Raw genomic sequence first — 115,343 nt, 5'->3', positions numbered from 1 at the left:
GCTCACGTCTACGCCGCGCGATAACGATGACTATATTGCGCAGACGTATACTCTTGAGAACACGCAGAGCGAGCTAGCTGACAACCATAGCGTACACACTGCGCTTATCGATACAGCCAGCGGTGAAATAGCTGCTTTTATGAAGCTGAATCGTCCAGGCGCTTTTAGCGAGAGCAACCCGAAGATTCCGCAAGACAGTATTGAAGTTCAGCGTTTATACGTAATGCCTCGTTTCAAACGTCGCGGTTTAGGAAGTTTCCTTATGAGCAAAGCTGTTGATTTTGCTCGCGAAGAGAAAGTTGATTGGCTGTGGCTAGGCGTATGGCAATACAATTTCGCTGCCCAAGAATTCTATAAAAATTGGGGATACGAGCGCTTTAGCGAGCATATTTTTGCTGTAGGAGAGGATGAACAGGTAGATTTTCTGCTCAAGAAAAAATTACAGTGACCAAAAATAATTCGATAACTCCATCATGCGCGGATCATCCGATGAGTTGAGCAGGATAATAGTACCTTCATTATTATTGCTTGCCAGCTCATCGCGCTCAGCCAACACATCGCGAACATGCCGTGCTGTGCCTTCATTGCCATCCACAATGCGCACATGCTGGGGCACAAGAGCGCGGAAATAATCGCGGTAATACGTAAAATGTGTGCAACCAAGCACAATAGAATTAACGCTGTCTAATGGATAAGCATCGAGATAGTGGTGAAGCGTAGCATTTACGCGATCAGCATCTTCAAAATAACCGTTTTCAATAATATCCACCAGCTCAGGGCAAGGCTGTTTTTCAATAGTATGCGTCTGAGCAAAACGCTCCATTAACGCAGCAAATTTCTTCTCACGCAGAGTAAGTTCTGTTGCAGTAACAATCACGTGCTGAGGCTGACCAGCCCCTAAATCACATGCTAATTTAAGAGCTGGTTCCATGCCGATAATAGGAATGGAATAGGATGAACGCATTAATTCAGCAGCAGCACTTGTAGCCGTATTACACGCAATAACAATGGCTTTTGCGCCTTGTTCTATAAGCGTATTAGCCACATTCATACTTAGTTTTTGCACATCTTCAGTCGAACGCACACCATACGGGGCATGTGCAGAATCACCGTAGAAAATAATGTTTTCGTGGGGGAGCAGAGCGTGAATTTCTTTAGCCACAGAAATACCGCCTAAACCTGAATCGAAAATACCAATAGGAGCATTACTCGTCATACGAACCTGCCAAAAATTCCACAATCTTCTGTGCTTTTCCCACACCGTCATTGTACATATCGAGCAGTCCTTGACGTGTTTTGCTCAACGTATCTAAACCATACGTATCATCAGGGCATACAATAAGAAGCCGACCTTCAGCAGCATACTGACGAGCCACAGTCATCTCATCATTATACACTTTCGCGCGGTTGCGTAAAGCCTGCGCAGCTTGCGGATACGAGCGTTGTAGAACGCGCGCAGGAGCCGCATCTTTATGAGGATCGCGCACAAAATCATCAGGATGAGTGGTAATCAAAACAACATGGTCGCAACCATCGTCAAAAGCTCTCTGCACAGGAATCGGATCAGTAATACCGCCGTCATAAAAGGGAACGTCATCAATCTGCATAGGCTCGTTAGCAACGGGCACGCAGGAAGATGCCATAATAATGGAATAATCATCCTGATGCATATGCTCTTTACTAAAATATTCCGGCTGACCAGTAAGCGCATTACTTGCTACCACGGTAAACTCGGCAGGGTTAGCAGCAAAAGCCTCGTAATTGAGCGGATATTCGCCATCGCTATTCGATAGCGTGCCGTAAGCATAATCTAAACCAACAAAATTGCGGGTCGTGAGCAGATTGCGCATCGAAGCGTAACGATGACGGAAAGCATACTCCATATAGAAGCGATAGTTGCGCTTATACTGACCGGCTAAAAACGAGGTGAGATTTCCACTGCCAGCAGAAATACCGTAACAGCGATCAAACTGCTGTTCAGCTTTGAGCAGACCATCGAGCACGCCTGCTCCAAAAATATCGCGGTAACCGCCGCCTACATCAATAATTCCCGTAACCATAATCTTTTAGTTTAGTCCCTCGTATGACGTGCGTAGAGCTCGTAGCATAACTCGCGCAAAACTGCGGTAGCGAGCAGAGCTTCATAATTTTCTTGACACATTGCCCGCTAATATAGTGAGTATGACTTTTCCTCGCACAGTTCTTAAAGCACATGGCACAGGCAATGATTTCGTTATTTGGTTCGATGAGCACGGCGAATACGAGCCGACCCCTGAAGAAGTACGTTTTCTTGACGACCGCCATTTTGGGTTGGGTGGAGATGGCATTATCCGTTTAACTCCTCCTGAACATGTGTCTGATGTGAGCGCTGAGCAGGCTCAGACTTTTCACGATGCAGGAGCACATTGGTTTATGGACTACCGTAATGCAGATGGTTCGTTAGCAGAGATGTGTGGTAATGGTGCTCGCGTAACTGCAGCGCTTGCTATGCATGTTGGATTGACTCAGGCGAGTGAAGATGAGCCTTTTGCTTTGGCTACCCGTGCAGGGATTAAATATATTACTTTCTTAGGAGCTGTGGATGGTTTGGGTACGCATGTGTTCCGTATTGATATGGGGCCGTGGCGTATGGGCATGCGTGAGGAATATATGGTGAAGGTTCCTGCCAATAATGCACAGGGGATGGGAACTTTCGTGGATATGGGAAATCCTCATGTGGTAACGGTTGTGGGGCAGCAGCTTGATTTAACTACGCTGTCTGTGGGAATGCCGTTATCTATTCCTGTGCAGACCATGCCGGATGTGTCTGAGCTTGATTTAACAATTACTCCGCGAGTTGAACCTGAATTGCCTGCTGGTCAAAATGCTGAGTTTGTGCGTATTGATGATGTGAATGCACAAGAAAATGCTGGTCTGGCAACCATGCGAGTTAATGAGCGGGGAGCAGGAGAAACGCTTTCTTGCGGTACTGGTCTGTGTGCAACTGGAGTGGTGCTCAGCGAGCGTACAGGAGTGAACAACTGGCGTATTAGCGTTCCGGGGGGAACTTTACTTGTTGAAGTTGAAGTTGAGCGTGTGTTACTCACCGGTGATGCTGTGCTGGTTGGACAGGTGGAACTGTTTAACGCGTAGTAAGAGCAGCGCTGGTAGCAATCATGCTTTCAATCTGCTCATCGGGAACAGTTCCATCTAAAATCACAGAAATCCAATGCGTTTTATTCATATGATAAGCAGGAGCAAAACCTGGCTGTGATTGAAAGAAATCAACATCAAAAGGTGACGCCTTGAGATTGAGCACATCAATCATGTTCTCGCTATCACTAATACCCAAGGTATGCTCTGAAAGAGTCATAGCTAAGCCAAACCATGTTTTTGTATCAGCGTGACGAATAACCGCAAAACTTGGGTGTGAAGCCCACGGATAATCAACGATGCAATCATAATAATCGCGCACAAAATCAAGTACTGCGCGTGACGAGGTAAAACGAGCCATCATCTTATCCCAACAAAGCAGCGCCATACTTGACGAAAATAATGCCTGCGAAAAGCGCAAAAATAAGCAGATCAACAAGCAAATCAATATTCAGATGATAATACATGTGCACAGCCTTATTCTTGCGAGGTATCTCTTGAACAGCAAAAGTTGCATGCGAGGCTGCCATAAACTGCAGCAAGCTTGAAGCTAGCAGACCTAAGCACAATGGGCATAATGCCTGAATAACAAACACAGACTGGGTAAACAGCCATACAGCGTAGAGAACAGCTAACAGATTTCCCGCCCATGCAGCCACAGCAAACCAGCGAGGGAAAGTGATGCGAACTAAGCCCATAACTGCCACGGTAACGAAGACCGATTCGGCAGCAATACCAAAGAAGGCGTTCGGAAAGCTCAAAGCTCCAACGCGAATAAACTCTGATTGCCAGGAATTAGCAACAGTTGAACAAGAGATAACTGAATTAACATCGCAGGCTAAAGCAGCGCCGGGATGACGTGCCAATTGCAGTGTTTCCGCGCTCAGCACGAAGGAAACGAGGAGAGCTGAAGCTGAAGCAATAAGCATGACCAGATATGTCCACGATGTGGTATGACGCCAACCAGTGAGTTTCATATTATGCCTTTCTTTATGGCTCAGTTTACGATGGAACTATGACGGGTTCACACAATCTTGAGCACAACGCTGAGCACAACGCTGAACACAATGATGGGCACAAGCCAGCGAGTAGTGGCTGGGACTTGCATTGTCATACGGTTTTTTCTGACGGCACCTATTCGCCTACGCAGCTTATTCGCATGGCTTATGAGAAAGGTCTCCATGGCGTTGCAATTAGTGATCACGATACTATAGCCGGATGGGGTGAGGCTAAGCAGGTAGCTTTAAATCTTCATTTTCCTCTTATTCGGGGTACTGAAATTACTGCTCAACACGACCATGGACGAGTCAGTGTGCATGTTTTGGCATATTTATATGACTGCGAAGATCATAACGTGTTGGATTTGTATGCAGAAATGCGTGAACGTCGTACTCAGCGCGCACGGCAGATGGTTGAAGCCTTGGAGAAAGATTATCCGATTTCATGGAATCTCGTTTTGGAACAAGTGCATGGGGGAGATGCAACAACGATTGGTCGACCGCATATTGCTGACGCACTGGTTGCTGCTGGTGTTTATGAAACACGAACGGATGCTTTTAATGGTGTGATTTCTGCGAAGAGCCCATACTATATTCCAGTTTTATCTCCCCGCGTTTCGCAGGTAGTTACAGCATTGAAAAATGCTGGTGGTGTTGTGGTTCTTGCGCATTGTGCTGCGCCTACGCGCAATAAGAATTTGCTGACAGATGCCGACATAGAGTTCTTTGTTCGTGACTGCGGTTTGGACGGTTTGGAGGTTTTCCATCGGGATAATCCACCAGAACAGCAAGAGCGCTTGTTGAGGTTGGCGGATCGCTTAGATTTGCTCACAACTGGTGGATCTGATTGGCATGGTGCCGGTAAACCAAATCTTCTTGGCGAGAACTTGACCGATGACGATACCGTTCGTGAAATTATTCGGAGAGGACGTATTCGCGTGATTCAGTAGTTGTGTTCTGTCTTCGCTGGTGACGCGGTAGCTGGACGGTTGTTGAATCTGCTGGGGATTATGGGGCTTTTGTGTTGATGCGAGAGATTGCACGGTTTTCAGTAAGACATACGCGAAACGTATATGCCTTAGCCGTTCAATACGGTATTGAATGCGCCTTCTATGATATGCAAGACAAAGAACAAAAGAGAAAACAATTCCTATAGTCTTTGAAGCACGAGGTGAAAAGGAAAACGCGCTACTCCGTACTGAGTTTGATAATATCATCAACTCCTCTGGACTAGATGGCATAAAAGGAATGCTTAAATTGGCTCTTCTGTTTTTAGCGGTGTTGAGCAGAAGATGTTGCCCAGTAGGTTCCAGTTGATTCCTCCGGCTGTCAAGTGTTAAGACATCGCTGCAGTGTGAATGTGTTTTGGCGCATTTTCTTTTGTCTTCATGCATGAATAACCCTATTCGTGAGTAAAGTCGATACGCGCAACCGATATGCCAGTTTTGAAGCCATTTTTGCCCATTAAAACTAGCATAACAGGTGTATGAATCGGGTAAGCAGAATGCGTCAGAACAATAGCCCCCCGATTTTAACGCAGTGTGAAGCCTGATTGTGCCGAACAGCCGCTAGTCACACACCTGCAACCTACAAACCCCGCTAAAAACCGAAGGACCATTAAATTCCACTGTGCAGACAAGAAAGCAAACCTTGCAGGTCTACAATTTGCTGATTTAATAGCTCGACCAATTGGCAATAAATATCTACATCCTAACAGCATGGATAGGTCATACCAGATTTTGAAACCGAAAATTCGCCGTGGCTCACGAGAGAAAATACGAGGGGTTATGAGATCAAAATCTATCCGGAATAAAGAAGAAGCGGTAGGGGGTTGAGCTCCTACCGCCGACCGAGCACTCCCAGTCCATTTTGTAAGCGAATTATATACTCGTAGACGTGTAAATCCAAAAGGATTGGTGTGTTTGCTATTTTTAAACATTGGCTTAGTTTTGTCTTAATAACCTAATGAATCCGTATAAGAAAGAACTTGTTCTCCCGTTCACGGGAATAATGTTATTGAGGTTGAAAAAGTGACATCCCCATGGGGTCGTTGTGGAATGATTCACAGCTCCACGAGAATCTCGGATGTCGCACCCCGCTAGAAGCTGAAGCTGAGTTTTGTCACAACGATGAATAACAAGGCAAATGCCTCGGGGCAAGACCCAGCACGCATCATTCCTTTTTCATATGATATCAGCTCTCATGTGTCCCTGAAAGTCGCTAGCGCTGACAATGCTCACGTCTATTTCGAGATAATTTCAGTCTTCGATAATAAGCGAATCGTAGAGTGCTATAGCGAGCCACGATTCACGAACTGCTCACTCAAGAGCCAACATACCTCGCCTTCTGTTTTCAGCCACTTACACGCAAAACCCCTGATGCACCTCGAATCCATCGCAGAGAATACTAAAGCGGGCATTCCCATAAACAATCAACTGTGTGATTCTTTAAAAGAATGCCCACTTATAAGCCTTCTTTACAGAGCGCCGAAACCTACTGGGTGAGAAGCTTCAGAACCCACAACCACATAAGCAAGATTTTCGCGTGGAACAACGTAAGTGCGACCTTTTTCATCAGTTAACTTCAAAGTAGTGTTATTGTTCACTGCTGCTTCAACCTGAGCGTTTACTTCGTCAGCAGATTCATTGCTTTGGAAAGTCAAAGCCTTAGCTACGTTCTGTACACCAATTTCTACCAGCATATTTCTCCTTTAATAGCCGTAATACTTTTAATAATCCCTTAGTCTACCTGCTGATCAGAGTCGCCATCCGTATTTTCTTGGGCAGCGAAGACCGTCGTCTCAATATCGTCCTGAATAATTTCAGACTCGCCAGAGCCGCTGTCGTCCTCCTCGTCGTTGACGTTCGTTGAGTGCGAACTATCCATAACGAATCCCATAGAATTCACAGCCATATAGCTACGTTGGGAAGTATATGTTAAACCTTCCTGAGCATGCTGAGCTGCGGCAGCGGCGGACTGAGATTGCATAGCAATCGTTGCGCTATTTAAATGTTCTTCTACTTCTGGAGAAACATTCGATACAACGGGAGCTTCTAAACTATCTGCCACGTCTTGCGCGTTGATGCGATGCTGATTGTCTGAAGAATAGCTAAAGTTTTCCGATTGTCTTGGGGTAACGTTCCAGTTTTTACGTGGAGATTGAGCAGCAGACTGCGGAGGTAGGGGAGCAGCTTGAGATTGAGAAGCATGTAGATTCACTGCGTTATCGGTTGAATCAGAACTCATTTCTGCGCGCTGAGGTGCTTGAGCAATATCGCCTGAACGCATACCAGAATCAGCTATAAAACGAGTCTGACCTGCAGGTTTTCGTGATGCTCCACCCTTAACGCGAGTTTCTGCTTTGCCTTGCGCTGCTTGAGGATTTTCTAATAAATCGCCCACGGTCAGCGTTGTTTTCTTCTCAATAGGTTGACGCTTTGGATTATTACGAGCAATCTGATGAGCCAAAGAATTTACTTGAGACTTAAAGGCAAGGATTTTCGCTGTATCCGCCTGAGTCAAAGCGCGCATATATTCGCCCACTTGTTCCATCTGAGTCCATAAACCAGCACGCAACCAAATCATATTGTCTAAGCGGTTACCCATAACGCGGCTGTAGGCTGCAATAAAGGAATCGCGGTGAGCCTTATTCAAGTGTGTGTAAATCCATGCTAAATCGCGGGCAGGATCGCTAATCTGCATGTTTTCCCAGTGACGAAGAGCGTTCACAGAGTCAGACATAAAAATCAAATCGCCGTTATGGAAACCTCCATGCACAGGGCAGCACGTAAAGTTCCATAAACCTTCAGTAGCAATAATATTTTTCCAGTTATGAATAATTTCTGAAGGAATATGACCTGCTGACTCTAAGCTGTGCATCCATCCTGTTAACTGTTTTTGAATACTTTCAGCAGTATAAGAACGGTATTTTGCAGCGTGCAGGAATCCGCCACGTAATCGGTGAATAGCAGCAATAGCAGTACCAGCGGCAGCGCACTGTTCAGAGGTGAGATTTTTCAATGCAACAGCATCACCATCAATATGTGGCGTTATGTATACAGCATTCGTTCCTGTTGAGCTATCTGCACCTTCTCCCGGCACAAACAAAGTATAACTTTCTAAAGCAAAGCTCAAACCAACAGCAGTTTTCGAATGAGATAGCACATACGCGGCTTTAGCGCGGTCTTTGAGAATGCTTTTACCTTCATCACTTGAAGACACGCTGACGTCATATTCAACGCCTTCGACGCTGGTAATAACCGCGGTGGTAATATCTTTCTTCTCTCCGCTCATAAAGAACTGCTCAGAACCGCGCGTAGTAGCGACTGAAAGCTCCGGCATGGCTGCGGACGCAAGGGCTGCTATTTCAAATACTGAACGTTGACTCACACTGTCAAGAATAATACACAGCACATAAGTTGTGTACCATTGGTGTGTATGACCACCTCTAGCACAGTTTCGAGCAGTTCTATGACCACCGATTATTCAGCTATTCTCGATGGTCTTGATGAGAACCAGCAGCGCGCAGTACAAGCGCTGACTGGTCCTGTGCGCATTATTGCTGGAGCAGGTGCTGGCAAAACTCGTACTATTACTCGTCGTATTGCGTATGCGTGTGCCAGTGGTCAGTGGGATCCACAGTGTACGCTCGCCGTTACGTATACGAATAAAGCGGCAAGTGAGATGAAAAACCGTTTAGCGAGCCTCGGCGTTCATAACGTGCACACGAGCACTTTCCATTCCGCCGCATACTCGCAGCTGCGTAGAGCTTGGCTTATTTTGGCTCATCGTGATTCGCCAGAAATTTCCAGCGATATGGATTCCTACGCGCATAAAGCTATGTCTCATGTGTTGAACTTCGATGATTACACGAGCGCAGAGGTGCGTTCTATTGTGCAAGAGTTATCGTGGATGAAGGTGAACCTTATTCCATATGCAGATTATGAGCGTGTGGTCAGTGCTATACATCATCGTTTGCCGCTTGATGCTGAGCCAGGTCAGATAGTAGAGATTGCGCGAGAGTTTGAGAAAGAAAAACAGCGTCATAATGTGATTGACTTCGATGATTCTTTACTGCTGCTGTCTCATATTTTTGAAGAGTATGAGGATTTAGCAGAAGATTTTCGTCTCAATATGCGTCACATAACTATTGATGAGTATCAGGATGTGTCTGCCCTGCAGCATCGGGTACTTGATTTATGGCTGGGAAAAAACCGAGATATTTGCGTAGTAGGAGATCCAGCACAGACGATTTACTCGTACGTAGGAGCAAGTAGTTATTATCTGCTTAATTTTGCGAATGAATTTGCGCCTATTGCTCAAGATATTTCTTTGAATATGGATTACCGCTCCAGCGCCAATATAGTAGATTATGCGAATGCCGTTCTCGCTGACTGTGCTGATAGCGATGATTATATTGAGCTAAAAACAATGAATGAGCCTGGTCCGCGCGTGAACGTAGCACGTTTTAACAGCGATGAAGAAGAGCTAGCCGGTATTGCATCGCGTATTCAATGGCATGTAGCGCGAGGAACGCAGATTGAAGATATGGCTATTTTGACGAGAACGCGCGCACGTGCTCGAGATATGGCACATATTTGCCGCGAGCAGGGGCTTAACGTGAATCTTAAGCTCGACAATGACGATGCCATTATGACTGGAAAGTCTACTGAACCTGCGGTGACTATATCAACTATTCATGCTGCTAAGGGTTTGGAATGGCATACAGTTTTTATTCCTGACTGTCATGAAGGAAATTTGCCTTTCTTACCTGATGCTCAGTCTGCTACAGACAGCGATCAAATAGAAGAAGAGCGCCGCATTTTCTATGTGGCGCTCACACGAGGAATTCATCAAGTCTATTTATGTGTAGCTCAGCATCCTTTTGCTGGCGGGCAAGGAGCAGCTCGTACTGTTAGTCGCTTTGTGCAGCAGGCACATAACGCTGTACGGCGTGCTCGTTACGCACACAATAAACAGAAGGAATCTTAGTCTTTATCTGGGTCTTCATCCTCAGGTTTTTCCGCGTCTAACAGTTGGCTCAGCTCACTATCCCAATCAATAGAAGAAGCCGTGCCTACAGGATGAGTAGAAGGCGAAGAATCTGTGCCCTCATCATTCTTTTCTTGCCCAAAAAGCTCAGAACTCATGGTCTCTATCTCGTCATCAAGAGGAGAAGCTGACGAACTATCCTTGAGTTCACGCATCACGTCATCGGCTAAAACAGGAAGAGTATCTGGATGCTGCCAACGAGCATCACGACCATCAACACCTTCCGCCAGTGTTAACGTATCCCACATATCACTTGCTTCACGCATTTTCTTCGGATGTAAATGCAATCCAACCAAAGCTTCAAAACTGCGGGCAGCTACTCCACCAGTTACGCGCTCGCGACGCAACATCTCACGCAACTGTTCAATATGCGGCAAATATGGAATACCTGCGCGCCAAACAATGCAATCAACCCAGCCTTCAACAAGAGCAAGCAGAGTTTCCAAACGTTGCAGTGCTTCGCGTTGCTCTGGCGAATCGCTCATACCCACCTTGCTCAGATTAACAGCACCAGCAATAGACTCAGGATTCATAGCCTGAGCTTCCCGTAACTCTTGTTCCATAGCGTCTAAATCAATGCTGATAGACCGCGCATACTTAGAAATCAAAGCCTTAAACTGAGGCATAAGCCATGGCACGCTGTTAAATAAACGAGCATGAGTATTTTCTACCAAGGTGAGGTAGCTCAATACCTCAGACTCGTCCAGATCGAGATTCTTGGCGTATTCTTGCACGTTTTCTAACACAATACCGCCGGCAGGATTAGATGTGAGAGCAATAACTTGGTCAAAGGTTCCGCGCACTTCACGAGACAGCGAGCCTGCAGCAGAACCGAACTGCATGGCGTAAGACGTGTTACCTAAAACACTCATCAGCTTGCCTGGATCTTTAAGCTCATCAGGCAGAGGAATATTAACCGGTCCAGCAAATAAACCGGCAACCTCTCCGTCCATTCCCTCCGAACCGAAACGCTCTTCAAAAATAGTGGATAAAGCGGTATTCATTGCCGTCGCCACAGGTGTGGCAAAATCAATCCAAGCAGGCAATGTTGCTTCAACCCACTCGTTGCGGGTATACACGCTTATAGCTTCAGTAGTTGGGTTTAGCGAAGTGACGGAATCGAGCCACAAATTCGTTTCTGAGGCAGCCATGCGCACTTTTTGAGCCATAGCAGCGGTAATCTGCGTAACCTGTTCACCTTCGCGTGCACGTTGCTGAGCTAAATTCTTGGCTAAACGACGATTAATTGGGCCGGCATCAAGAGTGTTTTTGATGTCTGTGAAACTATTCATACCGCTTTCTGTAAAAGCCTGCATAAGTGATTGCACTTCGTGAGGATTAGGCAGACCTCGTTTGCCTTGCTGGAGAAACTGTTCACGCATATATTCAGGAAGTTCGTGGAACTGTTGCCATGCCATTTCGCCTTCGAAAGGACCGAATGACTCAAGCATCCATGCGTGTAATTCTTCTTCGTTCATGGCGTCGTCCATGTGTTTTGTCCTTGCTGTGTTTGGGGTTGTTTTTGGTGTTTGGGTTTTGGGGTCTGGGGAGTGTTCTGTTTTTTTTGGGGGGGGGGAGATAGTCAGATATTTGGTGGGGTACCGGTGTGTTTGAAGAGGTAATGTGGCTCTGTTCTATTGTGCGGTCAGATAGCTCATTTCAACTTGTGCGTAGCTGGTCAATCAAGTGCTCACCGATAGTAACAGTGTTACTGAGTAAGAGTATCGCTGAGTGAAAGTATTATTGAGATTACTGAGTGCGTCGAAGGTAATCATAGCCGAACTTTTATCTCGTAACGAAGCGTACAAGTTTTACTCGCGCTATCTTCTGCATGGTTGTTCTTTTCTATACATCGTCCTTCCTATATCCTCGTATGTATTAGTCTTCAAAAATCCTTTTGCCTCAATATTATGAAAGGCATGAACCAAATGCATAATGAAAATCAGTCCTCTGAGAAATTTTCACCTTCGGAGTATAAGGGGGAAGTATCTTCTGAGCATGGGGTTGCTTCATCCTACGAGTATAGTGGGGGAGTTAGTGTACCAAACGACTACAAAGGGGAAGCTGGCGCGGAGATGCGTGCGGATTCGCTGGAGGTGCAGGAGGGTTCTTCAGAACAATTTACTTCAGAACAATCTAACGGCGTTGTTCCTAACATCATGCTCGTCCCTTCTCATATGCGAAAAACGCAAGAATCAAAGCGTGCTCATCGTCGCGGTCTTGCTACAGTATTTTTGGTTTTCATTATTGCAGCCCTTCTTTTTGCTCCGAGTCCGTTTGTTATTGAAGTGCCTGGTCCAACAGCAAATGTGTATGGGCGTGTCTCCAAAGACTTGAAAACGCGCATGATTTCAATTTCAGGCGTGCGCACGTACAAAGATAAGGGACAGTTGCGTTTGGTTACCGTGTCGGCAACAGGAGTTCCTGGCTATACAGTTCCGACGGCTGCGGCGATTTTTGCCTGGTTCCATCCACATATGGCAGTTATGCCTCAAGAGGCCGTCTACTCGGTAGATACGACAGCAGAAGATTATGTTAAAGAGGGTACGCAGGAGATGACGGGTGCGCAAGACGTTGCGTCTAAGATTGGCTTGCAGTACGCGCACAAATATTTAGGCGTAGACGTGTCGAAAGCAAAGGTGAAGCTCAACATTGATAACGTGGGCGGACCCTCTGCAGGCATGATTTATACTTTGGGAATTATTACATCTTTGACGGCTACTGATGAAGCCGGCGGTAAAAACATTGCGGGCACGGGAACTATCGAGAAAGATGGCACGATTGGGGCAATTGGCGGCATTCAGCTCAAAATGGTGGGTGCTCAGCGCGATGGTGCTTCGTATTTCATTGCACCTGAGAGCAACTGTGATGAAGTGGTGGGTCATATTCCGGACGGTTTGAAGGTATATGCTGTCTCGACTATTGATCAGGCGTATAAAGCCGTTGTTGCTATTGGGGCAGGAGATACGGTGGGGTTGAAGACCTGCGCTGTGAAATAAGCAATTCGCACGGATAAGTAGGAGTTGCTCGTGCTTTTTCCGTGCATTTTGTTATGCTCAAACTGTGTCTAATACAGGAAATGAAGCACAAGAGTTCGGATTCCAGCCAGGGGACGTAGTTCAGGAATGGCAGTGGGACGACGACGTAGATGAAAACCTACGAGCAGCATTGGAAGAATACCTCGGCGAGGAACTCGTCGATGAAGAGTACGATGCCGGCGTAGATGGTGTTATCCTCTGGTGGCGCGATGGCGATGATGAGGATGAACTCGCAGATACCATTATGGATGCCAGCGAAATGTTGAACGCTGGTGCCCCATTTTGGGTTTTGATTCCTAAGCCAGGTCGCCCAGATGCTATCGGTCCAAATACCTTACAGAATGCAGCAAAAACTGCAGGTATGAACGCATCCACACCAGAGACTGTGGCACCTGATTGGAACGGTATCCGTTTACGTGCTTTCGGTCGCGGCCGCTAAACCTGAGTCTATATAGCAACGTTCATCAGGAGCTAAAACGAGGTATTGTTCAAACAGTACCTGTTTGAATGCCTCTGTCATGATGTTTCTCATGTCGAGGAGTGCCCCTTACTATAAGCACAATACTGTATGTGCAAAGGAGCATTCAATGAGCAATACATCATCAAGTTTGAACGGACCAGGAACATCTGATAACAGCAATGCTTACGCTATCGTAGAGCAGGCACGTGCTCTCGAAAGCTGGCGCAAAGCGGGTAAACTGTGGAGCTATATGGACGAAGATCTGTGGGGTAGTACAGCCGCACAGATTTCTTCACCAGTATCTATGCGCGCTCGCATGACCGCATGGATTATGCGTCTGATGAGTTCGAGAACCGATTATCCTCGCATTCTTGCGTGGGATTTACCGCGCGATGTGACTGCTCATCTTGCAATTGCTTATCAAGATGATAATCAGCGTGCCCATTATTTAGATGTTTTCGCGCCTGCAGATGCGGGTGAGGGAAAGCTATATCCTGTTGTTATCGATGATCATGGCGGCGGCTTCGTTTACGGTACCCGTGAACTTAACCGTAGTTTCGCTATGCACTTAGCTCACCGCGGTTATGTTGTGGTTGTGCCAAGTTACCGTCCAGGACCGCGATGGACTTTTGTAGATATTCTTACCGATTTATCGCACGCATATTCATGGGTTCTTGAGCACGGTGCAAATTACGGCGCAGATATAGATAAACTGTTCCTCACCGGCGACTCAGCAGGCGCTTGTATGGCTTTGCACAGCACACAGATTGAAAATAGTCAGGCTATGAGCGCTCAAACAGGCGTTCCTCAGGCAGGACTAAATATTAGAGGGCTTCTCCTCGTTTGCGGCATTTACAACCTTAAAGAACATTTTGATCCGCACAGTTATGCGGGTATGTTGCAAAGTATTTGCCCAGAAGTTTTCGAAAGTGTACACGATAAGTTTGTCGGTTACGATAACACTACAGATTTATTGGTTGCAGCGCCGCTTCCTCCTGTATTTATTAATACATCGAGCGATGATTTTCTTCACGACGAGAACGTTGATTTAGCTGAACGTTTGGAAAAATTAGGCGTTGATTATGAGCTCGACGATGCTGATGTCAAGCAATGGGGCAAGCTTGGTCATGTTTCAGTTATTGGATTGGCAACGTATGAACGTTCCCAGATTTCCCTCGATAAGATGGACGTTTTTATGCGTCGAGTGCTGGGGGAATAAGAGCTTAACTTCTGAACATATGAATTGCCTTCTGATTCTCGTAAACGAATCAGAAGGCAATTCAGGGTTAGGTTTCTATATAGAAGCTTAAGACCGTCGAGGCCAGTAGTACAGGCTCTGAGTACCTTTTTTACGCGGTGGCTCTCTGTGCCCGAATTCGCCGACGGTTTCTTCAAATACTTCCCCATCTTCGACCACTTCGAATTTGAAAGCTGATCTTTTGAACGTTTCGTTATAAACCCAGGAGCCAGGAATAATTCTCAACAATGCGCGTGTTACACCTCGATGAATAGCAACAGCGTATTCGATATTTCTCTTTTGCTCCTCGCTCGGGTTAATTTTCCACCAGCCACTTGCAGAAAGAGCGATATCATAGTAATGCTTCTTGCGTTCTTCGCTTGGAAGCCATTCATGCTTGTATCCATAACCGTAGCGTTTTACTCCGCCTGGCATATCCTCACCCTCAGGTGTATCAGTCCACCCGCCAAGAGTGATTGTTAAAAGAGGTCTCGTTGTGTCCAAAACAGGGGCAGCCATTTCTTCAACTAAGTCAGACAGTCTCATAATTCCATGACCCCGGCTAGCTTCCTTGCGCGCATTGGTCAATTGTTCTATATGCTGATTTGGGAATCTGTTTGCATCTTCTGTTGTAGGCAGTACAGGAAAGGTTTGAAATAGATCAATGCACGCAGCTTCAACTGCAGTGTACTCAGTGTCTGACTTCATACCGTGTCTGATAATCCAAATCTCCGGTTCTAATCCCGCCTTGCGAATTTCATTAATTTTCGTGACTTTGGCTCCGGTGTTATTATTATCATCTTGCTCGGAGTAATAATATGCTTCATAGCCGTGAGACGCGAACCTTTCTCCACGTCCTTTTCCCACATAAAAAGGAATAGAAGTTCGCGGATCAATGAGAGCATACACATAATGACCTAATTCATCTGCGACTTGTCTGCGAACTTTTGAATCTAGAGTATTGTTGGACATCTTTGACTCCTTCCGAGGGAACCCATCGTTCCCTGCATTAGCAGATTCACTATCATTTTCTTAAGGGGGGGGGCTTAAAGGTTCTAAAACGACAGAACTGCGGACGCTACAATGCAAAACAAAAAATCTCATGATTCCTCAAAGAATCATGAGGTCTAATTCGGTGGGCGATAAGGGACTCGAACCCCTGACATCCACGGTGTAAACGTGGCGCTCTAGCCAACTGAGCTAATCGCCCGACTTGGAATAAGTTACCAGAGTATTCTGACTTGTGCAAACATCGGCGTGTTTCACTTGGCATATGCTGTTGTATCCTTGAATGTAGTTATGAATAAGGAGTACCTCATGGCACGAATCCAAGAGAAGCCTCACGGCGTTGAGCGCGCACCCAAAAACGAGTGGGGCTATAGTGTAAGTCAAGTAGACGAGTTCCTTGAATCTACACGTAACTTGTATGAAGAGTCTGAGCCAAATATGACACAGGTCGATATTCAAAAGCAATGTTTCGATCTTGAGAGAAATGGTTACGATATTGAAGCAGTAGATAATGCACTTCGTCGTTTAGAAGACGCTGTAGTAGATAAGTTAGCTGCATGGACTATCGCGCATGAAGGTATAGCAGAGTGGCGAGCTCAGACTGAGCAGCTTGCTCTCAGCCTTATTCCACGTGCTCAGCGCGAGAAGCGCAAACTATTCTCCCGTGCTCGTGCTTTTACCCCAGCGTATGATGTAAAACAAGTAGATAATTTTGTTTTCTCTCTCACGCAGTATCTCAACAACAAGCTATCTCTTGGCGTTTTGTCAAGCGAAAATAATCAGCGCTCCACTGATTATGAAGATTTTTCCTCACGTCAGGTTGCAAGCACTCTCTTTACGCAGCGCACCGGTCATTCAGGATATAACGAGGGGGAAGTAGACGCGTACCTCAACCGAGCTATCGAAGTTCTTTCTCATATCGAGTCAACCGAGCGTATGAACAGCGCTGAGCCAGATTTACCTGATTCGACGGAATTACTCAACAGTGAAACTTCTTTTGTTCAGCCTCTTATTCCTGACTACTTCACGCCTGCATCACGCTCCGAACAGTCGGTAAGCGAGCAGTCCGCAGCTACCGAAGCAGCTACCGAAGTTCAAGCTGACCCTGCTGTAACGAGTGTTATGGATAACAGTGATGGCTCTACATTGAGCACAACTGACGTTGCATCCGTGCTCAGTAAGTTGCACTCAACCTCGGAACCGGCACGAACAGAAGACACCGAAAGCGCCAGCTTCGATTCTATTAGTCAAGAAGAAGAAAAGATTTTCGAAGATGCTCCTGCAAGCTTTGCACCTGTAACCAAGCCTGAACGCGGCTCAACAGCTGCAGATAGTGGCGTAGATTACAGCGGTTTGATGGATGCTGGTTCTATTCAATCTGTTCAGTTCCACATGCCTAAGCTTGACGATACTCCTATAGCTAAGTCTGAAGAGTAAAGGTTTGCATATATGCTCAGCGCTCATCTTTGGATGGGCGCTGATATTTTTTAGTACGATGTGAGCGTAAGGAGGTGAGCATGCCAAGTTATACCGATGAAGGCGTTGTTTTACGCACAGTTAAGCTGGGCGAAGCAGATAGAATCATCACCGTGTTAACACGCTCTCACGGTAAAATTCGTGCAGTAGCTAAGGGTGTGCGTCGCACGCGTTCTCGCTTTGGCGGGCGTTTAGAACCTTTTTCACGCAATAGTTTTCTTATCTACGAAGGCAGGGGAGAACTGCAACATATTAACCAGGTCGAATCAGTTGCTGCCTATGGTTCTACGCTGGCTGCTTCGTATGAGTCTTACGTAGCAGCCAATGTTATGGTCGAATCCGTCGATAAACTTCTTGACGCTGCTGAGCAGATGATGCCGCAGGATGTTCAGCCATACTACACGCTCCTCGTGAGCGCTTTAGCTTCTCTTGCACGCGGAGAACATAGCGCAGACGTGATTGAAAATTCTTTTCTACTCAGACTACTTTCTACGGGCGGATGGGCTCCTCGTTTAGACCGTTGCGCTGTATGTGGTCGTCAAACTGATCTTAACTATTTTTCTGTATCAGCTGGCGGAATTACTTGCTCTACCGACCGTTTTATGGATGCTCAGGAGATAAGTTACGACATGCGTGTGCAACTTTTTGCATTGCTAAAAGGTCGATGGGATTTACTTGATGAGAGCCGTCAAGATAAAGCTGCTCTCAACCCCGCAATTGGGGGAATTGTTGAGGAATGGTTGCAATACTACATTGAAAGACCCGTTCGCTCCCTCCAATTGGTAAAATCCGTGCTATGAGTTTTGAAAATGTAGATTACACGTCGTTGGATATTCCTTCGGCACCTTTTTCGCACCCAGAGATCATCCCTTCTTTCCCTCAAGGCGCCGTTCCTCGTCATGTGGGCGTGATTATGGATGGTAATGGCCGTTGGGCTCAAGAACGAGGTCTTATCCGCACAAACGGGCATCAAGCTGCAGAACCTGTGGTTTTCGATATTATCGCTGGTGCTATCGAAGCAGGCGTGCGCTATCTGAGTCTGTATACTTTTTCTACGGAAAATTGGAAGCGTTCTCCTCAAGAAGTGAGCTTCCTTATGGGCTTTTCTCGCGATATTATTCATCGTCGAGTTGCTCAAATGAATGAGTGGGGAGTGCGTGTGCGCTGGAGCGGACGCAGACCAAAGCTGTGGAAATCTGTTATTAAAGAGCTAGAAATTGCTCAAGAAAAAACAAAAAATAATACGGTTATCGATGTTATTTTCTGCATTAACTACGGAGGACGAGCGGAAATCGCGGACGCTGCTGCAGCCATAGCGCGTGAAGTAGCAGAAAGTAAAATCAAAGGTCATAAAGTAACCGAAAAAATGATTTCCGAGCATCTGTATTTGCCAGATGTTCCAGACTGCGACTTGGTTATTCGCACGTCAGGAGAGCAGCGCACCAGTAATTTCTTGCCGTGGCAGGCAGCATATGCTGAGCTTGATTTTATTCCTGAACTTTTCCCAGACTGCTCTCGTGAAGTGCTGTGGCGATCTATCCAAAAGTTTGCAGGTCGTGACCGTCGTTTTGGCGGCGTCAAGAAATAAGACGAAGAAAAACGAAGGATAAAACGAAACGTTTCGTTTACATAGCTCTCGTCCGCTTTGCACAGTAAAGTTTGGCATGAAGAAAAGTGCTCATAAGCCGTATGAGTACGCTTAAAAATAAGGAGCAAAAGTGGCTGAATCTAAGCTCGATGCCGTTGTATCCCTCGCAAAACGTCGTGGTTTCGTTTTCCCTGCAGGTGAAATTTATGGTGGAACTCGTTCCGCATGGGATTACGGTCCTTTGGGTGTAGCCCTCAAAGAAAATATTAAAGAGCAGTGGTGGCGTTTTATGGTTACTACCCGTGCAAACGTGGTGGGAGTAGACACCTCTGTTATTCTTCCTCGAGAAGTGTGGGTTGCTTCCGGTCACGTAAACGTTTTTAACGACCCATTAACTGAGTGCTTGAGCTGTCACAAGCGCTTCCGTGCTGACCACTTGGAAGAGCATTTTGAAGCAAAGCATGGTCGTTTGCCTGAATCTCAAGCTGAGATTCCTTGCCCCCAGTGCGGCACCAAAGGACAGTGGACAGAGCCTCGCGACTTTAATATGATGCTCCAAACACATCTTGGTCCTGTGGCTGATGACAATTCCTTGCATTATTTGCGTCCTGAAACTGCTCAGGGCATTTTCGTGGATTTTGCTCAGGTTCAAGCTTCTACACGCCAGAAGCCACCATTTGGTATTGCCAATATTGGTAAGAGCTTCCGTAACGAAATTACTCCAGGAAACTTCATTTTCCGCACACGCGAGTTTGAGCAGATGGAAATGGAGTTCTTCGTTAAGCCTGGTGAAGATGAGGCATGGCATCAGTATTGGATTGATGCGCGCAAGGCATGGTACACCGATTTGGGTATTGATGAAGAAAACTTGCGTTTGTATGAACATCCACAGGAGAAACTCTCCCATTACTCCAAGCGCACTGTAGATATTGAATATAAGTTCGGTTTCCAGGGTTCTGATTGGGGTGAGCTCGAGGGTATTGCTAACCGTACTGATTATGATTTGTCTGCTCATGCCAAGCATTCCGGTAAAGATTTGAGCTACTTTGATCAGGCAAGCGGTGAGCGTTATATTCCATACGTTATTGAGCCTGCTGCAGGTTTGACCCGTTCTTTGATGGCATTCCTCGTCGATGCTTATGACGTAGATGAAGCTCCAAATACCAAGGGCGGCGTAGATACACGTACTGTTTTGCGTTTGGATCCACGTTTGGCTCCAGTTAAGGCTGCGGTTTTGCCGTTGTCTAAGAAACCTGAACTGCAGACCATCGCTCAGAACTTGGCTTCCGAACTGCGCATGCATGATTGGAATATTGATTACGATGAGTCCGGTGCTATTGGTCGCCGTTACCGTCGTGAAGATGAAATCGGTACTCCTTTGTGCGTTACTGTTGATTTTGACACTATTGACGACAATGCAGTAACTATTCGTGAGCGCGATACCATGGCTCAGGAACGTGTTGCTTTGGACAAGGTTGCTGATTATGTTGCTGCTCGCGTGGGCAACTCCTTGAAGCAGTATCCACAGGGACCTCAAGAATAAGCTATTCTATGGTTAAAATAAACAAGTCCGCATCGCAGGAATTTCTCAAGAATTCGAGAGGAACTCCTTCGATGCGGACTTTGTTATCGCGGAAGGTCTCTATATCTTCTAAAGCATATTCAACTTATCTCGAGCCGCGATAGAAACCGACAATCTTATGTGCCACGAGCAAAAGAGCGTGGACATTCTTTCCTTTCCCCATACCTTACGATAAACTCGACTCTTATGGATTCATCAGCGACTTCAACAGATTCAACGACTTCAACTCAAGCCACTGGTGTGGAACCAGCTCAGAACACGGTTCTGCCATCATCTGTGCAGCTTGATCCTATTGATTTAGGCAACCATACCGTGCACACTCCTGTGCTACTTTCGCCGATGGCAGGAGTTACAAACTGGCCTTTCCGTGTATTATGCCGTAAGTATGGTCCTGATGGACTGTACGTGGCCGAGATGATTACAGCGCGTGCTCTTGTTGCACGTAATCCAAAGGCTTTGCGCTTGTGCCGTTTTGATTCTTCAGAGAAGTATCGATCACTTCAGCTCTACGGCGTCAACCCGTCTATTGTGGAGCAGGCTGCCCGCATTGTTATCGATGAGAACTTAGCAGATCATATTGATTTGAATTTTGGTTGCCCTGTTCCGAAAGTAACACGTCGCGGCGGCGGTTCGGCGTTGCCGTGGAAGAACGACTTATTTAGAGACTTATTACATCGCGTAGTAGTAGTGGCTGAACCGGCGGGAATCCCCGTTACCGCGAAAATTCGTACCGGTATTGATGACGACCACACCACTTTCCATGATTCAGCTCGCATTGCTCAGGATGAAGGCTGCAAGTTTATTGCTCTGCATGCGCGCACAACCGCTGAATATTATGGCGGTCATGCGCACTGGGATTTGATTGCTCAGCTAGTGGACGAGCTGGATATTCCTGTTATTGGTAACGGAGATATTTGGTCTGCTGAAGATGCTGTAAAAATGGTGGAAGAAACAGGATGCGCAGGTGTGGCTATTGGTCGCGGCTGCCAGGGCAGACCTTGGTTATTTGGGGATATTGCTCAGGCTTTTGCAGGCTCGAACAAGCGTATTAATCCAACCTTAGGTGAGGTAGGTCGCATTATTGTGCGTCATGCTCAGTTGCTCACAGATTTCTATGATGGTGATGAGATGATGGCTGTGCACGATTTACGCAAGCATGTTGCGTGGTACTTAAAGGGTTTCCCTGTGGGTGGCGGAACACGAGCAGCTTTTATGAAGTGCGAAAATGTTGCTGATGTGCAGGCGCAGGTTGATTTATTCGACCCAGATATTGAATTCCCGCTTAGTATTGCAGATAAACCACGCGGACGAGTGCGTTTTGCAAAGAAAGTGCATCTGCCACAGAACTGGTTGGATTCTCGAGAAATGACGCCTCAAGAGCGTGCCGATATGTTTGAAGACGATCCGATGGATGCATCCTATTAGGGCGGGAAAAGAGCATTTTATGCGATTAAAAATATTTCCTTGAGCACAGAAAGCAAGATTGGTAGAGAAAATTTTACAATTTCAGCGCGTTTTTAATTACATTTGTGAAATTTGGGCATGAATTGTATTAAAGTTGTGCGTATACGTTAACGATGGGAGCACGATGACCAGCATTCAGCATCAAGAAGTGAATGACAGCACCGTAATTAATAACGAGGAATTGAACGATAATACTGTCATTAAAGTAGTTGGCGTGGGTGGCGCTGGCGGCAATGCTGTGAACCGAATGATTAATGACGGTCTCGGCAATGTTGAATTCTTAGCTATTAACACCGATGACAAAGATTTGGCTCGTAGTGAGGCAAATGTGAAGCTTTCACTTAATGACAGCACAAGTCGTGGTCTGGGCGCAGGTGCTGACCCAGAGCGTGGTGCTAAGGCGGCTCAAGATCATAGAGATGATATTGAGCAAGCTCTTAAAGGCGCTGATTTAGTCTTTATTACAGCTGGTGAAGGCGGCGGCACTGGTACCGGTGCTAGCCCAATCGTAGCTAAAGCTGCACGTCAGCAAGGCGCTTTGACTGTTGCAGTTGTTTCTCGTCCATTTACTTTTGAAGGTCGCCGTCGTAGTGCTTCAGCAGAGTCTGGAATTGAAAATCTGCGTAAGGAAGTAGACGCTCTTATCGTTATTTCTAACGACCGACTGTTGGACAACGCCGACCGTCAGATTTCTATGGTCGATGCTTTCCATAATGCTGATCAAGCCTTGCTCTCAGGTGTGAAGGGTATTACAGAGACTTTGAATGCAGATTCCTACATTAACGTAGACTTTGCAGATATTTCTTCTGTGCTTAAAGACGCTGGAACAGCACTGTTTGGTATTGGTAAGGCTCGGGGCGAAAACCGCGCTACAAATGCTGCAGAATTAGCTTTGAACTCTCCAATGCTTGAAGGAGATATTCAGGGTGCTCATGCTGTGCTCGTAAACTTCTTTGCAGCTAGCGATTTGGGTATGCTCGAGCTGAACGACGCTATGAATTTGATTCACGATGTGTGTAGCCCAGAAGCCAATATTATTTTCGGTGTTGCTTTGGATGATTCCATAGGCGATGAACTGCAGGTAACCGTTATTGCTACTGGATTTGGTACTGCTGAACCAGGCGATGAAGCTGAAGCTCCTGTTGCAGAAAAACTATTGTCTACTCCAGCTCCTGCAGCAGCTCCAACTGTTCAGCCAGGAACTCCAGAACAGTCGGCATCAGCAGAGACTCCAGCACCTGTGCAGCAGGCTGCTCCTGCTCAAGCAGTGCCTGCTGCTGAACCTGCTCAGCCTGTATCGGCTGCTATTCCATCAGTTACTGAGAACTCCGGTGACGAAGGTGATTCCTTCGACGACTTGGAGATTCCGGAATTCCTGCGTTAAGTAGGAGGAAGTTCAATGGGTAACGTTTTTAATAAAGGATTGAGTTTCTTCGGTCTGGCAGATCCAGAAGATATTGAGCAAGAAGAAGTATCAGATATTTCTGCTCAGGATGTTCCGGAAACAGATTTTGATCGAGATGATTCTTTTAGCATGCAGTCAGCTCGTATTGCTCAAGCTGGACGCGCTACCTCAACTTCAGCTCAGAAATCTTTCCCAAAGTCTCAGATGAATCGCATCACAACTATTCATCCTCGTACGTACAACGAGGTGGAAAGTGTGGGTCGTTCATTGCGAGATGGAACACCAGTCGTGCTCAATCTGACTGGGGTAGCAGATAAAGATGCTCAACGCATTGTAGATTTCGCTATGGGAGTTGTTTTCGGTGTGCGGGGCTCTGCGGAGCGAGTAACTACGAGAGTATGGCTTTTAAGCCCTGCTGCCGTAACCATTCGACCAGAGCAGACAGAAAATAATTCTACTGCCGGATTGTTTGAGTAGGCCTATGCTATTAGGTATAGCACTTGCTCGAATAGTTCTATCCGTTCTTCTCGAAGCATATATGTCTATCCTGTTCATTCGTTTGATTTTGGATTGGGTTGCAGTGCTCACGAGATGGAAACCACGAGGTTTTATCTATACGCTGATTAACGCAGTGTATGTGGTAACTGATCCGCCGCTGAATTATTTGAGGCGCTTCATTAAGCCATTGCCAATGGGACCTATGTATCTGGACTTAAGTTTTATTGTGCTGTGGTTTGGTTTAGGTCTTGTGCGTATGTTCATATAGATTCGCATAAAACAGCGTGTTTATAACAGATTTATAAGAGATTTAATATATTTACATAGTGTGCACATGTTACTATGTAAAAGGAAAAAAGAAAGCGACTGGCTTAAGATAAGCCAAAAAGTGAGGTGAAGAGCTCGATGGCCCTGTTAACACCACAAGATATTCAGAATCACACCTTCCCAACAGTACGTTTCAAGGAAGGTTACGACATTGATGCTGTGGACGACTTCTTGGACGAAGTAGTAGTCACTGTGGAGAGTTTGGGATCTCAGGCTGTCACCAGTGCAACTGCTTCTTTGGGTAAAGATGTTGCTCCTCTCAATAATAAGATTGCTGAACTCACTGAAGAGAACAACAAACTTCGTACAGAAATTCAAGATGCACAGGCAAAGGCAGCACAAGTTTCTCAAGAGCGCGAAAATGTTGCAACGGAGCAGTCAAAGATTGCCGATGCTGCACGCGAACAGGTAGAAACCCTGACCTCTCAAAATAATCAGCTTAAAACACAGGTTGATCAGCTTAACGAGCAGATTGATCAGCTCACAGCACAGGCTGCTGAAGGTGGAGACTCCGCTAAGGCTCTCAACGATCAGCTCGAAGCAGTCAAGCGTGAACGCGATGAATACGTAAAGAGCGGCGAAACTTTGCGCGCACAGCTCAACGAAGCTAACACCAAGCTGAACGAGGTCAATGCAGCTTTGGAACAGACCCGTGCTCAGGTTGAAGCAAGCAACGGTTCTGCTTCCCAGAAGGATCAGCAGTTAGCACAGTATCAGGCTCAAATCGATAAGCTGAACCAAGATCTGCAGGCTTCTCGTGAACGTGAAGAAAGCTTGCGTAAGCAGGTTTCTGCTCTCGAACCAAGCTCTGAAACTGGTAGCTTGCAAAAGATTTCTTCTGCAGGTTCCGATGCAAACTCTGAGCCAGAACGCGCAACAGCAATGTTGGCACTGGCTATGCAGTTACACGATCAGTATGTAGATAAGGGTAAGGCTCAGAACGCTGAACTCGTAGCTGAAGGTGAAGCAATCCGCGATAAGTTGGTACGTGAAGCTAACGACTACGATAAGAACACACGTAACGAAGCAGATGAATACTCTGCAAAGACTCGTAACGATGCAGATAACTATTCTTCTGTAACTCGTAGTGAGGCCGATGAATACTCTGCAAAGACACGTTCCGATGCAGATGCATACGAGACTCAGGTGAAGAAGGCTGCAGAAGATTACTCTGCAAAGACTCACTCTGATGCAGATAACTATGCTCGTCAAGTTAAGGATAAGCTCTACGCTGATTCTAAGGTTATTGAAGGCAATATTGAAAGTCTTAAGCAGTTCGAAGCAGATTATCGTTCTCGCTTGACTGACTTCCTCGGTAACTTGTCCGCTCAGATTAGCTCCACAGATAACTATCCAGCTGATCGTGAGAAGACCGCAGAGGGTAACAACTAAGTATGGGTAGAACCTCACAAAGACGGTCACACTGGGGTGTGGCCGTCTTTCTTGCTACTTTCGCTGTCTGCGTGGCTCTCGACCAGTGGACAAAAAGCCTTGCTCTAGCGCACCTGACTACTGGTAGCGATGTGGAGCTTCTGGGACGTTTTGTGCGCTTAACACTCGTACATAATCCTGGAGCTAGCTTAGGTGTTGGCTCAGGTGTGACGTGGGTTATTACTCTTTTTGCTGTGCTCGTAAGCATTGTTTTAACAGTTTTAGGTTTGCGCACCAAGAATATGTGGTGGTCTTTCGTGAGTTCTCTTACTGTTGCTGGAGCCTTGGGTAATGTTATTGACCGTTTTATGTATGCCGATGGTTTTTTGAACGGAACTGTTGTTGATTTTATTAATTACGGTCCTTTTGTGGGTAATGTTGCCGACATTGTTCTGACCCTTGCTGCAGTGGGAATTATCGGTGGCGTGCTGTTTTCACAGCCTTTTGGTATTGCATGGCTCGATAAGCTCGTTTACGGTGGCGAGGATGAGCGTGAGCACGGTGAGCGCGGTGCAAACAGTGAAAGTGGTGAAAATACTGTGCTTGGCGAGAGCGAGGCGCAAAACTAATGGATGGTATTCTTCCGGCTCCTGATGCTCTAGTAGGGAAACGTTTAGACGTTGTTGTGTCTAAAATGATGGGCATTTCTCGCTCTGCTGCAAGCCATCTTATTGAATCAGGTCAAGTAACATTGCTGGGGCATGTTAGCGATAAATCAGCCAAGCTGGGGCGTAATGACATGCTTGAGTTCGCTCTCGAGAACAGAGAAGAAGAGCCTGAACCTATTGATCATGATATGCCGATTGTCTATGAAGATGACGATATTGTGGTGGTCGATAAACCCATTGGAATGGCTGCACATGCTTCCGTAGGATGGAACGGTCCTACGGTTCTAGGTTCTCTGCTCGCGCGTGGGGTACGTATTACTGATTATGGAGCAGCTGGGCGTCAAGGTATTGTTAGCCGTCTGGATGTAGGAACAAGCGGTCTTATGCTCGTGTGTAAATCGGAACTGGCGTATAAAGAAATGCGCCGCCAATTTTCTGAGCATGAGGTTGTGAAAACCTATCATGCTGTTGTTCAAGGCAATCTTGTGCAAAACCGTGCCACTATTGAAGCACCAATTGGACGTGATAAAGTTTCAGATTTCCGCTTTACCGTTACACCTGCTGGAAAAGAAGCCATCACCCACTGGGACGTGCTCGAACGTTTAAGTGAAGCCACCTATGTGAAAGTAAATTTGGAAACAGGACGAACACATCAAATTCGTGTGCATTTCTCGTCTATTGGTCATCCTTTAGTGGGCGATGCCATGTATGGAGCTAATCCTAAACTAACTGAAATTACTGGGTTAGAGCGTCAATGGCTTCACGCTATGCAGTTGGAATTTAAGCATCCTCGTACGAAAATGTGGACGACTGTGGAGTCCAACACGCCGAATGATTTACGCCAGGCTTTGGAAATCTTACGGCACCGTCAGTCTGAGCGTGAAAAAGAGTAAAATCTTCAAGCGCGAACGTTACAGTAGGGAGTATGGCAGACGTTAAACCTTCTGATTTCGTGCATCTGCACGTTCATACTCACTATTCCATGCTCGATGGTGCAGCACCTATTGACGCTCTCGTTAAAGCAGTCAAAGAGCAAGGTCAAACTGCTGTAGGTATTACTGATCATGGCAATATGCACGGGGCATATGAATTATGGTCAACAGCTGTAAGCGCTGGAATTAAGCCAATTATTGGTATTGAAGCGTATGTGACACCGGGAACCTCGCGTTTTGACACAACCCGTGTTCATTGGCGCACCTCAGAAGATCAGAAAAGCGATGATGTCTCTGCAAATGGTTCGTACACACATATGACCATGCTGGCAGAAAATGATGAAGGCTTAACCAATCTCCTAAAAGCATCATCCGTGGCTAACTTAGAAGGTCTTTTTGGTAAATCGCCGCGTATGGATAGGGAAGTGCTCAATACCTATGCAAAAGGCGTTATTGGAACATCTGGCTGCCCTTCGGGTGAGGTTCAAACCCGTTTGCGATTAGGTCAATTTAATGAGGCTTTACGTGCTGCTGGTGAATTCCAAGATATTTTCGGTAAAGATAATTTCTATATTGAGCTCATGGATCATGGCTTATCCATTGAAAAGCGCGTGGTGAAAGATCTCATTACTATTGCCGATAAGATAGGCGCTCCTCTCGTCGTAACCAATGATTCGCATTATGCTAAGGAAACAGATGCTGCGGCTCAAGATGCTTTGCTGTGTATTAATTCAGGTTCTCGCTTAACAGACCCGACACGCTTTAAGTTCGATGGCTCAGGCTACTACATTAAGTCAGCCAAAGAAATGTATGACCTCTTTAAGGAATTTCCTGAAGCATGCCGTAATACAGTCGAGATTGCTCAGCGTTGCAATGTGATTTTTGATGATCATCAAGATGGCGCTTTTATGCCTGAATTCGAGTGCCCAGAAGGGTGGGATGAGACTTCTCTCTTCCTTAAGCATGTGCAAGATGGTCTGATGCAACGCTATAACGGTAATGTGCCGGAAGAGGTGTCTCGTCAGGCTGATTATGAGTGCGGTGTTATTTGCCAGATGCAGTTCTGCGGTTACTTCCTTGTGGTAGCAGATTATATTAACTGGGCGAAAGAGCATGGCATTATGGTGGGACCCGGTCGTGGTTCTGCAGCAGGCTCTATGGTCGCCTATGCTATGGGCATTACTGAGCTAGATCCGCTCAAGCACGGTTTGATTTTTGAGCGTTTCCTTAACCCTGAGCGCGTGTCTCTGCCTGATATCGACGTGGATTTCGATCCAGAAGGTCGTATGAAGGTGCTCGACTATGTGGCAGAAAAATACGGTCACGATAAAGTGGCACAGTGTGTAACATATGGAACGATTAAAACAAAGCAGGCGCTTAAGGATTCGGCACGCATTATGGATTACGAGTTCTCCATGGGCGAGCTCATGACCAAAGCTTTGCCACCTGCAGTAGGCGGTAAAGATATTACTGTGCACGATATCTTTAATAAAGATGCGAAACGCTATGACGAAGCTAAAGAGTTCCGTGATCTTTATGATTCAAATGAAGACGTACAAAAGATTACCAAGCAAGCCATGGGTATTGAGGGATTGATTCGCCAGACCGGTGTGCATGCCTGCGCCACGATTATGGCGTCTAATCCGATTACGAATACCTCGCCGCTGCTTAAGCGTACTGATGGTACGGTAACGACTACTTTTGAGTATCATACCTGTGAAACGCTGGGCTTGGTGAAGATGGATTTCTTGGGTCTATCTAACTTAACAGTTATTCGCGATACCATTACGAATATCGAAAATAACGGTAAACCAAGCTTTAATATTCAGGATATTCCAATCGACGATAAGGAAACATATAAGCTTCTCTCTCGCGGCGATACGCTCGGCGTGTTCCAGCTTGATTCGGATGGTATGCGAAACCTCCTGAAATCTCTTAAGCCGGATAACTTTAACGATATTTCTGCTTTGATTGCTCTGTATCGTCCAGGTCCAATGGATGTGGATTCGCATAATAACTATGCGAAACGAAAAAATGGTTTACAGCAAATTACTGCTATCCATCCAGAAGTAGCAGAACCTTTAGCAGAAGTTCTTGATGAAACCTATGGCTTGATTGTGTATCAGGAGCAGGTGCAGTCTGCAGCACGTATTTTGGCAGGTTATTCTCTCGGTCGTGCAGACGTGTTGCGTCGAGCTATGGGTAAGAAAAAGCCGGAAGTGCTTGCCAAAGAGCAGGTGCCGTTCTTCGAGGGTATGGCTCAGCATGGGTATTCTCGAGAAGCAGCTCAGGCTGTATGGGATATTTTCGTGCCTTTCGCCGGTTATGCGTTTAATAAAGCGCATTCTGCTGCTTATGGATTGATTTCGTACTGGACGGCTTATTTAAAGACGCATTATCCAACTGAGTTTATGGCTGCTCTGCTCGAAAATGCTAAGAACGATAAGAATAAAACTGCGTTATATCTCGGTGAAGCGCGTCGCATGGGCATTCAGGTGTTGCCGCCAGATATTAACGAATCGCAATTGCAATTTTCTGCAGTGGGGGATGTGGTGCGTTTCGGTTTGGCTGCTATTCGTAATGTGGGTGCAGATCGCGTAACTGAGATCATTAAAGAGCGTGAGAGCGAGAAAGGCAAGTTTATTAACTTCCTTGATTTTGTTAATCGAGCTCCTCTCAACGCACTGAATAAGCGCATGGTTGAATCCTTGATTAAGGGTGGAGCTTTCGATAATACCGACGGCAATAGGCGAGCTTTGGTTACTATTCATGAGGAAGCTATTGATTTAGCTGCACCAATTAAACGAAAAGAAGCAGAAGGTCAGTTCGATCTTTTTGCCGATATGAGCGGCGACTCCGATATGACGGGCGTAGAAATAACCGTTCCTGATATTGAAGAGTGGGATAAATCCACGAAACTCAACTTTGAAAGAGAAATGCTCGGTTTGTATGTGTCCGATCATCCGCTCTCAGGTATGGAAAGTGTGCTAGCCGGATTGCGTGATATGTCGATTGCTCGACTGCTGAACTCTGTGGCGACTTTGGAGCCTCGCACTGTGGTTACTATAGCGGGGTTGATTACTAGCGTGGAGCGTAAGATTTCCAAGAAGGGTAATGCCTGGGCAATTATTACCGTTGAAGATATGGAAGCTTCTGTGCAATGTCTCTTCTTCGGTAAAGCATATGAGGAGAATGCATCGAAGCTCAATATCGATACGATTGTGCGTGTGCGAGGTTTTGCTGAAGCTCGCGAAGAGGCTGTATCTATTCGCGCTCAAGAATTGGAAGTGCCACGCATTGAAGATGCGGATACGTCTATTCTTCTGGTGCGCTTGCCTGAAGTGGCGTTAGTGGCTAGCCGTATGCAACAGCTTGCTGAAATTCTGCACATGCATCCAGGCTATAGCGAAGTGCAGCTGATGGTTGTGCGTCAGGATGGGTCGTGTGCTGTGGTGACAATGGGAGATAATTTCCGCGTGAAGAAAGATGCCTCCCTCTTTGGTGATATTAAAGCGATGTTTGGTCCGCATTCTATTGCATAAACCCAGGAGCGGGAGTGCAGTTCAGAGTGCGTGCTGAACTGCACTGAACCGTCTCCCGTTTCGTTTAATGAGATGTTTGTGTCTGCTCGCGCGTATTTAGTTGGGCATTCCTATTACACTCAAACTATGGCAGAACAAATTATTCGAACAATTGATGTGCGCGGAACATCTCTGTCTCGCGCTGAACTTCTCGAAACCGTTCCTCGTGCTCAGATGGGCGTAAGCCAAGCAGAAGAACTGGTTGCCCCAATTTTGGAAGCAGTAAAAACACGTGGCGCTGCAGCCTTGCGTGATTACGCTGAAAAATTTGACCATGTTCGTCCTCGCAATCTTCGTGTTCCGGTAGAAGCAATGCAGCATGCTCTGGATACGCTTGAGCCACACGTACGTGCGGCTATTGAAGAATCGGTATCCCGTATTCGTGCTGTGTGTCAGTCTCAGGTGCCTCAAGACTTTTCCACGCCGTTGGCTGATGGTGCTCGAGTTTCTCAGCGTTGGATTCCAGTTGAGCGCGTAGGCCTATATGTGCCGGGTGGCAAGGCTGTATATCCTACATCCGTGATTATGAATGCGGTTCCAGCTCAGGCCGCTGGCGTGGAATCATTAGCTATTGCGACTCCACCATGTGCAGACAACCCCGATGGGCTGCCAAATGCTACGATTTTGGCGACGTGCGCAATCTTGGGCGTCGAGGAAGTTTATGCTGTGGGCGGTGCTCAGGCTGTTGCAATGTTTGCTTATGGCGCCAAGGGTAGTGAACCTCAAGATGGCGAAGTGCTGTGTGAACCAGTAGATATGATTACTGGTCCTGGAAATATTTTCGTGGCCACAGCAAAGCACATGATTTCGGGTGTATGCGGCATTGATGCTGAAGCTGGTCCATCAGAAATCGGCATTATTGCTGACTCTACTGCTAATCCTGCATGGCTAGCAGTAGATCTTATGGGTCAAGCTGAACACGACGAGCTGGCTGGTTCCGTGCTCATCACTGATGACGAAGCATTAGCACAGAAGGTTATTGCTGAACTGGAAGAGCGCGTTCCTCGCACGAAGAACAGCGAACGTATGGCTACAGCTTTGCGCGGCACGCAGTCTGCTATTGTTCTGACCGATAATCTTGATCAGTCTATTGATGTAGCTAATGCATATGCTGCAGAGCATTTGGAAATTCATACTGCTCAGGCTGACGATGTTGTGAAGCGTATTCGCAATGCCGGAGCTATTTTCCGTGGACCATACTCTCCAGTTCCTTTGGGCGATTATATGTCTGGTTCAAACCACGTTCTGCCAACAGGCGGCACGGCTCGTTTCCAGTCAGGTTTGGGCGTGCACACCTTTATGAAGGCTGTTGAAGTTATTGAATATGACGAGCAGGGTTTGAAAGCACTCGCTCGCAAGGTCAATGATTTTGCAGTCAGCGAGGATCTTCCAGCTCATGGCGAATGTGTGCTGACCCGTTTTATCGACGATCCATATAATAAGGAGACCCTGGCAGCTCAGGAAGACGCTGCCGGATTGTAGAACAGTGCCATGTGTGGGGTTCATGCGACCCTACACATGGTTGTATTGTGGCATACACACATCTCAAGGAGAATTATGAGCTCAAGCATTCCACGCACAATTCCACTGCGTAACGATTTAGCAGGGGAGGAGCCTTATGGTGCTCCACAATTAGATGTTCCTGTATGTTTGAATGTGAATGAAAATCCATACGAACCAAGCCCACAAGTTATTGAGTCTATTGTTGAACGCATTCGTCAGATTGCGCCTACACTCAATCGCTATCCAGACCGTGAACACATTGCTTTGCGTGAAGCTCTGTGCACGTATCTGAAGCGTGAAACTGGCGTGAGCTTAGAAACCGAGCAACTATGGGCAGCAAACGGTTCGAATGAAATCATGTTGCAGATTTTCCAAGCTTTCGGCGGTCCTGGACGCACTGCTCTAGGCTTTGCTCCAACCTACTCCATGTATCCTGAATATGCACGCGATACCTTCACCACGTGGACAACGGTAAACCGAGCTGATGATTTTACTGTAGACGTAGAAGCTGGTATTGCTGCCATTAAAGATATTCACCCAGCGATTGTTCTGATTACCAGCCCAAATAATCCAACAGGAACACCTATAGATGTCGATGATATCGCCCGCATTGCCGAAGCGTGCCAAAACGTGGAAGTAGTTGGTGCTGCAGAGGGCGCACATCCTATCGTTATTGTGGACGAAGCATACGCAGAGTTTCGGCGCGAAGGCGTTCCTAGCGCGCATACGCTCATCGAGCGTTACGATAATATCGCTGTCAGCCGCACGCTATCCAAAGCTTTTGCATATGCGGGCGCTCGCGTAGGTTATATCGCAGGCTCTCAAGGCGCTATCGATGCGTTACGTATTGTTCGCATGCCATATCATTTAAGCGCGCTAACTCAAGCAGCTGCTCTAGCCGCGCTCGATCATACTGATGAACAGCTCAGCCAGGTACAGCACTTACGACAGACGCGCGATGAAACTGCCCAATGGCTATCTGAGCAGGTCTATCATGGCAAAAAACTACAGGTAGCCGCCAGCGATTCAAACTTTATTATGTTCGGTCGTTTCAATAACCGTCATCTTGTTTTCGAAAAACTGCTCGAACGCGGAGTACTTATCCGAGAAGTCGGTCCAGACGGATTTATGCGTGTATGCATGGGAACAGACGAAGAAATGGAAACGTTTAGAACAGCTTTTCTGCCGGTTCTTGACGAGTTAAATGCTTCAGGCTTATAAAGAGCATAGCACTCGCACGAGGAAAGAGGACGGATATGGCACGTACCGCAACAATTACACGTACAACAAGCGAATCATCAATTGAGTTGAGCCTTAACCTAGATGGCACAGGAAAAACTCAGATTGATACCTCTGTACCTTTTTATGATCATATGATGACTGCTTTGGGTAAGCATTCGTTGATAGATTTAACGATTAAGGCTACAGGTGATACACATATTGACGCGCATCATACAGTAGAAGATATTGCTATCGTTTTCGGTGAAGCTCTTAAGCAGGCTTTGGGAGATAAGCGCGGGATTACGCGCTTTGCTGATTGTCTTGTGCCTTTGGATGAAGCATTGGCACAGTGTGTTGTTGATATTTCTGGACGTCCTTATGCACAGTGCTCAGGTGAACCAGAAGGTTTTGAATACGCTATGATTGGCGGACACTTTACTGGCTCCTTGGTTCGCCACGCACTGGAATCAATTGCTTACCATGCAGGTATCTGCTTGCATATGCGCGTGCTATCCGGTCGCGATCCTCACCATATTGCAGAAGCTGAGTTCAAAGCTCTTGCGCGAGCTTTGCGTGCTGCTGTCAGTGTCGATCCGCGCGTCGATGGTATTCCAAGCACTAAGGGAGCTCTCTAAATGACTAATAAGAAAAAAGACTCCTCTGATGATTTGAGCGATGCTCAGGTTAATGCTGCTTTTGCAGACATAGAGAAGCAGTTCTCTGATGATTTTGGCGCTCAACTCGATGATAATCTGATTGACCCACATTTTAATGACGAGCTAGAAGGAATTCTCGGTAATAAAGCGAAGGTAGCTCTTTTACTAACGAATGTAGCAAAAGCTGGTATTTTGGCGGCATTTTGTAAGGGCTGTGGAATTGACGCACATTGTGTGGAATACAATCAAGGTAGCTTTGCCATACTGCGCGATCTTGAAGACGATGGTCCAGAGCAGACAGCATCCATTATTTCACGAGCAATGGAAGGTGTTGGCGCTATTCTGTGTGTGAATCGTGCTGATAGGTTAAAGATTACAATCTGGTTCGCCGGTGAGTGCCATCCGGAAGAACAGATTGCACCTCTCTTCCTCGAAGCTTTCGACCCCACTATTGAAGATTTGCTGATTGGAGCTCAAAAAATCGAAGATCTTGATGTAGCAGGGTATGTGCAGGCAGACTCGCGTGACTTCCGTACTAATAAAGAAGCAAAAGAATTCCTTATGCCTTATATGGAATTCTTAGAAGACCACAACGATGAAGACGAAGAGTAGGAGAGCGTGTGCCTTCAGTAGTTGTTTTTGATTATGGTTTTGGAAATGTGCGCTCCATGGTGCGCGCTATCGACAATATTGGCGTAGACGTAGAACTTACAAGCGATCGCCAAGCAGCCTTAGACGCTGATGGTCTTGTTGTTCCTGGTGTAGGCGCATACGCCGCCTGCATGAAGGGATTACGTGCTGCTGGCGGTGACGATATTGTCTATGAACGTATTGCTCACTCTCAGCCAGTATTAGGTGTATGTGTGGGCGAACAGGTTATGTTTAACGAAGGAAACGAACGCTCAGTATATTGCGAGGGTCTAGGTTTAATCGCAGGATCAGTCAACCTCTTGGATGCTCAGGTCGTTCCACATATGGGATGGAATACTGTTCAAGCACCAGATTCCAGCAGCCTCTTTAACAATATTGCCTCTGAGCGTTTCTATTTTGTACACTCCTACGCTGCTCACGCTCATGCTGATGGCTCCCCAATCGGCGTGGCTACACATGAGGATGCCTTTACACAGCCAGTGCAGGCGCGCATAACTACTGCATCATACGGCAACGATACTTTTATTGCGGCTGTAGAAAAAGGCTCGTTGGCGGCCACACAATTCCATCCAGAAAAATCAGGTGAAGCCGGAGCACAACTTCTGAAAAACTGGGTATCTACTTTTAACGAAAAATGATAAACGAGGGGGATTTCTATGCTCACTCTTCTTCCTGCTGTGGACGTGCGTAATGGCAAAGCCGTGCGCCTGCGTCAAGGTGAGTCAGGTTCGGAAACTGATTACGGCAGCCCTTTTGATGCTGCTGTGCAATGGGTAGATCAGGGCGCGCAATGGATTCACATGGTGGATTTAGATGCTGCTTTCGGAACAGGCAATAATCGCGCACAAGTCCATGATATTGTGGAACAGCTTGGATCGCGCGTTCATATTGAACTCTCCGGAGGTATTCGCGATGATGCGTCTCTTGAAGCCGCTTTTGAGGCTGGAGCTGCTCGTGTGAATATTGGTACTGCTGCATTGGAAAACCCTGAATGGACAGCGCAGGTTATTTCTCGTTACGGGGAGAAAGTTGCGGTGGGCTTGGATGTGCGTGGCACTACTTTAGCTGGTCGTGGGTGGACAAGCCAGGGTGGTGATTTATTCGAGATGATTGATGTGCTTAATCATGCTGGCTGCTCACGCTATGTAGTAACTGATGTGAACCGCGATGGCATGATGTCTGGCCCGAATGTTGATTTGCTGGCTCAGGTTGCAGATCATACGGATGCGCGTGTAACGGCTTCCGGAGGTATTTCCACGCTTGACGACTTGAAGACACTGTCTACAATAGGTAAAGGTGTGGATGCTGCAATTTTAGGTAAGTCCTTGTATTCTGGCGCTTTTACCTTGCCAGAGGCTTTGGAATTGACACAGAACTCCTGAACACATAATAGAAACATTTGATTGAGATAATAGCGATATGAATAAGCAACAAGAATTCGCATTACGTGCTGTAGAAGAACGGGATATACGTTTTATCCGTTTATGGTTTACCGATGTTTTGGGTCAGCTCAAGTCTGTGGCGATTGCTCCAGCCGAGTTGGAGGACGCTTTCGAAGAGGGTATTGGTTTCGATGGTTCGGCTATTGAGGGCTTAACACGTGTGTCGGAAGACGACATGATTGTGCGTCCAGATCCAACCACCTTCCAGATTTTGCCATGGCGAGGCGGCCCTCAGGGCACAGCACGCATGTTCTGCGATGTGCTTACGCCAGAAGGTCAGCCTTCGCTCGGCGATCCACGCTACGTGCTCAAGCGCACGCTGGATCAGGCTAAGGAAATGGGCTTTACCTTCTACGTGCATCCGGAAATCGAATTCTACTTGTTCGAACATCAGGACGATTATTCCAAGCCTCCAGTGCCTATCGATTCTGGCGGTTATTTCGATCATGTGCCACGCAGCTCGGGAATGGATTTCCGTCGTGCAGCAGTGAATATGCTTGAACAGATGGGTATTTCTGTTGAATATTCCCATCATGAGGCAGGTCCTGGTCAAAACGAGATTGATTTGCGCTATGCCGATGCTTTGGCTATTGCCGACAATATTATGACTTTCCGCACCGTGGTGAAGGAAATTTCCTTGGAGCGCGGTATTCATGCCAGCTTTATGCCGAAGCCATTGGTTGATCAGCCAGGTTCAGGTATGCATACACATTTGAGCTTGTTTGAAGGTGACGCTAACGCTTTCTATGAGGCAGGTCAAGAATTCAATATGAGCACAACAGCACGTCAGTTTGCTGCTGGTTTGATTTATCATGCTGCAGAAATTACTGCTGTTACTAATCAGTATGTTAATTCTTATAAGCGTTTGTGGGGCGGGGCAGAAGCTCCAAGCTTCATTTGCTGGGGACATAACAATCGTTCTGCTCTGTTGCGCATTCCACAGTATAAGCCAGGCAAAGGTAATTCCGCACGAATGGAGTTCCGCGGTTTGGATCCTGTTGCTAACCCATATTTGGCTTATTCTGTGCTTTTAGCTGCTGGTTTAGATGGCATTAAGCAGGGCATGGAGTTGGGAGAGCCAACCAGTGATGATGTTTGGGAGCTGACTGATTTAGAGCGTTTAGCTATGGGTATTCAGCCTCTGCCAGATTCCTTGGATACTGCTTTAAAGGTGATGGAAAAGTCCGACTTTGTAGCATCTGTGCTTGGCGAGCATGTTTTCGAATACTTCTTGCGCAATAAGCGCAAAGAGTGGGAGGAGTACCGTATGCAGGTTACTCCATATGAGTTGCAGAAGTATCTGCCTCGCCTGTAATTATTATTAGGGCTGTAACACGAACAGTGTTACAGCCCTTTGCTTTCGATTTCGAATATAACGCATGCAGTAGAGGTAACTCCTGCTGAAATCCGAAGTAGCTATTAATCCATAGCTTTGCGCAATCTCTTCAAACTGACAGGATACGCTGTTCCATATTCCTGCGCCCATAAGGATACAAGGAATTCTTCATACATCCAACGCACCTGTTCAGCAGTATGTTCAGCAGAATCATGAACAGGCCCTGCCGGGGTTTTATCAGCCCGAGCTCTGGCAGACTGAACAAGCTGATACGCTTCATCTGCCTGCCAAGCCCACTGCACATCGCGGTCTTTATTAACCTTCGCTTTCTCTATACGCAAGCAGTCAGCTTTCAAATAGCGAGCGATGCGCGGCAAAGAGTCAGCAGGAGTACGCGCAATAAAACCATCATTAACCAGAGCATGAGCATGAGCGTGCACAGACTGCAGAACAGATAAAAGCGGTAAATCTGCCGTACCAGATACTAACTGCTCAACAGCAGCAAAGGACTGCAAAATCTGCATAACATCGCGTGCAACTGCATAAACAGTATCCTCAAATACGTTGATAATACCGGAAATATCTTCAGCTAAAGCACGGTCTGAATCAATAGACTCAATATGTGGCAGTAAACGCTTAACCGCAGCCATCTGCATATCATTTATGCAAGCGTCTATAGACGAGTACGGCGCAGACGCCAAAATCAACGCTTCTGTGCCGAGCCAACGTGAGCGAATACGATCTGCAGGAAGTTTTACAGCATCGAGAGCGCTTGACCATAGCATATCTTGACGTAACTGAGTTGTTACGCCTGCGTTATGGAGCAAATCAACACGTTTGACTTCTTGACCGGCTTGGCTTGCCTGCTGAGCTTGACGAGAAATCGTGTGTCGCGCTGATTTTTGCGCTTGAGAGCTAAAACGTTGCTGCAGATCGCTCAAACTTTTTGACGTGGCAAGAACCTGAGCTTTCCTTTTGATTTTTCCGCGTGCAGAACGTACAGGATCTGACTCCACGGCAAAATTCAGGCGCACAAAACCAGGCAAACGTTCAATTTGATCTCGACTAAAATCTTCAGGATGCAGTTGCGCATTAGTCACAGAAATCGCAGCCTGAGTAAAAGCATGCGTAAAGTCAGGGATTTGCTCATCTAAAGCCTGCTCGCTACCTGGAAAAGCAGTAAAACGTTCATCTAATACAGCACGAATTTTCTGTGCGGTTTGGGGAGCAGGAACGAACTGCACGCGCAAAGCTTTAGGAAGTGACTTAATAGTGTGCACAATCAAATCGTCAAGAATTCCGGGAACAGTCCATGTAAAATCACTGTCTTGCACACGCAATAAAGCAGACAGAGGAATATGCACGGTTACGCCATCATCTTCAGCATGTGGATCATATTTATAGCTTAATTTAAAAGCAAAAGCAGTACCATCACTACCGCGCACATGCCAGCGGTCTGGATAATCCGCTAAATCCGTTGATTGAGTGTTTTGTAAACGCTCAACTTTATCAGGATTAAAAGTCAAGAGATGAGGATGCTCATGACGTTCCGTTTTCCACCAATGAGCTAACTGTGCGACGCTCGTAATAGTGGAAGGAAGAACATGATCATAAAAATCATAGAGATCTTGATCAGAGACTACATCAGCAATTACGCGCGTACGATGCGTTTCTTCTTGAGCCTGCTCCAGCACATCCATATTCGACTGAATAAACTCGTCTCCAGCGAAGCGGCGCGTAATATCGCCTTCAATCAGACCCTGACGAATTAATAGGTCGCGAGCTTCAGCAGGGTTAATACGACCCCATTGCACAGTTTTATCGGTAATAATCGGTAAACCATACAAATGAATTGTAGACGATGCTACAGCACTACCAGCCGAACCAGACCAGTGAGGAGCTCCATACGAGGTGCGTGTTAAATCTTTAGCAAGATCATACGCCCAAGCAGGATCAATCGCAGCACAGGAACGCGCCCATAAACGCGAAGTTTCAACAAGCTCAGCAGCCATAACCCATGCTGGGGTAGATGATGCTACAGAAGAAGCAGGGAAAAGAGCAAAATGCGTTCCACGCGCACCCTGATAATCGTTCTTCGCCATCTTTGCTGCTCGTTTCATAGCACGAGCCCGAGCAGCGCCCTTTAAGCCTGCAAACTGTGAAGCTTTCGGCTCCCTCACCACCTGCATACCCATGCTCGAAAGTAAGCCAGCAAGCATAGCACGGTGAATAGAATCACCATCCCACGAGTAGGCTAGCGCACCGGAAGCCTGCTGAGCCTGAGGAAGAGCAAGAATCTGCTCACTTGGTTGCCTAAGTGGATGAACTGTACCAACAGTCCACTTCATCTCCTTGCATACGCTACTGAGCTGTTCATACAAGTCATGCCATTGCCTCATGCGCATAAAATGAACAAACTCAGAGCGGCACAGCTTACGCATGGACGAACTCGATAGCTTGTGCTCAGGGTTATAGAAAAACATCCACAAATTCAAAGCAGTGAGGAAGTCGGAAGATGCATCTGCAAAACGTTTATGAATGCGGTCTGCTTCCTCTCTTTGCTCTTCAGGACGTTCACGCGGATCTTGCACGCTCAAAAAGGCCACAATAATCAGAATAGCGGCAAGTGTATCTGGGGTGGAACGGCTCGCCTCAATAATCATGCGTGCTAAACGCACATCTACAGGAATACGTGCCAACTGTTTACCAATACGCGTGAGAACCACAGAAGTGTTCGAACGCTGTGAAGTTTGCGAACGTGAACGCCGAGACGTGACGCGCTTAATGGCGCGCAACTCTAACAGTTCATTAAAACCGTCGCTTACCGCGCGCATATCGGGCGAATCAATAAAACCAAAATGAGTCACATCATCTGCTGTATGAGCTACGCCCACAGCCAGCATCTGCAAAACAACTGATCCCAAAGAGGTACGTACAATCTCAGGATCGGTAAAAGCAGGACGCGACTCGAAATCTTCAGACGAATACAAACGAATTGTTAGACCATCAGCAATACGACCGCAACGTCCAGAACGCTGATTAGCGCTCGCCTGAGAAATCGGTTCAATAGGCAAACGCTGCACTTTCGCAGTCTTCGAATAACGAGAAATACGAGCAAAACCAGGATCAACCACATAGCGAATTCCTGGAACAGTTAAGGAGGTTTCCGCCACGTTCGTCGCCAAAATAATACGTTGATGCGTATGCGCTTCAAAAATCTTATGCTGTTCTTTCGCGCTCAATCTAGCGAAAAGAGGCACAATCTCAATGAAATCTGAACGTTTAGCATCACTAGCTCGTGCGCCAAAAGCGCGACGAATAGCCTGCTCATACTCACGTATATCGCGCTCGCCAGCCGCGAATACCAAAATATCGCGTGGGCCGTTAGTATGAGTGGAATGAACAACCAGCTGAGCGCAGGCGCGTGCTACAGCAGTTGAAACCATCATATCGTCATCGGAAGAGTTAGCATCAGTGGTATTGTTCAAACCATTGAAAGCACTGAGGTTACGCACAACAGAGGGGGCAGAGCCCACAGGTTCATACACAATCTGAACAGGGTAAGTACGTCCGCTTACCTCAATAATCGGAACGTTTTTGCCTAAAACCGCAGCAAAATGTTCCTGAAATTTCTGCGAATCGATGGTTGCTGAGGTAATAATAAGCTTCAAATCAGGGCGTTTTGGAAGCAAAGCGGTAATATAACCAAGCAAAAAATCAATATTTAAGCTACGCTCATGTGCCTCATCAATCATAATGGTGTCGTAGGCACTTAAAAGCGGATCATGCTGAATATGAGCGAGCAAAATACCGTCAGTGGCAATAACCAAGCGGGTTTGAGCTGAACTTTCATCGGTAAAACGCACGCGGTAGCCCACCTGATCGCCCAGCTTAGTGTGCAGTTCCTCGCTAATACGTTCGGCTACAGAACGCGCAGCAATACGGCGAGGTTGGGTAACGATAACTTTTTTACCATGCGAACCGCGACCCATATCCAACAGCATTTTCGGAATTTGTGTTGTTTTACCCGAACCAGTTTGTCCTGAAACAATAACAACCTGTGAGTTGCGCACTGCCTGCGTAATCTCGGACAAGCTGTGAGATACTGGCAGAGCATCGGGATAGCTAAAGTGCAGTGAATCCTTGGCTACTGATGGTGTGCTTATATTATCGTTCATAGTGGTATTCATAGTGTGTGCTTAGTGCGAGCGGTTATCTTGTTACTTAACTTGCCGCTTAGCGCGGGCTTTTGGTGCGGTGGAGTATCGCGAGCGTTTTGTATGAGCACTTATCCTGCCGTTTAGTGTGGGCATTTAGTGCGGGTATTTAGTGTAGGTGCTCCACCTCAATAATGCGGTAGCCCTTGGCAGAAGCGAATTTCGAAACTGCAAATGCAGGGCGTTCTTCTGTTGCAGTTGATGTTCCTGTCGATGTCCCTGTCGATTCGGTTGCGTTGAGATTCTCGTCGAGCCACGACATCAGCGAATCAGCGCCCAAATGTTTTTGCACCACCATAAAAGCATGACCGCCCACAGTCAGGCGTGGCAGATAAGTGAGTAGGAGAGTGTGTAAATCATTCTTTCCAATGCGAATTGGCGGGTTAGACCACATAAGATCGAAAGTAACGTTGCTCCACTCTTGGGCATAAGATGCAGCGAAACTTTCTGCTGTACCTGCTCGCACGTTGGTATACCCGGCGCGTTTTGCGTTGAGATCCGTAAGCTCTACGGCACGCTCATTGACGTCAAGAGCCCATACCACAGCGTTTTGTGGAGCTTCGGCTGCGGCTGCGATGCTGATGGGACCCCAACCGCATCCAATATCAAGGATGTGTGGCGCGTGCTGTGCACCTGTATCGTCTAGATAATCGGGTGAAGGAATGCGGTCAAGCAGCACCTTCGTCCCCAAATCAAGACGATGTGTGGAGAAAACACTGCGAGATACGGTTACCTCGTAGTCAGTTCCGCGTAGAGAAACAGTTATGTTTTTGCGCTCATCTTCGGTTGATGGTTGTGCGCTAAAGTACTGTTCGTTTGGCTTGTTCAGACTGTTTTTCTTGCTCACTGAATGTCCTGTCTATTCTGCTGCTTGCTGCTGTTTTCTGCTGTTTTCTACTGCTATGCGCTGCTTTTGCTTTTTACGCATTTTACGGACTGCTTTCTGCGCTAATCTCTGTGTTGCGTTTGTGGCGCCCCTTTAGCGCACGGATGCATATGATAACCGCAGTATTTCTCTGTGAAAATTGTACAAAATCCGGGCGAAATATCGTTATGAGAAGAGCTGTGAGAGAACATAATAGGGTTTAGGCGATGATAAGCGGAGCACGTATTTCGCGTTTGGATTGAGTTTTTGTGCTCAGGGGCAACTTAAGTGATTAATGCACCTGCTATGCCACGTATGAAGCCATTTTTGTGCATCAAAACTGGCATATCGGATGTATTAATCGCTTAAGTAGAATGTGGCTCCTGCATTTGGCTCTGTATTGGCCACCTGCATTCGTCACCTGTATCCCGACACGTGTCCCCACCTATCAAAAAACGTGCTATGCTATACACTTATCCGATTGATTAAACGCTTAACCAAAGATGGGGAGCGTTGCGAGTAGGTTTATCGATGGAGGGCCTGCACAACGACACATACGAGATGCGCGTGAAGCTCGTTCGGCATGTATGCGGTGATGAACGGTGATGAACAATTATCGTGACGCATAAAGAACGACATGAAGGGGATATAAAGTCCCGCCATGAAATCTCGCAGTGCCAGCAAACTCGCCGTTGATCGGATACTCGGCAGAACCGAAAGGCGATATTATGTCTCAGAAGATGATTTTGGATCTCGATACCGGTGTGGACGATGCTATGGCGATTGCCTACGCATTGGCAAGTCCAGAAGTGGAACTTATCGGTATTACCGGAACCTATGGCAATGTACTTATGGATCAAGGAACCCGTAATGCTTTAGCTATCACCGATATTTTAGGGCATCCAGAAGTTCCTGTATTCCGCGGTATTGATCACTCGCGCTCCACAGAATCTTTCGAAGTCCTCGACATCTCGGCATTTATTCACGGAAAGAATGGCATTGGAGATGTTGACATTCCAGATTCTCCACGTCACGTTGAGCAGCAAGATGCTGTCGAATTCATTATTGAATCTGTGCACAAGTATGGCAAAGATTTAGTCTATGTACCAACAGGGCCTGATACGAATATTGCTGCGGCAATAGAAAAAGACCCGAGTATTATCGATGAAATTGGCAATATCGTGATTATGGGTGGAGCTCTTACTGTTCCAGGCAATGTGAATGCATGGACTGAGGCAAATATTTCGCAAGATCCTGAAGCTGCCAATATTTTATTCCGCTCTGGTGCTTCAGTAACGATGATTGGCTTGGATGTGACACTTCAGACCTTGCTGCGTTATGAAGATACGCAAAAGTGGCGCGATACCGGCACAGATTCCGGTAAATTCTACGCGGATATGGTTGATTATTACATTAAAGCTTATGAAACTACATCTCCACATTTGGGTGGCTGTGGTTTGCATGATCCTTTGGCTGTGGCTGTTGCTATTGATCCGAGCTTGGTTACTTTGATCGACATCAATATGAAGGTAGATGTTGAGGGTGCTACACGCGGTCGCACTATTGGTGATGAAACGCGTTTGAACGATCCAGTTAAAACCATGAAGGTTGCTGTGGGTGTGGATGTTGAGCGTTTCGTTCATGAACTGATGACGCGAATTGGCACTCTGGTTGCAGAACATTAAGGAGTAGGAGAGAAGATTATGGCACTTTCGAATGCATTTGTGGAGAAGAAATCTCCCGCTATGACGAGCGAGCAGGCTGTTACTGCTTTGATTCCTCTGTTGATTACTTTTATTTTGGGAACTTTGTGCTTGCAGGGATTTAACCTCGTTTTCGAACAGGTTGGTCAGGCTGTGGGTGCTGGAAGTCAAGCATCTATGATTACAGCAATTCCAGGTATTGTTCTGGGGATTGTGTGCTTCGTCTATGGTTCTTTGGGTGACTTTGTTTCTTTGAGGAAGCTCGTAACTATTGGTATTGTTACGCTTTTTATTGGTTCGGTTTTCGGCTTTGTTGCTGGATACTTCTTCCATCCTAATGTGTGGATTGTTATTTTTGCTCGCGTCTTGCAAACCGCAGGTGAACAGGTTGCGGGTTCTGCATTCCTTGTTGTAGCAACCAAATATCTCAAGTCATCGTTAAAGGTTGTTTTCTTTGGTCTGTTTACTGCTGGTTATCAGTTCTCTGCAGCTATCGGCGTTTTTGCAGCCGGTTTCTTTAGCTCCATTCACTGGTCCTATCTCTTCCTGATTCCAACTGTTACCATCTTGCTCCTGCCAATTTTGCTGAAGAATCTTCCTGACACATCCAGCACGGGAGAGAAAGTTGATGCGTGGGGCTTTGTTATTTTCGGATTAGGTGCAGCCTTCTTAGCTCTCTTCTTCTCTGATATGAAGTGGTGGTATATGGTCGCTGCTATTGCTGCTTTCCTTATTTTTGCTGTGTATATTAATAAGGCTAGCCATCCTTTTGTTGCACCAGAGTTCTTTAAGAATACAAATTGGTTGATTGCTACAGGCTATATTTTGCTGTTCTACTTCCCAAATTACTTCTACTCACCAATGTTCAACAATGTGGCAGCAGGAGTATATAAGATGGATACCAGCACAGCCTCTCATTACATTGTGTGGGCATTTATTGTTGCTGCAATTGTGGGCACAAGTTCCGGCTGGATTGTTGGAAAAATTGGACGTCATGCCACGATGATTACTGCATGCATTTTGATGGCTTCAGGCTTTATTATCGGCGCTTTTGTTTTGGCGATGGGACCTTTGGCTCTGACTGCTTCTGCCTGCTTGTACTACGGAGGCGCAGGTATGCTGTATTCTCCAGTCGTTTCCCTCGTTTTGGGAACTCTTACGCAAGATGAATCCGGTCGTGGTGTGGGTATGAACGATCTGTTTATGAACACTACAGCGTCGATTGGTATTGCGATTTTGGGTACTCTTATGGGGTCGAATGCCTTGTCTCATGTAGGTTTGATCGCTAACGGCTCTGTAGCAGCAAATATGTCAACGTTGTTCTTATGTGCTGGCGCAGTAGTCGTTATTGGCTTCATTGTTTACATGTGTACGCATAAGAAAATTACTGCATAGTTTCTTGCGTTATTCCCTCAGCTAAGCCACTCGTATTCTTGTGATACGGGTGGCTTTATTATAGAGGGAGTAGATGTGCGTTGTAACGGAAAGGATTTATGGAAGACAAGGTCTTAGAACCCACTTCTTTCTTAGGGGAACACTCTGAAGTTCTGCTCGACCAACATCGTGGCGATGAAGCTGCGCGTGAAGTTCAAGGACTGTCAGGCGAACAAATTTGGGAAGAACGCGAAGGGCGTAACAAACTTCGTCACGTAACAGGCCTCGGTGAGCTAGAAGATATTACTGAGGTTGAATATCGTAAGGTTCGCTTGGAACGTGTTGTGCTCGTGGGAGTGTGGTCGAACCGAGAAACTACCTTGGCACAAGCTGAGGAATCACTACGCGAGTTGGCTGCTCTAGCGCGAACAGCAGGTGCAGACGTCGTTGATGGCGTACTGCAACATCGTTTACGTCCAGATAAAGCTACATACATCGGTTCAGGTAAAGCAAACGAAGTAGCTGGAATTGTTGCTGCTACACAGTCAGATACGATAATTGTGGATGCTGATCTTCCTCCAAGCCAACGTCGCGCTTTAGAAGATGTAACGAAAGTGCACGTAGTTGATCGTACCGCTGTTATCCTCGATATTTTCGCTCAACACGCAACCAGTCGTGAGGGAAAAGCTCAGGTTGAACTCGCTCAAATGGAATACATGCTTCCACGTTTGCGCGGTTGGGGTGGCTCGCTGTCTCGTCAGGCTGGTGGTCAGGCTGCTGGACAAGCTGGCGGTATCGGTTCGCGCGGTCCTGGTGAAACAAAAATCGAAATGGATCGTCGAGTTATTCGCACGCGAATGGCGAAGCTACGTAAACAAATCGAACAGATGGCTCCTGCTCGTGAAGTCAAACGTGGCTCTCGTCGTCGTTTTGGTTTGCCTTCAGTAGCAGTTGTGGGGTATACGAATGCAGGTAAATCGTCACTGATTAACCGTTTAACTGGTTCAAGCGAGCTCGTAGAAAACGCTCTGTTTGCCACTTTGGATACTGCTGTGCGCGGTGCGCAAACAGCTCAAGGGCGAAACTTTACGTATGTGGATACTGTTGGCTTCGTGCGCAAATTACCTACTCAGCTTGTTGAGGCTTTTAAATCAACGCTTGAAGAGGTTGCTCAGTCGGATGTTATTGTGCATGTTGTTGATGCTTCTCATCCTGATCCGTTCTCGCAAATCGATGCCGTCAATGATGTTTTAGAAGATATTGATTCTATAGCAGGCATGCCTACGGTTATTGTTTTTAATAAGATTGATTTAATTGATGACGCTGCTTTAGAACGTTTACGTCAGTTAGCTCCTGAAGCTTTCTTTGTATCTGCTGCAAGCAGTGACGGCATCGAAGAACTCAATAATTATGTGGAGTCTTTGCTTCCTACCCCAAGTGTTCGTGTAGAAGCAGTCATACCGTATAATCAGGGACAATTAATCTTTCAAGCTCGAGAAAATGGCATAGTTCACGAGATTGAGTATCGCAATGAGGGAACATATATCGTGTGCGAAGTAGATAACGTTTTAGCTGCTGCTTTACTTGCCGCACATGCGCAACACGATATTTCTGAGCTTTAGTGATATCAGTCACAAGAGCAAAGGAAAACTGTTTTTCGTAGAGAGCTATCGCTAATCTAAGTAATGAAGCTTTCGTATGGAATACACATAATCCATCATGAAAAAATAATGAAAGAAGGGTTAGTAATGGCAGTTTCGCCAGTTAAGCCAACTAAACTTGCTATCGTCGGTGCAGGTGCTGTTGGTTCCACAATTGCATTCGCAGCAGCTCAGCGTGGTATTGCACGTGAAATCGTGCTTGAAGACCTTAACCTCAAGAAGGTAGAAGCTGAAGTTCTCGATATGCAGCACGGTTCTAGCTTCTATCCAACCGTTTCTATTAGCGGTTCTGATGATCCAGAGATTTGCCGCGATGCGGATGTAGTTGTTATTACTGCTGGTGCTCGTCAGCAGCCAGGACAGACTCGTCTTGAACTTGCAGGCGCTACCATCAACATTATGAAGTCCATCATTCCTAACTTGGTTAAGGTGGCTCCTAATGCAATCTACATTCTCGTCACCAACCCAGTAGATGTTGTAACTCAGGTTGCTTTGAAGCTTTCTGGTCTTCCAGCAAACCAGATGTTCGGTTCTGGTACTAACTTGGATTCTGCTCGTTTGCGTTTCTTGATTGCAGAGCAGACTGGTGTAAACGTAAAGAACGTTCACGCCTATATTGCTGGTGAACACGGTGATTCCGAAGTAGCATTGTGGTCGTCCGCAACTATCGGTGGCGTACCGATGCTCGAGTGGAAAGAACTTGAAGGCCATGCTCCTTTGACTGCAGAAGTTCGTGAACAAATTCACCAGGACGTGAAGAACGCAGCATATAAGATTATCGATGGTAAGGGTGCAACTAACTACGCTATCGGTATGTCTGCTGTAGACATCGTAGAATCTATTTTGAAGGATTCTAACCGTATTCTTCCAGTATCTTCTTTGTTGGATAACTTCCACGGTATTTCTGACGTGTGCATGTCTGTTCCAAGCGTTTTGAACCGTGAAGGTGTGAATACTCGTTTGAACACCCCATTGAATGATGTTGAGCTTGCTGCTTTGACTCGTTCTGCTGAGACTTTGCGTGCAACAGCTGCTGAGTTCGGTTTCTAATAACTGATACTTTCAGATATGCAAAATGCTCTCCTTCGGGAGAGCATTTTGCATTCTTCGTGCTGTACGTTAACGACGAAGAAGACTAGATTTTTCTCAAAACCGTTACGACTTTACCCATAATGGTGGCATGGGTGCCATCAATAGGAGAGAAGGCGGGATTATGAGGCATAAGCCATACGTGACCGTTATCTTTACGGAAAGTTTTAACCGTGGCTTCGTCGTCGAGCAAAGCAGCCACAATATCTCCGTTATTCGCTGTGGATTGTTCGCGCACAACAACAAAGTCACCATCGCAAATAGCAGCGTCTATCATTGAGTCACCGTGAACTTCCAGCATAAAAAGATTTCCTTCGCCGGTAAGACGTTGCGGTAAGCGCATAACATCGTCTACATGTTGTTCGGCGGTAATAGGTGAGCCTGCTGCAATACGACCGACTAAAGGAATATCGTGTGATTGAGCAATAGAATCGCTGATATCTTCACTAGATGCAATGCGCTGTGAGAATGGATAAACAGTAGCTTTTGCAGTCGGTACATTATTCTTCTGATCTTCCTGCTCAGTGGTAGTAGCGTCTGGGGACGTAGAAGAAGACTCAGGTTCAATAAGCTCTATTGCACGCCCTTTACCGGCGTTAATGCGCAGAAGTCCTAATTCTTCTAAACTGTGCAGTTGATGCTTAACCGATGAAGGACTCTTAAGACCAACCAATTCACCAATCTCTCGCAATGTTGGCGCAAAACCGTGCTCTGCAACATGAACGCGAATAGCCTCATAGACTTGAAATTGACGTGCAGATTTCACGCCTAAGTCGGCTGCGCGTTGTGCATCTGAATCACTGGCAAAAGCATGCAGGGCAGTGGTAGTCATAAGTGTCCTTCCGTATATAATGTCCACTCTATCGTGAAAATTCCGTAAAATCAAACGGATGTTCGAAAATCATCTTGAATTTGTCGAACATATGTGCGACTATTAGAACATACGTTCGATAGAACAAATGTTCGAAAGGGATTGAGATGAATACAACATCAGTACGTAGTCAGGGTATAGGGCTAGGTAGCGTACGTTTGAATCGTCGTGGAAAAATTGTTGTGTGGGCTTTAGGTATTGCTCTTGCTGTTGGTTTTGCGGGCATAACCATACCTTTTGCAACAGCTCAAGATGAAGTAGTGCACACAGTCAGTTACACTGTGCAACCACACGATACCTTGTGGAACTTCGCGGCAGATATCACTCCACAGGGAGGAGATGTGTATGAGACAATGGAATATATTAAAAAATTAAACCATTTAGATACGGATCAATTGACTGCTGGGCAAACACTTATTGTACCTGAGGCTTAGTCTCTGTTATTGTTAAGGCATGCATTGTCCTTTTTGTCAAAGTCAAGAGACCAAAGTTATAGACACGCGTGTAAGCGAGGATGGTTATTCTATTCGTCGCAGACGTGAATGTATTGTATGTTCTAAACGCTTTACCACCCAAGAATCAATGGTGCTTATGGTGGTTAAGCGCGGTGGGAATGCTGAACCATTTAATCGAGAGAAAGTAGTATCGGGTGTACGCAAAGCCTGCAAGGGAAGACCTATTGATGAAGAGGAACTCAAGCTCCTAGGAATTCGCGTTGAACGAGACCTGCGTTCGCGCGGAGTTTCGGAAGTAAAAGCTGAAGAAGTTGGTCTGGCTATTTTGGAACCTCTGCGTCAGCTTGACGAGGTTGCTTATATGCGATTTGCATCTGTGTACCAGCATTTTAACTCGTTAGATGATTATTCGCAGGCTATAGATTCCTTAAAGAAAGCACGTTCGCAGGAATAGTAGCATTTAACTTAAATTGAGGTGTTTTGCTATCTACGTAGATAGCAAAACACCTCAATTGCATGTAGACCGCAAAGATGCGAGAAATGTGCTACAGATTTTACATAATATGTACACGCACAGTGCCGTTAATTGCTTCCACTGCAGCAATATCCTCGTCATGCAGCGTGCCAGTAATATCTGTTACTACGTAACCAAGATCGCCCTCAGTTGCCAAAGATTGAGCAACAACATTGAGGTTCTTAGCAGACAAAGCATTGTTAAGCTGTGCGAGCATACCTGGCAAATTGGTGTGCAGATGAGCAATACGTGTAATCTTCTCACTTGTGCTTGTGGCTTCACCATCACGTGTTTTGCGTGAATTACGTGCCTCCACATTAAGCTGTGGCATATTTACCGACAGAGAGGTATTGCCTTCGGTATAGTAGTCATAGAGTTTGTGCGAAACGAATTCGCCAATGGCTTCTTGAGCTTCCAATGTAGAGCCACCCACATGAGGAGTGAGAATAACATTGGCAATCTCTGTTAATGGAGTAGAGAATTCATCGCCAACCGTTTTTGGCTCGGTAGGGAATACATCAACAGCTGCTCCACTCAAGTGTCCCGACTTAAGATGGTTATGCAATGCATTGACATCAATAATAAAGCCGCGAGAGAGGTTCATAAACACGGCATCTTGCTTCATTAAGCTAAAATAGTGCTCATTAAAGAAGTTTGTATTAGCCTTACGTCCATCAACATGAATTGTTACAGCATCAGAGATGCGTAACAATTCTTCCATGGAATTCATGCGTGTGGCATTGCCCAAAGCTAGTTTTTCTTCTACATCGTAGAAGACCACATTCATACCTAAAGCCTCAGCCAGAATGGATACTTGAGATCCAATATTACCGTAACCCACAATGCCCAAAGTCTTGCCACGAACTTCATGCGATTTCTTTGCAGTTTTATCCCAGGTATGCTCGCGAATAGATAAAGTATGCTCAGGAACTCGACGCATCAGCGCAATAATGTCGGAAATAATAAGTTCCACCACAGAACGTGTATTCGAGTAAGGTGCGTTGAACACGGCAATACCATGCTGTGCAGCATAGCTTAAATCAACCTGGTTTGTGCCGATGGAGAAGCAACCTACTGCGCGAAGATGAGGATGCGCTTCTAATACTCGAGCTGTAACAGACGTTTTAGAACGAATACCAAGTAAATCTACACCATCAAGAGCTGCAATAAGTTCATCTTCGTCTAAAGCTCCTTGAGCTGTCTGTACGTCAATTCCTTTGCTGCGCAGAAAATCAGCAGCGCATGGATGAATATTCTCTAACAATAATGCTTTGGTCATGTCTACTACCTTACAAAGAAATACGCTCAGTGTCTTCTTGAGTCTGAACTATGACTAATTTTTGAGTTGGTCGCGTCATAGCCACATATAAATCAGCAGCAGCAGTTAAACGCGATGGGCTATTTTCAGAAATCAAACCTGGCTCCATAAGAACCACAGCATCAAATTCTAAGCCCTTGACTTCAGTAGGTGTATAAACACCAATTTGAGCATCCCAACGAGGCTGTGATGTTAATCGATCAAACTCATTCTCAGAAATAGCATCAGTATTTTTCAGAGATAAACGCAACTGTTTATCTACAGCATCGCGCACACTCTCGTCACAAATAAGGGCAACGCGACCAGATCCATCACTAGATACATATTGAGTGAGTAAATCAACAGTATGGAAAATAGAGGAGCTGATAACAGCAGGCATATCGCTCAACTTTTTAATAACTACACTATCGTCTACCGCACGTACAGCTGACACAGTAGAAATATATAGTCCTTCAGAAGCAGCAAAACGTCCCGCAATATCAGAGACTTCTTGTGGATTACGGTAGTCAACGGTAAGCTCATGCATATCCCACCCATCAGCTCCGAAAATGCGGTCGAGCATATGGTTCCATGAGTGTGTTCCACCAAGAGCAGAGGTTTGTGCCACATCGCCTACAATCGTAAAAGAACGAGAAGGGCAGCGGCGCATCAGCATACGCCAATCCATTGCAGTAAGCTCTTGAGCTTCATCTACCACAATATGACCATACGTCCATTCGCGGTCTGCTCCAGCACGTTCTGCCAAACTCGAATCATCAGAGTTGTTCATATGAGAAAGCACTGTTTGAGCTGAAATGCCAGAATTCTTCAGGCCGAAAGAATCCATCATCTCATTCACATAGCGTTCTTCGGCACTCTGCGCTGAAGAACGCGCATTCGCCTTTTGCTGTTCGAGTGGATCTGGTCCCAAAAGTTCGTAGGCCTCATCAAGTAAAGGAATATCCGATACTGTTAAAGCGGAACCTGATGGCCGAATCAAAGCTGCAATATCGGTGTCGGTCAGCCATGGAGCACACTGCTTAAGGCGGTGAGACTTGGAGAATAAATCATTAATCAGCCATTGTGCGTTCATTGGCAGCCATGCGGTATTCAGCGTGCGCTTCACGTCTTCACTCATGCGAATAGTTTCACGCGCATTTTCAACCTCAGAATATTCGGGCTCATAATCCAACTGTTCCTTAAAACGATTCGTTAACAAAGAAATCATGGATTTTACAAAAGTATTGCGTGCAAGATTATGCGGTTGGTGCGAACGACGAGCATTGCCTTGAGCTTCTTCAATATCTGCACGGGTAATTGGCACACGAACACCATTAATTTTCAACACTGGCAACTGTGAAGGAATACGCACGCGCATAGATACTGCATGAGCAATAACATCGGCCATGCGGCAATCGCCTTTAAGCCTGGCGGCAAAAGGATTATCAGTTACATCAGTAGATATACCTGGTAGAAGATTTCCTAAAGTACGCGAAATAACGCCAGTTTCACCCAATGATGGTAAAACCTGATCAATATAGTGCAAAAAAGCAGGGGATGGTCCAACAACTAAAACACCAGAACGTTGCAAAGTAGAACGATGTGTGTATAGCAAATAAGCAGCACGATGAAGAGCAACTGCTGTTTTACCTGTTCCTGGTCCTCCCTGAACAACAAGAGGGTGTTTGGCAGAACTGCGGATAATGCGGTCTTGCTCACCTTGAATAGTTGCTACAATATCACTCATTTTCCCTGTGCGACGTGTGGCAAGGGAAGCGAGCAAGGCACCTTCACCTGTTAGTGTGCCGCTTGCAGACGCTTGTGAAACTTGACTTGAATCTATATTTAAGACTTCGTCTTCTAAAGCAATAACATCACGGAACTTCAATGTAATATGGCGACGCATGGCAATATTGCCACGGTGTAAAGGAGTTGCCTCATAAAATGGACGTGCAGCTTCAGCGCGCCAGTCCACCACAATGGCCTCATGATCAGTGCTTTGTAAACCGATTCGACCAATATGCAAACGGGTGTCATCATCGGTATCTATGCGCCCAAAAACAAGCCTATCTTCCACTAAACGCAACTGGTATAAGCGATCTTCATACATAGTGGCAAAAGAGTCACGCTCAGAACGCTGTGTAGGTGAACCATGCGCTCCTCGTGAACGTACCTCGCTTAATCGATTTTGAGTTTGCTTGCGGATTTCATCGAGCCTGGCATAGGCTACATCCACCATGGATTGTTCTTCGCGGAGTTGTTCTGAATAATCGGACACGCGTGCATTTCCTTGTGTTGAGTACGAGTGGCTTGACTCGTGTACAGAGTCAAAAACTGCCCTATAAGCATACTCAAAAGGCTCTACATCAAGATGATACATAGCGAGCGAATACCTCATTCTCTCTCGCTATTCCTTCTCTTTCTTGCATTTTGTGCGAGTTAATCATAAGCAGTATCCACGGGCGGATATTTATCGACTCTTTTCAATTGCTCCTCAGTTTTTATTCAGCACAGCCTCATTAATCCTTAAATTCTTAAAAATTTTGTGTTTTGTGGGGAAAAGTGGAGAGAAGTGGAGTAAAGTGGGGAACATTGTGAGTGTATTTTCGCATACCTGAAGATGGTTATCTGGTTGAAAGGAGGGGAGAATGCCTGAAAATACTGGTGTTGGCGATGTTTTTGCTACTCATGGCGGCTCTGCCGAGTTTGGCGAGCCTATGGGTAATGGAGCACAGAACACGCAAAATGAAGGGAAAAATCTCCCTCTACCAGATTTGCTGCTCGGTACGTACACTCCAAAAATCGATGCGAAGGGTCGTGTAGCTATTCCGGCTAAAATGCGCAGCCAGCTTGGAGAAGGTTGCGTGTTGGCGCGAGGTCAGGAACGATGCGTGTACATACTTCCCAATGATGAATTCCGTCGCATTGCTCAACAAATTCAACATATTTCATTGAGTAATAAGGCTGCACGCAACTATTTGCGTGTTTTTCTCTCTGGTGCTGTGGATTTAGAACCAGACAAACAGGGGCGAGTAATGGTGCCACAGATGCTGCGTTCTTATGCCAATTTAGGCGATGACGTTGTGCTTATTGGCGTGGGAACTCGTGCAGAACTATGGAATCGTGAAGATTGGGAGAAGTATTTGGCTGATCAAGAAGATGACTACAGCAATATGGCTGACGATGTGCTTCCGGTAGGTGATTTTGCATGGTAGATTCTCACAACTCTAGCCAGAACAATTTAAGTGCTCTGAGCGCTATTCACAAGCCAGTGCTTTTTGACGAATGTGTTGAACTTGTTACTGCACATGCCGAGGCTTCGGCACGCGCCGATGGACGTGATGTTCCTGTGGTTGTGGATTGTACTTTGGGCTTAGCAGGTCATACCAGTGGCTTCCTGCAAGCAGTTCCGAATCTTCGCGTTATTGGCATTGATAGAGATGAACAAGCTTTGAGCTTGGCTACTGAGCGTATTACTAAGCTGGGGCTAAGTAATCGTTTTACTCCGGCGCATGCAGCTTTTGATGATTTTTCGGATGTTCTTGAGCGTGCAGGCGTTACGCATGTTGATGCTGTATTTATGGATCTTGGCTTATCGAGTTTACAGATAGATGAAACAGATCGTGGTTTCTCCTACTCGCATAACGCTCCGTTAGATATGCGTATGGATACATCCCAAGAGCTAACAGCTGCCGATATTTTAGCGACCTATGATTACGCTGATTTAGTACGTATTTTTAAGGAGTATGGTCAAGAGCGCTTTAGCGGATCTATTGTGCGAGAAATTATTAGATTGCGTGAATCTCAGCAGGCAATTGAGACCTCTTTTGAACTTTCAGAATTAGTTGATCGCGTGGTACCCAAGGCAAAACGTCCAGCAGGAAATCCAGCGAAGCGTGTTTTCCAAGCCTTGCGTATTGAAGTCAACGGTGAGCTTACGAAACTTGCGCACACTCTACCACAAGCCTTACGCGCTCTGTCGGTAGGAGGGCGATTAGTAGTGGAGTCCTACCATTCATTAGAAGACATGTGCGTGAAGAAATTCTTTATGCGTGGTCTGGTAGCACATGTCCCTCCCCATATGCCCGTTATTCCTCCAGAAGCTCAGCCATATCTTCGTGATTTAACGCATGGTGCTATGAAAGCCGACAAAGCAGAAGTAGAACGTAATTCTCGATCCGCTTCAGTGCGTTTGCGTGCAGTAGAGCTAACTCGTAATCCTCCTGCTTGGGCTTTTGAACAAGAGCCTTTACGTGCCGTCAATCGCTCAAAGCAGACAAAGCGCGGAACAAAAACAGCGCAACAATCACACTTCACAAATAACCGTCGTAACTCTCACAGTAAGGAACACTATGGCAGCCGCTGAAGCACGAAGCATTCGTTCATCGCAATCACGTCAATCCACGGTGCGTTCTACCCGTCCTGGCACGCGCTCTGCAGCTCCAGAACGTCCACAGCTGCGTGTGAGTTCACGTGAGAACCGCTTACGTCAATCTGCTTTTATGCAGCAAGTGCAGTCAGTGTATCACAGTCGTCAACGGTCTATGGCTATGATGATGACGTCAATTGTTTTTCTCGTAATGAGCTTAGGAGTAACGCTATTTTTGCGTACAGAAATGACTAAAAATGCTTATAGTATTACGGAAACTCAAAACACTGTGGTGCAGCTCACACAAGATGTACAGCAAGATAGAGCTAAACTAAATGAACTAGAATCACAGCTGCCACAACGAGCAACCGATATGGGAATGCAACAGGGCTCGAGCAGCATGACTATTGATTTAGGGAATGCACAGTAATGGTCAAAAATGCTTCGCAGAATCGCTATGCTACCGCTGTGGCGCATGCTATTCGTCGTCGCACCATTGTAATTATCGTCTTATGGGCATTTTTGCTGACTACATGCGTTGTTCAGCTAGCTAGACTGCAAATAATTGATGCAGCAGAGATTGCTCAAGAAGCTCAGAACTCTCGCACTGTTACTGCACGTGTGCAGGCGATGCGCGGTGCAATCGTTGATACGAATGGGGAAGTTCTCGCTCAAAGCGTGGAAGCATATAAGATTTATGTGGATCAAGTAGGGGCGAAAAATTTTACTCCCACATCCTGCACTGTTACGCGCACACGTTCTATGACGGATGAAGAGTATAAAGCCAAAGTTGCAAGTCGTAAAAATTCGTGTCACAGCATAGATGGTAAGGATGTTCCGGGTAAAGGCGCATCTGCTGTTGCACGTATTTTAGGTCCTGTTTTGCACCAGAACGTGCAGGAGCTCGGCGGTAAAATTGCTGGAAATACACGTTATGTGGTTGTAGCAAAAAACGTAACTCCGAGCGTAAAACGTAGAATCGATAAGCTACATTTATCTGGTGTGGTTGGTGCAGAACTCATTAGCCAGAGGGTATATACGAATCCTACGCTTATCGGATCAATCCTAGGTGGTGTGAACGAACAAGATGAAGGTGTTACCGGCGTTGAAGCGATGCAAAATGCATCCTTGCAGGGTGTTGATGGTGTAGAAAACTATCAGCAAACAAATCCTGCCTATGGTACGGCAAAAATTCCCGGAACCGAAGAAGTGAAATCTGTAGCAACACCTGGTGGCACGGTAAAACTCACTATTGATGCAGATGTACAGTGGTACCTCGATAAAGTACTCAAAGCCCGCGTTGATGACCAAAAGGCTCAATGGGGTATTGGTGTGGTTCAGGAAGTAAAAACAGGTAAGATTCTTGCCATCGCAGATTCAAATCAGTATGCTGCCAATTCCACCGATGCATTAACAAAGGGATCCATAGCCATGGAATCCACGTTCGACCCTGGTTCTACGGGAAAAATTATTACTGCTTCCGCTGTTCTTCAAGAAGGACTGCACAAGGCAACAGATCATTTTACTGTGCCGTATTCCTTGGAATATGAAGGACAGAGGTATCATAATGCTCTTCCTCATCCTGATGAGAATTTAACTCTTGCAGGCATCTTGTATCACTCATACAATACCGGCACTATTATGACCGCTTATAATTTGTCTGCGCAAAAGCGATATGACTATATTACAAAGTTTGGTTTAGGTCAGCCCACAGGTATTAATTTCCCAGGTGAGTCCAATGGTTTGCTCACGAATTATAAGAATTGGGATACTCGAACTCAGCAGACTGTGCTTTTTGGTCAGGGATATACAGTTAATGCTTTACAGATGACCAACGTTATTGCCGCCATTGCTAATGGTGGAGTGCATATGGGGCAGCGCCTTATTGAACAATCTACAGATGCACAAGGTAGAGATACAACACCAACTGTAACAAAATCTGAACGTGTGGTATCGAGTGAAACAGCAGCCACAGTTCTTAATATGATGGAGAATGTTGCTGAGGCATCTCCTGATTATGAGATTGATGGATACCGTATGGCTGGTAAATCGGGTACTGCAGAAGTTCCAGGAGAAGACGGTAGACTTACCAGTATTGTGGGTGACTATATTGTGGCTTTGCCTGCGGATAATCCTCAGTTTGTTATTTCGGTATTCCTTAAAGATGCTAGAGCGTACTACGGTGCTGCAACTGCTGGTCCCGTGGTTAAAAATGTGGCACAATTCCTTATTCAGAAGTACCAGATTGCGCCATCCGCACCGCGCACCGATGCTATTCCTATTACATGGTAGTACTCAGTGGTAATGTGATATAGATATGTCTAGCGTAAGTGAATCAATAACAGAGCACATCACTATTGGTGATATTCGACGTCGATACGGTATAGCTACCGCAGGGTCGCGTCACGATGCTGTTACTTTAACCTCCGTGGCTGATGCTTTAGAAGACATCACGCCAGGTGCATTGTATATTAGTGCAACTTCACAATATGATGAGCGCATCGTACATGCTGCTGCAAAACGTGGAGCATACGCCATTGTTTTTATGGTCTCTGATTTCTCTGAGACTGTAAAAACTCATGCTTTGCCCACAAATACAGAAATACCTGTGCTTTTTGCTCAGCTGAATAACGATGCTCGTGCACGCATTGCCTCAGATATGGCAGGTCATCCGGCTTCTGCTATGGCTATTTTTGCTGTGCAAGGAGACCGAGATGGCGCGGTTATTGAGCAGTTGCACGATATTTTGCATTATCTTGGAAATCCTATGGGCGTTATTGATGGGCGCGGAGGAATAAGTCTCGATCGCAACATAGGGGTGCACACTCCTTTTTCTCCTTTAGATGTTCAGCGCATGCTGTCGATTATGGCTGAAGATGGAGCGACCTCAGTTATTATTCATGTTGATGATGCAGTGCTCGAATCTTTGGCTCTCACACAAGTCGGCGTTGATGTATATACCAACACCATTCATGAATCATTGAATGTGCCTGAAATAGAACCTCGCAGAGCTTTTCTTAACCGCAAACAAGCTGAGGAGAAGAAAACTGAGCTCAAAAAAATAGCCGAGCAAAATTTGCACACTTATGGAGCTGAAATAAGCGATGCCACGATGTGCGTAGAAACCACCGAAGAAGCACGCCTTCTAGTGAATGAAACACTGGGAGAAAAAGTGGCAAAGCAGCATAAGAGCATTGCAACTGCAGTAACTATGATTATGGCTGCAGGTGTAAAAAAGACGAGTATTAAAAGCGCTTTGCGCTTATCTCAAGAAATGAAAGCAGAGTAAGCATGATTTCTACACGCATCAGCGAATTGTTGGCTCATGATGTGGGGCAGCTTGTGCTCCATGGTCAGACAGTTCACATTGTGCCAGAGAATGACGATAAAGCGTTTGACCATGTAACAACTGATTCACGTGAAGTTCAAGAATCAAGTATCTTCGTTGCTATCGCAGGCGAACATGTAGATGGTCATGATTTTGTTGCTGATTTGCCAAGTAGCACTTTAGCCGTTGTTGATCGAGCAATTGAAGGCGCACAGTGTGCTCAGATTATTGTGCAGAACACGATTAAAGCTTTGGGAGAAATTGCTCGCTTGAATATTAGCAAGCGTAAAGCTTTGGCTGCACGAGGATTGAACGAGTTTACTATTATTGGTATTACTGGTTCGGTAGGAAAAACCACCACCAAAGATATGCTTCATGCGGTTCTTTCGCGTTTAGCTCCAACAGTTGCTCCTCAAGGCTCTTTTAATAACGATATTGGGTTGCCTCTTACCGCTTTGAAAGTTAATGAAAAAACACGTTTCTTTGTGGCAGAAATGGGAGCTTCAGCAGTGGGGGAAATTGAATACCTCACCACTATTGCACCTCCAGATATTTCTATTGTTCTTAAAGTTGGTGTGGCTCATCTTGGTGGATTTGGCAGCGTAGAAGCAATTCGCGATGCAAAATCTGAAATTGTACGTGCCTTAAGCAGCTCTGGCGTTGCAGTTCTCAATGCAGACGACGAGTATGTGCGCACTATGGCATCCATGACGAAGGCATCGAGCATTATTTGGTTTAGCCGCCACAGCGAGAATGAACAGCCTAAACCAAGCGTATCGGGTATGGTTTCTTCCGTTATTCTGCGTGGAACAGATACGATTGCAGATTCCACGAATCGCCCTAAATTTACTGTGCATCTGCCTGATGGCACAAGCTTTGACCTGCGTCTAGGTATGAGCGGTGAGCATAATGTTTTCAACGCTCTAGCAGTACTCAGCGTTATTTACAGTCTGGATATTCCAGAACATATTGCAGCAAGCGTGCTTTCGCAATTAGCCACAGTTAGTGCACATCGCATGCATATCGTGCCTGTGAATATAGATAATAAATCTTTTACTCTTATTGATGATTCTTTTAATGCTAATCCAGATTCTATGCATGCTGGTTTAACTGCATTAAGTCATTACCAAGCAGACGTGCCGAATACACGCAGAATTGCTGTGCTTGGTTCCATGTTAGAGCTGGGTAGTAGTGAGGATGAGAAACACCGTGCTATTGGTGCGTACGCTGCACAGATCAGTGATGTGGTAATTGCTGTGGGTTCTCAAAGCGATGGCACGCTTATGCATTTAGCTAGCTGCATTGCTCAGGGAGCGCAGGAAGAGATTGATCAGACACAGCACACCGCTGAGGTGATGGTGGTGAACAGTCCTCAAGAGGCTCAAGCACGCGTCTCTCAGCTTGCACATGAGGGTCACAACACAGAGAAGGGTAACAATACAGAGAATACGGTGGTTTTGCTCAAAGGTTCGCATGCTTCAGGTTTAAGCACGCTTGCTGATATATGGTTAGAGCACGCTTGCGTAGATGCGAATAAATGAATTGATCCAGCAGCACATCACATATTCTGCACGTACACGTGTGTACGTAAAAAGTAGCTAGACACTCAGAATTAGGGGAGTTAACTCGACATGATTGCCGTACTCATTGGTCTTATAGTCTCTTTGGCTGTCACTTTTGTGGGCACGCCAATAGTCACTCAGGTCATCCATAAACTGCATTACGGACAGTATATTCGTCAAGATGGTCCTCAGTCTCATCTCGTTAAGCGCGGAACCCCAACTATGGGTGGTATTGCTATTAACTTAGCTATTGTTCTGGGGTGGTTGGCTTCAGCAGCCTATCGCTATTTTTCTTTCGGAACCCCGTTCTCTCTTAACGCTTTACTCGTTTTGTTTGTTATGCTCTCCATGGGAGCTCTTGGTTTTATTGATGATTTTGCCAAGGTCGCAAAAAAGCAGAATGAAGGCTTAAGCATTCCGGCAAAGTTTACGGGTCAGATTATTTTTGCCACAGCTTATGCCATTCTTTCTCTTACTCTGAAAGCTCCTGATGGCACGGTTTCTGCCCACTCAGGTGTTACTTTTATTGAAAAACCTTTTATTAACTTTGAATCTTTGGGCTTTATTCTCTCCACTATTTTGTTCGTTGTGTGGGTAAACTTCTTACTTGCTGCATGGACCAATGCTACGAATTTGACTGACGGCTTAGACGGTCTTGCCTCAGGTAGCTCTATGGTTGCTTTTATTGGTTTTGCTTTGATTAGTATGTGGCAAAGCTATCATCGCGTTCCAGCTCCTAGATCCTACAGTTATACTGTGCAGGACCCGCAAGATCTTGCCATTATTGCTTTGTGCGCAGTAGCAGCCTGCTTTGGATTCTTATGGTTTAATTCCAATCCAGCCACGATTTTTATGGGAGATACAGGTTCTTTAGCTTTGGGCGGTTTATTTGCTGCTCTGTCTATTGCCACGCATACAGAGGTTTTGGCAGTTATTCTGGGCGGATTATTCGTGTGGGAAGCTGCATCCGATGTTATTCAGATTTTCTCTTTCAAAGTCTTCCATAAACGTGTGTTTAAGATGGCTCCTATCCATCATCACTACGAGCTTAAAGGCTGGTCAGAGAATAAAGTGGTAGTGCGTTTCTGGATGATTGAAATGGTCTGCGTTATTATCGCTTTGGTTATTTTCTATATGGATTGGGTCATCCGTTCAGGCATATAATCAGCACAGCTAACGCAACTATATGCGCGCATAATCGTTAAAGCTTCTCTAATTTTCTTCGTAACAGCTAAGGCATGAAGGTAAGTATGAAAACGTATTTAGTAGTAGGTTTAGGAGTTTCAGGTGCCAGTGTTGTAGAAGTACTGCGCGCACAAGGAGAGAAAGTACTGACTGCAGACGATAAAAAAACTGCAGATTATTCTTTAGCTCAGATTGGCAGCCCTGATTTTGATTACACGCCTATAGATTGCGTAATTACTTCGCCAGGATTTAAGCCTACGACTGATTTTATTGTACGAGCAACGGATGCTTCGGTTCCTGTTATCAGTGATGTGGAGCTGGCATGGCGCTTACATGAGCAGGCCGAGCAGGCTCAACGCTCTGGTCAGCAGTGGATCGGCATTACCGGAACGAACGGTAAAACAACGACCACAGAAATGACCGAAGCTATTATGCGCTCTGCAGGGCGTGCAAGCGCGGCTGTGGGAAATATCGGAAATCCTATCGTTCCTGCAGTAGCGAGCAATCAGCTCGATACTATCGTTGCCGAGCTGAGTTCTTTCCAACTGCACTACACAGACTCTGTGACCTTAGATTGCGCGGCAATAACCAACTTAGCTGACGATCATTTGGATTGGCACGGCGGTTTCGATAATTATGCTGCCGATAAAGCTAAGGTCTATAACGGAACACGTTTAGTCATGGTCTACAATGCAGATGATGAGCGCGTTACTCAATTAGCTACACGCGCGTGGGCTAATCGTCAGGTTGATAGCTGTGCTCTCGTTGGTTTTACGCTTAAGCAGCCACGTGAAGGTCAAGTGGGTATAGAAAACGGCTGGATTGTTAACCGCAGCAGTCTTCCTACTCAAGGCCTAGAAAAACTTGCTCCTGTCAGTTCTTTCACACACTTAACAGAACCTGATGGCAGTGTTTATCCTCACTTACTTGCCGACGCTTTATGCGCTCTATGTTTAAGCGTGGGTGCGGGCGTAGATGTTGAGCACGCACTCGAAGCTCTCCAAGCTTTTGCTCCTAGCGGTCATAGAATTCAAACCGTTGCTGTTGCAGATACGCCACATGGGGATATTCGTTTTGTTGATGATTCTAAAGCAACGAATGCTCACGCAGCCGCTGCATCGTTAAGCAGTTATGGGGATGCATCCGTAGTATGGATTGCCGGAGGTCTTGCAAAGGGCGCAGAGTTTGGTCAGTTGGTGCGCAATCAGCATCATGTTATGGCTGCAGCGGTTATTATTGGTTGCGATCAAAAACCTATGCTTGATGCTTTTGCACAGTATGCTCCACAGATTCCACTAGCTGTTATCAATCCTGATTCATCGGACAATGAGCCTATTATGCAACAAGCAGTGCAAGCAGCGGCGCGCTATGCGCAAGAAAGAGCTCAAGAAAAAGCGCAAGAAAAAACTCAGCAAGAAGTGAAGCAGGGTAAGCAAACGCAGGAAGCGCACGAAGCGAAGCAGCAAACGAAGCAAGAAGTCCAGCAGGAGAAGCAACAAGTAGGGCAGAGCATGGTTGTTCTCATGGCTCCTGCCTGCGCTTCTATGGATCAGTTCGTTTCATATGCAGATCGCGGTGACCAATTTGCTCACTATGCTCATGAATGGGTGAACTCTTATGGCAAGTAAGCGTATGTCTTCATCTTCCTCCTCTTCTTCGTCTTCGCTGTTTTCGACATTGGTGAGGGCAAGGCAAGCGTCAAGGAAATCTTCAGGGCAAACTTCAAGTAAACCTTCTGCTGAACGCGATCCTGTTCAAGTAGCTACTCGAGCATGGAATACTATTATTGACCGTATTGTTGGTTTCTTTACTGTGGGCTCGCGTTTAGAGCATGGAGATAATACGAGTCCGGCGCAGTATGCCCGATGGCGCATGATTTTTAATCCAGTATATAGTTACTGGGCTTTAGGCGCTTCGACGGTATTTTTGACCGTTATTGGTTTAGTGATGGTTTTTTCTAGCTCCACAGCCAAGCTCGTGGGGACTAATCAATCCATATGGGCAACTCTTGCTCGTCAAGGTGTTTTTGCTGTTTTGGGTTACGCTGCTTTTATAGCTGTGCAAGTTGTGAAGCCAAGCATTATTGAAAAAAACAGCAGGTACTTCTTGGGGATTGCTATTGGTCTGCAAGCTTTAACTCTTTCAGGTTTGGGATCGAGTGCAGGTGGAAATGCAGGATGGATTGTTGTAGGTTCTTTGCGTTTTCAGCCAGCAGAAATCTTGAAGTTCGCCTTGTGCATTTGGCTACCGGCTGCATTGTTAAATATGAAAAAAGCAAACAGGACTCCTCTTAAAGGAATTAAACAAGTTATTCCGTATCTGGGACCTGCTCTTATTTTCGTCTTAGCCTTGGGGCTGGTTATTTTAGGTAAAGACGTAGGTACCGCCATGATTGTGGTGATTATTGGTGTATCTGCTTTCTTTGTTGCAGGTTTTCCTGTGCGTTATATGGCAATAGCTGGGTCGTTTTTTGCCTTCCTATTTTTCATGATTTTCGTTCGAGGTAGCGCCAATCGTTGGGCACGTATTCAAGCGACTTATGGAGGCTGTTCCACGCGTGAAGCTGCACAATCAAAAGCTATTTGTTTCCAGGCATTGCATGGAGATTACGCTTTAGCTACCGGTGGCATAACAGGGGTAGGCTTAGGTAATTCGCGCGAAAAATCATATCTTCCTGCACAAGATAACGATTATATTTTTGCCATCATTGGTGAAGAAATTGGTTTTATTGGAGCGCTTGTTGTTATTGTGCTCATTATGGTGATGGCTTGGTCTTTGATTAATCTGTCGATGCGTCACCAGGATATGTATATGCAAATGGTATTACTCTGCTTTGGAGTATGGTTCGCTGCTCAATCATTTATTAATATTTTTGTTGTGCTCGGCGTTTTGCCTGTTATGGGTTTGCCGTTACCGTTTATATCTTCTGGCGGTTCTGCGCTGATTATGTGTTTAGCTGGGGCAGGTGTTTGTTTCAAGATGGCGCGAGAACAGGAAGATGTGCGTGCAAGTCGAGGACGTGGGTAGGGCGGTCGCGTCATAATGGAATCTATGAATCAATCGGAAACTCTTCATATTGTTTTAGCAGGTGGCGGAACCGCTGGACACGTTAATCCTTTGCTCAGTATTGCTCGCAGTATTGAACAATTAAATCCACAGGCTCAAGTTTCTGTGATTGGAACTGCAGAAGGATTGGAATCACGCTTAGTTCCGCAGGCAGGCTACGAACTCGATACGATTGATAAAGTTCCTTTCCCGCGCTCTGTGAAGCCATCTACTTTTGCTTTTCCTGCCCGTTTTATGAAGCAATTGCGCATGGTTAAAGAGATTTTTACTCGCCGTCATGCCGATGTTGTTGTGGGCGTGGGCGGTTATGCTGCTGCTCCTGCGTATGTGCAAGCGCATGCTATGCGTGTGCCTATTGTAATTCATGAACAAAACGCTCGTGCAGGCATGGCGAATAAATTGGGAGCACGGTGGGCAAGTTTTGTGGGAACCACATATGATGAGTGCGGTTTATCCGTGCGACGTACTGATGCTCGTATGGAGCGCGTGGGTTTGCCATTACGCACAGTTATTGCCAAGCGTGCTGAAGCATTGCGTAAAAATCGCGAAGAAGCTAAACGTCAGGCAGCTATTGAGCTTGGTTTAGATCCAGATATTCCTATTATTGCTATAACAGGTGGCTCTTTGGGAGCTGTGAACGTCAACACAGCTGTTGCTAATGCGTGTAGAGAGCTTTTAGCTTGCGCTCAGATTGTTCATTTAACGGGCAAAGGCAAGAGTGCTTCTGTGCGTGCTGTGGTATCTACCTTGGCAGGGGAGCAGGCTCTGAGCAGTCTTGGTACTTCTGAAGATTCTGCGCATACTGGAGCAGGCGGTTACCATATTGCTGAATATTGGGAAAATATGGATGCGGTTATGGCAGCAGCAGATCTCGTCTTATGCCGTTCAGGTGCTGGAACAGTAGCTGAGCTTACTGCATTAGGCGTGCCAGCAGTCTATGTGCCTCTTGCGATAGGCAACGGAGAACAAGTTTTTAATGCTCAACCTGTTGTTAATGCTGGCGGCGGCATGATTGTTCATGATGATGATTTTACTGCTGACTGGATTAAAGAGCACGTAGTGCCGTTAATTACGGATAAAACAAAGCTTTCCGAGATGAGCGCTGTGGCGTGGGAGTATGGCAGGAGAGATGCGGCAGAAAGAATGGCACGCATTATTCTTGACTTAGCACAAGCAGCAGTATCACAAGTATCAGAGGCGAAAACAGCAGAGGCGAAATAATGGAACAGATTGTATTAGACCCAACCCATCAGCCAATTGACTATTCCCAGGTTGATATTACGAAATGGGAGCACGTGCATTTTATTGGCATAGGCGGAGCAGGCATGAGCGTGCTGGCAGAAATGCTTCTCGAAGAGGGTGTATCTGTGAGCGGTTCCGATGCACATCGCAATGCGAAAACTGATAAGCTCGAATCTTTGGGTGCCACGATTTACGAAGGGCAAGAGGCGCAGAATGTGGATGGTGCGTCAATCGTAGTGTATTCGTCTGCAATTAAGCCTAACAATCCTGAGATTGTGCGAGCTTTTGAACAGGGTAGCTTAGTGATGCATAGGTCTGATATTTTGGCTACTTTGATGGCGCATAAGACCTCTATTACTGTGGCGGGAGCGCATGGCAAAACCACGACAAGTGCCATGATTGCGCAGATTTTTGCTAGCGCCGGGCGCGCAGATTTAGCTGATCCGAGCTATGCGATTGGTGGGTCTATTCATACGCCTGAGGGGTTGCGTGATGGTGGTCATGCTGGGCATGGCTCAATTTTTGTAGCAGAAGCAGATGAATCTGATGGCAGCTTCCTGAAATATCGCCCAAGTCTTGCTGTTATTACCAATGTGGAACCAGACCATTTGGATCATTATGGTGATGCTCAAGCTTTTGCTCATGCTTTTATTGAGCATGCGCAACATGCTCAGCAGCATGTTATTGCTTGTGGTGATGATGAGGGTGCTCTTAACGTGGTGCGTTCTCTGAATGATCAGGAACGTAAGCGTGCTATTGTTTACACGACTAATCCAAATCTGAGTTTGCAGTATGCGCAAGTCGTGCGTATTCATACGGATAATAAGAGCACGTTTGATGGTGGACAAGATTTTTCTATTCAATGGTTGGAACGTTATGGTGAAGAGATGCTTCACGCTCATATCCGTGTTCCTGGCGAGCATAATGTGCGCAATGCTACGGCAGCTTTGATTGCAGCGCTTGTGGCTGGAGTGCAACCTCTTGATGCGGTGCGTGCGCTTGATGATTTTCGTGGTGCGGCTCGCCGTTTCGATATTAAGGCTGTTATCCAGGGTGTAACAGTTGTTGATGATTATGCTCATCATCCAACTGAAGTGAATGCTTTGATGGATGCTGCTCGTGTGCGTTATCCACATGAGCGTATTCGTGTTCTTTTCCAGCCGCATCTGTTCTCGCGTACTCATTTTTTTGCCGATCAGTTTGCTCATGCTTTAGCTAAGGCTGATGAAGCAATTGTTACTGGTATTTTCCCTGCTCGAGAGCTTGAGAAAGATTGGCCAGATATTTCATCTCAGACTATTCCTGATGCTGCTGTTGGTCTTCACGCTCAGATTCGTGCTATTGATGATATGAATGAGGCAGCACGGTATCTGGCTGATTCAGCGCAGTCAGGAGATGTTATTTTTACTGTTGGTGCAGGCTCTATTACCACGATGGCGGATAGTATTGCAGAACGCTTATCTGAGCGCGAGGTTGAACAGTGAGTTCTGAAAACTCGAAGAATTCGAAACGTCAGCCGCGTATTATTCGTGCATCAAGCTTAAGTTCTTCAGCACATCGCGCGGTTTCTGAGAATGTGAGTATCGATGCGCGAGATGAGTTACGCATACGTACCAAAAAGATTGATTTTGAGGAGCGTAAGAAAGAGCAACGCGCAGCTCGTCGCCGTTATTGGTTTATTCGCATAGGCATAGGAATAGTGAGCTTTTCACTCGTGTCTTTTATTCTATGGGCTCTTATTTTTTCGCCATGGTTTAAGATTCGGTCGCAGGCAGTTCGTATCTCTGGCGTAAATAAGTGGGTGTCGGTCACAACAATTGAGAAATATACGAATCCGCTTATTGATCGTTCTCTTATTACTATCTTGGAATCGCAGCTTGAGCAGCAACTCGATAATATTCCAGGTATTGCTGCAGCAAAAGTTACAAAAGAGTACCCGCATGGTTTGATTGTGAAGCTGACCGAGGAAACTCCTACAGCTTTGTTGTATACGGAAGACAAGAAAAACTACGTTCCGGTTGATTCCCAAGCTAGACGTTTACGAACAGTCAAGCAGGCTGAAGTAGGAATCCCGATTATTAATGTGCCGACAGTAAAAAGTGGTTTACGCAATGAAACGGTACAGCAAAGCATTAAAGTTTTGGCTGCTCTCGATAAAGATTTGCGTTCACGTATAACCTCTACTGAAGCGAAAACACAAGACTCTATTACCACCGTTTTGGATTCAGGATATACCGTGGTGTGGGGTAATGCTTCGTCCATGAGTACAAAGCAGAAAATCGTTACGGCAATTATTGCGCAACTACAAGCCGAAGGAACCGCTACAGGAACCATCGATGTATCCGCTCCATCACGACCAATCGTGAAGTAGGGATGAGAGTTACTAGGAAAAAAGAGCAGGCGAAAGCTGTGCTCAATTGTGCGATGCTTGTGAAATCTTATATTTTATTGCCTGTTTGAGGATAATCGTTGAAAGACAAAACGCTCAGATAGGAAGCTGTCGAAGAAGTGTGGTGGTTGATGATGGTACGTGGTCGTGGCGGTCTTGGGATAAGGATTCGAAGACTGTTGAGGGTGCGGACGTGACGTTCACGGGTACATGGGCGTTCACACCGAAGCCGGAGCCTCAACCTAAGGCTCAAACAGTAAAACAAAAGATAACACCTAAGCTGAGTCCTGTTATGGTACGCTATACACTTGCTAAAACTGGATTTACAGGGGGTTGAAGCACTTGTATTATCCGTCTTGGTTATGAGTGCTGCAGGATTGCTCTTGCTACTTCATAAGAGAGAAATTGAATAATAAAATTCACTGAATTTTCCGAGAAGTAGTTCAGGAGTAGCCCTTTTCAAGGCAAAATCTAACGGGATCGGGTGTAACAGTTGTAATAATACAGCCAATGCACCCGATTCCGTTTTTATATATAAAATGGGGACACACAAACATGTGTCCCCATTGAATTCGTGGAGCCGCCGGGAATTGAACCCGGGTCCGATGACCGTACCTCTAGCCTTCTACGTGCGTAGTTTGCTGACCATATGGCAATTTGTCTTCCTCAAACATCGTCGCAAACCACGGTTTGCAGGAATAGTTACAGTAAAAGTCCTTTATATGCCCTGAAACTCAGCACATAAAGCAAGTCTTTACATGACGCTCAGCATCTCCCCAAAGACATGAGAGAGTGAACGGAGTTGAACACTCAGCTGGTTAAACCCTAGCGCGAAGCTTAGGCAGCGAGTGCAAACTCAGTGCGATTAGATTTAGCACTTATTTTTTTACGGGTGGCACGTTAACGAGTGGACCCCCGCGTTCTCGGCACGCTTCTCTACAGCGAACAGATCACCGTCGAAACCAATCGACCCCATATTCAGTTGTAAAACCTTGTATACGTAGATGCATACAAGTCTCTAGTATACACAGAAAAACTGTTATCTCCTCTCTCAGAGCAAAATAATGCCGATAAATAACGTATCAGCGCAAAAATCCCGTGTCTGAGTGCGCTACAATAGTAGAAAAGCTCTCGCGCGAAGCAAAGGTGCTCTCGTGAAGCTTTCTCAGCGCTGGAGGGGGCGTATGACTACCACACAAACGCACACGAAGAAAAGATTTTTTAAGATAACCGTTCTGTTTATCTTACTGTGTCTGTGCACACATATTTTTATGCCTCGAAATGTTGATTTCACGCGAATCAATCCTGCTGATTATCGCTGGGCTTTGCTGTCCAAGAAATATCGGAGCGGCTCTATTGCTCCCGAAAACGAACAGGGATATCTTTTCTTTGTGACAGCAGATGGTCGCTCGACTTCCGTAAAAATAGAAGATGCTTATAACGGTAATGTCGTGTGGTCTCCTCAGAGCTTTTTCTATAGTGATAACCATGTTCAACGTTGGCTGAGTAATCAACGTAATTCCCTGCGAGTTAGGCAGGCAACAGCTTCGCCGCTCGGCATTGTGCCTTTAACAGATGGTCTAAGTCAAGCAATTCTCTACGAGAATTATTCCCAATCATCTGGTAACAACTATCAGCTGATGATTGCGAATCCGCACAAGATAAGCACACATAATATTCGTTCGGATCAGCGCTACAATGCCATGAGCGAGTGTGGGAACAATGTTTTTGCTGTAACAGCAGAAGCCCCAGATGCTACTTCTCATGTGCAGCTATCTTTTGACCGTGTTCTTAAAGAAGAGCAGTTCGATTCTTCACGAATAGCCTCTCAATCCACACAGTTTGACGCAGCTTCTCTCGGACAATCAGTATTACCGTGCTACAAGTCATCTATTATCATGCTCGCTCATTTCTCTGTGCACGTGTTGAATAAACAGAGCGACTTAAATATAGATCCTTCTTTAATCCGCACGGATCAGTGGGGAAGCGAATATTTTCTTGCTCTTGTAACAATGAATACTGTGACGGGAGATATTGCTGTACATCCGGTAACTGATTCTCAGGGAGCAGCGTTAGATGCAGATATGGTCAGTAATTTTCTCATGCAATATGATGCGCATTCCGTAACCGATGACGGCTCGCTTATATGGGTGGCAGACAACGGATCTGTGCTGAAAACACGTATTGCGGATGGGCAGACCACCATATTTTCTGATTCCATACGAGATAGAACATACGATTCTCATAACCAGAAGTACTTTTATTGTGTGTCGGGCACGGATGCAACGCTTGGGGTGCTTATCTATGAGTCAGATTACGCATTACATAATCCGCATATAGTGAGTTTGTCTAAACAGAATGGTCACACGATACGCGATATAACTATTTTGAGCAATGCGCAGTTGGGAGCGAATTTTTATCTTCAAGACCTCGTCACTAATCCCTCTAATCCCTCAAACAAAGAATAAGTAATATAGTCATCTGCGTAGTTTCTACTTATAGTGTGCTGCCGTGCTAGCATGAGTGGCGAAAGAAAATAAGGGAGTTTTACGTGAACGACACATCTCAAAAATCGAGCGGATTAGCTCTTCTACCCATTATCGTCTTCCTCGTCATCTACTTAGGCGCGGGCATTTACTTTGAATACATCAACCCTACACATGGGCAAAAGGGCTTTTACGTCATGTCCGTTGTTGTAGCCTTCTTTGTAGCGCTTATTGTGGCGCTTTTACAAACGCGCGGCAGCAGTTTCGACGAGAAAATCCGGTTATGCGCTCGTGGTATTGGCGATGAAAACATTGCCATTATGATTTTTATTTTTATTGTAGCAGGATGTTTCAGTGGGGTAGCGCAGGCTGCAGGTGGAGCTGAATCCACAGCGAATATGTTGCTCACTATTTTACCAGGACGTTTTGCTCTGCCAGGACTTTTCCTTATTGCCTGCTTAATTTCCATGGCTATGGGAACGAGTGTAGGAACAATTACAGTTTTAGCTCCTATTGCGCTGAACGTTGCTCAAAGCACTGCGTTATCTGTTCCTTTGAGCATTGCCACGGTTGTGGGTGGCGCTATGTTTGGCGATAACCTCTCCTTTATTTCCGATACCACGATTGCTGCTACAAAAACTCAGGGCGTGGCAATGATTGATAAGTTCATTACAAACTTTAAGATTGCTCTGCCAGCAGCTATCGGCTCCTTCGCTATCTTAGTAATTATCTCTTTTCGCACTCCAATGAACGTTGATCTGCACTATGACTTCAACGTGTGGCAAGTGATTCCATACATTGTTGTGCTGATTGCATCGCTGTGCCGGTTTAATGTGTTCGGCGTTCTATGCGCAGGAGTTGTTCTTTTCTCTCTTGTAGGACTAGCAACAGGTTCCTTAAACGGTATGACCATGCTTACTGCTTTTAAAGAGGGTACTGCCGGCATGAATGAAACAATTATTGTGGCTATTCTCGTGGCAGCTATTGGCGCTTTGATTAAAAATAATGGCGGCTTTGCCTGGATTGTTGAGAAAATCAAAACACATTTTAACGGTCGTCGCGGCGGAAGTTTCGGTATCGGTTTGCTCACACTCTTTATGGATATTGCCACGGCAAATAATACAGTAGCTATTGTTATGGCTGCTCCTATTGCGCGCGATATTAGTAAAGAATTCGATATTGAGCCTCGACAAACCGCGTCTTTGCTCGATACATTCTCCTGTATTGGTCAGGGTATTATTCCTTACGGCGCACAACTTCTTATTGCAGCTAGTATTGCTAAGATTAGTGCCGTGGCTATTATGCCATTCTTGTTCTATCAGTTCTTGCTCTTTGTATGCGTGATTATTGCTATTCTTGTGCAGCATAAGCCGCACAAAGCAACTAGCCGCGCATAATTGCTGAATCAACAATAATGGTTACGGGACCGTCATTGTTGAGCGATACATGCATATGAGAAGCAAAAATCCCCGTTTTCACGTCAATGCCATACTCCTTCGTGAGTGTGGCATTGAATTGTTTCCACAGTTTTTCGGCATGTTCAGGCGATCCTGCTTCAGTAAAACTTGGGCGGTTTCCTCGTTTCACATTGGCGTACACCGTGAATTGAGAAATTGATAGAATGCTGCCATGAACGTCGAGAATACTGCGATTCATTTTGCCTAGGTCATCTTCAAAAATGCGCATATGCGCAATTTTCTTCGCCGCCCACGCTACATCAGCATCGGTATCGGCATCCTCAACGCCCACTAGGAGCACAAAGCCGTGATTAATACTGCGTTCATCTTCAGCTAAGTTATTAAATTCTAGGGTTTCAGGTTGATTCTCGTCAGCATCAATCATCACAGATGCTTGAGAAACTTTTTGTACAACAATACGCATAACACTCAAGCTTAACGTGAGCCTGAAACCATCGCATATCGTAAAATATTCATATGAATCGACGAGAATTATGGTTCTTTATTGAACCAGACGCTAATGAAGATGTGTCGTCTTACGATAAAACCATGTTGGTGGTTATTGCCGTAAGTCTTATACCGTTGATGATAGTTACTCATATTCCGCTTTGGATGCAGTGGCTAGACGGCATTGCGACGTTTATTTTTGTGGTGGACTATATTTTGCATTGGATTTGCGCTGATTTATCTGAACCGCCACAGCACCAGGGCAGGGCACGTTGGAAGAGCTTTCTTCTGTACCCTTTACGACCTATGGCAATTATTGATTTACTCTCGATTCTGCCAGGTTTCTTCCCGATAAACCACGGATGGCGTGTTTTCCGATTAATTCGTTTGCTGCGCACTGTGCGAGGCATGATGGTGTTTAAGAATTTACGTCGTCGTCGTTCTGTTGATTTAATCGTGACAGCACTGAAAAAACAGCGTGAACCTTTTACTATTATTTTCTGCATTGCTGTCGGCTATATTTTTGTGTCTGCTTTGATTGTGTACAACGTAGAGCCAGATACTTTTAAGAACTTCTTTAACGCTCTGTATTGGGCAACAGTATCGCTTACTACAGTGGGATACGGTGATTTATATCCTGTAACTGTTGTGGGTAAAACCTTTACTATGCTCTCATCTATTTTAGGTATTGCTGTTATCGCTCTACCATCGTCTATTTTGACTGCTGATTTAATGATTATTTTGAACGAGAGCGACGATGATGATTCCAATGATGTGAGCACGCCACCCACACATGCGGCTCACCACGCGATGTCTCAAATAAAACTTGAAGCGCCGTCCCAGTCAAACCAGAACGACGCTTAAGAGCCATAAAGAGCTTATTTTGAGGCTTAACCATGGTGTAGGAGATAATTAACGCTACACCATAGAGCGCTGCCAAAATAAGGAAGACGAGGTTATAGGAACCAGTTGCGCTCAAAACAGCCGCAGTAATCTGGTTACCGGTCAAACCTGCGAAAGCCCATGCAGACAGAGCTACGCCGTGAATGCCGGAAATCTTATCCATACCGAAGCGGCTGGAAAGTAATGCCGGAAGCGTGCTGAAACCGCCGCCATAGCCCGCGTTAATAACCAGAAGCAGAGCAACAACAAGCACAACAAGGTCAGCGTTTACACCCTTAAACATGAAGGTTGCCAAGCACAGCAGAACGCAAGATGCGAAAATGATCTTGTAAACAGTGTTGCGATCCTTCAAATAATCGCTGACCATTGAATAGCCCAAACGACCCAAAGCGTTGCTGGCAGCAGTAAGCATCTGCACAAAGGAAATAACCGCAAGACCTACGCCCATCACCTTCAAGATGGACTTCTCATAAGAAATCAAAGCTAAACCGCAGGTAATATTCAAATAGAACATAATCCAAATACCTACGAATTGCTTGTTCTTAAAGATAGAGAAGTCTGGCTTAGTGCTTGCATTCGGATCTTCGGTCCATCCAGCTGGCTTTTCAAGAAGGAAATGACCAATCATCATCATTACAAAATACACGACACTCAAAATGTAGAACATCGTAGCCAAGCCCACAGCATCCTGCAGATAGTTCATCACTGGGCTAGCAATAGCTTTTGCTAAACCGAAACCCATAATGGAAATACCGGTGCCCAACCCCTTATTATCTTTGAACCACAGCATCAAGGTTTTCACAGGAGTAATGTAGCCAATACCCAAACCGACGCCCATAATCGCACCGTAGAAGAGGTAAATCAAAATCAAGCTTAAAGTAGAACCGAGCTGATGCGTAAACTGAGCGGTAACGCCCGTACCAATCATGCCGATAGTAAAGCAAATACAGGAGGTAAGAGATGCCTTGTGAATATTATGCTCCACAAAAGAACCAGCAAAAGCTGCAGACATGCCAAGGAAGGAAATAGCTAAACTAAATGCCCAGCCGAGGGTAGCGGTAGGAACTCCCACTTCGGCAGCTAAACTTTCGCTAAAAGAAGACCAGCAGTAAACGGTACCAATACTTACGTGAATCAGAAGGGCTGGAATAGCAGCCACTGTCCATTTGTTTTTCACAGAGTTGGCCTCGCGTAAATAGACAACAAAAAAGAAGCCCAAACGTGCTGGGATTCTTTCGCCCAGACGGTCGGCTTCCTACGGTTATACTCCCTGTGGTTAATCTACTTCCGTCAGTTACATAACGCGATTAGCTTAACAGAGTCAGTAGAACCACACCAAACTCAAAAATGTGAGCTTCACCATGTCTAGGCTGCTGTGTTCTGTGTGCGGTGCGTGCTCGCATACAAACAGAAGTATGACTTTTGATGCAGCGGCTTTTAGTGTTTTTGATGTTGCCGGTTTAGACGGGCGTATGGAGGCAATTCGTGCGCAACTGTGGCCATTATTTAACAAGTATGGACGCAGTATTGCTGAGCATGTGCAGTCGCGTTTAGAGCTCGAGCAGCCTCTTTTCGTGCATGTGGCAAAGCATTTGCGTCGCACAGCTTACGCGCCGGAGAGCACGTGGGTAGCTATTGGTGGCGATAAGCGTGGATATAAGAAATACCCGCATTTTCAGATTGCTATAAACGCACAGTATGTGGCGATCATGCTCGCATGCATCGATAATCCCTTGCATGAGAAAGAGATTGCCGCAGATTTTTCTTCTCGAACCTCTGATTTTGATGATTTATCCTCTGATTATGTGCTGATTGCTGATCATACGCGCGTGTCGTACGAAGCGCTGAGCGAGGTTGATTGCAAAGGCTTTTTTGAGCGGGTAGCAAGCGTGAAGAAGGCAGAATGGATGATTGGTCGGGTAGCGCAACCTGGTTCAGCTGAACTTGCTTTGAACGGCATCTCCTTCAAGACGAAGACCTGTGTCTTTCCAATGACCGTACGGACTATCAATATTAAAATATTCGTTCGCGAGGTTATAACCGCCAGTAAAACCGACACGGCCATCGATAACGGTAATTTTGCGATGATCGCGGTTATTAACGAAAATATTTAAGAAAGGCAGTAAAGGATTAAATACTTTGCATTGAATGCCCAGCGAGCGCATCTTTTTTATGAAAGAGCGATTGATAAAACTGGCTGATCCAACATCGTCATACATAAGACGTACTTCAACGCCTTGCTGGGCTTTGTGTGCAAGAATACGGGAACTACGTTGGAAAGACTCGCCGTCCTCAATGGCATGATAATCCATAAAAATAAAATGTTCTGCTTTATCTAAATCCCGTAACTGGGCTTCTAAACCGTCACTTGCGTCGCTGTAAAACTGCACGTCTGTATGAGTATACGTAGGGTAGGAGGCTTGTTTTTGCAGATAACGGAACTGATTAGCAATGCCTTTATCCGTTTTATCGAGTTGTGTGAGAGTGGCGTTTGACCGCTGAAGGAACTGCATAAGCGTGCGATGATTCTTATTGAATGCTTTCTTGCTTATGCGTGTGGCATTAGGATTTCCTAAAAGAAGGTAAACGATTAAACCAACCACAGGGGTGAGACCAATAAAAACGAGCTATGTGATTTTGAATGCCGAATTTGAATCTGAGCCAACAATAAAGAAGGTAACAATAAGTGCGAGCAGTTGAAGTACGCCACTTGCCCACACTATATGCTCTTGAAAACGAAGAACGAAAAGAATAGCTACTGATAACTACAGAAGAAAAGCGAAACCGACTAAAATCATGCGAAACTTGCTGTGTGCTGTATCTGATTGCACAGTGCGTGAATGAGTATCGCTCATGTCTTCTCCTTCTTTTGGTTTACAGCGTTCTCGTTGCATCGCTTGACGTAATTTGCGTTGCTATCTCTATCTATCCCTATAGTAAATCAGCGCAATAATTTTGCTGTACATACACGTGTTCCGCGCTGAGTTTTTTACTATCAACGCGGAACGTATGGTGCTTATATGGTGCTTGAGACGAGAGGCGGGTTTGCTGGGGTAGCTAGGTTATGCGCGCGCTCGCTTCCCACCTTTCACTTCTTACTTCTTACTGAGAGCACCTAGTTGAGCTGTTTAGGCAGCTAAGGTATGAGGATGCTTGCATGTTGCGCAGGTGCAGTCTTCGCAAGTGCAATGTGCGCAAGAATCGGAGCAATGCTCGCAAGAGCACGTGGTGTGATTGCAGTTTTCACATGTGCAATCTGCGCAGGTGCATGTTGCACAGGAATCCGTGCAATGCTCGCATGAGCAGTGGGAACACTCATCGTAATGACCATCATGCTCGTGATGAACATGCCCGTTATGCAGATAATCTACATGATCTAAGTGGATAATAGCTTCGTGTCCGCAGGCAGGTCCGTGAGTGTGTGCGTGATCTTCTGCAATTGTGTGCTTAAGGTCTGTCATTGTTATATCTCCTTTGTGTGGGCATATACATCCACCACAATATGGCGAATATGCATGTCCGAAATGGAATATTGAGTTGTTCTACCATGAGATTGTGCAGACACAATATGAGCATTGCGCAAAATCATGAGGTGGTGAGAAACAAGTGGCTGGGAAAGACCAAGTTTTTCTTGAATCTCACGTACAGTAAGTGGTTGTCCAATGAGAAAATGGCAGATTGCAACACGTGCTGCATGCGATAAAGCTGAGAAGAGCTCCGTTGACGCTGCATATTGCATTTCCCAAGGCTTAGCTTGCGATGGGGTGGCTTCATGTGCAGCGTTTAATGCGCTGTCTGTAGCGTTGTTCGTAGCATTGTTCAAAGCCTCACGTGGTGCGTTGTTATCCACCGTACTCATAAAGAATATTTTATATAAAAAATTCTTTATATGCAAGCTGTGGGAGGTGCGGCGGAGGATTCGAGTGGTTGAGGTGGGGGGCGTGAGCAGTCGATACGCGCAACAGATGTGCCACTTTTGAAGCCATTTTTCTGCATCAAAACTGGCATAAGAGGTGTGTTAATCGGTTAAGTGTGGTTAAGCCGGTAAGTGAATCAAGTAGGTTAAACGAATCAAACCAGAGATATTTAATACCAAGCATAAATCATGAGAAACAGAAAAGAGCGGACAACGGGACTCGAACCCGCGGTCTCGACCTTGGCAAGGTCGCGCTTTACCAACTAAGCTATGTCCGCAGTGTGTTCGGTAAAGTACTGAGCACGAAAGAACACTATATAGTAAAAGTTTCATATGTGCAAGTCTTCTTTCTTCCCGTGTGTTGCTCAGGTGTTTGCTGTTGAGCATCGAATATCAGCGAAGGTCGAGCGTTAAAGAAGATGCTCGGGTGCTATAGAACCAATGCCAATGAAGAAGAAGGATTCTCGTATGCGATTTCATTGCGTAGTTAATCCCTATGGGGGGGGTTGTGCGCTTAAAGCATGGCGTGAAGTGCAGTCAATTTTGCGCGCAAAGGGAATAGAGCATTCTGTTCATTTTCCAACGCGCACGTATGTTGTACATGATATTGTGCGAGATCTCAGCGATGTTAGCGATGATGCTGAAAATGTTTATATTATTATCGGGGGGGGGTGATGGAACGCTTAATGTTGCTGTGAATGGCATAATGAATTTTAATAAAACATATCTTGGTCTTATTCCTGCTGGAAGTGGCAATAATTTTGTGCATTCGAATTCTATTTCTGGCACGTATGAAGATATTATTGAGCGCATTACTGATGTAAGTCGAGTGCTTTCACTAGATATGGGTGTTCTCACCTATAATATGTGTTTGATGATCAAGGCAGAGCGCCGGATATTGCCGCAAAGCAATGGTATTTCAATAATGCTGCGGGTATTGGTTTTGATGCAGATGTGTGTGTAAAAGTTTTGCATTCGGATGTGAGCGATAGGTTATCGCGATTACATCTTTCTCAGCTTGCCTATTTATGCGCTGCACTGCTGGGATTTTTTAAGCATCGAGGATTTTCTGTATCTGTGGATATTGATGGAGAAGTTTGTAGATATGACGATACGCTTTTTGTGGCGGTTATGAATGAACCGTATGAGGGCGGTGGATTTAAATTCTGTCCGCAAGCATCGCTGTATGATGGACAGCTTGATTCATGTATTGCTCAGGGGATTAAGAAAACTGAGCTTGTGCATCTTATTCCGCGCGCAATGAAGGGACATCATACTAGCTCTCGCGGCGTTCATATGGCGCGTGGGCGAGTATATCGCATTACAATGAATGTTCCTGTATGGGTTCAAACAGATGGGGAAGTAGCTTATAAATCGAACGATATAAGTATTTCCTTATTGCCTCAAGCTGTGCAATTCCTCGGTTTATAGAGGTTTTACTTATATATCGGTGCTCGTTTGCGGGTGCCGATTTTTTATGCTGTCTCTTGCGACACGCCGAAAATGTTAAACGTTTGACGTTAAACGATTAACGTATTTTAATAAAAACTATCGCAGGACCACGGTGGTCTTACGGGGTAGGGTACTCCCCAGTGAAAATCAGAAGGAAGGGATGGTTATGGTCCGTCCAGCTATATCTCGAACAATGAAGGCATGTGCTGTAGCATGTTCAGTTGCATTAGGAATATCTGTTCTGGGTGCATGCTCAGGTAACTCAAAGCCAACAACAACCAAAGATGGTAAACCGATTGTTCGTATCTCTATGCGTCGAAACACAACAGCGGTTAAGCTCTCGTCAATGGGTTGGACGAAAAAGTTGGAAGCAGCTTGCGATTGCTCGATTGAATGGACTGAAATTACTGATAACGCATGGGGTCAGCAGAAGAGTGCAAAAATGGCTGCTGGCGATTTTCCGGATATTGGTATGTCTATGTATGATCGTAACGATATTTCCAAGTACTCCAGCCAGTTTGAAGATATAGCACCTCATCTCAAGAAAATGCCGAATGTTCAGAAATTCTTCACGGCTCGACCAGTAGCTCAGAAGATGGTAGAAGATGAAGGAAAGATTCAGATTCTCCCATCTGATCGCGGTAAGGGGTATCGCGTATCTGCTACACATATGTTTATTAATAAGGCATGGCTCGATAAGTTAGGACTGTCTATGCCAACAACATGGGACGAGCTTGAAAATGTTTTGAAAGCATTTAAAACTCAAGATCCTAACGGTAATGGTAAAGCAGATGAAGTGCCAATGAATATTCGCGGTCTCAACTTTGGTTTGTGGTCTGCTCTTACTTTGATGAATTCAACCGGAGTAACCACTGCTTTTATGGGATCTTCTGCTGAATCTCAAGGTTACTATGTGCAGGATGGCAAAGTTAAAAGCTATTTGACAAGCGATGCGTTGAAAGACACAATCAAGTTCCTCAATAAGCTGCAGTCAGAAGGTCTTATCCCTAAGGATTCCTTAACCCGTGACGGATCGAAGTATGCTGCACAAACAACTAGCGATGGTAAAACGGCAATAACTGGTTTCTCCTTCGGTTGGTCTCGTCAAAACGAGTATGGAACTTTGGCTGATCAATATGCATCTGTTCCTGTGCTCAAGCAAACCGCGGGTCAATCTGATTCTCAGGTAAAGTGGGACTATAGTCAGGACTATACAGAACTTGCTAATGCATTAACAGTCAGCAAGAAAGCTCCTAATAAGGGTGCAATCTGGAAGATTATTAATGCTATGTATGATCCAGAAATTTCCATCCAGCAGTATTATGGCGATCTCGATAAATATGTAACCAAGTCCGATAACAACACATACACTATCTCGGATAAGGTATACGAAAAGTACGTGGATACTCGCGAAATTGCCGCTCAAGATCGTTTTGCAGGATGGATTCCAGATGATTACACTATTCTCAACGACACCAATGCAGACGCAGTATCGGCGGATAATGAAGCCGTTCAGCCAGCACTCAATAATGTGAACGAAAAAACTGATGTGGTGCCAATCTATGCTGCTCCAAGCGCTAAAGATCTTGATACCTTGTCAACGAATAATACCTCCATTTTTAACTACACCGACAATATGTTGGCCACATGGTTCCAAAAGGGTGGTATCGATAAGCAGTGGGATGAGTATGTGAAGCAAGTAAATAACAAATCCCTCGGCTTAGATCAGAATATTTCTATCTGGCAGAAGGCTTATGACGTAGCTGAGAAGTAAATCAGTGCTCGTCTAAACCTCTGTGCAACGTCCTAGGTGCTCTTTACTCTTCTCTCGTTTCTGGTAAACGAGCACCTAGGTTCCCCTTAGCTTGGCTGTATGGCATACATCAACGCTATCGTTCGCTTTATTCTCATGGTTTTCATAGAAGGAATTCACATGACACGTGCATTACGTAGTGGTGGAGAAAGCACCGCTTATCAGAAGAAAAAACTTTCACCCTTGGCGTCGTTTAAACGTCATACTGAGCTTTATTGGCAGTTATGGCTGCTAGCTGCTCCTGCTTTAATTTTTGTTCTTGTTTTTGCCTATATTCCTATGTGGGGAATTCAGCTGGCTTTCCGCGAATTCGATCCAGATAAGGGATTAACCGGTGGGCAGTGGGTAGGCTTTAGCTACTTTGAGAAGTTCTTTAACAGTCCGCTTTTTGGTGAGATTATGGGAAACACCATTCGCATCAGCTTGTGGACATTGGTTATGGGCTTTATTGCTCCAATTATTTTGGCTTTGCTGATTAACCAGATTTCCTCTCCAAAAATTAAAGGTTTCGTTCAGACTATTACCTATATGCCGCACTTTATTTCTGTTGTGGTTATTGTGTCCATGATTAATATTTTCCTGACTCCAAAAACTGGTATTTTAGGTCAGTTCTTTGGCGATACCAGTATTTTGGGTGACACACATGTTATTACTGCTGTCTATTGGATCTCAGAGATTTGGCAGCATGTGGGATGGAACTCCATTATTTACTTGGCAGCTCTTTCATCTGTGGACACCTCTTTGTATGAAGCCGCAAAAATTGATGGTGCTGGACGTTTCCAGCTCATCCGTTACGTTGATATTCCAGCAATTATGCCAACAATGACGGTTCTGCTCATTATGAGTATGGGCTCTATTCTTGGTGTAGGTTTCGATAAGATCTTCCTGATGCAGAACTCCCTGAACCTGCCTGCTACTGAAGTTATTTCTACCTATACCTACAAGATTGGTATTCTAAATAGCCAATTCTCTTATTCCACAGCTATCGGTCTGTTTAATACTGTGGTTAACTTCCTGTTCCTGATTGTGGCAAACTTCATTTCTAAGAAGGCCACTAAGTCGAGCATTTTCTAAGGATGAATCATGACTGTTATTTCTCAGCCTCAGACTTCTACAGCTTTACCACAGGTCGCTAAGGTGGCGTTGAGTTCAGCGGATGTTCCATGGAATCCAAAAGTGCGTTATAAGAAGAAGCCATCGGATTATGTAGCTCTCGTTATTATTTATGGTCTGCTTATTTTCACGGTTTTAGCAATGATATATCCGCTATGGTTTGTGACTATTTCTTCGGTATCTGATCCATCTGCTGTGGCTAATGGAGCTGTGAAGCTTATTCCTCATGGCGTAGCATGGAATGGTTATGCGAAAGTTTTTGAAAACTCGCAGATCTGGACGGGCTATAAGAACACTCTTATTTACTGTGTTCTGGGCACTCTGGTGAATATGGTCGTGACTATTCCGTGTGCTTTTGCTTTGTCTCGCAGTGAGTTTAAGCCACGTCGTATTATTCTGTTTCTCTTTACTGTTACGATGTTCTTCTCCGGCGGCTTGATTCCAAGCTATCTTCTGTATAAGAACATGGGCATTTTGAATTCCATGTGGGTATTTATTTTGCCAGGAGCTGTAAGTGTGTACAACGTGATTGTAGCTCGCTCCTTCTTTGAAACATCCATTCCTGAGGAGCTTTTTGATGCTGCGAAGATTGACGGTATGAGCTATATCGGCTACTTTATGCGCGTTGTATTACCACTGTCGAGCGCTATTTTAGCTGTGATTGGTTTGTATTATTTCGTAGGACATTGGAACGATTATATGACCGGTTTGATTTTTGTGACTGACTGGGATAAACAACCGTTGCAAAACGTTCTTCAACAGTTATTACTCGTTAACCAAGTGAATGTAACAACCAATATTAATTCTTTGGATTTGATTCGAGCTGCCGATCAGATTAAATTCGCGGTTATTATTGTCTCGACTGTGCCGCTGTTCATACTGTATCCATTCCTTCAGCGCTACTTTAACAAGGGCGTTATGCTGGGTGCAGTTAAGGGCTAACGCGACGATATTAACGAAAATATATAAAGGACGAAGGAATCATGGCTCAGTTTGCTGTTCTCTACGAGAAATTCTGCCGCACTATTGTCATCATTTTTACGGTTCATGTGGCTATTGTTGTGCATACACTCATGGGAGCTGTAGTTGTAGGATTTTTTCCCGCTATTGCAGCCGCACATAATACTTACCGAGTATGGCTTCTGAACGATGACCGTTTATGGCGTGTGCGCGAAACATGGTTAGTTTTCCATCGTGAATGGAAGGCGAGTATGCGCAGCGCACAGGCTATTGGATGGTTGCAATTCGGTATAAGTCTGCTTCTAGCCTATGATTATTTCATTGTTAACTGGAATGTGCGCACGGGAATGCTGGGTGTAGTATTATCTGGCTTCTTCGTTGTTCTCCTCGCCATTATGATTCTATGGAGTGCCATGTGCTGGGCAGTGCAATCGCATTTTAGTGAGAGAACAACGTGGATTATGCGCTATGCCTTCAGCATGGTGATTGCTCGTCCTTTATGCTCTGTTCTGTTGGGTTGTGCAATTTTTATGATTGCGTGGTGCTACGTACAGTGGCCAGGTCTTATTATTGGGTTCGGAACATCCGCTTTTGCTTTTGCTACAGAAATTATTGTGTATTGCTTTGGCAAGTTACCTGGTTTAGACCCTCGTGAACACGAAGATTTAGCTCCCGTTACCCTCGGTTAGAATGGATGAAGAGAGTAAAAGTATGAAGCTTTTCATAGTAAAGAGGCGAGGTAGCAGTGGTAACGATTAAAGATATTGCGCGAGAACTCAATGTATCAACAGCTACCGTGTCTATGGTTCTCAACGGTAAAGCAGAGAAACGTGTAAAGCCACATATTATTGAGCAAGTTCAAGAAAAAGCTCGTGAATTAGGATATAAACCAAATCTCATGGCTAGAAGCCTAAAAACCAATAGCACGCGCATCCTGGGATTCCTGAGCGATCATATTGCCAGTACTCCGTTTGCTGGGCGCATTGTGGTAGGAGCGCAGCAAGCAGCACGCGAGCTAGGTTACCTCCTTGTTATCGTGAACAGTCAAGGAAATAAACAGCTTGAAGCCGAAGAAATTGAGGCGCTCAAACACTATGGAGTAGACGGTTACTTATACGCCTGCATGTATAACCAACGTGTGCAGATCCCTAAGAATCTTGCACATGAGCAGACGGTTATTATTGACGGCACTGATGAGGATGGGCGAGTCAGCTCTATTTGTCCAGATGAAGAAAAAATTGGGTACATGGCAACTCGTGAACTTATCGATGCTGGCTGCACTCGCATAGTATTTTTTGACGCTCTTCCTGACCTTATTGCTCAAGAACTACGCTATAAGGGGTATGAGCATGCAATGTACGAAGCTGGTTTAGAACCTATCGATGAAGGCTACACAGACGAGGATGCCTTCTCCTACGGTGCAGCTCATGTTCTCGATGATATACAACCTGATGGCATAGTGTGTTTTAACGATATTCGTGCAGGCTTTATCTATGCAGAAGCAGAACGTCGAGGAATACATATTGGGCAAGATATAAGCGTCGTTAGCGTTGATAACCAGCCGCTGATTATCAACTCTCTACGTCCAGGTCTTACATCAATTGAACTACCACATTACGAGATGGGGTATTGGGCAGTCTACAAACTCGTTGAGCAAATTAGCCAGTCATCCATCATAATGCAGAAGATGACGCCATTTACCAGCGGAGTACAACTAACTCAACTAACACCATCAGCTACTGCAGTTGAATGCGCAATGATACGCAGACAATCAGTAGTAACAATCAATCAAAAACAATAAAATACACAGAGAGATAAGTATTATGCGCTATAACACCTCTAACTACGCTCGTATTGATCTTTATGGAGTACGTGAAGGCAATGATGCTCAGATTCTCCTTGACTATAAGAATGACACACACAATCTCACAATTAAAAACTCAGATAAATACTTCCATCTCAGCGCTACAGTGCCACACGATACTCAGATTAGTATTACTGCTGAGCGCGCTCGCATTACGTTCGGCTATTTGAGTGAGTGCGAAAATATCTATGAACAAGGTATTAAAATGCTCGATTATAGTGCTGAACCTGAATTGCCTCGGGTTTCCCAGAGCTCAACTCATTTCGAGCCACCAGTCAATTGGATGAATGATCCTAACGGTTTAGTGCAGTTCAATGGAGTGTACCATATGTTCTACCAGTTTGATCCTTTTGGATGGGATTGGGGTCCAATGCATTGGGGACATGCAGTTAGCCATGATTTAGTACATTGGACGCATCTGCCTGTGGCACTCGATGCGCATGATGTTATTTATGCAGATGATGAATGGGTGGGAGGAGCTTTCTCTGGTTCCGCTCTTCCTGTTGATGCTGACGGTCAGCCATGCAATGGTGCTAATGCCATAGCAATTAATATTTTCTTCACATATCATCATGAGATTCCACGTATAGCAGCAGAGACTGAAGTTGAATGCCAATATATGTGCTCTAGTACAGATGGTATTCATTTTACGAAGCCACAGATGATTATTGATCGTGAAGCTGATGATTTTGGAGTAGATTTTAGAGATTCTAAAATTGATGTTACTGCTTTGCGTGGGGTAGAAGGTGTGGAAGAAGGCTCGAGCTTTATTTCCATTGCTACCAATCTGCCTGCAGGTTTTGATAACGGATATTTCAGTGAAGCTCAAGGAGTACGCGCTTTCGATGTGGAATCAATGACTCCTGCTGGACATTGGTTTACTGAGTCTGCATGGGATAGTGCAGACTGCGAGAAATGGACTGCTTCTACTGAAATTGTTCCAGTTATTGCTGGTTATATTGCTTCACCAGGTTCCGATTTGGGCAAACCAGAGTCGTGGACATATTCAGGAGCTTTATTAGCAGAGTATGAATATGGTGTAGCAAAGACTTGTGAATGTCCCGATACTTTTGAACTAGACGGGCGTAAGGTATCAATTGCTGCTCTTATGCATGTGCGCGATTCGCGTGGAGCATTCCAACCAGTGAACTGGTACGTAGGAAATATTGTTCAGCAAGGCACACAAGATGCACCTCTTCTACGCCTCAACGTGCAATCGCGTGGGCTGTGTGATTTTGGTAGTGCATTCTATGCTGTGCAGTCTTTCGAAGATGAGCGGGGACGTCGAATTGCTGTGGGTTGGTTGGTAGACTGGTATGGTCAGCGTCGTAAAAGCACGAGTGCAAGCAATGGCGCCATGACCTTCCCGCGCGAACTTCATATTGTGGATGGTACTTTAAGAAGCTACCCAGTTCAAGAAATTTTTGACTATGCAGTCAAAGATAAATTGAGCACTGCAGACGCGGATAGCCCATATTATGCTCGGATTGAACTTGATGCTGACAGCAAAGAAGTTAAAAGTGACTTTGATGTGATACTTGCTGAAAAAGGCGATGCATCGGTTCATCTGGAACGTAGAGATGGAGTTATTGGTATATCTATTCGTGGCACAGGAATGGACGCATTGTTCTATTCCACTCATGTTGATTCCGTGCACACAGTGGAGATATTTATGGATGGAACGGTTCTCGAAGTCTTTATTAATAAGGGTGAAGATGCAGGTAGTTTTATCTTTGATGCTCCAGGACAGCTGACTCAGTCTGTAACCTTCTTAGAGAGTTTCGATTTTACGATCTCTGCAGGAATAAAACTAGCTGCAATACGTGAGCTAAAAAACGTACATTAAGAAACTGATGGCGGGTACACAAGTACTCGCCATCAATGCTATGCAGTGGGTTTCAGTTTTGGAACGGAATGCAGAACTGGACGGTCTCGAGAGCAACATGTTTTTTCATGTGGACAGAGAATGGCATAGCTCAAACTCTATCTGCTGCAATGGGAATCAGAGAAAACGCAATCCAAAAAAGCGCGGAAAAGCGGCTCTTCGGACTTAGCGGGGTTGTAGGCTGGGACGGCGTGGATGTTGTGAGCGTGGCACAACCCCAAGAACCAGTTAAACATACATGTTGTGTTGAGTTAAGACCTGATAATAATGAAAATGCGGAACACTGTATCTGCAGATGCGAGAAATAAAAAAGTGGAAGTAACCAATGGTTACTTCCACTTATCTGTATAAAAATAGTCTACTTATCGAGACCTTGTTGCTGAACATAATCAGGAATATTTTCTGGATACTCTGGCCATGCTCCAGCCTGAGTGCACACATAAGCGGCAACATTGCATGCACGAACATGAGCTTCGTGCAGTGGAGTTCCACGCAAAATTTCGCTGGTGAAAGTACCGGAGAAGGAATCTCCAGCGCCCACAGTATCGTTCACCTTTACGCGAGGCGTCTTTACGTGGGAGACTTCGCCATCCTTGTGCATAATAATGGAGAAGCGTGAACCGCCAGTTAAAATCATGTAGTCTAAATCATAGTTCTTAATGAACCATGCGCATGCTTCTTCATCAGAACCTTCAACATTGAACATAGGGCGCAAGAGCTCAAGCTCGTCATCGTTAATCTTGAATACAGTTGCAGCCTTAAGCTGTTCTTCAATAAGTTCTTGAGAGAAGTAATCAGCGCGAATATTAATATCATAGTACTTCAAAGCGCCTGGCTTGGTGTGCTTGAGCAGTTCAAGCAAAGTGTTGCGGCTTTCTTCCTCACGGCAAGCCAAAGAACCGAAACATACAGCATCTGCCTGTGCAACAACATCAATGAGTTCATCAGTCAAAGCAATATGATCCCATGCAACGCCTTCAACAATCTCATATGTCGGAATACCATCATTGAGTACTACGCCAACTGTGCCAGTAGGGAAGTCATTGCGTTGAATAATGGCATCAATGCCGGCATTCTTCACAGCTGCTACAAGCTCGTCACCCAAAGAGTCGTTTCCAACAGCACTGATGGAGCGTCCAATGGAACCATTGTGAGAAGCATGATAAGTAAAGTTTACTGGGGCGCCGCCTGCGCGCTTTCCTTCAGGGAGCATGTCCCACAGAATTTCGCCGAGGCTGACCACGATAGGTTGTGTCATGGTGTTCCTTTCTTCCTCTGGATAGTCTAGCGCTAACCGCAGAAAATATGCAACTTAATCGGTTGAGTCCGACACGCCTTAACTTGTATCGAGAGAGACGTCAAACGTTTAACGCTACCTACTTATTCAGTGTACTATGCAGAAGGTTTGATGTCTATTCAGGGAAAACCCTGAAGATGGTGAGTGCTTTTCAGGGACAATGTGGGTGTGTTTGAGGGTGTAGCGAACAGATGTCGCGTGATTAAATGAAACCATGAACACTACATTACAAAATCAATCAGTACCTGAAGTAAAGTCGCCAGTTGTTTCTTTGAGTGACGTCACTAAGATTTATGGTCGAGGTGACACGCGAGTTCGTGCACTCAAAGGCATCGACTTAGTCATTAATAAGGGTGAATTTACTTCTATTATGGGTCCTTCTGGATCTGGAAAATCAACCATGCTTCACGTTATTGCCGGTCTCGATAATCCAACGAAGGGTGTGGTAACTGTAGATGGCATTGATATTACGCATCTGAAAGATAAGGAACTTACTGAGCTGCGTCGCTCACGCATTGGCTTTATTTTCCAGTCCTTTAATCTGGTGCCAACCTTAAACGTGGAAGACAATATTTTGCTGCCTATGCAGCTGTCCAATCAAAAGATTGACAAAGAATGGATGTCTCGCGTCGTACAGGTCTTAGGTCTGAGTGATCGTTTGAAGCATCGCCCATCCGAACTGTCTGGTGGTCAGCAGCAGCGTGTGGCAGTAGCTCGTGCTTTAGTAGCACGTCCGGCAATTATCGTTGCTGATGAGCCAACGGGTAACTTGGACTCTAAAACTAGCGATGAAGTGCTATCTATCCTTCGCCAAGCAGTAGATGAGTTTGGACAATCAGTAATTATGGTAACGCATAATCCAGCGGTAGCCAGCGTGTCTGATCGCGTTATTGTCGTATCAGATGGCTTCATTAAAGCCGATATGGTAGGAGCAACCCCGGATCAGGTTGTTTCCTTGTTATAGGTGGTACGAGGAAATAGGAGGGGAAGAAGATGGCTTCAGCTATTAATAAACTGATTGGCGCTAACGTGCGTCGTCATGCGTCGCGATATATTTCTACTGCTATTGCAGTTACTATTGCATCTACTTTTGTTGTGCTGGCACTTACTTTGGTGGGGGGAATGTCTCATCAATATACAGCAACGTATGAAAACTCTACTCGAGGAACGGCAGTAATTGTTGGCAAAGAGTATATAGATACAGAAGATGAAAGCAGCGAAGAGTCTGACAGTTCTTCACTGCAAAACTTGGCTAATCAAGCTTCAACCAATGATGAATCTCGTCTTCTGGATGCTTTGCGTTCAGTATCGGGCGTGAAACAAGTTGTTCCTACTACTGCAAGCGTGCAGGATAGGGGCAGTTATCTGCTTTTGAAAGGTTCCATAAATACGGAAGTTGCGTATGGCGATAAAACTGTTTTGCGTACTATGTCGTACACCCAACAGGCTCCTTTGGCAACTGAACAGTATGCATCCGGACATGCTCCGTCTTCGGATAAAGAAATTGCAATCGATAGTGAAGCAGCATCCTACTTTAATGTAAAAGTAGGCGATACGGTATCTGTGCGTTCAGCTGGTACTCAAGACGCTCATGATCTCAAAGTTTCAGGTATTACTGTAAGTTCGAAATTCGATACCAATACGGTTTTTGTTACTCTGCAGGGTGCTGAAGCAGTCGGTGGATACTCTATGACAGACAGCTACAAGCTTGTGCCAGATGACTCTGCCTTACGGTCTCCGCAATCGAGTGTTCAAGCGCAAAAAGAGTTAACTGCTAATGTGAAGAATGCTTTGAAATCTGTTAATGCTGATGCGAAGAAAGCAGGCGTAGAATATGTGGCTTACGAATCTCAGCAGTTTGTGGACTCAGGTAAGAAAGCTCAGCTCAATTCTGCAACATACATGACGTCTATGGCATTGCTTTTCCCTCTTTTGGCAGCCTTCGTTGCTTCTATTATTGTGGGCACAACCTTCCGTGTGATTGCATTGCAACGCCGTCGCGAACTGGCATTGTTGCGTGCTGTGGGTGCGCAGGCAAAGCAAGTGCGCACTCTCTTATTCCGTGAAACCTCTATTGCAGGTATGGTATCTTCGCTCATTGGTGTAACAGTAGGTTCTCTTGTGGGCTTGGTTCTGCAAGTTCAGCTCGGTGTAGCTGCTAGCTATGCAGAAAGTCTAACTATTTTGCCATGGAAGGGCATTCTTGTTACATGGATTGTTGCCAGCGTTTTGACCACTTTGATTGGTATTGCTCCAGCTCGCGATGCTTCGAAGGTCTCTCCTTTGGATGCTCTATCTCCTGTGCAATCAGTGCAAGAAACAAAGCGTAGCCACCGTGTGCGTCTGATTATTGGTGCTGTTATTTTGGCTGCTAGCATCGCAGGTATTGTTTATGGCTTGCGAATGCCTCATGAAGAAGAAAATGAAATCTACATGCGCTTCGGCATAGTAGTACTGGCTACTTTTATCTGCTGGATTGCAGCTATGATGATTTTCTCGGTTGTTCTTCCATACTTGATTCATGCAGTGGGTGCTCTTGTACGCACTCCAGTAGGACGTTTAGCGCGCGGTAATGTGGTGCGCAATCCTGGCCGTACTGCATCTACGGGTGTGGCAGTAATTATTGGTGTGGTGCTCATGTCTACAATTTCCGTAGGTGTTGCGTCTGTACAAAGCACTCTTGATTCTATGCTCAGCATTGACTATCCAATTGATATTACTGCGACGAGCTTGAAAGGTACTTTGACTCGTAAGGAGATTAAAGACTTAAGTAGTTATAAGCATGCTCGCAAAACTGCTCTGGTTACAGGTGCTAAAGCTACCGTGAACAATAAAGCTGATGATATTGTGCAGGTTCTTGGTTATCCGGATATGAAGGATATTGCACGCTCTTCTATGCCTGAGATTGCTTCGGGAACAGTGCACGTTAATCCTGACGAGGGCTATGATACTGCTAAACCAATGACTTTGTGCTTTATGCCTACAACTGGAGATAATACTTCTGCCTCGTGCAAGGATTATACGGTAGTTAAGGATAAGACCGTTTCTATGGGATCGGCGCGTTTAACTGCTGAAGATTTGAAGAGCTCTGTTCCTGATGCTCCAACAGTGAGCGTTATTATGCGGGTTGAAGATGGAACTAAGTTCGACGAGATCATCTCCTTTATGAATAAGAAGAGCTCTGATGTGTCGGTATCTGGTGGATATATTATGCGTGCTATTTATATGCAAATGCTTAATGTTATCGTCATGGTCTTCATGGTTCTCTTGGGTGTATCTTTGGTCATTTCGCTTGTTGGTGTGGCTAATACCTTAGGATTGAGTGTTGCGGAACGCAAGCATGAAAATGGCTTACTGCGTGCTTTGGGTTTGAGCCGAGGTCAGATGCGCCGATTACTTGTGCTTGAATCCTTCCTCACCTCTGCAGTTTCTACAGCAGTGGGTATTGGGCTGGGTATTACCTTCGGCATTATTGGCATGTATACTCTGCCATTTAATGGATTGAGTGGGGGAGTAAAGATTGCGCTTCCATATGATCAGCTTGGAGGACTGTTTGTGGTGATTGTGCTTGCGTCTATGCTGGCCGCATGGTTGCCTGGACGCCAAGCAGCAAAGGTTAGTCCTGTAGAGGCATTGGCTGAAGAATAAAATTGCGAGAAAAGTCCTGCGGTGCTGAATGCATCGCGGGGCTTTTTCGTTGGAAGTACTTGCGAAACGCTGAGTTAGTTAAATGACTTTACAAACTATGTAAAGTTTGGTATTCTCATAAACAGCAGCTACGGCTGAAAGAAAACAGATAGTTTGGCAAAGGAGCTACATAATGGGTTTGTGGGATGTTGAAAAGATTCCATTCGTGGGCACTGACAATGTTGAGCAGGGTCTTGGTTTCCGTTACTACGATGCAGATCGTGTTGTTGCGGGCAAGAAGATGAAGGATTGGTTGCGTTTCGGTGTGGCCTGGTGGCACACCTTCGATCAGGAATTGGTTGATCCATTCGGTACTGGTACTTCACATCGTCCTTGGTATGGCAAGTATTCAGATTCAATGGATGAAGCCTTGGCTAAGGTTGATTACGCCTTCGAATTCTTCACTAAGCTGGGCGCGGAGTATTTCTGCTTCCATGATCGCGATATTGCTCCAGAGGGCGATACCTTGCGTGAAACCAATGCAAACCTCGATAAGGTAGTGGATAAGATTGAAGAGAATATGAAGGCTACAGGAGTCAAGCTTCTGTGGAACACTTCGTCCTTGTTTACTAACCCACGATTTGTTTCTGGTGCATCTACATCACCATTTGCAGATATTTATGCATACTCCGCAGGTCAGCTGAAGCATTCTTTGGAGATTGCAAAGCGCTTGGGTGCAGAAAACTACGTATTCTGGGGTGGTCGCGAAGGTTACGAAAACCTGTGGAATACTCAGATGAAGCGTGAGCAGGCTCATATGGCTCAGTTCTTCCATATGTGCAACGACTATGCTAAGGAAATCGGCTTGGATGCACAGTTCCTCATTGAGCCAAAGGCTAAGGAACCGACCATGCACCAGTACGACTTCGATGCTGCAACTGCTATCGCATTCTTGCAGACCTACGATCTGATGGATGTAATGAAGCTCAACCTCGAAGGCAACCACGCTAACTTGGCTGGTCACACCTACCAGCACGAAATCCGTACTGCTCGCGAAGCAGGTGTGCTCGGTTCCCTCGACGCCAACCAGGGTGACAAGCTTATTGGGTGGGATATGGATGAGTTTCCAACAGATTTGTATGAAACAACCACGGTTATGTGGGAAGTTCTTGCAGAAGGCCAGATTGGTCCTCATGGTGGTTTGAACTTCGATGCAAAGCCACGTCGTACCTCATTCGTAGCAGAAGATCTCTTCCGCTCACATATCGCAGGTATGGATGCCTTTGCTGCTGGCCTGCTTATTGCAGACAAGATGCACGAAGACAAGTATATTGAGAACTTGCAGGCACAGCGCTATAGCTCTTATGATTCCGGTATTGGTGCAACCATTGAAGACGGTACTGCAACCTTAGCTTCCTTGGAAGAATACGCTCTCGACAAGCCACAGTCTGAGCTTATTGCAGCAACTCAGTCGGATCATCTTGAGTCTGTTAAGGCAACAATCAATAACTATATGTTTGAAGCCTTAAAGTAAGCTATTTATCTCTCTTTCCTTCTGTTTAAAGAAGTCAACACTGATGTGTTGACTTCTTTGTTGTATGGCGTAGTTTTGAGTTCTTGGGATTTGAGCTGGGGCTTTGGCTTGGTACAGCTCGTTTTAACTGATTATTCTTGATGTAGGTAGGTAGGAGCGCGTGGACTGGCGGCTCGTGGAACGTGACTTAGTAGAGTGCTCTACGTTTTGCTCAACGAGGGCTTGGGGTAGTCCGAAAATATATGCCTGTGTTGCTGCGCTCGGATTCAATCTACAAAATTCGATGAAATGTTTATGGGGAAGGTTTTACTGGTTCTTCGGTTTTTAGCGGGGGTTTTAGGTTGCAGGTGTGTGATTAGCGGCTGTTCGGTACAATATAGCCCTTCACACTGCGTTAAATTCGAAGGGCTATTGTTCTAACGCATTCTGCTTAACCGATTCATACATCTGTTATGCCAGTTTTGATGGGCAAAAATGGCTTCAAAACTGGCATATCGGTTGCGCGCATCGACTTCACATATAAAAATAACCACATTCGCATCGGGGCGATGTCTTGAAACCTGACATTCTGAGGGATCAACTGGAACCTACTAAACAACATCTTCTGCTCAACCCCCCGCTAAGTCCGAAGAGTCGCTTTACCATATAATCCTAGTTTTTCGGGCTGGTGAGTGGGTGGTGAGAAGAGAAGGAAGTAAAAATCCCTGCCTGAGATAGTGTTCTATCTACAAGCAGGGATAATCTTGCGGTTTTTATGCTCGATAACGAGCGTACTGTTCGTAAACCTCAGGAGTTGGGGAGCTGCTGAGAACTTCATCAATATTTAATTCCCATGCAGGAATATCATCGGTACTCAGTGCCACCCACGCCGCCTGACGTGCAGCACCAATTGCAACATACTCATCGGTGTGAGGAAGAATCACATCAGTGCCCCATATGCCTGGAGCATAAGCGCGAATCGCAGGAGACTTCGCTCCGCCGCCAATAAGCAGAATGCGTTGAACATCAGCACCTAGCGCTTTCACATATTCTAAGCAGTCGCGTTGTGAGCACAATACTGCTTCTATAAACGCACGCGCCATATTTGAACGTGTTGTGTTTTCCAAAGTCAAGCCATAGAACTGTGCGGTAGCATTCGGACGATTTGGAGTGCGTTCTCCATCAAAATATGGAATCAAAGTAATGCCGTCAGCGCCTGGCTGAGCTTCATGCGCTAACGTGGCAAGCTCATCATAATCAACGCCCAAAGCTCGACGACCCGCATCCAAAATACGCGAACCGTTAATCGTGCACGCTAAAGGAAGCCAATGTCCTGTGCAATCAGCAAAGCCTGCAATAGCACCGGTTAAATCATAAGCAGGGGAGTTGCTCACAGCAGCTGCAACGCCTGAAGTGCCCAAAGATACGGATACATCTCCAGCCTTCATGCCCAAGCCAAGAGCGGCCATAGCATTATCTCCGCCGCCCGGAGCAATAACGCAACCGCCTTCTATGTTCTTTCCAGCAATATAGGGATCAGCAATAGCTCCTACCTCATGAGGGTTCAGTACGCGCGGAAGAACAACGTTCGAGCGACCCAAAGCCATCTCTAATAAATCGCGACGATACTCATTAGTGACCGAATCAAAATACGCGGTACCAGAAGCGTCTGAACGGTCAGTAAAGAGAGCGTCCAACTGGGCGTCTCCACTCTCAACCGGACCATATCCGGCAATACGCCAGCTCAGCCAGTCGTGAGGCAAACAGATAGCAGCAATACGTTCGGCATTCTCTGGCTCGTTCTGCGCTACCCAAGCGACTTTCGTAATCGTTAACGAAGCGACCAAAGATGAGCCAACAGCCTGCACCCAACGCGCAACGCCTCGCGCTTGAATATCAGCACTGTCGGCGTTATTTGCACCGTCAGCGTTATCAGGTCTGCCAACCGAGTCAGAACCAGAGCCAGAACCCGAATCAGAATCAGTGCTATCTGCGGCTCCCAATTCATTAATCAATGCTTCTGCCTGCACGCTACTTCGCGTATCGTTCCACAGCAAAGCATCTCGAATAACGCGACCTTGGTTGTCGAGCAAAACCATGCCGTGCTGCTGACCGCCCACGGCAAGGGCAGATACATCATCTAATCCGCCGGCTTGAGCAGCTGCTTCTTGGAAAGCATCCCACCAAGCTTGAGGATTTACAGATGTTCCATCTGGATGAGCAGCCTGTCCAAAACGTACTAGTTCTCCGGTGAGTGCATCGGTAACGCGCACTTTGCATGACTGCGTTGAGGTATCGACACCTGCAACAAGAACTCGAGTCATTATGCCTCCTTGCAATCTCGTTCTCGGCTCTTTCCTTCTAGAGTAAGAGCAGCTATTTAGTTCTCCATACACAGAAGTATGTTAATTGACTTAACTAACTATTCCATAGTATCATTATTAGCGAACGGAGGTGTAAGATGGCACGACAAAAAGCATTAAATCAGGAAAATTTACGTGCGCACAATATAGGTGTGGTGCTCAGTGCAATTTTACGCAGTCGAGAGCCAGTCAGTCGTGCGCATATTGCACGCACAACGGGTATGACGAAAGCGGCCATCTCCATTATTGTGTCCGACTTGATTGAGCATCAAGTTTTGCAAGAAGGCGAGCCGCAGCAGCTTGCGAGCACGGGTAAACCAAGTAATCCATTGGAATTTGTACCACAGAAATGGCTGGGCTTAGGTGTGCAGGTGCATACGGATGGTTACGGTTTTATTTTGCAAGATTTTAACGGAACTGTTGTGCATAAGCAGTGGATAGATAATGCCGAAAGCGTGAGCGAGCGTACGGATGTTTTAGATCAGTTAGAACGCATGATTGCTCCCGTTGTTCGCGATTATGAAGTGCAAGGTTGCCATATTTTGGGCGGTGGATTAGCTGTTCCAGGCATGGTAACCAGTGATGGCGTGCTCATTGATGCTCCCAACTTAGGTTGGAAAAATGTTGATTTAATGGCAACTTCTTTGGTACAACGCTTTCATCTCACCCCTCTGAACGAAGCAAATGTGGCTGCTATTGCTCAAATTCCTGGCTATGCGGTAACTGCTTCAAGTATGAATAATGCTGAAAATACAACCTCGTTGGCTGATTCCTTTATTTATATTTCCACTGATGTAGGTGTGGGTGGAGCTTTTGTTGATCGCGGCACATTAGTTGCAGGCAATAATGGAGTCAGTGGAGAAATTGGTCATTTATCGGTGTCGATGGGAGGCCCGGTCTGCCGTTGCGGACGTCGCGGATGCATGGAAATGTACGCTGGTCGTAAAGCTCTGCTCAATGCTGCAGGATGCTCTCGAGCTTCTCATATGGATGCTGATGAGGGCTTTGCTTGGATTAGTCAAAAACTGGTCGGTTCAGATGCCAAGGTTGATGAAGTGATGGTTGAAGCCACGCGCGCTATGGCATCCGCTATTGTATCGACTATTAATATGCTTGATATTACGAACGTTATTATTGGCGGCTTCTGGACCCGCTTCGGCGCGAACTGGCTGGCTCAGTTATATACAAGCGTCAGTATGCAGTTAAATACGGTACATAAAAATAAGTTGACGATTACTTTTCCTGTTATTGATAATCGCGCTGCTTTACGCGGATCAGCTCAGTTAGGTTTACGCCATTTGATTGATGAAGCAGGCGAGTACCTGCTGTCTGACTAATATGAGGATGGGGAGAGCTCTTGTGAACTCTCCCCATCATTTTGGTTTTTCGGTTTTTAGTTGCGAGCAGATGCTGCGGCCTGAGCCATCCAAGCTTCTACGTCGTCAATTTCCTTAGGAATATCGTGAGAAAGCCATTCAGGACCGTTCTCGGTCATCAGCACATCGTCTTCAATACGAATACCAATGCCGCGGAATTCTTCTGGAATAAGCATGTCGTTCTCACGGAAATACAATCCTGGCTCAATAGTAAAAATCATGCCAGGTGTAATCTGTGCTCCCTGATAAGACTCATAGCGTGCTTGCGAGCAGTCGTGCACATCCAATCCTAAATGATGAGCCACACCGCATGCATGCCAGCGGCGATGCTGCTGACCTTCAGGGCTGAGCGATTCTTCAACACTTACCGGCAAAATACCCCAATCATGGAGAGCTTCAGCCAGAACACGCATGCAAGCATGATGAATATCGGAATATGTAGCACTAACTTGAGCAGCCTCAAAACCAGCTTTTTGAGCTTTCAAAACCACAGAATAGAGCTCACGTTGGAGAGGAGTAAAAGTACCGCTCACAGGGAAGGTGCGCGTAATATCGGCGGTATAGAGCGAATCTGTTTCTACACCTGCATCAATAAGCAACAGCTCTCCATTGCTGATAGTTCCAGTATTGCGCATCCAATGCAAGGTTGGAGCATGAGCACCTGAAGCAACAATCGTGCCATAACCCTCGGCATTTCCTTGCTCGCGTGCATTAGCGTTAAACTTACCTTCCAAAATGCGCTCGCCGCGTTCTTTACCGCGCGTCGCAGGTAAAGCCTCTAACATGCGAGTAAAACCGTCATGAGTGGCAGCAATTGCTTTGCGCATTTCGCGCACTTCAAAATCATCTTTAATCATACGAGCAGTAGAAGCGAACTCGTAGAAAGTGTTATCGTCAGACTCGGTAGCATCAGGATTATCAAAACCGCCTGCTTGACGTATAGCGTCAACGGTTGCAGTGACTTCAGCATCAATATTGCGAATAATACGCACACGGATAGCGCCTTGCTCAGTACCTACGTCTTTGGCTAAAGCGTCGTTTAATCCTGCAATATCTGCAGTATCTAAACCAGTCATTATCTTAATGCCGTCCAAACCTGGACGAGCGCCCACCCAATATTCACCGTAGGCTGCAGAACGATAATAATCCTGCGTGCTTTGATCGCTACGAGGATGCAAATAGAGCACAGCGTTATGAGTTTTGCCACGAACAGCATCAGCGCTACCTTCAGCCACAGGATTGAGAACGAGGACCGCGCCTGCCTCATAATCTTGACCTAAACCAGTGTAGTAAGCAAAAGCACTATCTGGGCGGAAAGCGTAATCGCAATCATCGTTACGAACTTTTGCCTGACCAGCAGGAATCACCAAACGCTCACCAGGGAAACGCTCACCGAGGGCAGTTAAACGTGACTGAATATACTTACTTGACTCTAAAGGCTGTACATTCGCATTTTCATCGCCCCATCCGGACAGCATAAAGTCAGAAAATGTCGTGGATTCAGGGCGCAAAGTGCGATTATGCTTGCGATCTGCCATAGAATCCGCAGCATCAGCTTCAGCGCGAGTTTCAGGCGCTTGATCATTTACAGACACCATAAAGTATGCTCCTTAGCGAAGTATGGAAAACTCTGTTACATGTTGAGAACTAGTACATATTGAGACTCGGCAGAACCGAGGTCAATTCATGTGCTTAGCTCTACTCTAGAGCGCTCATATGACAGGGGTCACATAGATGGGATGGAGGGTTGCGGTTAATTGCATCAGTGGGGAGGCGGGTTGTGTAGGGGGATGGGCGGTTCTTGGGGAGTCCGTAGGCAGTTCTGGGTGCTGCTCGAACTGTCCTCCTGCAGCTTAACCGATTCATACATCCAATATGCCACTTGTGAAGCCATTTTTGTGCATAAAACTGGCATAAGAGGTGCGTGAAACGGTTAAGCGAGAGGCGAAGGGGTAAGAACACACCAAACCGCACTACCAAACCTCCAATCAAGATCTTCGTGCAAGCCTCAGCTGCGCTCTATCGCGCCTCCAACCACGCACTCACCGTCCGCAATACCGCATAAAATGTGGCCTATGTCGTATGAAGTACCTGAAGTAGAAAACTTAAGTTTAGCGGATGTCTATCGTGAAATCATGATGCGCGCACCAGAGCATGATTTCGATCCTAGTCTTGAGCGCATGCAAAAGGTGATGGATTATCTTGGCCAGCCTGCGCAATCCTTCAAAGTTATTCATGTTACGGGTACGAATGGTAAAGGCTCTACAGCGCGCATGGCAGAGGCGATTTGCCGCGCTTATGGTCTGCGTACAGGCTTGTATACATCACCTCATGTGGAGAAGGTAACCGAGCGTATTTGCGTGGACGGTCAGCCGATTTCTGATGAGCGTTTTATTGATATGTGGCTGCAGGTCAAGGATTTCGTGGAGATGGTAGATTGCGAAAGTCTTGAGCAGGGTGGTCCTTGCATGAGCTTCTTTGAAGTTCTCACCACTATGGCTATCTGGACTTTCGCAGATTCTCCTGTGGATGTTGCAATTGTGGAAGTTGGTATGGGTGGCCGCTGGGATGCCACAAACGTTCTCGATGGTGATGCCTCGATTATTGGTCCTGTAGATATGGATCATATGCAATGGCTGGGTGACACCATTGAACAGATTGCCGGCGAAAAAGCGGGTATTATGAAGCCAACTTCTACGGTTATTATTGGGCCACAACCGCATGAACAGATTCCCGCTTTGTTAGAAGATTACGCGCGTGAGGTTGGCGTGCAGGCATTCGTGCGCGACGGTGTGGAAGCTGAGGTGAGTTCGCGTGCGGCTGCAGTGGGCGGTCAGATGGTTACGTTGCGTACTCCGCAGGGAGTGTATGAGCACATTCCAGTTTCGATGTTTGGTGAGCATCAGGCTCATAATGCGTTGGCGGCATTGTGTGCGGCGGAAGTAGTTATTCCTGTAGCTGGTCAATTAGATGCCGATGTTGTTGCTCAGGCTTTATCTGCGGTAAAAGTTCCTGGACGTATTGAAGTAATCCGTCATTCTCCAACTATTATTATTGACGGCGGTCATAACGAGAACGCAGTAAACGCTTTGCGTGCGGCTTTAGAAGAAAACTTCTCTTTTACTGATTTAGTGGGCGTCGTTTCCATGATGAAAGATAAGGAAGTTGAAACAGTTCTGGGCATTATGGAGCCGATTTTATCGAAAGTTGTGGTTACCCAGAATTCGTGGACTAACCGTGTTATGCCTGTGGATGAGCTTGAAAAGATTGCTGTGTCTGTGTTTGGTGAAGACCGTGTGCTGCGTGCAGATACTATGCCAGATGCCATTCAAACCGCTGTTGATGAGGTGGATGCTAACGATGAACTTGGTATTGGTTTAGGACACGGCGTGGTTATTTTCGGTAGTTTTGTTACAGCTGGTGATGCGCGCATTCTGCTAAAAGAGCGTCACAATGCCGAGCTGAAAAATACGAAAGAAGATCGTGCAGCAGGCGTAGATACCGACTTTTCTCATGACGATGAGCAGGATTAGTTCGATTCCTTATGTATGTTAAAGAACTCACCATCCGCGGCTTTAAGTCTTTTGCTAATGCCACCACATTGAGATTCCAACCAGGCGTTACCGCTATTGTCGGGCCGAATGGTTCAGGAAAATCTAATGTGGTGGATGCTTTGTCGTGGGTTATGGGTGAGCAGGGAGCTAAAAGCCTGCGAGGAAGTTCCATGGAAGATGTTATCTTTGCCGGAACCTCCACGCGCGCTCCTTTGGGGCGTGCTCAAGTGAGTTTAACCATTGATAATACCGACAAAACACTCGATATTGATTATTCTGAGGTAACAATTAGCCGCACTATTTTCCGCAACGGCGGCTCAGAATATGCTATTAATGGTTCCCCAGTGCGTCTGCTAGACGTGCAAGAGCTCTTATCAGATACAGGATTAGGCGCTCATATGCATGTAGTTGTAGGGCAGGGGAGATTAGATTCCATCCTTAAAGCCACTCCTGCAGATAACCGCGCTTTTATTGAAGAAGCTGCGGGCATTCTCAAACATCGCAAAAGGAAAGAGCGTGCTTTACGCAAACTTCAATCAACACAAGAGAACGTAAACCGTTTAGACGATTTACTCACTGAAATTCAGCGTCAGTTAGGTCCTCTTCGCCGTCAAGCGCGTGTAAGCCGTCGTGCAGACAGTATTCAAGTCATTATTCGCGATGCTACCAGCAGACTGTTAGCGGATGAGGCTCAATCACTTATGCAGCAACGAGATAACGTGCGTCATGAATTAGCTACAACGCGCGAAAAACTACTGACTGCTCAACACAAACTCACCTCGACCAAGCTGAACATCGAGCGTCTTGAAGCAGATAGCAGTAAAACAAGTCCTGCTATTAACGCAATCAATCAAACATATCATTCTCTTGCCGGTCTGCAAGAACGTTTACGCTCACTGGCAGCTTTAGCAGGCGAGAGAGAAAAATCATGGCGCTCGCAGATCTCCTCTATTGGAGGTGACGATCCGCAGCTGCTGACGGCTCGTGCCGACGAACTGTCATCTCAGTTACAGTCGGCAAAAAAACAGGCTGATGAAGCGCGTTTATCTTTCGATAATAAAACGCAACATCGCGCAGGAATTGAGCAGGAATTAGCTGCTCTGCGTCAGATTATTACGCAGCTTCGTGCGTCTGCTCAGGAACAAGAGGCGCATAAAGCGAAACTGCGCGAAACTATAGCGCGTCAAGAAGCGCATATCCAAGGTATGTCGCAGCGTGTTGAGGATTTAGAGCACCAGAAAAACGAATATACTGCTTCTGCTCAGCAAGCGCGTGCACGTTTAGATGAGCTACAGCAAGATGCAGATAATCAGCAGGATAATCTTGAGGACATAAAAGCTCAGGCTCAGAACGCTCTCGAACTTGCACGCTCAGAGCATGAGAAGATTGACTCTCAGATTCGTGACGTAGATAATGCCATTATTTCTTTGCAAGCGAAGGCAGATGCGCTCAACGATACTTTAGAAGCTCGCAGTTCTTCTGGTGATGTGGAACGCAGTAGCGTAACAACTGCAGGCAATTTGGCCGACTATATTTCTCTTCGTGAGGGGTGGGAAGAAGCCATTGCGAAAGCGTTGGGACCATTTGCTAATGCGGTGATTATTCCTGATGCTTCTGAACGTTCTGTTTTACTGCGTGTAGCGCGCGAGGAAAAAATGGGTCGGGCAGTGGTAATGAATCCGCTCGCAGCGTCTGAGTACGCGTCTAAGACTGCGTCTAGGGTCGAGGGTGCGGCTGGAGCTAATGGGGTGGCTGGAGACGAAGCAAGTGCTGCTCATGCTGTTGGTATTAATCCTTCACTGCGCGGAACTGAGCGTGAAGATATTGCTCAGGGAGTGGTTCGTTCTGTGCAGATGCTGTTAAACGATGTTGGTTTAGCGCATGATGTTGATGAGGCAGAAAAACTCGTTGAATCTGGTCGTTTTGTAACAGTTATGACTGAACACGGCGAGACTTTTAGTGCTGTGGGTGCTGTGGGAGGCACGTCGCGCACGCCAAGCGATTTAAGTTTGACTGCTCGCCGAGATAAAGCTTTAGCGCAGGTGGAGAGCGATGCGCTCAAAAAGCAACAGTTATGTGCAGATAAGATTCAGATTGATGAGCGTTTTGATGCCGCGCGTGCGCATCTGCAGGTGGCGAATACGCAGATTACTGAGAATCGTGTGCGTATGCAGCAGCGTGAGAACGATATTACGGCGGCACGTAATAGTGTGGAGAGTTTAACGCGCCGTATTGCGCAAATTGACAATCAGATAGCTGATATTAGTGCTGAAAAACAGTCGCATACGGCCACATTGTTTGATCTTCGCAAACAGTTGGAGGCTGTTGAACATGCGGACGATGCGCATGCGGATATGGAATCTACTGTGCAGCGCGAACACGAACTCGATTCCTCGCTGAACACCGCTCGCAATGACGAAGTAACCGCTCGTGTGGAATGGAATAATGCGACCTCGCATGCGCAATCTTTGGAACGGCAAATTACTTTGCTGCGGTCTCAAGCGCAACAGGCGGCACAGCGGCGTGAGAAAATTGAGCAGCGCAATGCTCAGCTGGAGCTTAAGGCGCAGGCTGCTGCGAGTATTCAAGGTAAGGCGCAGGCAGCAGCTGAGGAACTGAATGCGCATGTGCAGCGTGCGGTGAAGAAACGTGAGCAGATTCAGCAGCAGGCGAGTGAGCATGATAAGGAACTGTCGGCTTTGCGCAAGTTACGTAATGAGCAGGAGCCGGTGGTGGCTAAGCTGACGCAGATGGAGCATGATGCCGACGTTGTGCGAGAACGCATTGCAACTCAATGGGGGCAGCTGACCCAACGTATTGTGGATGAAGTGGGGTCAACCGTTGATTCGCTGATTGAAAACTATGGTCCGCAGGTGTCTGTTCCAGTTTTTGATGATGCTGGTCAACTGATTTTGCTCAACCCTGATAATGAGGACGAGGGCTTTAAGACGCAGCAGTATGATCGCGAACGCGAGCAGAAGAAGCTCGATAAAGCACGGCGTGATTTGGTGGCGTTAGGAAAGGTTAATCCTTTGGCTACTGAAGAGTTTGATGCTTTAGAGGCTCGTCATAGCTATTTGTCTAAGCAGCGGCATGATGTGGTTACCTCACGCGATGATTTATTGGGTTTGATTAAAGAACTTGATACGACGATGATTGAGGTGTTCCGTAGCGCCTACGAGGATACTGCTGCAGCGTTTCAAACAGTTTTCGCTCAGCTTTTCCCTGGGGGTAAAGGACGTTTACGTTTAGATAATCCTGATGATATTTTGACGACGGGCGTGGTTGTTGAAGCCAGCCCAGCAGGAAAGCGCGTGAAGCAATTATCTTTACTCTCAGGTGGGGAGAGAAGTTTAACCGCTTTGGCACTGTTATTTGCGATTTTCACTGCGCGTCCTAGCCCATTCTACATTATGGATGAGGTAGAGGCTGCTTTGGATGACGTGAACCTGACGAGATTACTGAACGTGATAAACACTTTGCGAGAGCATGCTCAGATTATTGTGATTACACACCAGCAGCGCACGATGAGCATTGCCGATGTGTTGTACGGTGTAACCATGCGTTCTGATGGGGTGACTGCGGTTATTTCTCAAAAACTGACGCAGGGTAGCGCTGTCAATGATTAGTGGTTCTGGCAACCTGTGTGCCAGAACCACTATCTACCGCTGAATATGCGTTGAGCTCTTAACCGAGCAAACGCTGAATAATCTTATCGTCACCTTCAAAAGGAACGTGCTTGTTATGCACTTTAATCCAGCGTTCATCACCCTTACCAATAGCCAAAACTATAGCTAAACCTGGTTGAAGAGAGGCATCGCGCACAGCAGTTTCAAGAGCGGTCGTGCGGTCAAGAATAATCTCGTGTTGCACGTGCTCGTTACTTACTGCTTCATTCATATGACGGCAAATATCTTCAATACTTTCCGTATTCGTATCTTCTGTGGTGAAAATAAAACGGTTAATACGGTTTTCAGCTGCTTTCACAATGTCTATGCGTCGGTTAATTGCTTTATCGCCGGCGCTTCCTGTAACGAGAGTAATATGTGGATGTTCGTGACCATAAGCTGAATCTACGTAATCTAAAAGAGTGGTAACGCTAATGCCGTTATGAGCATAATCAACCACAGCAATGACGTTGGAATCATTCTCGTGTGTTCCCCGGAAAACTTCCATACGCCCAGAGATGCGCACATGGTTGACTGCTTCGACGCTTGAACTGGTAGATGGAACGCCAGCAAGTTCAGCGATTTTTACCGCTACTGCTGCATTATCATAATTAAACTCGCCAGGCATATCTAAATGAATACCCGAACGGTCAAGAATACTTGCATCCACGAAATACGCTGGAATGCCGGCGTGAGCAAGATCTGCATCAATCACATCGCGATGTTCAATAGCGCTACCAAATACCATAGCGTCACTATGACGAATAATTTGACGCTTGCATTTGAAATAATCGTCGAAACTTGGATGCTCTAGAGGGCTAATATGATCAGGGAAAATATTTAAGAACGCGCCCACGTTAAAATGCAGGTTAAAAACGCGGTCTACTTTATATGCCTGAGACGATACCTCAATAACAGCATGTGTTAAACCATTATCTACAGCTTCGCGCAGCATACGATATAAGTCTAAAGATTCAGGAGTTGTTAAATCGGACTCCACATAGGTCACGCCATCTGTGCAATTATCTACAGAGGAAATCAACGCAGTTTTATGGGCAAAATAATCATTCAAAATGGCATGCGCAAAATATACAGTGGTGCTTTTGCCCTTCGTACCCGTAATACCTACAGTAAAAAGCTCACGGTCAGGATGACCATAAAACTCTTGCGCTAAAACAGCTAAAGCTTTGCGAGTATCTGACACAATCAAACCGCGGGCTGACCCTGCCACATCAGCGCTAAACTCGTGGTCAGAAACATACCATTGTACACCGCGCGAAACAGCGTCGCGCATATAATCATCCTTAAAAGCGCCTTTACAAACAAGCAGAGTAGAGTCGGTAACCTCATTGCTCGCATAGGTCATATGATCAAAGGTTCGAACATCTGAACTGACAGAAGTACGCAATAATCCATACTCGTCTAATACCTCAGCAGCACGTGCCAGAGTAATCTGAGCCATTTATAACCAACTTCCTTTAATCTGCGGACGATTTTTCGAACGTAAATACTCATTAAAACTTGTTTGCCACTGTTCATACCAAAAACGCTGCCGAGGCATAAGGTCTGTAAGCTCTAAAGAAGCAATATCATCATGCAAACGAATAATCTCACGCATTACATCAACAGTAGCCACTGTATCGGCCAAAGCAGTATGAAAATCACCATGAGGATACACACCATAATATTGTGTGGTATCAATCAGCTTACGAGGACCTGGTCGATGACTTACAGCACGATCAATAACCAAAGGATCGAGCACAAGAAGTTCTCTTTGAGTATGCGTTAAAAAGTTTTCGGTATCACGGTCGCGCAGCTCAGTAGTGACATCAGCTAAACCAATCTTATGCATATCGCCGTTAAGCATAGCAATATCAAACGGAGCGTTATAGGCTAACACAGGAATATTTCTTAACTGAGCAGCAATAATAATATCGCTTATCTCATGAATACTGTCCACCTGATCAGCGCCGTGAGTAGCTAAAAATTCATCAGTAAAACCATTCACGCGGCTAGCAGCAGGATGCATAGGCATACGAGGATTAATAACCCATGATTGCGTTACGTCGCTCGTGAAATCTTTATGAGGATAACGCAAAACAAGTGAAGCAGACACAATAGAATCCTTACCAGATATAGTGCCTGTTGTTTCCGTATCAAAACCCAAAATAAAACTGTCAGCCAGAGCAGTATCCATACTCTGAACAGGAATCGCTTGTATCGTGTCGGCTAAAGACGTCATGCGTACCATTATTGTGCAACAATAAGACCTATGACAACACACGAAAAACGAGCCCAGTTTGAAGCACAGGCTATGCCCATTGTGGATCAACTCTATCGTTTTGCAATGAAACTCACGAATAATCCCGAGGATGCGCAAGATCTTGTGCAAGACACCTTCGAACGTGGGTTCAAAAATTACGACTCCTTCGAACAAGGCACAAATTTTGCTGCATGGATGACAACTATTGAAAGAAATCTCTATTTCAATCAATACAACAAAGCGAAAAGACGCCCACAACGCGCTAACTCCAGTACGGGCGAATACGATGACTGGGATATTTACGCAGCACATGAGCACTCATCAGAAGAACTTAAATCTGCAGAGCAAACTTTTATGGATGCTTTTGCTCCAGAAGAAATAATTGCCGCACTCAATAAACTTTCTCCAGAACGGCGAGAGGTCTTTATAGCCGCAGCTATTGACGGTAAAAGTTACGCTCAGGTAGCTGAAGAACAAAGCATAAAAATAGGAACTGTTATGAGCCGTCTGAACCGCGCTCGCAAGCAGTTAAAAGAAGAACTAGAACAGTATGCGGCTGAGCGGGGGATTTACGCTCAGCGTGAAGAGAAGTAATGGCATGCGCTGTTTGTGGTTGATATGAGAAGATAGGATTTTTGGAGGAATAATGAGTACGTACGTACGGAGCAACCAAGTGGTAACAGTACGGTGCAATTTTAACTGTGGCTCATCTGTGATGATTAATCGCTACACGCGCATCGATTTGAACGATAGACCGAGTGCGATTGTATCTACCTGTTCTTTGGTGTCGGAAATGCGCTCAGGAATTATGCCGGAGCTTGAAGGGGAGTGCTTTGATCCGAATACCTGCTGCGATGCGCGCGAACGTGAGATGATTGCTGCGATTAAGGATTGCTTGAGACCTGTGCAGGCACCAGCATCGTTATATGAGCGCTTGCAGGAGTGTATTGACTGTTTATGTGAGTAGAGGAGTAGAGCTTGGCTGGTTTTATTGTTGGTCGGCTCCCATCAGCTTGTTGCCAGCTTGTCATCGGCTTGTCGTTGGCTTGTGAGGATTCTGTAATTTTTTAGGTTACTGGTGTTGGTATAATAAATGTCGTTGTTGCGATGGGGCGCCTAGATATGTGCATATGACGGTATGTATGGTATGCACATGATGGCGTCTCTTTGTATCTTCTAACGGTAGTGAGGAATAAATGGAGACGCATTCACTGTATACGAGAATGAAGCGAGCAAGCTTTATTGCTGTTTTTATTTTTGCAGTTGGATCTCTTGCCCTTGCTGGTATTGCCGCTGCTCATGCAGATGATTCCGCACAATGTGTTCAACCTAATAGCGTAGAACTTCCATCTGAACGTACTCATGGTTCTGATGCTCATTTTGGCGATATGAATTATGAGCGATTTGCACAGCAGGTATGCTCTGCATAATTTTTCTTGTATTTCTTCTTATTTTAAGCTTTAGCTTTTCGGTTTTTATTGAAGTTTGATTTTGGCTTATTAGTCAGGTTGTATTGGTAGGAGCGCAGTTAAGAGTTCTTCTTTCTCAGTTTTGACTAAATTCAGGCGGATTCTGCAATTACGCACTCAGCATGGGGCTTGCCGGATTTTTGTGTAAATGGTTTTGATTATGGCAGGTTATTGAATCTGCCTGAGTAAAGAAATGGGACTTCGATTGAGTATCTTGGTAGATTACGCGGTTTTCAGTAAAGTATACGGGAGAGTTGACCTTAAACATGTGGGTTCTGCCAAGTCGTGTGTTGTAGGTTATGACACGTTGAACGTGTCCTTTCTCACAGCAGTTAAAGCCTTTAAGTCAAACCTTGCAAAAGCCATATCACGTATAACGGTTCTTCGGAGTTTAGAGGGGGTTATGTAGGTTTTCGGTTGTAGGTGCGTGGAGGTTGTGAGCGTGGCGCGCTGACAATGCGTGCGTCCTTTTTTAGGTGATAGCAGCTCTCATACGTTCCTGAAAGTTGCTAGCGTCGCACGCACACAACGCCAACGTCCATAATTACGGTGAAATCAGCGCTCAGGAGTGCGTGGAAGTTGCTAGCGCGGAACGCTAACAACACTCGCGTCCATCGTTGGGAGGGTGCCAGAAATTTTGTGTAAATGGTTGGTTGCCCTATGGTGATTTTATTGCTTGTTTTTCAGGGATTGTAGTGGTGGCGTGACCCTGTGATGTGGCTGATTTAGTGCTGGCTAGTTGACTCTGTCTGCAATGAGACAAGACGCGTTCAACGTGCCTTGTCTCATTACACATGCCGATTGACAAAACAGAGATGGAGAAGCAATCATCGCCTATAACCACGACGCAATCAATCCTCCTGCGTCATCCAAAGGCAGATTCACCAATTAAACCACATACACAAAAAATCTGACACCCTCGGTCTTGAGGCTGGTCGCAATGAGGTTGTGCTTGACCTGGCTATCTTGGTTCATCGCACAGTTGATCAAAAAGGTTACCTAGTATGCTGTGCACACCATAACCTTCCGTCTTTCTCGTGCAGCACATACAGCTATAAGAGGTATTGTTCTTCTTTAAGAGTGTCGCATGGCAGCACACTGCTCCCAGTAAGTCCGCGTTCAACGTGTCATGTCTGGGAGCATGCAAAACCGCATATCCCACAGAGAAACCTCGCTCATCAAGTGCCACACACAGGTATGACTTGCTGAAAGACCATGTCACTTACACTAAGTTACATAATCAAGCCCTGCTCCAGTGAGCCAAATCCAACAAAATCATTTACACAAAAACGGACACGCCCCGCGTTCGTGCGCAAATCATGAAGTACCCTAATATGACCACTCGCGCTACCTGTTATCAGAGAAATAAGCCGGTTCTTGCAGCACAATCCTACAATACTCCGGCCAATGCGCCAGATCCTACGGCAGTCAATCGCAAGCAACTAAGCCCAACTAACCGCCTGCAGAGCTAAAAGCAACGGGAACTATCTCGAAAGAGATAATCCCCGTAAAGTATATGCTACGTTGAAAAAATCAACGAGGCTTATGCATTTGGCCTCTTGCCGTGGTTTGCAGCCTTCTTACGGCGTTCACGACGCATACGTCCGCGCTTACCCATGGTAAACTCCTTTTACTTGTAAATTTACTTTATAGAGTATGCCATATACTCAAGACTGGCTGAGCATATGGCATGCAAAGCGTGCGTGAACTTTACTTCACTTCTCGAGCTGCATAAGAGATAGTTGTGCGGCTACTGCGTCCAGGTTCAATCACAATCACATCTTTGCCACTCTTAAACGCATTCGCATATGCCGTTTGAGGTTCGATGGCAACACCTGCAGGTTTGTGCGATGCTTCCCAACCAAAACCATTGCACACCTGGAAGGACGTAATGGTCTCATCGCCGGTAATAAGCACTTCAATGCCATCTGGTCGCGTAAATACAGCCTGAACTGAGCCATCAGCCGCATAGTCAAGATCTGTCCATGCATCATCAAAGGATTGAATGCCCAGAGGGTTCCCCTCGCGCAGATCGTAACGAGTTCCGTCAACAGCTTCTAAACCTGTTGGCAAAAGACGGTCATTAACAGTAACATGTGTGCGCGCAGGAAGATTCAAACGGCATTCACCGTTTGCAGCGTCTAGCTTGGCGGTAGTTTCTGCCTCAGAACCGCTAGCAAACCAAGGGTGTGTAGCTAAAGCCCATGGAGCATTGGTGTCCCCGTTATTGAAGGCTTCAATGCTTAACTGCAATCCGTCATCAGCGTGAACAGTGTAGGTAACTGTAACGAGCAAATCAAATGGATATGATGCCAAGTTTGGGGTACGCCAGCTTAGACTTACGCTCGAAGTAGATAATGCCTCTAACTTCCATGGATAGCGATACCCCAAACCGTGAATAGAGTTATGACGTTCGTGCTCGTCAATAGGGAAGGAGTAATCCTTACCCTCGAAGCTATATTCACCATCTTCAATACGGTTTGGATACGGAATAAGAATCTGCCCACTACATGCTTTTACTGGATAGTTAGGGTCGAAAGGAACAATAATATCCTTGCCATTTATGGTGAAGCTTTCCAATGCCGCACCCTGCTCAGTTACTACAGCTGTGTAGTTTCCGGCATGAATAGTGTATTCTTGTCCTGCTCGAGAGGGGAGAATGCCTGCCATATGTACCTCTTTCGTACGTTATATCCTCGTTAAGTTTTAACGAGGGTGACTACCTCGATCGGCAACTTCTGTAATTTTAGCATTAAGCTGACCGATTAAGTCAATTGGTTTAACTTCTATGCTCAGTCCGCGTTTTCCTCCTGAAACGAGGATTGTAGTGTGCTGCTTAGCGCTTGTATCGAGAACTGTTTCGTGAGGATTTTTATGACCGAAAGGAGAGATACCTCCTACAACATACCCTGTGCTCCGTTGAGCCATCTGAGGATCTGCCATATGCGCTTTTTTGGCGCTGAAAGTAGAGGCAACTGCTTTGAGATTAACATGACAGGTAACAGGAACAATAACAGTAACCATGCGTTCGCCAGGTTTCTCGCCAACATCAACGAGGAGCGTTTTATAAATACGGTCAGCAGGAACATCAAGTTGAGCTGCTCCTTCTAAACCGAAACCATCCGCCATATGATCTGCATTATGTTCGTAAATGTAGGTTGTGTAGGCTATGCCTGCGCTTTCAAGTTCTTGTAGAGCGGCTGTAGCAGCTGAAGCATGATTTTTCTTTTTCTTAGCCATATTTTTAACTTTAGTCAGGCGATTGGAATAAAAAAATCAGGGTAGTGCGAGCGAAAAAACACTACCCTGAAGACTTAGTTTGTGAGCGACTACTCTAAGCCAATCGACTTGAGCTGATGTACTCGAACAGAGGAATAGGATGTAGACCCTGATTCGCTGACCAATTCAACTGCACGCTCACCCTCGCCAGCATAACTGTATGAGCTCAGAACCTGTTTACCGCCATTGACATAAACTTCTACGCAACCGCGATCAACGAAAATGCGCAAATCTAAACGACCGGTTGACACTTCAGCATCGCTAACAGGTGCTGCGCGGTATCCGCGGTCTCCTGCATAAGCAGTCTGACGGTCAATAACGACGCGCTTGGTCTGCTGATCATACGCAATATAAGTGAAGGAGCCGTCTTCTGTAGCGTGTACGCGCACACCGGTACGTTCTGCAGAAGTAGAAGTCAAATCAATGCTTAGCTCAAGTTCCACACACTGAGCGTCACGCTCAAGGCGAAGCACAGAATTGTGAGAAACGCTTACTGAACCCCAATCCTGAGTAGCGCTACGTAATCCCAGCATTTCTGCGGCAGGAGCAGTATGCACATCTCCATCAGCACCCAAGGTAATCTCACGAGGAAGAGTTAAATTACCGCACCAGCCGTCAGCCTGCATGGGAATAGGCTGTTCGAATGGACTCATCCAACCGTACATAAGCTGACGTGAACCGTCATTGAAAGATTGTGGAGCGTAATAATTGTGACCCCAATCCCACAAACGGAACTCAGTTTCAGGCTTAAAGGATTCGCCTGGCTTCCATGTTCCAATCATATAACCAGCATTATTTACGTTGCGGTTCATATAACCGTTTGCTTCAGCGCCCATAGCAGAAAAGCCAATAACCCACTTCTCGTTACCGTCTTTATCGATAAGAGGGAAGAAGTCAGGGCATTCGAGCATAAAGACGTTCTTATCAGGATGTTCGAATAGAACGCGATCATAGGTCCAATGAACCATATCATCAGAGGTGAAGAGCCACATTTGACCACGTTTGTCTGCCGAGGAGACGCCAAAGGTCATGTACCAGGTATCTCCTGTTTTCCATACCTTAGGATCGCGGTAATGGTGGTCTACTTGATCAGTTGGGCAGTCAATAATCATGCCGCGCTTTGTAAAGCTTTTTAATCCATCGTCATTTGGCTGTGCAAGCATCTGCACCTGCCAATCGCCACCCGTATTATCTGCTCCATTTGCCCAACGATGTCCGGTGTAGTAGAAGTTAATTTCTCCATCATCGCCAATCACTGCAGAGCCGGAGAAAACGCCGTCTTTTTCTTCTTCAAGACTTGGGGCGAAAGCAATAGGTTCGCGCTGCCAGGTGAGCATATCAGCAGAAGAAACATGGCCCCAGTGCATTGGACCCCACTGCGTGCCATAAGGGTGAAGCTGATAGAACACATGCCAGCGACCCTTATAGAAGCACAAACCATTAGGATCGTTAATCCAACCGCCGTTAGAAGCGATATGGAAACGAGGATACCAGCGGTTATTACGGCTTTCGGCAAGTTGAGCAACTGCTTGTTCAGCGCGTGCTAGTTCTTCGTCATGCTGCGCAGTAGTATGAATAACTGGCTCGTCAGGAATAAAGTTTGTCATGATTGTATCTTTCAACAGTGAAATGGATATGCGTTTATGCGGTCTGCATAGCTTTGAGCTGCTTATCGGTGTAGAACGGATCTCCGCCAACCTCTTGATCATCCTTCTTCAAGATGAAGAAACCATAAATGAGTGCAGCCAAAACGATGGCAGAGATTGTTAAGAAGGTTGTGCGGTCGCCCAGAGCATCGTGTAATGCGCCCAATGGCGTGGAGAAAATAACCTGACCAACTTGAGAAGCCACCTGGAAACCAACCATGTAGAGAGTTGCAGACAGCTTCGTATCGAAGTGCAAGGTGAAGTAGCGGAAGGTTGGCAACACAAACAGAGGCACTTCAATAGAGTGGAACATCTTGACGATAGAGATAGAAATAGGGTCGTGGAAGATGCCGCACAAACCGATACGAGCAAACATAATGAAAGCGCCGCACAGGAGTGCATTACGCACGCCAATTTTGCGCATAATAATTGGCACAACACCCATCATGGCGGATTCCATGAATACCTGAATACCGTTGAGTGTGGAGTAGGTGTTATTACCGATTTCTTCGGTTGGGAACAGGTTGGTGTAGTAGGTTGGGAACATCTGCTGATCGAAAACCGTATAGAACGTGTTAGTCAGCAGCATAAAGACGATGAGCAACCACAAGGTTGGCATAGTTAAGACGGAAAGCATATCTTTTATAGAAGGATTGCTTGGAGCTGCTTCATTATCTTGATTGCCAGATAGCGCTTCTTTCTGCTGAGATGGAACCCAGAAAGCGTAAATAGCAAGCATTGCCAGACCGAATACAGAACCAACCCAGAAGTTAATCATTGGATTGATGTTAAAGATGTGACCTGCTACTAAAGCAACAATAGCGTAACCGAATGAACCCCATGCGCGGGACTGTCCAAATTCGAAATCAAACTTACGGGAGTAACGTTCGGTTAGTGCTTCAATAAGAGAGCAACCAGCCATAAAGCCCGCAGATAAGACAACAGATCCCAACAGAGCGCCAATGAAGCGAACTGATCCGCCAGCTTGAATCATAGGAGCGTAGATGAAGTGAACGAATGGACCTACTAAAGCTGCAATAGCAGAAATTGCAATTGCAAGATGGCGCTTAATACCTAACTGGTCTTGAATAGCGCCGTAAGCAAACATAATAATTAGTGTCGCTAAAGAATTGATGGAATAGATTTGACCAACTTCAGCCCCATTGAGTCCAATGGTATTGAGCCAACGCTGGAAGAATGACCACCAGATGCCCCATGAGCAGAAGAACATAAAAATGCCAAAAGAACTTTGTAAATAGGAAGGATTATTCCATACCTTAAAACGACTGTGTTCCATGTAACTCTCATTTCTGTTTTATTAGCGAACGATCATCTTTGTTCAATGAGCTAACAATCCTATATATTATAGCGTCAATCGTTTGACGTCAAACGATTGACAAAGTATTCCGAATAATGAACGGAAATTTTCTTGTATTTCAAAAAATGGACTGTTATTCCTGTGTGTATACTGAGTTTTTCTCTACTAGAGTGCAGTGAATAGTTACATCTCCATTACTTGATAAAGCTGGCAGGGGAGCAGTGGTCTCAGGTAGCTCAAAACTACGCGGATCTTTATTTTCGATTAAACTAATCAGCTTGCAAGCTGCCCAATATCCCATTTCGTAGTGAGGAAGCTCCACAGTAGAAAGTTGGGGAGAAAGAGTTTCTGCTAAAACGCGGTGGTTATCCACACCCACCACCTGTATATCTTTACCAATTGTCAGGCCTTTACGTGCAGCAGTGTCATACACGTACCAAGCGCGTGCATCATTAAAGCAGAAGAATCCGTCAGGCTTGTGCGTATCCATCAAGGCGCGTACTTTACTTAATGCGTCGTCGTTGTGATGCACTTGAATAGCTAAATCCTTATCAAAAGGAAGTCCTGCTTCATGCAGAGCCTTTTTATATCCTTCTAATCGTAAACCTTCAGCAAGCATAGGCTCTTCACAACCAATATAGGCAATGCGCGTGCAACCTGCGGCAATCAAATGCTTTGTGGCATCGTAACCAATAGAAACTTCATCTGGAACTATGCCAGTGCGGTGCGCAGGAGCAAAAGAATCTTTCTGTGCAGTTGAATCGCTCATAGCATCGGTAGCATTAACCAAAATCGTATGATAATCGCGTAGACTATCTGGAACGGTTGCTCGGCGATTCGACATTTTAGCAATAAAGAATCC

At 45.8% G+C, this 115,343-nt stretch carries 93 protein-coding genes, 2 tRNA genes, 1 other RNA gene, 2 pseudogenes and 1 riboswitch (2 of these 99 cut by a window edge); of the genes and pseudogenes, 67 read left to right on the top strand and 31 right to left on the bottom strand.

Annotated features, from left to right (window positions below; all coding sequences use genetic code 11):
• Window positions 1-448, top strand: partial view of a GNAT family N-acetyltransferase gene (locus G464_RS0101050; protein ID WP_022856401.1) — the 3' portion only. 173 nt of this gene lie to the left of the window's left edge; only the last 448 of its 621 coding nucleotides appear in the window; its start codon lies beyond the left edge, outside the window; it ends in the stop codon at window positions 446-448.
• On the opposite strand, the gene murI is transcribed toward G464_RS0101050, so the two are convergent.
• Window positions 440-1,216, bottom strand: coding sequence for a glutamate racemase (gene murI, locus G464_RS0101045; protein WP_021618097.1), 777 nt, complete (start codon window positions 1,214-1,216; stop codon window positions 440-442). The genes G464_RS0101050 and murI overlap by 9 nt on opposite strands.
• Window positions 1,206-2,060 (bottom strand): patatin-like phospholipase family protein, encoded by an 855-nt coding sequence (locus G464_RS0101040; RefSeq protein ID WP_022856400.1) that lies wholly within the window; start codon window positions 2,058-2,060, stop codon window positions 1,206-1,208. Before G464_RS0101040 ends, murI begins: the two co-directional genes overlap by 11 nt.
• 121 nt (window positions 2,061-2,181) lie before the next feature.
• Here G464_RS0101040 and dapF point away from each other — a divergent pair, with 121 nt between their 5' ends.
• Window positions 2,182-3,132: a diaminopimelate epimerase gene (dapF, locus tag G464_RS0101035; protein ID WP_022856399.1), complete on the top strand. Its 951-nt coding sequence runs from the start codon at window positions 2,182-2,184 to the stop codon at window positions 3,130-3,132.
• Here the strand turns inward: dapF and G464_RS0101030 are convergent.
• Both G464_RS0101030 and G464_RS0101025 read right to left on the bottom strand, forming a co-directional pair.
• Window positions 3,122-3,496: an MmcQ/YjbR family DNA-binding protein gene (locus G464_RS0101030; RefSeq protein WP_022856398.1), complete on the bottom strand. Its 375-nt coding sequence runs from the start codon at window positions 3,494-3,496 to the stop codon at window positions 3,122-3,124. The genes dapF and G464_RS0101030 overlap by 11 nt on opposite strands.
• 1 nt (window position 3,497) lies before the next feature.
• Window positions 3,498-4,109: a vitamin K epoxide reductase family protein gene (locus G464_RS0101025; protein WP_022856397.1), complete on the bottom strand. Its 612-nt coding sequence runs from the start codon at window positions 4,107-4,109 to the stop codon at window positions 3,498-3,500.
• A gap of 38 nt (window positions 4,110-4,147) precedes the next feature.
• Between G464_RS0101025 and G464_RS0101020 the strand changes: the two genes are divergently transcribed.
• Window positions 4,148-5,080, top strand: coding sequence for a PHP domain-containing protein (locus tag G464_RS0101020; RefSeq protein WP_022856396.1), 933 nt, complete (start codon window positions 4,148-4,150; stop codon window positions 5,078-5,080).
• A 1,526-nt stretch (window positions 5,081-6,606) separates the two neighbouring features.
• Here the strand turns inward: G464_RS0101020 and G464_RS0101010 are convergent.
• Window positions 6,607-6,831, bottom strand: a complete 225-nt coding sequence (locus G464_RS0101010; protein WP_021618104.1) for a DUF3107 domain-containing protein — start codon at window positions 6,829-6,831, stop codon at window positions 6,607-6,609.
• Between the two features lie 38 nt (window positions 6,832-6,869).
• Window positions 6,870-8,519 (bottom strand): phosphotransferase, encoded by a 1,650-nt coding sequence (locus G464_RS0101005; RefSeq protein WP_026472502.1) that lies wholly within the window; start codon window positions 8,517-8,519, stop codon window positions 6,870-6,872.
• 48 nt (window positions 8,520-8,567) lie between these two features.
• On the opposite strand from G464_RS0101005, the gene G464_RS08405 reads away from it, so the two are divergent.
• A complete protein-coding gene (locus tag G464_RS08405) occupies window positions 8,568-10,121 on the top strand; it encodes an ATP-dependent helicase (RefSeq protein ID WP_080651109.1) in 1,554 nt (517 codons plus the stop codon).
• Here the strand turns inward: G464_RS08405 and G464_RS0100995 are convergent.
• A complete protein-coding gene (locus tag G464_RS0100995; protein WP_022856392.1) occupies window positions 10,118-11,671 on the bottom strand; it encodes a zinc-dependent metalloprotease in 1,554 nt (517 codons plus the stop codon). The two genes, G464_RS08405 and G464_RS0100995, sit on opposite strands and share 4 nt — an antisense overlap.
• A 429-nt stretch (window positions 11,672-12,100) precedes the next feature.
• Here G464_RS0100995 and G464_RS08400 point away from each other — a divergent pair, with 429 nt between their 5' ends.
• The 3 genes from G464_RS08400 (at window position 12,101) to G464_RS0100980 (ending at window position 14,898) form a co-directional block, all read left to right on the top strand.
• A complete protein-coding gene (locus tag G464_RS08400) occupies window positions 12,101-13,180 on the top strand; it encodes a S16 family serine protease (RefSeq protein ID WP_230957703.1) in 1,080 nt (359 codons plus the stop codon).
• Window positions 13,181-13,244: 64 nt separating this feature from the next.
• Window positions 13,245-13,658, top strand: a complete 414-nt coding sequence (locus G464_RS0100985; RefSeq protein WP_022856390.1) for a DUF3052 domain-containing protein — start codon at window positions 13,245-13,247, stop codon at window positions 13,656-13,658.
• A 148-nt stretch (window positions 13,659-13,806) separates the two neighbouring features.
• On the top strand, window positions 13,807-14,898 hold the full coding sequence (locus tag G464_RS0100980; protein ID WP_022856389.1) for an alpha/beta hydrolase: 1,092 nt from the start codon (window positions 13,807-13,809) through the stop codon (window positions 14,896-14,898).
• Between the two features lie 87 nt (window positions 14,899-14,985).
• Here the strand turns inward: G464_RS0100980 and G464_RS09585 are convergent, their stop codons facing one another.
• Together G464_RS09585 and G464_RS0100970 are read right to left on the bottom strand one after the other, a co-directional pair.
• Complete coding sequence (locus G464_RS09585; protein ID WP_022856388.1) at window positions 14,986-15,888, bottom strand: GIY-YIG nuclease family protein; 903 nt, start codon at window positions 15,886-15,888, stop codon at window positions 14,986-14,988.
• 164 nt (window positions 15,889-16,052) lie between these two features.
• Window positions 16,053-16,126 (bottom strand) — tRNA-Val (locus G464_RS0100970).
• 107 nt (window positions 16,127-16,233) lie between these two features.
• Between G464_RS0100970 and G464_RS09580 the strand changes: the two genes are divergently transcribed.
• The 19 genes from G464_RS09580 (at window position 16,234) to glnA (ending at window position 37,604) form a co-directional block, all read left to right on the top strand.
• Entirely contained in the window at window positions 16,234-17,361 is a 1,128-nt protein-coding gene (locus tag G464_RS09580; RefSeq protein WP_022856387.1) for a DivIVA domain-containing protein, read from the top strand.
• A gap of 80 nt (window positions 17,362-17,441) precedes the next feature.
• The gene (gene recO, locus G464_RS0100960; RefSeq protein ID WP_022856386.1) at window positions 17,442-18,200 is read left to right on the top strand and encodes a DNA repair protein RecO; all 759 of its coding nucleotides are present in this window, start codon (window positions 17,442-17,444) and stop codon (window positions 18,198-18,200) included.
• A complete protein-coding gene (locus G464_RS0100955) occupies window positions 18,197-18,988 on the top strand; it encodes an isoprenyl transferase (protein WP_021618117.1) in 792 nt (263 codons plus the stop codon). Before recO ends, G464_RS0100955 begins: the two co-directional genes overlap by 4 nt.
• A 130-nt stretch (window positions 18,989-19,118) precedes the next feature.
• Entirely contained in the window at window positions 19,119-20,531 is a 1,413-nt protein-coding gene (locus tag G464_RS0100950) for a glycine--tRNA ligase (RefSeq protein WP_021618118.1), read from the top strand.
• A 225-nt stretch (window positions 20,532-20,756) separates the two neighbouring features.
• Window positions 20,757-21,995 carry a tRNA dihydrouridine synthase DusB gene (gene dusB / locus G464_RS0100945; protein WP_022856385.1) on the top strand — a complete coding sequence of 413 codons (1,239 nt, stop codon included), beginning with the start codon at window positions 20,757-20,759 and terminating at the stop codon, window positions 21,993-21,995.
• A gap of 163 nt (window positions 21,996-22,158) precedes the next feature.
• Window positions 22,159-23,418 carry a cell division protein FtsZ gene (ftsZ, locus tag G464_RS0100940; RefSeq protein ID WP_021618120.1) on the top strand — a complete coding sequence of 420 codons (1,260 nt, stop codon included), beginning with the start codon at window positions 22,159-22,161 and terminating at the stop codon, window positions 23,416-23,418.
• Between the two features lie 15 nt (window positions 23,419-23,433).
• The gene (locus G464_RS0100935; protein WP_021618121.1) at window positions 23,434-23,916 is read left to right on the top strand and encodes a cell division protein SepF; all 483 of its coding nucleotides are present in this window, start codon (window positions 23,434-23,436) and stop codon (window positions 23,914-23,916) included.
• 4 nt (window positions 23,917-23,920) lie between these two features.
• A complete protein-coding gene (locus tag G464_RS0100930) occupies window positions 23,921-24,205 on the top strand; it encodes a YggT family protein (protein ID WP_021618122.1) in 285 nt (94 codons plus the stop codon).
• Window positions 24,206-24,342: 137 nt separating this feature from the next.
• Window positions 24,343-25,656, top strand: a complete 1,314-nt coding sequence (locus G464_RS0100925) for a DivIVA domain-containing protein (protein ID WP_022856384.1) — start codon at window positions 24,343-24,345, stop codon at window positions 25,654-25,656.
• Window positions 25,657-25,658: 2 nt separating this feature from the next.
• On the top strand, window positions 25,659-26,264 hold the full coding sequence (locus G464_RS08385) for a signal peptidase II (protein WP_080651106.1): 606 nt from the start codon (window positions 25,659-25,661) through the stop codon (window positions 26,262-26,264).
• A complete protein-coding gene (locus G464_RS0100915) occupies window positions 26,264-27,196 on the top strand; it encodes an RluA family pseudouridine synthase (RefSeq protein WP_022856382.1) in 933 nt (310 codons plus the stop codon). Before G464_RS08385 ends, G464_RS0100915 begins: the two co-directional genes overlap by 1 nt.
• A 32-nt stretch (window positions 27,197-27,228) precedes the next feature.
• Entirely contained in the window at window positions 27,229-30,777 is a 3,549-nt protein-coding gene (gene dnaE / locus G464_RS0100910) for a DNA polymerase III subunit alpha (RefSeq protein ID WP_022856381.1), read from the top strand.
• Between the two features lie 126 nt (window positions 30,778-30,903).
• Window positions 30,904-32,298 (top strand): histidinol dehydrogenase, encoded by a 1,395-nt coding sequence (gene hisD / locus G464_RS0100905; RefSeq protein ID WP_026472498.1) that lies wholly within the window; start codon window positions 30,904-30,906, stop codon window positions 32,296-32,298.
• Between the two features lie 75 nt (window positions 32,299-32,373).
• Window positions 32,374-33,540: a histidinol-phosphate transaminase gene (locus G464_RS0100900; protein WP_021618128.1), complete on the top strand. Its 1,167-nt coding sequence runs from the start codon at window positions 32,374-32,376 to the stop codon at window positions 33,538-33,540.
• A gap of 35 nt (window positions 33,541-33,575) precedes the next feature.
• Entirely contained in the window at window positions 33,576-34,175 is a 600-nt protein-coding gene (gene hisB, locus G464_RS0100895) for an imidazoleglycerol-phosphate dehydratase HisB (RefSeq protein WP_022856379.1), read from the top strand.
• Window positions 34,176-34,808: a hypothetical protein gene (locus G464_RS09575; RefSeq protein ID WP_021618130.1), complete on the top strand. Its 633-nt coding sequence runs from the start codon at window positions 34,176-34,178 to the stop codon at window positions 34,806-34,808.
• A gap of 8 nt (window positions 34,809-34,816) precedes the next feature.
• Window positions 34,817-35,485: an imidazole glycerol phosphate synthase subunit HisH gene (gene hisH, locus G464_RS0100885; RefSeq protein ID WP_022856378.1), complete on the top strand. Its 669-nt coding sequence runs from the start codon at window positions 34,817-34,819 to the stop codon at window positions 35,483-35,485.
• A gap of 18 nt (window positions 35,486-35,503) precedes the next feature.
• Entirely contained in the window at window positions 35,504-36,229 is a 726-nt protein-coding gene (gene priA, locus G464_RS0100880) for a bifunctional 1-(5-phosphoribosyl)-5-((5-phosphoribosylamino)methylideneamino)imidazole-4-carboxamide isomerase/phosphoribosylanthranilate isomerase PriA (protein WP_022856377.1), read from the top strand.
• Window positions 36,230-36,266: 37 nt separating this feature from the next.
• Window positions 36,267-37,604, top strand: a complete 1,338-nt coding sequence (glnA, locus tag G464_RS0100875) for a type I glutamate--ammonia ligase (RefSeq protein ID WP_021618133.1) — start codon at window positions 36,267-36,269, stop codon at window positions 37,602-37,604.
• Window positions 37,605-37,708: 104 nt separating this feature from the next.
• Here glnA and hrpA read toward each other — a convergent pair whose 3' ends face one another.
• Window positions 37,709-41,761: an ATP-dependent RNA helicase HrpA gene (gene hrpA / locus G464_RS0100870; protein ID WP_026472497.1), complete on the bottom strand. Its 4,053-nt coding sequence runs from the start codon at window positions 41,759-41,761 to the stop codon at window positions 37,709-37,711.
• Between the two features lie 190 nt (window positions 41,762-41,951).
• Complete coding sequence (locus tag G464_RS0100865; RefSeq protein ID WP_022856375.1) at window positions 41,952-42,689, bottom strand: class I SAM-dependent methyltransferase; 738 nt, start codon at window positions 42,687-42,689, stop codon at window positions 41,952-41,954.
• Between the two features lie 746 nt (window positions 42,690-43,435).
• Between G464_RS0100865 and G464_RS0100860 the strand changes: the two genes are divergently transcribed.
• The 4 genes from G464_RS0100860 (at window position 43,436) to G464_RS0100845 (ending at window position 48,495) form a co-directional block, all read left to right on the top strand.
• Entirely contained in the window at window positions 43,436-44,392 is a 957-nt protein-coding gene (locus G464_RS0100860; RefSeq protein WP_022856374.1) for a nucleoside hydrolase, read from the top strand.
• 18 nt (window positions 44,393-44,410) lie between these two features.
• Complete coding sequence (locus tag G464_RS0100855; protein WP_022856373.1) at window positions 44,411-45,805, top strand: MFS transporter; 1,395 nt, start codon at window positions 44,411-44,413, stop codon at window positions 45,803-45,805.
• A gap of 98 nt (window positions 45,806-45,903) precedes the next feature.
• Window positions 45,904-47,406 (top strand): GTPase HflX, encoded by a 1,503-nt coding sequence (gene hflX, locus G464_RS08375; RefSeq protein ID WP_022856372.1) that lies wholly within the window; start codon window positions 45,904-45,906, stop codon window positions 47,404-47,406.
• A 126-nt stretch (window positions 47,407-47,532) separates the two neighbouring features.
• Window positions 47,533-48,495 carry an L-lactate dehydrogenase gene (locus tag G464_RS0100845; protein WP_022856371.1) on the top strand — a complete coding sequence of 321 codons (963 nt, stop codon included), beginning with the start codon at window positions 47,533-47,535 and terminating at the stop codon, window positions 48,493-48,495.
• An 85-nt stretch (window positions 48,496-48,580) separates the two neighbouring features.
• Here the strand turns inward: G464_RS0100845 and lexA are convergent, their stop codons facing one another.
• Window positions 48,581-49,366 carry a transcriptional repressor LexA gene (lexA, locus tag G464_RS0100840; protein WP_022856370.1) on the bottom strand — a complete coding sequence of 262 codons (786 nt, stop codon included), beginning with the start codon at window positions 49,364-49,366 and terminating at the stop codon, window positions 48,581-48,583.
• 146 nt (window positions 49,367-49,512) lie between these two features.
• On the opposite strand from lexA, the gene G464_RS0100835 reads away from it, so the two are divergent.
• Window positions 49,513-49,839, top strand: coding sequence for a LysM peptidoglycan-binding domain-containing protein (locus G464_RS0100835; protein ID WP_022856369.1), 327 nt, complete (start codon window positions 49,513-49,515; stop codon window positions 49,837-49,839).
• 19 nt (window positions 49,840-49,858) lie between these two features.
• The gene (gene nrdR / locus G464_RS0100830) at window positions 49,859-50,314 is read left to right on the top strand and encodes a transcriptional regulator NrdR (protein ID WP_022856368.1); all 456 of its coding nucleotides are present in this window, start codon (window positions 49,859-49,861) and stop codon (window positions 50,312-50,314) included.
• 100 nt (window positions 50,315-50,414) lie between these two features.
• Here the strand turns inward: nrdR and serA are convergent, their stop codons facing one another.
• On the bottom strand, window positions 50,415-51,653 hold the full coding sequence (serA, locus tag G464_RS0100825) for a phosphoglycerate dehydrogenase (RefSeq protein ID WP_022856367.1): 1,239 nt from the start codon (window positions 51,651-51,653) through the stop codon (window positions 50,415-50,417).
• A 10-nt stretch (window positions 51,654-51,663) separates the two neighbouring features.
• On the bottom strand, window positions 51,664-53,949 hold the full coding sequence (locus G464_RS0100820; protein WP_026472495.1) for a HelD family protein: 2,286 nt from the start codon (window positions 53,947-53,949) through the stop codon (window positions 51,664-51,666).
• A gap of 439 nt (window positions 53,950-54,388) precedes the next feature.
• On the opposite strand from G464_RS0100820, the gene mraZ reads away from it, so the two are divergent.
• The 13 genes from mraZ to G464_RS10450 all read left to right on the top strand — a co-directional run bounded on the left by mraZ (window position 54,389) and on the right by G464_RS10450 (window position 69,149).
• Window positions 54,389-54,886, top strand: a complete 498-nt coding sequence (gene mraZ / locus G464_RS0100815) for a division/cell wall cluster transcriptional repressor MraZ (RefSeq protein WP_026472494.1) — start codon at window positions 54,389-54,391, stop codon at window positions 54,884-54,886.
• Window positions 54,880-56,037, top strand: a complete 1,158-nt coding sequence (rsmH, locus tag G464_RS0100810; RefSeq protein ID WP_022856365.1) for a 16S rRNA (cytosine(1402)-N(4))-methyltransferase RsmH — start codon at window positions 54,880-54,882, stop codon at window positions 56,035-56,037. The genes mraZ and rsmH overlap by 7 nt, the downstream gene beginning before the upstream one ends.
• The gene (gene ftsL, locus G464_RS09570; RefSeq protein ID WP_022856364.1) at window positions 56,024-56,470 is read left to right on the top strand and encodes a cell division protein FtsL; all 447 of its coding nucleotides are present in this window, start codon (window positions 56,024-56,026) and stop codon (window positions 56,468-56,470) included. Before rsmH ends, ftsL begins: the two co-directional genes overlap by 14 nt.
• On the top strand, window positions 56,470-58,332 hold the full coding sequence (locus G464_RS0100800) for a peptidoglycan D,D-transpeptidase FtsI family protein (RefSeq protein ID WP_022856363.1): 1,863 nt from the start codon (window positions 56,470-56,472) through the stop codon (window positions 58,330-58,332). The genes ftsL and G464_RS0100800 overlap by 1 nt, the downstream gene beginning before the upstream one ends.
• Before the next feature lie 25 nt (window positions 58,333-58,357).
• Window positions 58,358-59,329: a hypothetical protein gene (locus tag G464_RS0100795; RefSeq protein WP_021618149.1), complete on the top strand. Its 972-nt coding sequence runs from the start codon at window positions 58,358-58,360 to the stop codon at window positions 59,327-59,329.
• Window positions 59,330-59,331: 2 nt separating this feature from the next.
• Complete coding sequence (locus G464_RS0100790) at window positions 59,332-60,909, top strand: UDP-N-acetylmuramoyl-tripeptide--D-alanyl-D-alanine ligase (protein WP_022856362.1); 1,578 nt, start codon at window positions 59,332-59,334, stop codon at window positions 60,907-60,909.
• Between the two features lie 90 nt (window positions 60,910-60,999).
• The gene (mraY, locus tag G464_RS0100785; protein ID WP_021618151.1) at window positions 61,000-62,094 is read left to right on the top strand and encodes a phospho-N-acetylmuramoyl-pentapeptide-transferase; all 1,095 of its coding nucleotides are present in this window, start codon (window positions 61,000-61,002) and stop codon (window positions 62,092-62,094) included.
• Window positions 62,095-62,180: 86 nt separating this feature from the next.
• Entirely contained in the window at window positions 62,181-63,743 is a 1,563-nt protein-coding gene (murD, locus tag G464_RS0100780; RefSeq protein ID WP_244264104.1) for a UDP-N-acetylmuramoyl-L-alanine--D-glutamate ligase, read from the top strand.
• Window positions 63,733-65,142: a peptidoglycan glycosyltransferase FtsW gene (locus tag G464_RS08365; RefSeq protein ID WP_022856360.1), complete on the top strand. Its 1,410-nt coding sequence runs from the start codon at window positions 63,733-63,735 to the stop codon at window positions 65,140-65,142. Before murD ends, G464_RS08365 begins: the two co-directional genes overlap by 11 nt.
• Before the next feature lie 24 nt (window positions 65,143-65,166).
• Window positions 65,167-66,402, top strand: coding sequence for a UDP-N-acetylglucosamine--N-acetylmuramyl-(pentapeptide) pyrophosphoryl-undecaprenol N-acetylglucosamine transferase (locus tag G464_RS08360; RefSeq protein WP_051126673.1), 1,236 nt, complete (start codon window positions 65,167-65,169; stop codon window positions 66,400-66,402).
• Window positions 66,402-67,907: a UDP-N-acetylmuramate--L-alanine ligase gene (gene murC / locus G464_RS0100765; protein WP_022856358.1), complete on the top strand. Its 1,506-nt coding sequence runs from the start codon at window positions 66,402-66,404 to the stop codon at window positions 67,905-67,907. The genes G464_RS08360 and murC overlap by 1 nt, the downstream gene beginning before the upstream one ends.
• Complete coding sequence (locus tag G464_RS0100760) at window positions 67,904-68,794, top strand: cell division protein FtsQ/DivIB (protein WP_022856357.1); 891 nt, start codon at window positions 67,904-67,906, stop codon at window positions 68,792-68,794. The genes murC and G464_RS0100760 overlap by 4 nt, the downstream gene beginning before the upstream one ends.
• Before the next feature lie 139 nt (window positions 68,795-68,933).
• Window positions 68,934-69,149, top strand: a complete 216-nt coding sequence (locus G464_RS10450) for an SHIRT domain-containing protein (RefSeq protein WP_021618157.1) — start codon at window positions 68,934-68,936, stop codon at window positions 69,147-69,149.
• Between the two features lie 235 nt (window positions 69,150-69,384).
• Here the strand turns inward: G464_RS10450 and ssrA are convergent.
• Window positions 69,385-69,786: a transfer-messenger RNA gene (gene ssrA, locus G464_RS09860) on the bottom strand.
• A 297-nt stretch (window positions 69,787-70,083) separates the two neighbouring features.
• On the opposite strand from ssrA, the gene G464_RS0100750 reads away from it, so the two are divergent.
• On the top strand, window positions 70,084-71,280 hold the full coding sequence (locus tag G464_RS0100750) for a hypothetical protein (RefSeq protein ID WP_034297823.1): 1,197 nt from the start codon (window positions 70,084-70,086) through the stop codon (window positions 71,278-71,280).
• Window positions 71,281-71,363: 83 nt separating this feature from the next.
• The gene (locus G464_RS0100745; RefSeq protein WP_022856354.1) at window positions 71,364-72,695 is read left to right on the top strand and encodes a Na+/H+ antiporter NhaC family protein; all 1,332 of its coding nucleotides are present in this window, start codon (window positions 71,364-71,366) and stop codon (window positions 72,693-72,695) included.
• Here G464_RS0100745 and dtd read toward each other — a convergent pair.
• Window positions 72,682-73,179, bottom strand: coding sequence for a D-aminoacyl-tRNA deacylase (gene dtd / locus G464_RS0100740; RefSeq protein ID WP_021618160.1), 498 nt, complete (start codon window positions 73,177-73,179; stop codon window positions 72,682-72,684). The genes G464_RS0100745 and dtd overlap by 14 nt on opposite strands.
• Before the next feature lie 53 nt (window positions 73,180-73,232).
• Here dtd and G464_RS10280 point away from each other — a divergent pair.
• Window positions 73,233-73,910, top strand: a pseudogene (locus tag G464_RS10280) (potassium channel family protein); the annotation flags it as partial.
• A 28-nt stretch (window positions 73,911-73,938) separates the two neighbouring features.
• Here G464_RS10280 and G464_RS08355 read toward each other — a convergent pair.
• Window positions 73,939-75,282, bottom strand: coding sequence for an OFA family MFS transporter (locus tag G464_RS08355; protein WP_080651113.1), 1,344 nt, complete (start codon window positions 75,280-75,282; stop codon window positions 73,939-73,941).
• 53 nt (window positions 75,283-75,335) lie between these two features.
• Window positions 75,336-75,413, bottom strand: a riboswitch (ZMP/ZTP riboswitch).
• Window positions 75,414-75,466: 53 nt separating this feature from the next.
• Here G464_RS08355 and G464_RS10275 point away from each other — a divergent pair.
• Window positions 75,467-76,036, top strand: a pseudogene (locus tag G464_RS10275) (DUF1054 family protein); the annotation flags it as partial.
• A 3-nt stretch (window positions 76,037-76,039) separates the two neighbouring features.
• Here G464_RS10275 and G464_RS10270 read toward each other — a convergent pair.
• The 3 genes from G464_RS10270 to G464_RS0100710 form a co-directional block, all read right to left on the bottom strand.
• On the bottom strand, window positions 76,040-76,417 hold the full coding sequence (locus G464_RS10270; protein ID WP_244264108.1) for a phospholipase D-like domain-containing protein: 378 nt from the start codon (window positions 76,415-76,417) through the stop codon (window positions 76,040-76,042).
• Between the two features lie 1,151 nt (window positions 76,418-77,568).
• A complete protein-coding gene (locus G464_RS0100715; protein ID WP_021618167.1) occupies window positions 77,569-77,964 on the bottom strand; it encodes an ArsR/SmtB family transcription factor in 396 nt (131 codons plus the stop codon).
• Window positions 77,965-78,226: 262 nt separating this feature from the next.
• Window positions 78,227-78,299 (bottom strand) — tRNA-Gly (locus G464_RS0100710).
• Window positions 78,300-78,613: 314 nt separating this feature from the next.
• Between G464_RS0100710 and G464_RS10445 the strand changes: the two genes are divergently transcribed.
• The 8 genes from G464_RS10445 (at window position 78,614) to G464_RS08340 (ending at window position 87,069) form a co-directional block, all read left to right on the top strand.
• On the top strand, window positions 78,614-78,985 hold the full coding sequence (locus G464_RS10445) for an acylglycerol kinase family protein (protein ID WP_080651101.1): 372 nt from the start codon (window positions 78,614-78,616) through the stop codon (window positions 78,983-78,985).
• Window positions 78,889-79,452, top strand: a complete 564-nt coding sequence (locus G464_RS0100700) for a diacylglycerol/lipid kinase family protein (RefSeq protein ID WP_022856348.1) — start codon at window positions 78,889-78,891, stop codon at window positions 79,450-79,452. The genes G464_RS10445 and G464_RS0100700 overlap by 97 nt, the downstream gene beginning before the upstream one ends.
• Before the next feature lie 187 nt (window positions 79,453-79,639).
• Window positions 79,640-81,247 carry a type 2 periplasmic-binding domain-containing protein gene (locus G464_RS0100695; protein WP_026472490.1) on the top strand — a complete coding sequence of 536 codons (1,608 nt, stop codon included), beginning with the start codon at window positions 79,640-79,642 and terminating at the stop codon, window positions 81,245-81,247.
• Between the two features lie 159 nt (window positions 81,248-81,406).
• Window positions 81,407-82,360 carry an ABC transporter permease gene (locus G464_RS0100690; RefSeq protein ID WP_022856346.1) on the top strand — a complete coding sequence of 318 codons (954 nt, stop codon included), beginning with the start codon at window positions 81,407-81,409 and terminating at the stop codon, window positions 82,358-82,360.
• 9 nt (window positions 82,361-82,369) lie between these two features.
• On the top strand, window positions 82,370-83,341 hold the full coding sequence (locus tag G464_RS0100685; RefSeq protein ID WP_022856345.1) for a carbohydrate ABC transporter permease: 972 nt from the start codon (window positions 82,370-82,372) through the stop codon (window positions 83,339-83,341).
• A gap of 41 nt (window positions 83,342-83,382) precedes the next feature.
• A complete protein-coding gene (locus G464_RS0100680; protein ID WP_022856344.1) occupies window positions 83,383-84,048 on the top strand; it encodes a YesL family protein in 666 nt (221 codons plus the stop codon).
• A gap of 56 nt (window positions 84,049-84,104) precedes the next feature.
• Entirely contained in the window at window positions 84,105-85,160 is a 1,056-nt protein-coding gene (locus tag G464_RS08345; protein WP_022856343.1) for a LacI family DNA-binding transcriptional regulator, read from the top strand.
• A 22-nt stretch (window positions 85,161-85,182) separates the two neighbouring features.
• Window positions 85,183-87,069 carry a glycoside hydrolase family protein gene (locus G464_RS08340; protein WP_022856342.1) on the top strand — a complete coding sequence of 629 codons (1,887 nt, stop codon included), beginning with the start codon at window positions 85,183-85,185 and terminating at the stop codon, window positions 87,067-87,069.
• A 397-nt stretch (window positions 87,070-87,466) separates the two neighbouring features.
• Here G464_RS08340 and G464_RS0100660 read toward each other — a convergent pair whose 3' ends face one another.
• Window positions 87,467-88,366: a carbohydrate kinase family protein gene (locus G464_RS0100660; RefSeq protein WP_021618179.1), complete on the bottom strand. Its 900-nt coding sequence runs from the start codon at window positions 88,364-88,366 to the stop codon at window positions 87,467-87,469.
• 253 nt (window positions 88,367-88,619) lie between these two features.
• Here G464_RS0100660 and G464_RS0100655 point away from each other — a divergent pair, with 253 nt between their 5' ends.
• The 3 genes from G464_RS0100655 to xylA all read left to right on the top strand — a co-directional run bounded on the left by G464_RS0100655 (window position 88,620) and on the right by xylA (window position 93,566).
• Window positions 88,620-89,369, top strand: a complete 750-nt coding sequence (locus G464_RS0100655) for an ABC transporter ATP-binding protein (protein WP_022856340.1) — start codon at window positions 88,620-88,622, stop codon at window positions 89,367-89,369.
• 29 nt (window positions 89,370-89,398) lie between these two features.
• Window positions 89,399-92,053, top strand: a complete 2,655-nt coding sequence (locus G464_RS0100650) for an FtsX-like permease family protein (protein ID WP_022856339.1) — start codon at window positions 89,399-89,401, stop codon at window positions 92,051-92,053.
• Between the two features lie 172 nt (window positions 92,054-92,225).
• On the top strand, window positions 92,226-93,566 hold the full coding sequence (gene xylA, locus G464_RS0100645; RefSeq protein WP_022856338.1) for a xylose isomerase: 1,341 nt from the start codon (window positions 92,226-92,228) through the stop codon (window positions 93,564-93,566).
• Window positions 93,567-94,318: 752 nt separating this feature from the next.
• Here the strand turns inward: xylA and G464_RS0100635 are convergent.
• Window positions 94,319-95,869 (bottom strand): xylulokinase, encoded by a 1,551-nt coding sequence (locus G464_RS0100635; RefSeq protein ID WP_026472486.1) that lies wholly within the window; start codon window positions 95,867-95,869, stop codon window positions 94,319-94,321.
• A 137-nt stretch (window positions 95,870-96,006) separates the two neighbouring features.
• On the opposite strand from G464_RS0100635, the gene G464_RS0100630 reads away from it, so the two are divergent.
• Entirely contained in the window at window positions 96,007-97,245 is a 1,239-nt protein-coding gene (locus G464_RS0100630) for an ROK family protein (protein WP_021618187.1), read from the top strand.
• Window positions 97,246-97,301: 56 nt separating this feature from the next.
• Here G464_RS0100630 and G464_RS0100625 read toward each other — a convergent pair whose 3' ends face one another.
• The gene (locus G464_RS0100625; RefSeq protein WP_022856335.1) at window positions 97,302-98,882 is read right to left on the bottom strand and encodes an aminopeptidase P family protein; all 1,581 of its coding nucleotides are present in this window, start codon (window positions 98,880-98,882) and stop codon (window positions 97,302-97,304) included.
• 477 nt (window positions 98,883-99,359) lie between these two features.
• Here G464_RS0100625 and G464_RS0100620 point away from each other — a divergent pair, with 477 nt between their 5' ends.
• Window positions 99,360-100,817, top strand: a complete 1,458-nt coding sequence (locus G464_RS0100620; RefSeq protein ID WP_022856334.1) for a bifunctional folylpolyglutamate synthase/dihydrofolate synthase — start codon at window positions 99,360-99,362, stop codon at window positions 100,815-100,817.
• An 11-nt stretch (window positions 100,818-100,828) separates the two neighbouring features.
• Complete coding sequence (gene smc / locus G464_RS0100615) at window positions 100,829-104,467, top strand: chromosome segregation protein SMC (RefSeq protein WP_022856333.1); 3,639 nt, start codon at window positions 100,829-100,831, stop codon at window positions 104,465-104,467.
• 58 nt (window positions 104,468-104,525) lie between these two features.
• Here smc and G464_RS0100610 read toward each other — a convergent pair whose 3' ends face one another.
• Both G464_RS0100610 and G464_RS0100605 read right to left on the bottom strand, forming a co-directional pair.
• Window positions 104,526-105,968, bottom strand: coding sequence for a UDP-N-acetylmuramoyl-L-alanyl-D-glutamate--2,6-diaminopimelate ligase (locus G464_RS0100610; RefSeq protein ID WP_022856332.1), 1,443 nt, complete (start codon window positions 105,966-105,968; stop codon window positions 104,526-104,528).
• Window positions 105,969-106,748, bottom strand: coding sequence for a 3'-5' exonuclease family protein (locus tag G464_RS0100605; RefSeq protein ID WP_022856331.1), 780 nt, complete (start codon window positions 106,746-106,748; stop codon window positions 105,969-105,971).
• Window positions 106,749-106,778: 30 nt separating this feature from the next.
• Here G464_RS0100605 and G464_RS08335 point away from each other — a divergent pair, with 30 nt between their 5' ends.
• From G464_RS08335 to G464_RS10010, 4 genes are all read left to right on the top strand, one after another.
• Window positions 106,779-107,363 (top strand): sigma-70 family RNA polymerase sigma factor, encoded by a 585-nt coding sequence (locus G464_RS08335; RefSeq protein ID WP_021618193.1) that lies wholly within the window; start codon window positions 106,779-106,781, stop codon window positions 107,361-107,363.
• Window positions 107,364-107,415: 52 nt separating this feature from the next.
• On the top strand, window positions 107,416-107,736 hold the full coding sequence (locus G464_RS0100595; protein WP_143739578.1) for a hypothetical protein: 321 nt from the start codon (window positions 107,416-107,418) through the stop codon (window positions 107,734-107,736).
• Between the two features lie 229 nt (window positions 107,737-107,965).
• Complete coding sequence (locus G464_RS0100590; RefSeq protein ID WP_021618195.1) at window positions 107,966-108,199, top strand: hypothetical protein; 234 nt, start codon at window positions 107,966-107,968, stop codon at window positions 108,197-108,199.
• A 1,373-nt stretch (window positions 108,200-109,572) separates the two neighbouring features.
• The gene (locus G464_RS10010; protein ID WP_021618197.1) at window positions 109,573-109,710 is read left to right on the top strand and encodes a hypothetical protein; all 138 of its coding nucleotides are present in this window, start codon (window positions 109,573-109,575) and stop codon (window positions 109,708-109,710) included.
• A gap of 71 nt (window positions 109,711-109,781) precedes the next feature.
• Here G464_RS10010 and G464_RS10440 read toward each other — a convergent pair whose 3' ends face one another.
• The 6 genes from G464_RS10440 to G464_RS0100565 form a co-directional block, all read right to left on the bottom strand.
• Window positions 109,782-109,856 carry a 50S ribosomal protein bL37 gene (locus tag G464_RS10440; protein WP_372656330.1) on the bottom strand — a complete coding sequence of 25 codons (75 nt, stop codon included), beginning with the start codon at window positions 109,854-109,856 and terminating at the stop codon, window positions 109,782-109,784.
• 92 nt (window positions 109,857-109,948) lie between these two features.
• The gene (locus G464_RS0100585) at window positions 109,949-110,908 is read right to left on the bottom strand and encodes an aldose 1-epimerase family protein (RefSeq protein WP_021618198.1); all 960 of its coding nucleotides are present in this window, start codon (window positions 110,906-110,908) and stop codon (window positions 109,949-109,951) included.
• A gap of 36 nt (window positions 110,909-110,944) precedes the next feature.
• Complete coding sequence (ybaK, locus tag G464_RS0100580; RefSeq protein WP_021618199.1) at window positions 110,945-111,478, bottom strand: Cys-tRNA(Pro) deacylase; 534 nt, start codon at window positions 111,476-111,478, stop codon at window positions 110,945-110,947.
• 89 nt (window positions 111,479-111,567) lie between these two features.
• A complete protein-coding gene (locus G464_RS0100575; RefSeq protein WP_021618200.1) occupies window positions 111,568-113,124 on the bottom strand; it encodes a glycoside hydrolase family 32 protein in 1,557 nt (518 codons plus the stop codon).
• Between the two features lie 34 nt (window positions 113,125-113,158).
• A complete protein-coding gene (locus tag G464_RS0100570) occupies window positions 113,159-114,460 on the bottom strand; it encodes an MFS transporter (RefSeq protein WP_022856328.1) in 1,302 nt (433 codons plus the stop codon).
• Window positions 114,461-114,614: 154 nt separating this feature from the next.
• Window positions 114,615-115,343, bottom strand: partial view of a LacI family DNA-binding transcriptional regulator gene (locus G464_RS0100565; protein ID WP_022856327.1) — the 3' portion only. It continues 357 nt past the right edge of the window; the window shows 729 of its 1,086 coding nt (coding positions 358-1,086); its start codon lies off the right edge, out of view; its stop codon occupies window positions 114,615-114,617.

The sequence above is a fragment of the Alloscardovia omnicolens DSM 21503 genome, assembly GCF_000420505.1.
Classification (GTDB): Bacteria; Actinomycetota; Actinomycetes; order Actinomycetales; family Bifidobacteriaceae; genus Alloscardovia; species Alloscardovia omnicolens.
This window is presented reverse-complemented; position numbering and strand designations above follow the sequence as displayed.

Coding starts and splice junctions, on each gene's coding strand:
- murI (WP_021618097.1), bottom strand. CDS start 1,216: ATGACGAGTAATGCTCCTATTGGTATTTTCGATTCAGGTTTAGGCGGT.
- G464_RS0101040 (WP_022856400.1), bottom strand. CDS start 2,060: ATGGTTACGGGAATTATTGATGTAGGCGGCGGTTACCGCGATATTTTT.
- dapF (WP_022856399.1), top strand. CDS start 2,182: ATGACTTTTCCTCGCACAGTTCTTAAAGCACATGGCACAGGCAATGAT.
- G464_RS0101030 (WP_022856398.1), bottom strand. CDS start 3,496: ATGATGGCTCGTTTTACCTCGTCACGCGCAGTACTTGATTTTGTGCGC.
- G464_RS0101025 (WP_022856397.1), bottom strand. CDS start 4,109: ATGAAACTCACTGGTTGGCGTCATACCACATCGTGGACATATCTGGTC.
- G464_RS0101020 (WP_022856396.1), top strand. CDS start 4,148: ATGACGGGTTCACACAATCTTGAGCACAACGCTGAGCACAACGCTGAA.
- G464_RS0101010 (WP_021618104.1), bottom strand. CDS start 6,831: ATGCTGGTAGAAATTGGTGTACAGAACGTAGCTAAGGCTTTGACTTTC.
- G464_RS08405 (WP_080651109.1), top strand. CDS start 8,568: ATGACCACCTCTAGCACAGTTTCGAGCAGTTCTATGACCACCGATTAT.
- G464_RS0100995 (WP_022856392.1), bottom strand. CDS start 11,671: ATGGACGACGCCATGAACGAAGAAGAATTACACGCATGGATGCTTGAG.
- G464_RS08400 (WP_230957703.1), top strand. CDS start 12,101: ATGAACCAAATGCATAATGAAAATCAGTCCTCTGAGAAATTTTCACCT.
- G464_RS0100980 (WP_022856389.1), top strand. CDS start 13,807: ATGAGCAATACATCATCAAGTTTGAACGGACCAGGAACATCTGATAAC.
- G464_RS09585 (WP_022856388.1), bottom strand. CDS start 15,888: ATGTCCAACAATACTCTAGATTCAAAAGTTCGCAGACAAGTCGCAGAT.
- G464_RS09580 (WP_022856387.1), top strand. CDS start 16,234: ATGGCACGAATCCAAGAGAAGCCTCACGGCGTTGAGCGCGCACCCAAA.
- recO (WP_022856386.1), top strand. CDS start 17,442: ATGCCAAGTTATACCGATGAAGGCGTTGTTTTACGCACAGTTAAGCTG.
- G464_RS0100955 (WP_021618117.1), top strand. CDS start 18,197: ATGAGTTTTGAAAATGTAGATTACACGTCGTTGGATATTCCTTCGGCA.
- dusB (WP_022856385.1), top strand. CDS start 20,757: ATGGATTCATCAGCGACTTCAACAGATTCAACGACTTCAACTCAAGCC.
- ftsZ (WP_021618120.1), top strand. CDS start 22,159: ATGACCAGCATTCAGCATCAAGAAGTGAATGACAGCACCGTAATTAAT.
- G464_RS0100935 (WP_021618121.1), top strand. CDS start 23,434: ATGGGTAACGTTTTTAATAAAGGATTGAGTTTCTTCGGTCTGGCAGAT.
- G464_RS0100930 (WP_021618122.1), top strand. CDS start 23,921: ATGCTATTAGGTATAGCACTTGCTCGAATAGTTCTATCCGTTCTTCTC.
- G464_RS0100925 (WP_022856384.1), top strand. CDS start 24,343: ATGGCCCTGTTAACACCACAAGATATTCAGAATCACACCTTCCCAACA.
- G464_RS08385 (WP_080651106.1), top strand. CDS start 25,659: ATGGGTAGAACCTCACAAAGACGGTCACACTGGGGTGTGGCCGTCTTT.
- G464_RS0100915 (WP_022856382.1), top strand. CDS start 26,264: ATGGATGGTATTCTTCCGGCTCCTGATGCTCTAGTAGGGAAACGTTTA.
- dnaE (WP_022856381.1), top strand. CDS start 27,229: ATGGCAGACGTTAAACCTTCTGATTTCGTGCATCTGCACGTTCATACT.
- hisD (WP_026472498.1), top strand. CDS start 30,904: ATGGCAGAACAAATTATTCGAACAATTGATGTGCGCGGAACATCTCTG.
- G464_RS0100900 (WP_021618128.1), top strand. CDS start 32,374: ATGAGCTCAAGCATTCCACGCACAATTCCACTGCGTAACGATTTAGCA.
- hisB (WP_022856379.1), top strand. CDS start 33,576: ATGGCACGTACCGCAACAATTACACGTACAACAAGCGAATCATCAATT.
- G464_RS09575 (WP_021618130.1), top strand. CDS start 34,176: ATGACTAATAAGAAAAAAGACTCCTCTGATGATTTGAGCGATGCTCAG.
- priA (WP_022856377.1), top strand. CDS start 35,504: ATGCTCACTCTTCTTCCTGCTGTGGACGTGCGTAATGGCAAAGCCGTG.
- glnA (WP_021618133.1), top strand. CDS start 36,267: ATGAATAAGCAACAAGAATTCGCATTACGTGCTGTAGAAGAACGGGAT.
- G464_RS0100860 (WP_022856374.1), top strand. CDS start 43,436: ATGTCTCAGAAGATGATTTTGGATCTCGATACCGGTGTGGACGATGCT.
- G464_RS0100855 (WP_022856373.1), top strand. CDS start 44,411: ATGGCACTTTCGAATGCATTTGTGGAGAAGAAATCTCCCGCTATGACG.
- hflX (WP_022856372.1), top strand. CDS start 45,904: ATGGAAGACAAGGTCTTAGAACCCACTTCTTTCTTAGGGGAACACTCT.
- G464_RS0100845 (WP_022856371.1), top strand. CDS start 47,533: ATGGCAGTTTCGCCAGTTAAGCCAACTAAACTTGCTATCGTCGGTGCA.
- lexA (WP_022856370.1), bottom strand. CDS start 49,366: ATGACTACCACTGCCCTGCATGCTTTTGCCAGTGATTCAGATGCACAA.
- G464_RS0100835 (WP_022856369.1), top strand. CDS start 49,513: ATGAATACAACATCAGTACGTAGTCAGGGTATAGGGCTAGGTAGCGTA.
- nrdR (WP_022856368.1), top strand. CDS start 49,859: ATGCATTGTCCTTTTTGTCAAAGTCAAGAGACCAAAGTTATAGACACG.
- serA (WP_022856367.1), bottom strand. CDS start 51,653: ATGACCAAAGCATTATTGTTAGAGAATATTCATCCATGCGCTGCTGAT.
- mraZ (WP_026472494.1), top strand. CDS start 54,389: ATGGGTAATGGAGCACAGAACACGCAAAATGAAGGGAAAAATCTCCCT.
- rsmH (WP_022856365.1), top strand. CDS start 54,880: ATGGTAGATTCTCACAACTCTAGCCAGAACAATTTAAGTGCTCTGAGC.
- ftsL (WP_022856364.1), top strand. CDS start 56,024: ATGGCAGCCGCTGAAGCACGAAGCATTCGTTCATCGCAATCACGTCAA.
- G464_RS0100800 (WP_022856363.1), top strand. CDS start 56,470: ATGGTCAAAAATGCTTCGCAGAATCGCTATGCTACCGCTGTGGCGCAT.
- G464_RS0100795 (WP_021618149.1), top strand. CDS start 58,358: ATGTCTAGCGTAAGTGAATCAATAACAGAGCACATCACTATTGGTGAT.
- G464_RS0100790 (WP_022856362.1), top strand. CDS start 59,332: ATGATTTCTACACGCATCAGCGAATTGTTGGCTCATGATGTGGGGCAG.
- mraY (WP_021618151.1), top strand. CDS start 61,000: ATGATTGCCGTACTCATTGGTCTTATAGTCTCTTTGGCTGTCACTTTT.
- murD (WP_244264104.1), top strand. CDS start 62,181: ATGAAAACGTATTTAGTAGTAGGTTTAGGAGTTTCAGGTGCCAGTGTT.
- G464_RS08365 (WP_022856360.1), top strand. CDS start 63,733: ATGGCAAGTAAGCGTATGTCTTCATCTTCCTCCTCTTCTTCGTCTTCG.
- G464_RS08360 (WP_051126673.1), top strand. CDS start 65,167: ATGAATCAATCGGAAACTCTTCATATTGTTTTAGCAGGTGGCGGAACC.
- murC (WP_022856358.1), top strand. CDS start 66,402: ATGGAACAGATTGTATTAGACCCAACCCATCAGCCAATTGACTATTCC.
- G464_RS0100750 (WP_034297823.1), top strand. CDS start 70,084: ATGCCTCGAAATGTTGATTTCACGCGAATCAATCCTGCTGATTATCGC.
- dtd (WP_021618160.1), bottom strand. CDS start 73,179: ATGCGTATTGTTGTACAAAAAGTTTCTCAAGCATCTGTGATGATTGAT.
- G464_RS10270 (WP_244264108.1), bottom strand. CDS start 76,417: ATGGATTATCATGCCATTGAGGACGGCGAGTCTTTCCAACGTAGTTCC.
- G464_RS0100715 (WP_021618167.1), bottom strand. CDS start 77,964: ATGAGTACGGTGGATAACAACGCACCACGTGAGGCTTTGAACAATGCT.
- G464_RS10445 (WP_080651101.1), top strand. CDS start 78,614: ATGTTGTACATGATATTGTGCGAGATCTCAGCGATGTTAGCGATGATG.
- G464_RS0100695 (WP_026472490.1), top strand. CDS start 79,640: ATGGTCCGTCCAGCTATATCTCGAACAATGAAGGCATGTGCTGTAGCA.
- G464_RS0100690 (WP_022856346.1), top strand. CDS start 81,407: ATGACACGTGCATTACGTAGTGGTGGAGAAAGCACCGCTTATCAGAAG.
- G464_RS0100685 (WP_022856345.1), top strand. CDS start 82,370: ATGACTGTTATTTCTCAGCCTCAGACTTCTACAGCTTTACCACAGGTC.
- G464_RS0100680 (WP_022856344.1), top strand. CDS start 83,383: ATGGCTCAGTTTGCTGTTCTCTACGAGAAATTCTGCCGCACTATTGTC.
- G464_RS08340 (WP_022856342.1), top strand. CDS start 85,183: ATGCGCTATAACACCTCTAACTACGCTCGTATTGATCTTTATGGAGTA.
- G464_RS0100660 (WP_021618179.1), bottom strand. CDS start 88,366: ATGACACAACCTATCGTGGTCAGCCTCGGCGAAATTCTGTGGGACATG.
- G464_RS0100655 (WP_022856340.1), top strand. CDS start 88,620: ATGAACACTACATTACAAAATCAATCAGTACCTGAAGTAAAGTCGCCA.
- G464_RS0100650 (WP_022856339.1), top strand. CDS start 89,399: ATGGCTTCAGCTATTAATAAACTGATTGGCGCTAACGTGCGTCGTCAT.
- xylA (WP_022856338.1), top strand. CDS start 92,226: ATGGGTTTGTGGGATGTTGAAAAGATTCCATTCGTGGGCACTGACAAT.
- G464_RS0100635 (WP_026472486.1), bottom strand. CDS start 95,869: ATGACTCGAGTTCTTGTTGCAGGTGTCGATACCTCAACGCAGTCATGC.
- G464_RS0100630 (WP_021618187.1), top strand. CDS start 96,007: ATGGCACGACAAAAAGCATTAAATCAGGAAAATTTACGTGCGCACAAT.
- G464_RS0100625 (WP_022856335.1), bottom strand. CDS start 98,882: ATGGTGTCTGTAAATGATCAAGCGCCTGAAACTCGCGCTGAAGCTGAT.
- G464_RS0100620 (WP_022856334.1), top strand. CDS start 99,360: ATGTCGTATGAAGTACCTGAAGTAGAAAACTTAAGTTTAGCGGATGTC.
- smc (WP_022856333.1), top strand. CDS start 100,829: ATGTATGTTAAAGAACTCACCATCCGCGGCTTTAAGTCTTTTGCTAAT.
- G464_RS0100610 (WP_022856332.1), bottom strand. CDS start 105,968: ATGGCTCAGATTACTCTGGCACGTGCTGCTGAGGTATTAGACGAGTAT.
- G464_RS0100605 (WP_022856331.1), bottom strand. CDS start 106,748: ATGACGTCTTTAGCCGACACGATACAAGCGATTCCTGTTCAGAGTATG.
- G464_RS08335 (WP_021618193.1), top strand. CDS start 106,779: ATGACAACACACGAAAAACGAGCCCAGTTTGAAGCACAGGCTATGCCC.
- G464_RS0100595 (WP_143739578.1), top strand. CDS start 107,416: ATGAGTACGTACGTACGGAGCAACCAAGTGGTAACAGTACGGTGCAAT.
- G464_RS0100590 (WP_021618195.1), top strand. CDS start 107,966: ATGGAGACGCATTCACTGTATACGAGAATGAAGCGAGCAAGCTTTATT.
- G464_RS10010 (WP_021618197.1), top strand. CDS start 109,573: ATGACCACTCGCGCTACCTGTTATCAGAGAAATAAGCCGGTTCTTGCA.
- G464_RS0100585 (WP_021618198.1), bottom strand. CDS start 110,908: ATGGCAGGCATTCTCCCCTCTCGAGCAGGACAAGAATACACTATTCAT.
- ybaK (WP_021618199.1), bottom strand. CDS start 111,478: ATGGCTAAGAAAAAGAAAAATCATGCTTCAGCTGCTACAGCCGCTCTA.
- G464_RS0100575 (WP_021618200.1), bottom strand. CDS start 113,124: ATGACAAACTTTATTCCTGACGAGCCAGTTATTCATACTACTGCGCAG.
- G464_RS0100570 (WP_022856328.1), bottom strand. CDS start 114,460: ATGGAACACAGTCGTTTTAAGGTATGGAATAATCCTTCCTATTTACAA.